At 68.7% G+C, this 114,026-nt stretch carries 97 protein-coding genes (2 of these 97 running past the window's edge); 48 read left to right on the plus strand and 49 right to left on the minus strand.

Features of this window, described 5'->3' with window-relative positions; all coding sequences use genetic code 11:
- The 9 genes from Tchl_RS07350 to Tchl_RS07390 form a co-directional block, all read left to right on the plus strand.
- On the plus strand, positions 1-141 hold the end of the coding sequence (locus Tchl_RS07350; protein ID WP_075147824.1) for an NAD-dependent succinate-semialdehyde dehydrogenase. It extends 1,359 nt beyond the left edge of the window; only the last 141 of its 1,500 coding nucleotides appear in the window; its start codon lies beyond the left edge, outside the window; its stop codon occupies positions 139-141.
- 89 nt (positions 142-230) lie between these two features.
- Positions 231-1,292, plus strand: coding sequence for a CobW family GTP-binding protein (locus Tchl_RS07355; RefSeq protein WP_075147825.1), 1,062 nt, complete (start codon positions 231-233; stop codon positions 1,290-1,292).
- Positions 1,293-1,359: 67 nt separating this feature from the next.
- A complete protein-coding gene (locus Tchl_RS07360) occupies positions 1,360-3,567 on the plus strand; it encodes an alpha-ketoacid dehydrogenase subunit alpha/beta (protein ID WP_075147826.1) in 2,208 nt (735 codons plus the stop codon).
- A 12-nt stretch (positions 3,568-3,579) separates the two neighbouring features.
- A complete protein-coding gene (locus tag Tchl_RS07365; RefSeq protein WP_075147827.1) occupies positions 3,580-4,128 on the plus strand; it encodes a VOC family protein in 549 nt (182 codons plus the stop codon).
- Positions 4,129-4,177: 49 nt separating this feature from the next.
- Complete coding sequence (locus Tchl_RS07370; protein ID WP_198158999.1) at positions 4,178-5,503, plus strand: pyruvate dehydrogenase complex dihydrolipoamide acetyltransferase; 1,326 nt, start codon at positions 4,178-4,180, stop codon at positions 5,501-5,503.
- Between the two features lie 91 nt (positions 5,504-5,594).
- Positions 5,595-6,509, plus strand: a complete 915-nt coding sequence (locus Tchl_RS07375) for a LysR family transcriptional regulator (RefSeq protein ID WP_075147829.1) — start codon at positions 5,595-5,597, stop codon at positions 6,507-6,509.
- A gap of 134 nt (positions 6,510-6,643) precedes the next feature.
- The gene (locus Tchl_RS07380; RefSeq protein ID WP_075147830.1) at positions 6,644-7,651 is read left to right on the plus strand and encodes a quinone oxidoreductase family protein; all 1,008 of its coding nucleotides are present in this window, start codon (positions 6,644-6,646) and stop codon (positions 7,649-7,651) included.
- Positions 7,652-7,761: 110 nt separating this feature from the next.
- Positions 7,762-8,037, plus strand: a complete 276-nt coding sequence (locus Tchl_RS07385; protein ID WP_075147831.1) for a type II toxin-antitoxin system Phd/YefM family antitoxin — start codon at positions 7,762-7,764, stop codon at positions 8,035-8,037.
- Positions 8,038-8,041: 4 nt separating this feature from the next.
- Positions 8,042-8,425 (plus strand): type II toxin-antitoxin system RelE/ParE family toxin, encoded by a 384-nt coding sequence (locus tag Tchl_RS07390; protein ID WP_075147832.1) that lies wholly within the window; start codon positions 8,042-8,044, stop codon positions 8,423-8,425.
- A 50-nt stretch (positions 8,426-8,475) separates the two neighbouring features.
- Here Tchl_RS07390 and trxC read toward each other — a convergent pair whose 3' ends face one another.
- A complete protein-coding gene (trxC, locus tag Tchl_RS07395) occupies positions 8,476-8,913 on the minus strand; it encodes a thioredoxin TrxC (protein ID WP_075147833.1) in 438 nt (145 codons plus the stop codon).
- 174 nt (positions 8,914-9,087) lie between these two features.
- Here trxC and Tchl_RS07400 point away from each other — a divergent pair, with 174 nt between their 5' ends.
- The 3 genes from Tchl_RS07400 (at position 9,088) to Tchl_RS07415 (ending at position 15,818) form a co-directional block, all read left to right on the plus strand.
- Positions 9,088-10,311 carry an alpha-hydroxy acid oxidase gene (locus Tchl_RS07400; protein ID WP_198159000.1) on the plus strand — a complete coding sequence of 408 codons (1,224 nt, stop codon included), beginning with the start codon at positions 9,088-9,090 and terminating at the stop codon, positions 10,309-10,311.
- Positions 10,312-10,382: 71 nt separating this feature from the next.
- Entirely contained in the window at positions 10,383-13,919 is a 3,537-nt protein-coding gene (locus Tchl_RS17575; protein WP_083945179.1) for an EAL domain-containing protein, read from the plus strand.
- 129 nt (positions 13,920-14,048) lie between these two features.
- Positions 14,049-15,818 carry a putative bifunctional diguanylate cyclase/phosphodiesterase gene (locus Tchl_RS07415; RefSeq protein WP_232311691.1) on the plus strand — a complete coding sequence of 590 codons (1,770 nt, stop codon included), beginning with the start codon at positions 14,049-14,051 and terminating at the stop codon, positions 15,816-15,818.
- A gap of 13 nt (positions 15,819-15,831) precedes the next feature.
- On the opposite strand, the gene Tchl_RS07420 is transcribed toward Tchl_RS07415, so the two are convergent.
- On the minus strand, positions 15,832-16,680 hold the full coding sequence (locus Tchl_RS07420) for an IclR family transcriptional regulator (RefSeq protein ID WP_075147836.1): 849 nt from the start codon (positions 16,678-16,680) through the stop codon (positions 15,832-15,834).
- A gap of 207 nt (positions 16,681-16,887) precedes the next feature.
- Between Tchl_RS07420 and Tchl_RS07425 the strand changes: the two genes are divergently transcribed.
- From Tchl_RS07425 to Tchl_RS07495, 15 genes are all read left to right on the plus strand, one after another.
- A complete protein-coding gene (locus Tchl_RS07425; protein WP_075147837.1) occupies positions 16,888-17,850 on the plus strand; it encodes an MBL fold metallo-hydrolase in 963 nt (320 codons plus the stop codon).
- A 116-nt stretch (positions 17,851-17,966) separates the two neighbouring features.
- A complete protein-coding gene (locus tag Tchl_RS07430; protein WP_075149634.1) occupies positions 17,967-19,649 on the plus strand; it encodes an FAD-dependent oxidoreductase in 1,683 nt (560 codons plus the stop codon).
- Between the two features lie 11 nt (positions 19,650-19,660).
- Positions 19,661-19,888 carry a DUF2783 domain-containing protein gene (locus tag Tchl_RS07435; RefSeq protein WP_075147838.1) on the plus strand — a complete coding sequence of 76 codons (228 nt, stop codon included), beginning with the start codon at positions 19,661-19,663 and terminating at the stop codon, positions 19,886-19,888.
- An 84-nt stretch (positions 19,889-19,972) separates the two neighbouring features.
- Positions 19,973-20,983, plus strand: coding sequence for a fumarylacetoacetate hydrolase family protein (locus tag Tchl_RS07440; protein WP_075147839.1), 1,011 nt, complete (start codon positions 19,973-19,975; stop codon positions 20,981-20,983).
- 118 nt (positions 20,984-21,101) lie between these two features.
- A complete protein-coding gene (locus tag Tchl_RS07445) occupies positions 21,102-22,139 on the plus strand; it encodes a TRAP transporter substrate-binding protein (protein WP_075147840.1) in 1,038 nt (345 codons plus the stop codon).
- A gap of 40 nt (positions 22,140-22,179) precedes the next feature.
- Positions 22,180-23,151: a helix-turn-helix domain-containing protein gene (locus Tchl_RS07450; protein WP_232311692.1), complete on the plus strand. Its 972-nt coding sequence runs from the start codon at positions 22,180-22,182 to the stop codon at positions 23,149-23,151.
- A 283-nt stretch (positions 23,152-23,434) separates the two neighbouring features.
- Positions 23,435-24,949, plus strand: coding sequence for a flavin monoamine oxidase family protein (locus tag Tchl_RS07455; protein ID WP_083945180.1), 1,515 nt, complete (start codon positions 23,435-23,437; stop codon positions 24,947-24,949).
- Positions 24,949-25,335, plus strand: a complete 387-nt coding sequence (locus tag Tchl_RS07460) for a c-type cytochrome (protein ID WP_232311693.1) — start codon at positions 24,949-24,951, stop codon at positions 25,333-25,335. Before Tchl_RS07455 ends, Tchl_RS07460 begins: the two co-directional genes overlap by 1 nt.
- Before the next feature lie 59 nt (positions 25,336-25,394).
- Positions 25,395-25,847 (plus strand): Cif family virulence factor, encoded by a 453-nt coding sequence (locus Tchl_RS07465; protein WP_146060809.1) that lies wholly within the window; start codon positions 25,395-25,397, stop codon positions 25,845-25,847.
- A 257-nt stretch (positions 25,848-26,104) separates the two neighbouring features.
- On the plus strand, positions 26,105-27,472 hold the full coding sequence (locus Tchl_RS07470) for a DUF1329 domain-containing protein (RefSeq protein ID WP_075147841.1): 1,368 nt from the start codon (positions 26,105-26,107) through the stop codon (positions 27,470-27,472).
- 89 nt (positions 27,473-27,561) lie between these two features.
- Positions 27,562-29,304, plus strand: a complete 1,743-nt coding sequence (locus tag Tchl_RS07475) for a DUF1302 domain-containing protein (RefSeq protein ID WP_075147842.1) — start codon at positions 27,562-27,564, stop codon at positions 29,302-29,304.
- Positions 29,305-29,384: 80 nt separating this feature from the next.
- Positions 29,385-31,778, plus strand: coding sequence for an efflux RND transporter permease subunit (locus Tchl_RS07480; RefSeq protein WP_075147843.1), 2,394 nt, complete (start codon positions 29,385-29,387; stop codon positions 31,776-31,778).
- Positions 31,779-31,791: 13 nt separating this feature from the next.
- Complete coding sequence (locus tag Tchl_RS07485; protein ID WP_075147844.1) at positions 31,792-32,799, plus strand: WD40/YVTN/BNR-like repeat-containing protein; 1,008 nt, start codon at positions 31,792-31,794, stop codon at positions 32,797-32,799.
- A gap of 198 nt (positions 32,800-32,997) precedes the next feature.
- Positions 32,998-34,989: an acetoacetate--CoA ligase gene (locus Tchl_RS07490; RefSeq protein ID WP_075147845.1), complete on the plus strand. Its 1,992-nt coding sequence runs from the start codon at positions 32,998-33,000 to the stop codon at positions 34,987-34,989.
- A gap of 64 nt (positions 34,990-35,053) precedes the next feature.
- On the plus strand, positions 35,054-36,232 hold the full coding sequence (locus tag Tchl_RS07495; RefSeq protein ID WP_083945296.1) for an MFS transporter: 1,179 nt from the start codon (positions 35,054-35,056) through the stop codon (positions 36,230-36,232).
- Positions 36,233-36,360: 128 nt separating this feature from the next.
- Here the strand turns inward: Tchl_RS07495 and Tchl_RS07500 are convergent, their stop codons facing one another.
- From Tchl_RS07500 to Tchl_RS07520, 5 genes are all read right to left on the minus strand, one after another.
- Positions 36,361-36,708 (minus strand): DUF1840 domain-containing protein, encoded by a 348-nt coding sequence (locus Tchl_RS07500; protein ID WP_075147846.1) that lies wholly within the window; start codon positions 36,706-36,708, stop codon positions 36,361-36,363.
- Between the two features lie 24 nt (positions 36,709-36,732).
- Positions 36,733-37,290: a hypoxanthine-guanine phosphoribosyltransferase gene (locus tag Tchl_RS07505; protein WP_075147847.1), complete on the minus strand. Its 558-nt coding sequence runs from the start codon at positions 37,288-37,290 to the stop codon at positions 36,733-36,735.
- An 87-nt stretch (positions 37,291-37,377) separates the two neighbouring features.
- Positions 37,378-40,686, minus strand: coding sequence for an EAL domain-containing protein (locus tag Tchl_RS07510; protein WP_075147848.1), 3,309 nt, complete (start codon positions 40,684-40,686; stop codon positions 37,378-37,380).
- A 213-nt stretch (positions 40,687-40,899) separates the two neighbouring features.
- A complete protein-coding gene (locus Tchl_RS07515) occupies positions 40,900-43,563 on the minus strand; it encodes a diguanylate cyclase domain-containing protein (RefSeq protein WP_075147849.1) in 2,664 nt (887 codons plus the stop codon).
- Between the two features lie 42 nt (positions 43,564-43,605).
- Positions 43,606-44,388: an exodeoxyribonuclease III gene (locus Tchl_RS07520; protein WP_075147850.1), complete on the minus strand. Its 783-nt coding sequence runs from the start codon at positions 44,386-44,388 to the stop codon at positions 43,606-43,608.
- Between the two features lie 40 nt (positions 44,389-44,428).
- Between Tchl_RS07520 and pyrE the strand changes: the two genes are divergently transcribed.
- The 3 genes from pyrE to Tchl_RS07535 are packed head-to-tail and all read left to right on the plus strand — an operon-like array spanning position 44,429 to position 46,528.
- On the plus strand, positions 44,429-45,073 hold the full coding sequence (gene pyrE / locus Tchl_RS07525) for an orotate phosphoribosyltransferase (protein ID WP_075149639.1): 645 nt from the start codon (positions 44,429-44,431) through the stop codon (positions 45,071-45,073).
- Positions 45,054-45,713 carry a hypothetical protein gene (locus Tchl_RS07530; protein WP_232311694.1) on the plus strand — a complete coding sequence of 220 codons (660 nt, stop codon included), beginning with the start codon at positions 45,054-45,056 and terminating at the stop codon, positions 45,711-45,713. The genes pyrE and Tchl_RS07530 overlap by 20 nt, the downstream gene beginning before the upstream one ends.
- A gap of 32 nt (positions 45,714-45,745) precedes the next feature.
- Positions 45,746-46,528 (plus strand): NAD-dependent deacylase, encoded by a 783-nt coding sequence (locus Tchl_RS07535; protein ID WP_075147851.1) that lies wholly within the window; start codon positions 45,746-45,748, stop codon positions 46,526-46,528.
- 37 nt (positions 46,529-46,565) lie between these two features.
- On the opposite strand, the gene Tchl_RS07540 is transcribed toward Tchl_RS07535, so the two are convergent.
- Both Tchl_RS07540 and Tchl_RS07545 read right to left on the minus strand, forming a co-directional pair.
- On the minus strand, positions 46,566-50,447 hold the full coding sequence (locus tag Tchl_RS07540; protein ID WP_075147852.1) for a DUF3683 domain-containing protein: 3,882 nt from the start codon (positions 50,445-50,447) through the stop codon (positions 46,566-46,568).
- A 176-nt stretch (positions 50,448-50,623) separates the two neighbouring features.
- Positions 50,624-51,025, minus strand: coding sequence for a YqaA family protein (locus tag Tchl_RS07545; RefSeq protein ID WP_075147853.1), 402 nt, complete (start codon positions 51,023-51,025; stop codon positions 50,624-50,626).
- Between the two features lie 146 nt (positions 51,026-51,171).
- Here Tchl_RS07545 and Tchl_RS07550 point away from each other — a divergent pair, with 146 nt between their 5' ends.
- Entirely contained in the window at positions 51,172-51,597 is a 426-nt protein-coding gene (locus tag Tchl_RS07550) for a PsiF family protein (protein WP_075147854.1), read from the plus strand.
- A 42-nt stretch (positions 51,598-51,639) separates the two neighbouring features.
- On the opposite strand, the gene ttcA is transcribed toward Tchl_RS07550, so the two are convergent.
- Both ttcA and Tchl_RS07560 read right to left on the minus strand, forming a co-directional pair.
- On the minus strand, positions 51,640-52,572 hold the full coding sequence (gene ttcA, locus Tchl_RS07555; protein ID WP_075147855.1) for a tRNA 2-thiocytidine(32) synthetase TtcA: 933 nt from the start codon (positions 52,570-52,572) through the stop codon (positions 51,640-51,642).
- A gap of 105 nt (positions 52,573-52,677) precedes the next feature.
- Positions 52,678-53,433, minus strand: coding sequence for a pteridine reductase (locus Tchl_RS07560; protein WP_075147856.1), 756 nt, complete (start codon positions 53,431-53,433; stop codon positions 52,678-52,680).
- A gap of 199 nt (positions 53,434-53,632) precedes the next feature.
- Here Tchl_RS07560 and Tchl_RS07565 point away from each other — a divergent pair, with 199 nt between their 5' ends.
- Positions 53,633-54,808: a class I SAM-dependent methyltransferase gene (locus tag Tchl_RS07565; protein ID WP_075147857.1), complete on the plus strand. Its 1,176-nt coding sequence runs from the start codon at positions 53,633-53,635 to the stop codon at positions 54,806-54,808.
- A gap of 38 nt (positions 54,809-54,846) precedes the next feature.
- On the opposite strand, the gene Tchl_RS18265 is transcribed toward Tchl_RS07565, so the two are convergent.
- The 7 genes from Tchl_RS18265 to Tchl_RS07600 all read right to left on the minus strand — a co-directional run bounded on the left by Tchl_RS18265 (position 54,847) and on the right by Tchl_RS07600 (position 63,588).
- Positions 54,847-56,868 carry a methyl-accepting chemotaxis protein gene (locus Tchl_RS18265; protein ID WP_075147858.1) on the minus strand — a complete coding sequence of 674 codons (2,022 nt, stop codon included), beginning with the start codon at positions 56,866-56,868 and terminating at the stop codon, positions 54,847-54,849.
- Between the two features lie 201 nt (positions 56,869-57,069).
- Positions 57,070-57,873 carry an alpha/beta hydrolase gene (locus Tchl_RS07575; RefSeq protein WP_075147859.1) on the minus strand — a complete coding sequence of 268 codons (804 nt, stop codon included), beginning with the start codon at positions 57,871-57,873 and terminating at the stop codon, positions 57,070-57,072.
- Entirely contained in the window at positions 57,870-58,490 is a 621-nt protein-coding gene (locus tag Tchl_RS07580) for a glutathione S-transferase family protein (RefSeq protein WP_075147860.1), read from the minus strand. Before Tchl_RS07580 ends, Tchl_RS07575 begins: the two co-directional genes overlap by 4 nt.
- A 118-nt stretch (positions 58,491-58,608) precedes the next feature.
- Complete coding sequence (locus Tchl_RS07585) at positions 58,609-59,907, minus strand: multifunctional CCA addition/repair protein (protein WP_075147861.1); 1,299 nt, start codon at positions 59,905-59,907, stop codon at positions 58,609-58,611.
- Positions 59,907-60,551 carry a glutathione S-transferase family protein gene (locus Tchl_RS07590; protein WP_075147862.1) on the minus strand — a complete coding sequence of 215 codons (645 nt, stop codon included), beginning with the start codon at positions 60,549-60,551 and terminating at the stop codon, positions 59,907-59,909. The genes Tchl_RS07585 and Tchl_RS07590 overlap by 1 nt, the downstream gene beginning before the upstream one ends.
- Before the next feature lie 43 nt (positions 60,552-60,594).
- Positions 60,595-61,551 carry a complex I NDUFA9 subunit family protein gene (locus tag Tchl_RS07595; protein ID WP_075147863.1) on the minus strand — a complete coding sequence of 319 codons (957 nt, stop codon included), beginning with the start codon at positions 61,549-61,551 and terminating at the stop codon, positions 60,595-60,597.
- Between the two features lie 93 nt (positions 61,552-61,644).
- Positions 61,645-63,588 carry a lytic transglycosylase domain-containing protein gene (locus Tchl_RS07600; RefSeq protein ID WP_075147864.1) on the minus strand — a complete coding sequence of 648 codons (1,944 nt, stop codon included), beginning with the start codon at positions 63,586-63,588 and terminating at the stop codon, positions 61,645-61,647.
- 42 nt (positions 63,589-63,630) lie between these two features.
- On the opposite strand from Tchl_RS07600, the gene Tchl_RS07605 reads away from it, so the two are divergent.
- Positions 63,631-64,242: a 5-formyltetrahydrofolate cyclo-ligase gene (locus Tchl_RS07605; protein WP_075147865.1), complete on the plus strand. Its 612-nt coding sequence runs from the start codon at positions 63,631-63,633 to the stop codon at positions 64,240-64,242.
- Positions 64,243-64,279: 37 nt separating this feature from the next.
- Here Tchl_RS07605 and ilvA read toward each other — a convergent pair whose 3' ends face one another.
- The 17 genes from ilvA to ubiB form a co-directional block, all read right to left on the minus strand.
- Positions 64,280-65,950 (minus strand): threonine ammonia-lyase, biosynthetic, encoded by a 1,671-nt coding sequence (ilvA, locus tag Tchl_RS07610; RefSeq protein ID WP_269745447.1) that lies wholly within the window; start codon positions 65,948-65,950, stop codon positions 64,280-64,282.
- A complete protein-coding gene (hprK, locus tag Tchl_RS07615; RefSeq protein ID WP_075147867.1) occupies positions 65,947-66,894 on the minus strand; it encodes an HPr(Ser) kinase/phosphatase in 948 nt (315 codons plus the stop codon). The genes ilvA and hprK overlap by 4 nt, the downstream gene beginning before the upstream one ends.
- Positions 66,863-67,348 (minus strand): PTS IIA-like nitrogen regulatory protein PtsN, encoded by a 486-nt coding sequence (ptsN, locus tag Tchl_RS07620; protein WP_075147868.1) that lies wholly within the window; start codon positions 67,346-67,348, stop codon positions 66,863-66,865. The genes hprK and ptsN overlap by 32 nt, the downstream gene beginning before the upstream one ends.
- A gap of 136 nt (positions 67,349-67,484) precedes the next feature.
- Positions 67,485-67,808 (minus strand): ribosome hibernation-promoting factor, HPF/YfiA family, encoded by a 324-nt coding sequence (gene hpf, locus Tchl_RS07625; RefSeq protein ID WP_075147869.1) that lies wholly within the window; start codon positions 67,806-67,808, stop codon positions 67,485-67,487.
- A 17-nt stretch (positions 67,809-67,825) separates the two neighbouring features.
- On the minus strand, positions 67,826-69,265 hold the full coding sequence (locus tag Tchl_RS07630) for an RNA polymerase factor sigma-54 (protein ID WP_075147870.1): 1,440 nt from the start codon (positions 69,263-69,265) through the stop codon (positions 67,826-67,828).
- Between the two features lie 22 nt (positions 69,266-69,287).
- Positions 69,288-70,013: an LPS export ABC transporter ATP-binding protein gene (gene lptB / locus Tchl_RS07635; protein ID WP_075147871.1), complete on the minus strand. Its 726-nt coding sequence runs from the start codon at positions 70,011-70,013 to the stop codon at positions 69,288-69,290.
- Complete coding sequence (locus Tchl_RS07640) at positions 70,000-70,449, minus strand: regulatory protein RecX (RefSeq protein WP_075147872.1); 450 nt, start codon at positions 70,447-70,449, stop codon at positions 70,000-70,002. Before Tchl_RS07640 ends, lptB begins: the two co-directional genes overlap by 14 nt.
- Positions 70,450-70,465: 16 nt before the next feature.
- Positions 70,466-71,506, minus strand: coding sequence for a recombinase RecA (recA, locus tag Tchl_RS07645; protein WP_075147873.1), 1,041 nt, complete (start codon positions 71,504-71,506; stop codon positions 70,466-70,468).
- A gap of 259 nt (positions 71,507-71,765) precedes the next feature.
- Positions 71,766-72,254 carry a CinA family protein gene (locus Tchl_RS07650; protein WP_075147874.1) on the minus strand — a complete coding sequence of 163 codons (489 nt, stop codon included), beginning with the start codon at positions 72,252-72,254 and terminating at the stop codon, positions 71,766-71,768.
- Positions 72,255-72,306: 52 nt separating this feature from the next.
- A complete protein-coding gene (locus Tchl_RS07655; RefSeq protein ID WP_075147875.1) occupies positions 72,307-72,789 on the minus strand; it encodes a phosphatidylglycerophosphatase A family protein in 483 nt (160 codons plus the stop codon).
- A gap of 167 nt (positions 72,790-72,956) precedes the next feature.
- On the minus strand, positions 72,957-73,958 hold the full coding sequence (gene thiL / locus Tchl_RS07660) for a thiamine-phosphate kinase (protein ID WP_075147876.1): 1,002 nt from the start codon (positions 73,956-73,958) through the stop codon (positions 72,957-72,959).
- 151 nt (positions 73,959-74,109) lie between these two features.
- Positions 74,110-74,643 carry a ubiquinone anaerobic biosynthesis accessory factor UbiT gene (ubiT, locus tag Tchl_RS07665; protein ID WP_075147877.1) on the minus strand — a complete coding sequence of 178 codons (534 nt, stop codon included), beginning with the start codon at positions 74,641-74,643 and terminating at the stop codon, positions 74,110-74,112.
- Positions 74,644-74,714: 71 nt separating this feature from the next.
- Entirely contained in the window at positions 74,715-75,611 is an 897-nt protein-coding gene (locus Tchl_RS07670; protein ID WP_075147878.1) for a U32 family peptidase, read from the minus strand.
- Between the two features lie 49 nt (positions 75,612-75,660).
- Positions 75,661-76,674, minus strand: coding sequence for a ubiquinone anaerobic biosynthesis protein UbiU (gene ubiU / locus Tchl_RS07675; protein ID WP_075147879.1), 1,014 nt, complete (start codon positions 76,672-76,674; stop codon positions 75,661-75,663).
- A gap of 139 nt (positions 76,675-76,813) precedes the next feature.
- A complete protein-coding gene (locus Tchl_RS07680; RefSeq protein ID WP_075147880.1) occupies positions 76,814-78,274 on the minus strand; it encodes a sodium:solute symporter family protein in 1,461 nt (486 codons plus the stop codon).
- Between the two features lie 174 nt (positions 78,275-78,448).
- Positions 78,449-80,614: an ornithine--oxo-acid transaminase gene (rocD, locus tag Tchl_RS18270; protein ID WP_075147881.1), complete on the minus strand. Its 2,166-nt coding sequence runs from the start codon at positions 80,612-80,614 to the stop codon at positions 78,449-78,451.
- A 96-nt stretch (positions 80,615-80,710) separates the two neighbouring features.
- A complete protein-coding gene (gene ubiB, locus Tchl_RS07690; RefSeq protein ID WP_075147882.1) occupies positions 80,711-82,240 on the minus strand; it encodes a ubiquinone biosynthesis regulatory protein kinase UbiB in 1,530 nt (509 codons plus the stop codon).
- 171 nt (positions 82,241-82,411) lie between these two features.
- Between ubiB and argS the strand changes: the two genes are divergently transcribed.
- The 3 genes from argS to Tchl_RS07705 all read left to right on the plus strand — a co-directional run bounded on the left by argS (position 82,412) and on the right by Tchl_RS07705 (position 85,505).
- Positions 82,412-84,175: an arginine--tRNA ligase gene (gene argS, locus Tchl_RS07695; RefSeq protein WP_075147883.1), complete on the plus strand. Its 1,764-nt coding sequence runs from the start codon at positions 82,412-82,414 to the stop codon at positions 84,173-84,175.
- Between the two features lie 16 nt (positions 84,176-84,191).
- Positions 84,192-84,803: an SPOR domain-containing protein gene (locus tag Tchl_RS07700; RefSeq protein WP_075147884.1), complete on the plus strand. Its 612-nt coding sequence runs from the start codon at positions 84,192-84,194 to the stop codon at positions 84,801-84,803.
- Positions 84,804-84,872: 69 nt separating this feature from the next.
- Positions 84,873-85,505 carry a thiol:disulfide interchange protein DsbA/DsbL gene (locus tag Tchl_RS07705; RefSeq protein WP_075147885.1) on the plus strand — a complete coding sequence of 211 codons (633 nt, stop codon included), beginning with the start codon at positions 84,873-84,875 and terminating at the stop codon, positions 85,503-85,505.
- Between the two features lie 124 nt (positions 85,506-85,629).
- On the opposite strand, the gene Tchl_RS07710 is transcribed toward Tchl_RS07705, so the two are convergent.
- The 5 genes from Tchl_RS07710 to Tchl_RS07730 form a co-directional block, all read right to left on the minus strand.
- Positions 85,630-88,251, minus strand: coding sequence for a TRAP transporter permease (locus Tchl_RS07710; RefSeq protein WP_075147886.1), 2,622 nt, complete (start codon positions 88,249-88,251; stop codon positions 85,630-85,632).
- Between the two features lie 110 nt (positions 88,252-88,361).
- Positions 88,362-89,330, minus strand: a complete 969-nt coding sequence (locus Tchl_RS07715; RefSeq protein WP_075147887.1) for a TAXI family TRAP transporter solute-binding subunit — start codon at positions 89,328-89,330, stop codon at positions 88,362-88,364.
- A gap of 130 nt (positions 89,331-89,460) precedes the next feature.
- Positions 89,461-89,976 (minus strand): PIN domain-containing protein, encoded by a 516-nt coding sequence (locus tag Tchl_RS07720; RefSeq protein ID WP_075147888.1) that lies wholly within the window; start codon positions 89,974-89,976, stop codon positions 89,461-89,463.
- Between the two features lie 70 nt (positions 89,977-90,046).
- Entirely contained in the window at positions 90,047-91,870 is a 1,824-nt protein-coding gene (locus Tchl_RS07725) for a PHA/PHB synthase family protein (RefSeq protein ID WP_075147889.1), read from the minus strand.
- Between the two features lie 41 nt (positions 91,871-91,911).
- On the minus strand, positions 91,912-92,955 hold the full coding sequence (locus Tchl_RS07730; RefSeq protein WP_075149641.1) for an MBL fold metallo-hydrolase: 1,044 nt from the start codon (positions 92,953-92,955) through the stop codon (positions 91,912-91,914).
- Positions 92,956-93,237: 282 nt separating this feature from the next.
- Between Tchl_RS07730 and Tchl_RS07735 the strand changes: the two genes are divergently transcribed.
- The gene (locus Tchl_RS07735; protein ID WP_075147890.1) at positions 93,238-94,434 is read left to right on the plus strand and encodes an isovaleryl-CoA dehydrogenase; all 1,197 of its coding nucleotides are present in this window, start codon (positions 93,238-93,240) and stop codon (positions 94,432-94,434) included.
- A 40-nt stretch (positions 94,435-94,474) separates the two neighbouring features.
- On the opposite strand, the gene Tchl_RS07740 is transcribed toward Tchl_RS07735, so the two are convergent.
- From Tchl_RS07740 to Tchl_RS17730, 5 genes are read right to left on the minus strand one after another with little or no spacing between them, the layout of a single operon-like run.
- Complete coding sequence (locus Tchl_RS07740) at positions 94,475-95,011, minus strand: hypothetical protein (RefSeq protein ID WP_075147891.1); 537 nt, start codon at positions 95,009-95,011, stop codon at positions 94,475-94,477.
- On the minus strand, positions 95,008-95,529 hold the full coding sequence (locus tag Tchl_RS07745; RefSeq protein ID WP_075147892.1) for an SRPBCC family protein: 522 nt from the start codon (positions 95,527-95,529) through the stop codon (positions 95,008-95,010). Before Tchl_RS07745 ends, Tchl_RS07740 begins: the two co-directional genes overlap by 4 nt.
- Before the next feature lie 34 nt (positions 95,530-95,563).
- Positions 95,564-96,196, minus strand: coding sequence for a LolA family protein (locus Tchl_RS07750; RefSeq protein WP_232311695.1), 633 nt, complete (start codon positions 96,194-96,196; stop codon positions 95,564-95,566).
- Between the two features lie 3 nt (positions 96,197-96,199).
- A complete protein-coding gene (locus Tchl_RS07755; protein ID WP_075147893.1) occupies positions 96,200-96,613 on the minus strand; it encodes a cupredoxin domain-containing protein in 414 nt (137 codons plus the stop codon).
- Positions 96,614-96,618: 5 nt separating this feature from the next.
- Positions 96,619-96,849 (minus strand): hypothetical protein, encoded by a 231-nt coding sequence (locus Tchl_RS17730; RefSeq protein ID WP_146060773.1) that lies wholly within the window; start codon positions 96,847-96,849, stop codon positions 96,619-96,621.
- Between the two features lie 124 nt (positions 96,850-96,973).
- Between Tchl_RS17730 and Tchl_RS07760 the strand changes: the two genes are divergently transcribed.
- Genes Tchl_RS07760 through Tchl_RS07775 form a run of 4 tightly spaced genes read left to right on the plus strand, consistent with a single transcriptional unit; the run spans position 96,974 to position 102,570 of the window.
- Positions 96,974-98,581 (plus strand): carboxyl transferase domain-containing protein, encoded by a 1,608-nt coding sequence (locus Tchl_RS07760; protein WP_075147894.1) that lies wholly within the window; start codon positions 96,974-96,976, stop codon positions 98,579-98,581.
- 60 nt (positions 98,582-98,641) lie between these two features.
- The gene (locus Tchl_RS07765; RefSeq protein ID WP_075147895.1) at positions 98,642-99,427 is read left to right on the plus strand and encodes an enoyl-CoA hydratase/isomerase family protein; all 786 of its coding nucleotides are present in this window, start codon (positions 98,642-98,644) and stop codon (positions 99,425-99,427) included.
- A gap of 18 nt (positions 99,428-99,445) precedes the next feature.
- Positions 99,446-101,551, plus strand: coding sequence for an acetyl-CoA carboxylase biotin carboxylase subunit (locus Tchl_RS07770; RefSeq protein ID WP_075147896.1), 2,106 nt, complete (start codon positions 99,446-99,448; stop codon positions 101,549-101,551).
- A 50-nt stretch (positions 101,552-101,601) separates the two neighbouring features.
- A complete protein-coding gene (locus Tchl_RS07775; RefSeq protein ID WP_075147897.1) occupies positions 101,602-102,570 on the plus strand; it encodes a hydroxymethylglutaryl-CoA lyase in 969 nt (322 codons plus the stop codon).
- 47 nt (positions 102,571-102,617) lie between these two features.
- On the opposite strand, the gene Tchl_RS07780 is transcribed toward Tchl_RS07775, so the two are convergent.
- Positions 102,618-103,646: a TRAP transporter substrate-binding protein gene (locus tag Tchl_RS07780; RefSeq protein WP_075147898.1), complete on the minus strand. Its 1,029-nt coding sequence runs from the start codon at positions 103,644-103,646 to the stop codon at positions 102,618-102,620.
- Positions 103,647-103,868: 222 nt separating this feature from the next.
- Entirely contained in the window at positions 103,869-105,020 is a 1,152-nt protein-coding gene (locus Tchl_RS07785) for an acyl-CoA dehydrogenase family protein (RefSeq protein ID WP_232311696.1), read from the minus strand.
- 246 nt (positions 105,021-105,266) lie between these two features.
- On the opposite strand from Tchl_RS07785, the gene Tchl_RS07790 reads away from it, so the two are divergent.
- The 3 genes from Tchl_RS07790 to Tchl_RS07800 all read left to right on the plus strand — a co-directional run bounded on the left by Tchl_RS07790 (position 105,267) and on the right by Tchl_RS07800 (position 109,158).
- Positions 105,267-106,730 carry a benzaldehyde dehydrogenase gene (locus Tchl_RS07790; RefSeq protein WP_075147900.1) on the plus strand — a complete coding sequence of 488 codons (1,464 nt, stop codon included), beginning with the start codon at positions 105,267-105,269 and terminating at the stop codon, positions 106,728-106,730.
- A gap of 80 nt (positions 106,731-106,810) precedes the next feature.
- Positions 106,811-107,986, plus strand: coding sequence for a mandelate racemase/muconate lactonizing enzyme family protein (locus tag Tchl_RS07795; RefSeq protein WP_075147901.1), 1,176 nt, complete (start codon positions 106,811-106,813; stop codon positions 107,984-107,986).
- 17 nt (positions 107,987-108,003) lie between these two features.
- Positions 108,004-109,158 (plus strand): CaiB/BaiF CoA transferase family protein, encoded by a 1,155-nt coding sequence (locus Tchl_RS07800; RefSeq protein ID WP_232311697.1) that lies wholly within the window; start codon positions 108,004-108,006, stop codon positions 109,156-109,158.
- Between the two features lie 8 nt (positions 109,159-109,166).
- Here Tchl_RS07800 and Tchl_RS07805 read toward each other — a convergent pair whose 3' ends face one another.
- The gene (locus Tchl_RS07805; protein ID WP_075147903.1) at positions 109,167-109,823 is read right to left on the minus strand and encodes a TetR/AcrR family transcriptional regulator; all 657 of its coding nucleotides are present in this window, start codon (positions 109,821-109,823) and stop codon (positions 109,167-109,169) included.
- Positions 109,824-109,884: 61 nt separating this feature from the next.
- Positions 109,885-111,114: a CaiB/BaiF CoA transferase family protein gene (locus Tchl_RS07810; protein ID WP_075147904.1), complete on the minus strand. Its 1,230-nt coding sequence runs from the start codon at positions 111,112-111,114 to the stop codon at positions 109,885-109,887.
- A 286-nt stretch (positions 111,115-111,400) separates the two neighbouring features.
- Between Tchl_RS07810 and Tchl_RS07815 the strand changes: the two genes are divergently transcribed.
- The 4 genes in view from Tchl_RS07815 to Tchl_RS07830 are tightly spaced (each overlapping or abutting the next) and all read left to right on the plus strand, a layout consistent with a single transcriptional unit that may run on beyond the window.
- Positions 111,401-111,592 carry a DUF1289 domain-containing protein gene (locus Tchl_RS07815; protein WP_083945182.1) on the plus strand — a complete coding sequence of 64 codons (192 nt, stop codon included), beginning with the start codon at positions 111,401-111,403 and terminating at the stop codon, positions 111,590-111,592.
- Positions 111,589-111,783, plus strand: a complete 195-nt coding sequence (locus Tchl_RS07820) for a DUF1289 domain-containing protein (RefSeq protein ID WP_075147906.1) — start codon at positions 111,589-111,591, stop codon at positions 111,781-111,783. Before Tchl_RS07815 ends, Tchl_RS07820 begins: the two co-directional genes overlap by 4 nt.
- Positions 111,780-112,700 (plus strand): MBL fold metallo-hydrolase, encoded by a 921-nt coding sequence (locus Tchl_RS07825; RefSeq protein ID WP_075147907.1) that lies wholly within the window; start codon positions 111,780-111,782, stop codon positions 112,698-112,700. Before Tchl_RS07820 ends, Tchl_RS07825 begins: the two co-directional genes overlap by 4 nt.
- Positions 112,694-114,026 carry the 5' portion of an ABC transporter ATP-binding protein gene (locus Tchl_RS07830; RefSeq protein WP_075147908.1) on the plus strand. The gene runs 365 nt beyond the window's last position, so the window shows 1,333 of its 1,698 coding nt (coding positions 1-1,333); it begins with the start codon at positions 112,694-112,696; its stop codon lies off the right edge, out of view. The genes Tchl_RS07825 and Tchl_RS07830 overlap by 7 nt, the downstream gene beginning before the upstream one ends.

Raw genomic sequence — 114,026 nt, forward strand, 5'->3', positions numbered from 1 at the left:
TCCACCGAGGTGGCGCCGTTCGGCGGCATCAAAGCGTCGGGGATCGGGCGCGAGGGCTCGCGCTACGGCATCGACGAATACACCGAGATCAAGTATCTGGCGATGGGCGGGATCGGCGCTTGCAACGCGGTTCCGGCGTGAGGCGAGGGCCGTACGGCCTGATCCGGGGAAGCAAAAAACATGAAATACGGCGCAAACGAAGTGCGCCGCCAGTGGCCGGGGGAGGCGCCATGAGCCGGATTCCTGTTTCCATCGTCAGCGGTTTTCTCGGCAGCGGCAAGACCACGCTGCTCAACCGGCTGCTGCGCCAGCCCGGGATGTCCGACACGGCGGTGATCGTCAACGAGTTCGGCGAGATCGGGCTCGATCATGAGCTGGTCGAGGCCGGCGACGGTTCGGTGGTGCTCCTGCCCAACGGCTGCGTGTGCTGCGCGGTGCGGGGCAGCTTCGTCCAGGCCCTGGATGATCTGCACCAGCGTCGTGCGCGGGGGGCGGTCACGCGCTTTGCGCGCGTCGTGGTCGAGACCTCCGGCCTCGCCGACCCCGGCCCCCTGATCCAGGCCCTGCTCGCCGAGCCTTCGCTGCGTGCGCGCTACCTGTTCGATACGGTGACGGCGACCGTCGATGCGGTCCATGGCGCGGCCACCCTCGACACCCACCTGGAGGCGGTCAGGCAGCTCGCCGTCGCCGACCACATCGTGCTGACCAAGCAGGACATGCTGCCCGAAGACACCGCCGAAGCCACCGTGGCCGAGCTGACCCGGATGCTGCGCCAGGTCAATCCGGGGGCGACGCTCGGCACCGCGTCGGCGGCGATCGACGCGCTCGTCTGTGCCGCGCCCTTCGACCCGGAACAGGGCGTTGAGCTCGGGCGCTGGCTGCGCGATACCGCCTACCGCGGCCGGCAGGAATGCCGTCATGGGCGGTACCGCGGGCGGGTGCGCTCGTTCTGTGTCGTGCGCGAGGAGGCGATTGACGAAGGCGCACTCGAACTCTTCCTGTCCGGGCTGTGCAAGCACCTGGGAGCGCGTCTGCTGCGCCTCAAGGGCATCGTCCGGGTCGCCCAGCGGCCGGATCGTCCCGTCGTCGTGCAGGGGGTGCAGACTTTGCTGCACGAGCCGGTCCGGCTGGCGCGCTGGCCGGGGCCGGAGCGGCGCACCCGGCTGGTGTTCATCACCCTCGACATCGAGCAGGACGAGATTGAGGACATGCTCGGTCTGATGGAACGCATGCAGGCCCGCGCCCTCCTTGCCCGGATGCGCGCGGGCGGCCTGCCGGCTGCCGCTGCGTGAGCTCCGGATCGAACCGACGCCGTATCGCGCCGCCGTGTGCCGGCGGCTGTCGCTGAAAGGAACAGAAATGCCACTCATCAACGATCTTCGCTACGACGCTCCCTGGCAGGAGGTCATCGCCACCGCCGACGACTGGGACCACCTGGGGCCGGCCACCGTGCTGCGGATGCTGCACCACCTGCACCTGGTGCGCGTCTTCGAGGAAACCGTGCTCGAACTCGACGGCGAAGGGCTGGTCCATGGCCCCGCCCACTCCAGCATCGGCCAGGACGGCGGCGCGGTGGGCGCGGTGTCGCTGCTGCGCTCGTCCGACCTGATCACCGGCTCGCACCGCGGCCACCACCAGTTCCTCGCCAAGGGCCTCGCCCATCTCGATCAAGGCGAGGCCGACCCGCGGCGTACGCCGCTGTCCGAGGGGGTCAGGACCATGCTCTACCGTGCGCTCGCCGAGATCCTCGGCCTTGCCGACGGTTACTGCCGGGGGCGGGGCGGTTCGATGCACCTGCGCTGGGCCGAGGCCGGCGCGCTCGGCACCAACGCCATCGTCGGCGGCGGCGTGCCGCTGGCCACCGGTGCGGCGTGGGCGTGCAAGCGGCGTGGCGCGGGGGACGTGGCGTTCACCTTCCTCGGCGACGGGGCGGTCAATATCGGCGCGGTGCCCGAGTCGATGAACCTGGCCGCGCTGTGGTCGCTGCCGGTGTGCTTCTTCATCGAGAACAACGGCTACGCGGTGTCGACCCGGCTGAGCGAAGAAACGCGCGAGACGCGGCTGTCCTCGCGCGGCGGCGCCTACGGCATTGCGGCGCTGCGCGTGGACGGGATGGATCCGGTGGCGGTGCGCGTGGCCACGCAGCGGGCGGTGGATGCGATGCGCGCCGGGCAGGGGCCGTACATCATCGAGGCCGAGGTGTATCGCTACTTCCACCACGGTGGCGGCCTGCCGGGCAGCGCCTTCGGCTACCGGAGCAAGGAGGAGGAGGCCGCCTGGCGCGCGCGCGACCCCTTGGCCTGCCTGGCCAGAGGCATGATCGAGCGCGACTGGCTGAGCGCCGACGAGGATGCGGCGCTGCGCGCAGGGGCGCGCGCCTGCATGGCTGAAATCGTCGCCCGGCTCACCGAAAAGGACGGCGCCAAGCGCCGCATCGTCCCTGCGCTGTGGCCCCAGGCCACGTTCCGCGACGAGGGCGTGCGCGGTGATCTGGCCGAACTCGCCGGCGTCCGCTGCGAGGAACTGGAAACTGCGAGCGGCAAGGTGGGCGAGGTCAAGTTCATCAGCGCGGTGGCCGGGGTGATGGCGCGGCGGATGGAATGCGACGAGCGCATCTTCTGTCTCGGCGAGGACATCCACAAGCTCAACGGCGGCACCAACGGCGCGACCCGCGGGCTGGCAGCGCGCTTTCCGGACCGCATCGTGCCGACCCCGATCGCCGAGCAGGGCTTCGTCGGGCTGGCCGGCGGGGTGGCGATGGAAGGCCATTACCGCCCGGTGGTCGAGCTGATGTATGCCGATTTCGCCCTCGTCGCCGCCGACCCGCTGTTCAACCAGATCGGCAAGGCGCGCCATATGTTCGGCGGCGACATGGCGGTGCCGCTGGTGCTGCGCAGCAAGTGTGCGATCGGCACCGGCTACGGCTCCCAGCATTCGATGGACCCCGCCGGCCTGTATGCGATGTGGCCCGGGTGGCGGATCGTCGCGCCGTCGACGCCGTTCGACTATGTCGGCCTGATGAACAGTGCCCTCCAGTGCGACGACCCGGTGCTGGTGATCGAGCACGTCGGCCTGTACAACACCACCGCCCCCGGCCCGCTGGAGGATTTCGACTACCACATTCCGCTCGGCAAGGCGAAGGTGGTCCGCCCCGGCAAAGCATTTACCGTGCTGACCTACCTGGCGATGACGCCGCTCGCGGTGAAGGTCGCCGACGAACTCGGCGTCGACGCCGAAGTGATCGACCTGCGCTCGCTCGATCGCGCCGGCATCGACTGGGAGACGATCGGCGACAGCGTGCGCAAGACCAACAACGTGGTCGTCCTCGAACAGGGCTCGCAGACCGCGTCCTACGGCGCGCTGCTCGCCGACGAGGTGCAGCGCCGGCTGTTCGACCACCTCGACCAGCCGGTCAAGCGCATCCACGGCGGCGAGGCGGCGCCGAACGTTTCCAAGGTGCTCGAGCGCGCGGCCTTCGTTGGTGCCGAGGAGGTGCGTGCCGGCTTCATCGAGGTGATGGCCGACGCTGACCATCCGCTGCCGCCCGGCGGGCAGCGCCCGGACTGAGGAGGAATCGCGATGTCTTCGAATCCGCAAACCGCAGGACTGCCCGGGCTGCGCGGCACCGACCACATCGGCTTCACCGTGCCGGATCTGGACGAGGCGGTGGATTTCTTCGTCGGGGTGATCGGCTGCGAGCCGTTCTACGAGCTGGGGCCGTTCGCTGCCGACGACGACTGGATGGCCACCCACCTCGACGTGCACCCGCGCGCGGTGATGAAGCGGCTGAAGTTCCTGCGCTGCCGGCACGGGTCCAATTTCGAGCTGTTCGAATACGACGCCCCCGGGCAGAACCGCCGGCAACCGAGGAACAGCGACGTCGGCGGCCATCATCTCGCCTTTTACGTGGACGACATCGATGCCGCGCTCGCCCACCTGCGCGCCCATGGCGTGCGCATCCTCGGCGAACCGACGGTGCGCACGAGCGGGCCGAATGCCGGCCAGACCTGGGTCTATTTCCTCGCGCCGTGGGGGATGCAGCTCGAACTGGTGAGCTTCCCGGACGGCAAGGGCTATGAACGCGACACCGCGCGGCGGCTGTGGCATCCCGCGCGGCCGGCGCAGTGAATCCTGAATATCGATCGGAGAGGCAAGCATCGTGGCCGTTGAAATTCTCATGCCATCGACCGGGGCGTCGATGAGCGAAGGCAGCATCCTGCGCTGGCTCAAGCAGGAAGGTGAAGCGGTCGAGCGCGGCGAGGCGCTGTTCGAGATCGAGACCGACAAGGCGGTGGCCGAGGCGCCCGCCCCGGCGTGCGGCATTCTCGGCAGAATCCTGGCGGCCGGAGGCAGTGAAGGCATCAAGGTAGACAGCGTGGTCGGGCTGATCGCCGTCGACGGCGAGGACCCGGCGACCCTGGCCGCGGCCGTGCCGGCCGGTGCGACGCCGGTGGGCTCGGCACCGGCGGCCAGTCCGGCGGCAGCCGCTCCGGCACCGGCTGCCGCGGCCACCGCCGCGGGCGAAGCGTCGCCGGCCGCTGCGCACGGGCGGATTCCGGCCAGCCCGCTGGCACGGCGACTGGCCCGCGAAACGGGCGTCGATCTGAGCGTCGTGCGCGGCCGTGGGCCGCATGGCCGGGTGTTGCGCGCCGACGTCGAAAGCGCTGCGCGGCAGGCCGCCGAGGTGCTGGTGCCGTCTGCCGCGTTGGCGCCGGGCAGGACTGCGCCGCTGCCGGCGGCTACGGTGGCCGCAGCGGGAACGGCAGCACCCTCAGCGGCCGGCGCCGCCTTCGAGGACATTCCGCATTCGGCGATGCGGCGGGTGATCGCCCAGCGCCTGGGGGAAGCCAAGCGCACCGTGCCGCACTTCTACCTCAGCCTCGATTGCACGGTCGATGCGCTGCTCGCCTTGCGTGCGCAGCTCAACGCCCAACTCGACGCCCAACTCGACGCCCAGGTTGGCGCCCACCCCGGCGGCGGCAAGCTGTCGGTCAACGATTTCATCGTCAAGGCGGTGGCGCTCGCCCTGCGGCGCGTGCCCGGGTGCAATGCGGCATGGACAGAGGCGGCGATCCGCCGCTTCGCCGAGGTCGACGTCGCGGTCGCGGTGGCGACGCCGGGCGGGCTGATCACCCCCATCGTGCGCCATGCCGATGACAAGAGCCTGGGCACTCTCTCCGCCGAGCTCAGGGCGCTCGCCGGTCGCGCCCGGGAAGGGCGGCTGAAGCCCGAGGAGTACCAGGGCGGCGGGTTCACCGTCTCCAATCTGGGCATGTACGGCATCCGCGAGTTCGCCGCGATCATCAACCCGCCGCAGGCCTGCATCCTCGCCGTGGGCGCCTGCGAGCCGCGCCCGGTGGTGCGCGACGGCAGCCTCGCGGTGGCGACCCTGATGAGCTGCACCCTGTCGGTCGACCATCGCGTGGTCGATGGTGCCCTGGCGGCGGAATTTCTGGCGGAATTCCGCCGCCTGATCGAAAATCCGCTCGCGATCCTGGTGTAGCGGGGTCGCCCACCGCGCTCCGGCGGCATGCCGGCGCGCGGTGCCGGGGACGCCCGCGCATGCCGACAAGGGAATCAGGAAATTTTCCAGGATGAAGCTGAGCCAGCTGCAACATTTGATCGCGGTCGCCGAAGCGGGCACCGTCCGCCAGGCCGCGAAGGTGCTGTTCCTGTCGCAGTCGTCGGTGACGAAGAGCATCCACCAGCTCGAGGAGTCGTTGGGCGTCGAGCTGTTCCACCGCGGTTCCCATGGGGTCACCCCCACCGCCGCCGGGCGTGCCCTGATCGCTCGCGCCAAGGTCGTCGAGGCCGAGTTGCGCGAGGCCCGCAACGACATCGATTCGATCGTGGGGGCGGGTACCGGCGACCTCAGGATCAGCATCTCGCCGACCGTCTCCGTCGGTCTGGCGCCGCAGGCGGTGATCGAATTCAAGCGCTCGCGGCCGCGGGTCTCGGTCCAGATCCAGGAGGGCGTCTATCCCGACGTGCTGCAGTCGGTGCGCACCGGCGACATCGATTTCGCGATTTGCCTGATGCCCGAGCGGCCGCGCGACGAGGGGCTGTCCTGCGAGCTGCTGCTGCCCGACCGGGTGACGCCGGCGGTGCGTGCGAGTCACCCGCTGGCTTCGTCGCGGAAGAAGCTGGTAGACCTGGTTAATGCCGACTGGGTGATCTACCGCCTCGGCCGCAGCGGGCGCGACGTCTTCGAGCAGACCTTCCTCGCTTCGGGGCTCAAGCCGCCTTCGAGCACTATCGACTGCGCCTCGTTTGCCGCCACCCTGACCCTGGTCGAGCGCGGCGACTACATCACCCTGGTGCCGAAGCGGCTGTTCGCCGACAAGGCCGCGCGCTGGGGGATCGTGCCCCTCGTCATGGAGTCGCCGATGCCGGCATGGAACATCGCGGTGTTTTACCGTGCGGAGCACGAGCTGTCGCCGGTGTGCCTGGCCTTCCTGCACGAACTGCGGGCTGCCGCCACCGACATCCTGACCCGCCAGTCGGGTTGAAGCAGGGCTGCTCGCCTGGTCGCGGGCAATTCGATATCGGGCGGGATTGATCGCTTGTATCGATCGGCGCTGAATGCGGCGTGCCGTCTGTTATGTTGCTGCCAAGACAGACGCATCTTCGGGGATGAGCGGTGATGAGCGGAAAAAACAGTGAGGAGGCCGCCGCGGTCGCGGTGCGGCTGGTCGAACAAGCCGCCGATGCCGCGTCGCTGCGGCCGGTAATCACGCCCCAGCCCTATCCCCGCCTCGGCCACGGACACTGCATCGTCGAGGTCAGGAGCGCCGGGGTCAATCCAAGCGACGCGAAGGCCGCGCTCGGGCTGATGCCGCATGCGGTGTGGCCACGGACGCCGGGTCGCGACTACGCGGGCGTCATCGTCGGCGGCTCTTCCCACCTGGTCGGCATGGAAGTGTGGGGCAGCGGCGGGGATCTCGGCATCGTGCGCGACGGCAGCCACGCCCGCTATCTGGTGATCGACACCGCCGCGGTCAGCATCAAGCCGGCTGCGCTGAGCATGCGCGAAGCCGGCGCTGTCGGTGTGCCGTTCGTCACCGCCTACGAAGGCCTGCGGCGGGCCGGGTTGCCGGTCGCGGGGGAAGTCGTGCTGGTGATGGGCGGCAACGGCAAGGTCGGCCAGGCCGCGATCCAGCTCGCCGCCCAGCGCGGCGCCCGCGTGTTCGCGGTCAACCGCCGCGGCGAAGCGTATGCCGGCCACGCCTGCGCACCGGTCGAGCTGATCGATGCCGAGCGCGGCGATATCGCCGGGCAGGTACGCGAGCGCACCGCCGGGCGGGGCGCCGACATCGTCTTCAACACCGTGGGCAGCCCCTATTTCGCCGCCGCCAATCAGGCAATGGCGCCCGGCGCACGCCAGATCCTGATCTCGACCCTCGACCGCGCCGTGCCCTTCGACATCTTCCAGTTCTACCGCGGTCGACACACCTACGTTGGCATCGACTCGCTCGCCCTCGACAGCATTGCCTGTGCGCGCATCCTCGACGAACTGGCCCCGGGCTTCGCCGCCGGAACGCTTGCGCCCTTCACGACGCCGCCGGATGCCGTCTATCCGCGCGAGCGCGCCGCCGATGCCTACCGGGCGGTGCTCGGCGGGGCACGTCAACGGCTGGTGCTCGAGGGGTGAGCTGCCACCGGCTGCACTCATGGGCAGCAAACCCGGCAAGGGCTGCAACAAGCGCAACGCTCGGGTGTCTGCTACATTGAGCGTTAACGTTTTTGTTAAAGAGTGCCGTCATGAGCTTCGCTTCCCGAGATATTGTGCCGATCAGCGATGCCCGCGCTCGCCTGACCGAGCTCTCCGATGAAGTGGTGGCCGGTGCGGAGAAACTGCTGACCAAGAACGGCACCGCCTACGTTGCCATCGTCGATGCCAGGAAGCTCGATTACTACCACGCACTGGAAGAGGAACACGCCAGCCTGGTGCTGCTGACCGAGGCTGAAGCGGGCCTGCGCGAGCTTCTGGCAGGACATCGCGTATCGAATGCCGATCTCCTGAAGGGGTTGTCCTGAAGGCATGGCGTTACCGCCTAACGCCCTTGTCGAGGCTGCACCGAACTTCCAGATCAGCCTGGACGCCGCGCTCCGGTTTTTTCAGGTTCAAGATGCTGACAGTGCCGGTGCTCGGTCCGCCAGGCTGAAGGCGGACCTCCGCGATATGGTCGCGGTGCTGGCATGGTCTCCTGCGAGTGGTCGGCCCGCACGATTTCTGTCGGCAAGGTCTGCACAAGCGAAGCTGAAGGCCGATGCGGTCCAGCAACTGGCAGCGCAGGCCGGCTTGCCACACCTACGGGAGTACGTTGTCGGTCAGCACATCGTGCTTTATGCCCACTCCGAAACCGATGTGGTGTTATTGGCAATCAAGCACCAGCGGCAGTTGGGGTATTCAGGAGAGCCCTGAGTCGGGCTATGCGGCAGTGATTTCCTCGATCCCCGACCCGACCCCGACCCTCACCCGCCCTGGCCGCGCACCCAGCGCACGATTTCTCCCGCGCCCATCGCGCCGGCCTGGCGCGCGACTTCGCGCCCGCCCCGGAACAGCGCCAGGGTCGGGATGCTGCGGATGGCGAAGCGGGCGGCGAGGGGCTGCTCCGCGTCGGTGTCGACCTTGGCCAGCCGGACCCGGGGTTCGAGCTCGCCGGCGGCGTGGGCGAAGGCGGGGGCCATCGTGCGGCAGGGGCCGCACCAGGGCGCCCAGAAGTCGACCAGGACGGGAATGTCGCTGCGCGTGAGGTGGCGCTCGAAGCGGGTGCTGTCGAGTTCGACCGGGTGGGCGGTGAACAGCGGGCGCTTGCACTGGCCGCAGGCAGGGGCGTCGGCGAGGCGGGCGGCGGGGATGCGGTTGACGGCATCGCAGTGCGGGCAGACCAGATGCAAGGAATCGGGCATGGTGCGCTTCCGGGAAAATCAGGTGTTGCTCATATAGGGGCGGATCCCACCGCTTCAAGCACGTCCGCTGCCGGAAAGGGAGGCGCCGCCGCCTTGCGCCGGCGGGCCGTCGACCGGGGTGCTGGCGCGGGTACAATCGGACGCTTCTCCTTCGACCCTGCCGGCCGCCGACCCGTGACTCCGAAACGCCGTCTCTACCGTGGCCGCGACCCTGCCCGCGCGCACAGCATCGCCGAGCTGCGGGCGATGGCGGCGCGCCGGCTGCCGAACTTCTGCTTCGAATACCTCGAAGGCGGCGCCGACGACGAGCTCACCCTGGCGTACAACCGCCGTGCCTTCGACGAACTGCTGTTGCTGCCGCGCACGCTGGTCGATGTGTCGTGCTGCGAGCTGGCGGTGCCGCTGTTCGGTGCGCCCATCGAGATGCCGGCGCTGATCGCGCCCACCGGCTTCAATGGCCTGCTCACCCACGAAGGCGACCGCCTGCTCGCCGAGGCGGCACGCGCGGCGGGGATTCCGTTCTGCCAGAGCATGGTGTCGACGCTGGCGCTGGAGGAGATCGCCGCCACCGGGGTGCGCCACTGGATGCAGATCTACCCGTTCAAGGACCGCGTCAACCTCGCCGCGCTGCTCCGGCGCGCCGAGCACGCCGGGGTGGAGGCGATCGTGCTGACCACCGACGCCGCGGTGTTCGGCAATCGCGAGTGGGACCGCCGCAACTACCGTGCGCCGATGAAGTTGTCCGCGCGCAACCTGATCGACGTCGCCCTCCATCCGCGCTGGGTGGCCGACGTGCTGGTGCCGCACGGCGTGCCGCGCTTTCGCAACCTGGGCGATGCGCTGCCGCCGGGCCAGGACAGTGCGCGCAATGCCGCCACCTTCCTCGCTGCGCAGATGGACCCTGCGCTCACCTGGGACGAGGTGCGCCGGCTGCGCCAGCAGTGGCCGCGCAAGCTGCTGGTGAAGGGGGTGCTGCTGGCCGAGGATGCGCTGCGCGCCCAGGCGGCGGGCGCCGATGGCGTGATCGTCAGTAACCACGGCGGGCGCCAGCTCGACACCGCGCCGGCGCCGATCGCGCAGCTGGCGGCGGTGCGTGCGGCGGTGGGGGCGGAAATGACGGTGATCGTCGATAGCGGCCTGCGCCGCGGCAGCGACTTCGTCAAGGCGCGGGCGCTGGGGGCGGATGCGGCGATGGCGGGGCGGGCGACGCTGTACGGCCTGGCCGCCGCCGGCGGGGCCGGGGCGGCACGCGCGCTGGAGATCCTGCGCACCGAAATGGCGCGCACCCTGGGGCTGATCGGCTGTCCGCAGATGGCGGCGGTCGATGCCCGCTTCGTCGGTGCGGCGGAGCGGGAGCCCTGGCCCGCCCGGGAGCACGGGAAATTTGTCACGACATGAAGGAGATGCGTGCGTGCGGCCCCGGCATATCTTGTAGACTGGTTCCAGTCAACGACAGGAACGAGGCCTGAATGCCGCTGAGACGATGGCACATCATCGCGATTGTCAGTGTTCCAGTCCTGCTTTCGCTGGTGCTGGTGCTGTTCGTTTTGCGCGGCCTGCTCGATGACTGGGCCTATGCGCGCTGGAGCGAGGACCACGGCAGCCTGGCGGCGACGCTGGCCGCAGGGGTGGACCGGGACATCGGTTTCGCGGTCGATCAGCTGCGCCTCGCCGCCAGCGCGCCAGCGTTCGGCCATCTGGCCGAGCGCGCCCGCATCGACCCGGCGATCAACGGCCTGCCCGAGCGGCTCGATGCGGGCAAGCGGCGCATTCTCGAGCAGCTCTACACCCAGGGTGCGTTCTCGGTGCTGTTCGTGCTCACCCCCGAAGGCGAGCATTACCTCGCCCACCCTTTTTCCGTACAGCGCGGGCTGAAGCAGCACAGCCTGGCCGACCGGGCGTATTTCCAGCAGGCCCGCAACACCGGCGAACTCGCCATTTCCGACAGCTTCATCGGCGCCGACGGGGTGCCGGCGGTGGCGTTCGATCTTCCCGTACGCGACCCACGGGGGACGATCATCCTGCACCTGGGCGGCGTGATGCACCTGGAGCGCTTGTCCCGGTACCTCGCCCGCGACCGGATCGATCCGTTCGGAATGGCGGTGCTGGTCGATCGGCGGGGAACGCCGATCGCCCATAGCGATCCGGTGCGCCTGGCGCAGGGGCGGCTGCCGGCGCTGGCCGCCCATCCCCGCTTCAATGTCGCGGTGGGCCGGGACGCGACGGATCTCTTCCTGCCGTTCGGTGGCGGGGTGGCGCATGCGGCGGATCTGGAACGGCATGCGCCGGTCCGCTTCATGCGCCTGGTCGATGCCGAACGGACGGCCTGGGGGGCGTTCGACGCCGAGCTGGCGAGCGGCTGGCGGCTGTTCCTGTTCCAGCACGACCAGCAGGTCTATGACCAGATCGCGGCGCATGTATGGAGCACGGCCGGGCTGTTCGCCGCGGTGGTGGTGCTGACCGGCCTGCTCGGACTGGCCATGGCGTTGCGTTTCGGCCGGGGCTGGCAGCAGGCCGAGGAGGCGCTCAGCGAAGCCAACCTGCTGCTCGAGCAGCGCGTCCGCCAGCGGGCGGTGGCGCTGCGCGACTCGGAAGCCCGTTACCGGACCCTGTTCGAGTCGACCGGGGAAGCCATCCTCGTCATCGACAGCGGCATCATCATCGATTGCAACCCGGCGGCCGTCCGCATGTTCGGCGCGCATGACCGGGATGAACTCATCGGGGCGCACCCGGCGCGCCTGTCGCCCGACCTGCAGGCGAACGGGGAAAGTTCCCTGTCCGAGGCGGACCGGTTCATTGCGCAGGCCTTCGAAGGCGGCAAGCCTTCGTTCGAGTGGACGCACCGGCGGGTCGACGGCCAGTTGTTCACTGCGGACATCCGCCTCAGTCGCACCGAACTCGATGGCCGTGCCATGGTGCAGGCGAGGCTGCAGGACGTCACCGAGCGCAAGCAGGCCGAAGCCCGCCTCGAACTGGCGGCGAGCGTGTTCAGCCATGCACGCGAGGGCATCACCATCACCGATGCGAAAGGCGACATTCTCGATGTCAATGATGCGTTCACCCGCATCACTGGTTACGAGCGCGACGAAGTCCTCGGCAGGAACCCGCGCATGCTCCAGTCCGGGCTGCACGACCAAGCGTTCTATGCCGCGATGTGGCACGACCTGAACGGGAACAGGTTCTGGGAAGGCGAGGTCTGGAACCGGCGCAAGTCAGGGGAGCTGTATCCCGAGTTGCTGACCATTTCGGCCGTCACCCGGACCGATGGGCAGGTTCAGCACTACGTTGCGGTGTTTTCCGACATCTCGCGGCAGAAGGAGAGCGAGGCCCGGCTGGAGCACCTGGCGTATTTCGACGAGCTGACCGGCCTTCCCAACCGCAGCCTGCTCGCGGACCGCCTCGATCAGGCGATGGCGCATGCGCGGCGGACGAGCGCGCGGGTGGTGCTCGCCTATATCGATCTGGACGGCTTCAAGGCGATCAACGACGCTTACGGACACGAGACCGGCGACCGCGTGCTGAGCGAGATCGCGACCCGGCTGAAGGCCTGCGTGCGCGAGCAGGACACGGTCGCCCGCCTCGGTGGCGACGAGTTCGCCGCGGTGCTGACCGACCAGCTTCCGGGAGAAAGCGGCCACGCCGTGCTCCAGCGCCTGCTCGGTGCCATTGCCGAGCCGGTCGAGATCGACCACCGGATGCTGAGGGTGTCGGGCAGCATCGGCACCACGTCCTACCCCCAGCGTGAGGAAGTCGATCCCGACCAGCTCCTGCGCCAGGCCGATCAGGCCATGTACCAGGCCAAGCTTGCCGGCAAGAACCGCTACCACACCTTCGATCTGGATGCGGACGACCGCCAGCGCATTCGCCATGGGCATCTCGACCGCATCGGCGAGGGGCTTCAGCGCGGTGAATTCGTGCTCTATTACCAGCCCAAGGTCAATATGCGCAGCGGCGTGGTGCTCGGTGCCGAAGCCCTGATCCGCTGGCAGCACCCCGAGCACGGCCTGTTGCCGCCGGCAGCGTTCCTGCCGCACCTTGTCCAGCATCCGCTCGAAGTCGAGCTCGGGCGCTGGGTGATCGACACTGCGCTGACCCAGATCGAGCGCTGGCAGGCCCACGGCCGGCTGCTCGCGGTCAGCGTCAATGTTGCCGGCCATCATCTGCAGCAGGTGGATTTCGTCGACGAACTGACCGCGCTGCTGGCGGCCCACTCCGGGGTGCCGGCCGGTGCGCTGGAGCTCGAAGTGCTCGAGAGCTCGGCGCTCGAGGACATCGAGCACGTCTCCCGGGTGATCGACGAATGCGCCCGGCTCGGCGTGCGCTTCGCGATCGACGATTTCGGCACCGGCTATTCCTCGCTGACCTACCTCAAGCAGCTCTCTGCCGGGACGCTGAAAATCGACCAGAGCTTCGTCCGCGACATGCTCGACGATCCGGACGATCTCGCCATCCTGGAGGGGGTGATGGGGTTAGCCGGCGCGTTCCATCGCGAGGCCGTGGCCGAGGGCGTGGAAACGGAAGCGCACGGGCGGATGCTGCTGCAGCTGGGGTGCGAACTGGCGCAGGGCTATGCCATCGCCCGCCCGATGCCGGCCGAGGACGTCCTGCCCTGGGCGTCTCGCTGGCGGCCGGCGCCGACCTGGGTGCGGACGCTGCGCCTGCCTCCGGAGGCGCTGTCGGGGCTGTATGCGTGTGTCGAGCATCGCGCCTGGGTGGCGCGCATCGAGGCTTATCTGGCCGGTGCCGATGACACGCCGCCGGTCCTGGCCGCGCACCAGTGCCGTTTCGGAAAATGGCTGGATGCGCAGCCCGGCAGCGGCGACCGGGCGCCGGCGATCGCAGAGATCGGTGCGCTGCATGGCGACATCCACACCCTGGGCGATACCCTCGTGGCACTGCATGCCGACGGTCGCGCCGACGAGGCGCGTGCCGGGCTGGAACAGCTGCATCACCTGCGCAACTGCCTGCTCGCGGCGGTTGAGGCGCTGCCCGTCCGGACGGCCTGACGGGCGTGCGGGAAGGGGCGGGCGGCGAGGCCGGTGCCGCCCGCGGCCCCCGCTCCAGCGGTCGACACGTCCCTGCAACATGCGGAGCCCACCATCCCCGGGCTTCTTTTTTTTGCGGGGATGATCTCGATGGCATCGGTTCGCGTTGGTCGCGGTTTCGTCGCACGCGCCCTGGGCTGGGTGGGCAATGGCACTTGGCGGCTGCCGCTGGCGCTGACGCTGGGTATCGCGCTGTCGATCGTGGCAGTGGCGGGGTGGTCGGTCGGCGAACAGCGGCTGGCACGCGTCGACCCCGCGCAGGCTGCGGCGGCCCTCCCTTCGCGGGAAATCGCGTTGGCGATGACGGGGCATGTCGCCGGGCTTCTCGGCGAAGCCGGGGCAACGGCTCCGCCCGCTCCGGCGGCGCTGGCGCGGCCGCGGGCGCTTTCGGAGCCGCCGCTGCTTGCGGCGCTGAGCATGGCGCTGCTGGTGGCGGTGCTGTGGCTGGCGCTCGTCCTGCGCCGCGAGGAAGCGCGCTTGCACGCGCTCGACGAAGGGGCGCGGCGCGGGCGCGAGCAGATGGTGCTGCTCGAGGGCGAGAAAAAACGTGCCGTCGAGGCGGCGGCCTGCGACCACCTCACCGGGCTGGTCAACCGCAGGGTGTTCAACGAGCTGGGGCAGAAGCACCTGCGGCAGGCGCGCTGGAACGCGCGCCACTATGCGCTGCTGTATCTCGACCTCGACCGCTTCAAGGGCGTCAACGACTCGCTCGGGCATCACGTCGGGGATCTGCTGCTGCAGGCGGTCGCGGCGCGGCTGAGGAAGGCGCTGCGCGCCTCGGACGTGATCGCGCGCATGGGCGGAGATGAATTCGCCATCTTGCTGACCGAGCTTTCGGATGTCGCCGATGCCGAACGGCTTGCCGCCAAGCTCGTGGATGCGATCGGCCAGCCCTGCACCGACCTCGACGGTCACGACCTGCAAGTGGGCACCAGCATCGGGATCGCCGTCTTCCCGCGCGACGGCGTCGATGTCGGCACCCTGTGCCGCAACGCCGACGCGGCGATGTACGAATCCAAGCGCGCGGGCGGCGCCCGCTTCACTTTTTACGACAACTCCCTCAACCGCGCCGGCGACTGGCTGTTCAGCCTCGAGCAGCGCCTGCCGCGGGCGATCGCCGAAGGAGAGCTGGTGCTGCACTTCCAGCCCAAGGTGCGGCTGTCGGATTTTCGCATCGTCGGCCTGGAGGCGCTGGTGCGCTGGCAACATCCCGAGCACGGGCTGATCTTCCCGAAGGACTTCGTCGCGCTTGCCGAGGAGACCGGCCAGATCGTCGAGCTGGGCAAGTGGGTCGTGCGTGCCTGCATCCGGCAACAGGCCGCCTGGCGCGCCGAGGGGCTGACGCTGGTGCCGGTCGCGTTCAACGTTTCCGCCCGCCAGCTGGAGGACGATCACCTGTGCGCCTTCATCCGGGACGAGCTCGAGGCGCACGCGCTCGAAGGCCGGCTGCTCGAGGCGGAGATCACCGAAACCGGGCTGGTGGAATCGGTCGAACAGGCCGGCCGGGTGCTGGCCGCGCTCGAAGGCCTCGGCCTGTCGATCGCCCTCGACGACTTCGGCAGCGGCTTCTCCAACCTGAACTACATCCGCTCGATGCCGATCGGGACGATCAAGATCGACCGCGCCTTCGTGTGCGACATCCGCAACCGCCCCAGCGACGCGGTGATCGTGGAGTCGATCGTCGCCCTGGCGCACAAGCTGGGCCTGTGCGTGGTCGCCGAAGGGGTCGAGACGCTCGAGCAGATCGTCCATCTGAAGACCGCACGGTGCGACGTCGTGCAGGGCTACTACCTCAGCCGCCCGGTGCCGGCCGCGGCCGCGTGCGAGCTGGTCCGCGGCGCCTATGTGAAGCAGGGCTGAGTACGCCCGGGGCTCAGGGGGCGCCGGTCGGGGTGGCGGTCGGGGTGCCGCAGTTTCCCAGCCGGCGGCCGATTTCCTCGGCGCAGGCCTTGACCCGGGTCGCCGTGTCGCCGTCCCAGTCGGGGTCGAAGCTGCCCGCCGGCCCCATCGCGGTGATCGCCAGGGCGAGGCCGCCGGTTGCATTGAACACCGGAGCGCAGAAGGCGTTGATGCCGGGAATCGGATTGCCCAGCGCGCGTGCCAGGCGCTGGCGGCGGACTTCGCCGAGCACTTCGTCAGCGTGGCGCCGGGACAGGCGCAGGGCGGGCTGGTCGGCGGCGGCGAAGCGGCCGAGCTCGTCCTCCACCAGCGGGCGGATGATGCGCTCGGGCAGAAAGGCGGCGAACACGCGCCCGGTGGCCGACAGCAGCAGCGGCGTCATCACCGTTCCGGGGCGCATGTTGACGTGGATCTGCTTGCGGCACTCCTCGATGTGCACGATGGTGGGGCCGAGGTTGCCCCACACCGCGATCGCGACGTTGAGCTCGATGTCGTCGGCGAGCTTCGCCACTTCGGGCATCGCCGCCTTCAGCGGATCGAGCGCGTGCAGCGCGGTGAGGCCGATCTGGAGCGCGAACGGACCCAGCGCGTAGCGTCCGCTGTGGGTGTCCTGCTCGATCAGGCCGAGCTTGCCGAAGCTGACCAGGTAGGGGTGGGCCTTCGCCGGCGGCATCCCGGCTTCGCGGGCGAGATCCTTCAGCATCATCGGCCGGGGGTTGCGTACCAGCGCCTGGAGCAGTGCGCCGCCCACTTCGATCGACTGGATGCCGCGACGGTCGGCGCGTTCGAGCGCGGGCGCGTCCGTCCCCGGCGCCTCCGCCATGTCGTCTGCCTGTGGTCCGGTGTGCTTGCTTTCCGCCATCGTCTTCTCCCAATCGCGCGGATATTAACGTGAAGCCGTCCGCACTGCGCGGCGGCCCGGGGCAATGATGGCTCGTCCGGATGAATTTAACAATATCGAACGTATTGACCATAAGCGAACTCGTGCTTATGATCTGTCCATCGCCCGACCCACAACAGAGAGACCAACATGAACACCAAGCAATTCGCCTCCCAGGCCGACCTCGAGGAAAAGCAGATCAGCTGGGAAAAACTCTCGGACAACGCCTATGCCTACACCGCCGAGGGCGACCCCAACACCGGGGTCATCATCGGCGACGACGGCGTGATGATCATCGACGCCACCGCCACCCCGGTGGCGGCGCAGGGTGTGATCGCCAAGGTGCGCGAGCTCACCGACCTGCCGATCAAGTACGTCGTCCTCACCCACTACCATGCGGTGCGCGTGCTCGGCGCCTCGGGCTACAAGGACGAAGGCCTCGAGCAGATCATCGCCAGCCAGGACACCTACGAGCTCATCAAGGAGCGCGGCCAGCAGGACATGGACTCCGAGATCGGCCGCTTTCCGCGCCTGTTCCAGGCGGTCGAGAGCGTGCCCGGGCTGACCTGGCCGACGATGACCTTCCAGGGCGAGATGACGCTGTGGCTGGGCAAGCTCGAAGTGAAGATCAAGCAGCTCGGCCGCGGCCACACCAAGGGCGACACCATCGTCTATCTGCCGGCGCAGGACATCTGTTTTTCCGGCGACCTGGTCGAGGCCGACGCCGCCTGCTACACCGGCGACGCCTATCTCGCCGACTGGCCGCAGACGCTCGACCGCCTGGCGGCGATGAACTTCGCCAAGCTCGTCCCCGGCCGCGGCCCGGCGCTGATGACGCCGGACAAGGTCCGGGCCGGGCTGGCCTACACCCGCGATTTCGTGTCCACGCTGTTTCGCAGCGCGCAGGAAGCGGTGGCGATGGGCATGGACCTGAAGGCGACGATGGCGCACACGCGCAAGAACATGGACCCGAAGTTCGGCCAGGTCTTCATCTACGAGCACTGCCTGCCGTTCGACGTCACCCGCGCCCATGACGAAGCCGGCGGCATCCGCGATCCGCGCATCTGGACCGCCGAGCGCGACCAGCAGATGTGGCACGCGCTGCAGCAGTAAGGTCCGCGGCCAGCGCTGCCCCGGCAGCGCGCCGCGCCTTCGAGTGGTGCAGGACTCCGGCCCGATGCACGCGAGGATGAGCGGCCGGAGCGAATCAATAATTGGAGGAGACCCTCGTGCTGAGCACGTTCAAATACCCGAAATTCGATTACGTCCGCCCCCCCGAGATCGTCGAGGGGCGCGACGGCCATTACCCGGTGGTGATCGTCGGCGCCGGTCCGGTGGGCCTGGCCGCGGCGATCGACCTTGCCCAGCAGGGCCAGCGCGTGCTGCTGCTCGACAACGACGACACGGTGTCGATCGGCTCGCGCGGAGTGTGTTACGCCAAGCGCGCGCTCGAAGTGCTCGACCGGCTTGGCTGCGGCGATGAAATGGTGGCCAAGGGGGTGTCGTGGAACGTCGGCCGCACTTTCTTCCGTGAAGAGGAAGTGTTCAGTTTCGACCTCTGCCCGCAGCCCGATCATCACCGCCCGGGGATGATCAACCTGCAGCAGTATTACCTCGAAGACTACCTGGTGAAGCGTGCGCGCCAGCTGCCCAACCTGGAAATCCGCTTCAAGAACAACGTCATCGGCGTGACCCCGGCGGCGGAGCAGGCCACGCTGCGGGTCGAGACTCCCGACGGCGCCTACACGCTGTCTACCGACTGGCTGGTGGTGGCCGACGGTGCGCGCAGCCCGATCCGCCACATGCTGGGGCTGGACATCGAAGGCAAGGTCTTCTACGACCGCTTCCTGATCGCCGACGTGGTGATGAAGGCGGAGTACCCGACGGAGCGCTGGTTCTGGTTCGACCCGCCCTTCCACCCCAACCAGTCGGTGCTGCTCCACCGCCAGGCCGACAATGTCTGGCGGATCGACTTCCAGCTCGGCTGGCAGGCCGACCCGGAAGAGGAGAAGAAGCCCGAGAACGTGATCCCGCGGATCAAGGCGATGCTCGGCGGCAACGGCAATGAGGACCGCGAGTTCGAGCTCGAGTGGGTCAGCGTGTACACCTTCCAGTGCCGGCGCATGAACCGCTTCAACCACGGCCGCGTGCTCTTCGTCGGCGACGCCGCGCACCAGGTCTCGCCCTTCGGCGCGCGCGGCGCCAACTCCGGCATCCAGGACACCGACAACCTGATGTGGAAGCTCAAGCTGGTGATGGACGGCAAGGCACCGGCGACCCTGCTCGACAGCTACAGCGAGGAGCGCGTCTTCGCCGCCGACGAGAACATCATGAACTCGACCCGCTCGACCGACTTCATCACCCCCAAGAGCACGGTCAGCAAGACCTTCCGCAATGCCGTGCTGGGCCTCGCCGAGCACCATGCGTTCGCCCGCGCGCTGGTCAATTCCGGCCGCCTGTCGGTGCCCAGCTTCCTCACCGAGTCGCCCCTGAACACGCCCGACGGTGAGCCCTTCGCCGGCGACATGGTGCCCGGCGCGCCGCTCGACGATGCCCCGGTCGACGGTGCAGACGCCGGCCGGCCGTGGCTGCTCCAGGCGCTGGGGAACCGCTTCCAGCTGCTGTATTACGTGGCCGACGCCTCCGCCCTCGACCCGGCCACGGTCGACGCGCTGCACGGCCTGAACGAAGGCCCGATTCCGGTCGAGCCGATCGTGGTCGCGGCGCGCGGCGCGGCGCCGGCCGGGCTGCGCACCCTGATCGATGCCAAGGACCGCGTCCGCGAGCGCTACGACCTGCAGCCGGGCACCGCCTACCTGGTCCGCCCCGACCAGCACGTCGCCGCGCGCTGGCGCGCGTTCGACCCCGCGAAGGTGCGTGCCGCCCTCGCCCGTGCCACCTGCAACGCGTAAAGGAGAATGAAATGGACGCCCTGAATACCCAGCCCAACCTGTTCGAGCCCGGCAAGCGCTATTTCCGCGCGTTTTCCCCCGGCGACGATTTCTACGAAGCGCTGATCGAAACCCACCGCGACCTCGGCGACGAGCAGAGCGCGATGGTCAACGCGCGCCTGATCCTGCTGCTGGCGAACCACATCGGCGATATTTCGGTACTGCGCGAGGCGCTGCGGATCGCCCGCGAAGGCGTTTGAAGCGTCCCCGACGAGAACGGGAGAGACCACCATGCCGGCCCAGAGGATTCATCATGCGGACGGCCACTACAAGGAGATGTTCCAGTGAAACTCGCCACCCTCAAGCACGGCGGCCGCGACGGCACCCTGGTCGTCGTCAGCCGCGACCTCACCCGCTGCCGTGCGGTGCCGGCGATCGCGCGCACGCTGCAGGCCACGCTCGACGACTGGACGGTGTGCGAGCCGCAGCTGCGCCAGGTGTACGAGGCGGTCAACAGCGGCGCGGTCGACGCGCAGCCCTTCGACCAGGCCGCCTGCGCCTCGCCCCTGCCGCGCGCCTATCAGTGGGCCGACGGCTCGGCCTACCTCAACCACGTCGAACTGGTGCGCCGCGCGCGCAACGCCGAAGTGCCGGCGAGCTTCTACACCGACCCGCTGATGTACCAGGGCGGCTCGGACAGCTTCATCGGCCCGCGCGACGCGGTGGTGGCCGACGAGGCCTGGGGGATCGACTTCGAGGCCGAAGTCACCGTGGTCACCGGCGACGTGGCGCTGGGGGCGAGCCCGGAAGAGGCGGCGCAGGCGATCCGGCTGGTGATGCTGGTGAACGACGTATCGCTGCGCAACCTGATCCCGAATGAGCTCGCGAAGGGCTTCGGCTTCTTCCAGAGCAAGCCCGCTTCGGCCTTCAGTCCGGTGGCGGTGACGCCCGACGAGCTCGGCGCGGCGTGGAAGGACGCCAAGGTGCACCTGCCGCTGGTGGTGCATCTGAACGACAAGCTGTTCGGCAAGCCGAACGCCGGTGTGGACATGAGCTTCGACTTCGGTCGGCTGGTCGCCCACGTGGCGAAGACGCGCGCGCTCGAGGCCGGCTCGATCATCGGCTCGGGGACGGTGTCGAACAAGCAGGGCGACCTGTGGGGCTCGTCGATCGAGCACGGCGGTGTCGGCTACTGCTGCCTGGCGGAGCTGCGCACCTACGAGACCATCGAGCAGGGCAAGCCGGCGACCCCGTTCATGGGCGACGGCGATACCGTGCGCATCGAGATGTTCGATGCGGCAGGGAAGAGCATTTTTGGTACGATCGAGAACCGCGTTGCCGCGCTGAAAGCCTGAGCGCGTCGCCCGGCCCGACTCCACACGCCTGCCGGCAGCCTGACAAAGGCTGCCGGCAGGCGTTCGCGCTCGATTCCGGCGTTTGTTCACCTATCTTGTCACTTCGAGGAAATCCCCCATGAACAGGCATACCCTGAGCTCTTTCCTGGCCGCCACGGCGATGCTGTTCGGCTCCGCCGCGGCCCAGGCCGAGGAAACCATCACCCTGAAGGTCGGCCATTTCTGGCCGGCGACGGCGATGAGCCAGAAAAAGGTGCTCGAGCCGTGGTGCGACAAGATCGCCGCGGAGTCGGGCAACCGCCTGAAGTGTCAGATCTTCCCCGGCACCCAGCTCGGCGGCACGCCCGGCCAGCTCTACCAGCAGGTCGCCGATGGCGTGGCCGACATCGCATGGACGCTGCCCGGCTATACCGGGGGGCGCTTCCCGTCGATGGAGGTGTTCGACCTGCCCTTCCTGATCCGCGATGCCGAGAGCGCGAGCCGGGCGGCGTGGGAATATGCGCAGCGCTTCGGCGCGAAGGAGTTCGCCGCGGTCAAGCCGCTGGCCTTCCATGTGCATGACGCCGGCCAGATCCACAACAACAAGCGCCCGATCGAAAAGCCGGCCGACTTCCGCGGGCTGAAGATGCGCGCGCCGACCCGCCTCACCAACCGCATGCTCGCCGAACTGGGGGCGACGCCGGTGGCGATGCCGGCGCCGCAGACGCCGGAAGCGGTGTCGAAGGGGGTGGTCGACGGCTACGTGCTGCCGTGGGAGGTGATCCCGACCCTGAAGCTGCACGAACTGACCAGGTTCCACTCCGAAATGGACCCGGCCCTGCCGGCGCTGTACACCACGTCGTTCATCATCGCGATGAACAAGGCCACGTACGCGAGCCTGCCCGACGACCTGAAAAAAGTGATCGACGCCAACTCCGGGGCCGATTTCTCCGCCGCGATCGGCAAGGCCTGGGACGACTCGGCCGCCGCCGCGCGCCAGCAGGCGGTCGAGCGGGGCAACCGCTTCAACACCATCCCCGCCGACACCGCGACCGAATGGCTGGCGCTCGGCGAACGCCTCGCCGACGACTGGGCGAAGGAAATGAGCGCCAAGGGCCTGCCCGGCCAGGAGATGCTCGATACCGCGCGCAGCCTGGTGAAGCAGTACAGCAAGTAAGCGTGGTGCCTTCCTGTCCGGGGCGGATGGGGGCGGTCGGATGAATGCCGGGCACAGCGTGCCGATCCGGGACGTGGCCGAGCTGGGCCGGGAGTTGACGGCCTGGTCGGCGGTCTATGAGCAGATGACGCCGGGCGTGTTCGAAGGCCGGGTCCGCGAGCGCTGGATCGACCCCGGGATCGAGATCCTGTGGGAAAAAGGCTCGCAGTCGGTGTTCACCAGCGGCGCCAGCCGCGCTGGCATGGTGTCGATCGGCGTCCTCGTCCCGCCCGGGCAGGCCGGCCTCTACTGCGGCATGCCGCTGGGCGGTGATGCGGTGACCTGCCTGCCGGGCGGGCATGGTTTCGAACTCTTTTGCCGCGGCGGCATGGACATCGTGTCCGCAACCATCGCCGAGCCCCTGCTGCTCGAAGCGGTCGGAGAGGGCGGGGATCGAGCGCGCCTCTGCGCGCTTTTCGAGCGTCCGCAGCTGCGCGTTCAGCCGCCTGCGGCCAGGCGGCTGCGGCGTTCCCTGCTCGAGATTGTCCACGCCCTCGAACAGCGGCCGGCGCTGCTCGGCTTCGAGGCCAGCCGCCAGGCGATGCGCGACTGCGTGCTGGCGCTGGCGGTCGATCTGCTGGCGGCCGATGGGCGGCAGGGCAAATGGGCTTTGCACCCGAGCGTAAAGGGTTGGCTGGTGCGCGGGGCGCGTGAATACGTGCTCGACCATCCCGCCGAGCCGCCCTCGGTGAGCGCCCTGTGTGGTCATTTCGGGGTCTCCCGGCGCACCCTGCAGTACGCGTTCGACGAGCTTGCCGGCCTTGGCATCGTGCAGTTCGTGCGCGGCGTCCGCCTCAACGGTGTCCGCCGCGAGCTGATCGCGACCGCCGCCGATCCGGCGGTCGCGATCGCCGACATTGCCGCGCGCTGGGGGTTCTGGCACCTGCCGCGATTTTCTGCGTACTACCGCGGCCTGTTCGGCGAGCTGCCTTCCGCCACCCGCCGCCGCGCGGCGACCAGCTGCGGGCGCTGAGTCGAAGACCGCGCGGCCGTCTCCGGGGCCGCCGCCGCGCCTCTCTTTCCCGCGCTCCGCCGCCGTGTATTTCCGCGGCTGCCGGCCGCGCCCGCCGAAGATTCGCGCCCCCTCCCGGCGGGCGGCGGAGGGTGTGCAGCGCAGCATGAATTCCTGCCGAAAGTGGATAACGGGCAGGCGCAGCCGCGCCCTAGACTGTCTCCCGGGCGGCCCTCGGGCACCCGCATCGCTCGAAAACAAGCCGCTGCGCTGGATCGTGGCGGTCAATGAGGAGACAGCCAGCATGAACATTCCACCACCGGACAGCCGGGGGGCGGGCGACTCCGCCGCTCCTGGCGTCACCGCGACCCCGCCGGAGCGTGCCGCCGGGACGCCCGATCCTTCCCGCCGCCGCTTCTTCAAGACCGCGGCAGCCACTGCTGCAGCCACCGCGCTGCCGCTTTCCGCACATGCGGTGGCGAGCGCGCCAGGGGACGCCCGCTACGACGTCGCCGTCATCGGCGGCGGCTTTGCCGGGGTCACCGCGGCGCGCGAGCTGGCGCAGCGGGGAGCGAAGGTGGTGCTGCTCGAGGCGCGCAACCGCCTCGGCGGGCGGACCTTCTATTCCAGCTTCGGCGACAAGAAGGTCGAGCTCGGGGGGACCTGGATCCATTACACGCAGCCCCATGTGTGGGCTGAAGTGATGCGCTACGGCATGGAGATCGCCGAAACCCCCGGCGTCGCCCATCCCGACCGCGTGCTGTGGATGTCGGCAGGCAAGGTGCTGGAGATCCCGGTGATGGAGAACTGGGCCCTGCTCGAGGATGCGCTGAAGCGCTTCCACGCCGACACCGGCAAGGTCTTCGCCCGCCCCTTCGTGCCCGGCTTGCCGGCCGCGGGGCGCGCCCTCGACCACCTGTCGATCGCCGACCGCATGGCACAGATCGAGATGAGCCCGGCGCAGCGCGACCTGATGAACGCGATGATGGCGACCAACTGCCACGGCCGCATCGACACCGCGGCCTATACCGAAATGCTGCGCTGGTGGTCGCTGGTCGATGGCGATGCGGCGCGGCTGGTGTACAGCTGTGCGCGCTACAAGCTCAAGGACGGCACCGCGGCGCTGATCGAGCGCATGGTGGAAGACGGCGGCTTCGAGACCCGGCTGGCGACGGCGGTTGCCGAAGTCAAGCAGTCGGCCACCGGCGTGACGCTGGTCACCGAAGAGGACGCGCGCATCGACGCGCGCTACGCCGTCCTCAGCGTGCCGGTCAACACCACGGGGATGATCGAGTTCTCCCCGCCGCTGCGCGCCGCCAAGCAGGCGATGGCGAAAGAGCACCATGCTGGCAAGGGGCACAAGCTGTACCTGAAGGTCAGGGGGCGGCTGGAGACGCTGCTCTTCTTCGCCCCCGAGACCGAGCTGTTCACGATGGTGTTCACCGAGCAGGCCGGCGAGGAGGGCGGCGTGCTGGTGGCCTTCGGCCCGCCCGCCGGCGGCAAGGTGGACCTGAACGACCCGAAGGCGATCGAGCCGTTCATCCGCAGGTTCCTGCCCCACCTGACGGTGGAGCAGGTGCTGGGCTACGACTGGGGGCTCGACCCCTATTCCCAGGGCACCTGGTGCACCTACCGGCCGAAGCAGTTCGGCGCCTACCTGGACGACCTGCGTGCGCGCGAAGGGCGGCTGTTCTTTGCCGGCGCCGACATCGCCACCGGCTGGCGCGGCTTTATCGACGGTGCGATCGAGTCCGGCCTGCAGGTCGGGCAGGCGGTGGCCGCCGAGCTGCGCCGCGAGGGCCGGGGCAGGAGCGCGTGATGGCGATGACGACGACGATCTGCCGCCGCGCGGCGGCGGTGGTCCTTTGCGGGCTGGCGGCCGCCGTGCAGGCGGCGGGCGAGGGGACGACAGGCGAGGGGGCCGCGTTCGTGCAGTGCGCGCCCTGCCACGCGGTGAGTGCGGGCGGGGCGCACGGAGTCGGGCCCAACCTCTACGGCGTGTTCGGCGGCGATATCGCCGCCGCCCCCGGCTTCGTCTTTTCGCGCGCACTGAAAAAACGCCCAGGGCGCTGGACCGAAGCCGAACTGCACCAGTGGCTGGAAGATCCGCAGGCCTACGCGCCGGGCACCAAGATGGCCTATGCCGGGCTGAAGGATCCCGTGGCGCGCCAGGCGGTGATCGATTACCTCAAGGCCCGGCGCTGAGGCGCCCGGGCAAAGCCGATTTTTCCCGATCAACGGCCGTTTCCGGCCCGGAGGACCTCATGAAATTCCCTACCCTATCCGCCTCGCTTGCCGCCTGCGCACTGTCGAGCGCGGCGATCGCCGACGATGCCGCTGATTTCGATGCCGCGCTCGCAGAGCGCTATCGCGCGGTCGAAGCGGCGATCGAGGCGCGCGACGGTGCGCGCTGGTTCCGCGAACTCTACGACGACGACATCGTGCTGACCGGCGAAGGCAGCCCGGCGGCGGTCCGCGGGCGCGCGGCGCTGATGCCGGTGATCGCCGAGATCGTCAGGACCACGCGCAGCTGCACCTTGACCCCCGACCCGGCGCGCGGACAGTCCGGTGCGCTGGGGTATTCGTTCGTGACCTACGACTGCGCGCCGGACGACGCCTCCGCACCCCGCTATCAGGTGCGGGCGTTGTTCGTCTGGGCGCGCAAGGTGCAGGGCTGGCGGGTGGTTGCGGAAACCTACCTGATGGGGCGGATGTAAGGCGGCGGTCGCGCAGCGGCAGTGCCGCTGCGCGACCGGTGTTGGCGGGCTGTATCGCGTCCGCTACAACTGCGCACAAATCGGCACATTTCACCAAAAGGCGGTTTACACCGCGGGTCTAGTCTAGCGGCATTCACCGGTCCGCGAGGCTGGCGAAGAGGACGAAGAGGGCGACGTTCATCGACCGACGGGCGGGGAGGGTGCCGGCAGCATGCGGGCTCTCGTCCGAACAAAATCAAAGAGAAGAGGAGACATCCATGAAGTTCTTCAAGCTGACTGCGCTCGCCTGCGCATTGCTGGCCGGGCCTGCCGCCATGGCTGCCGATGCCGCCAGCCTGGGCAAGGAGCTCACCCCGCTCGGTGGCGAACGCGCGGCCAACAGCGACGGCAGCATTCCGGCGTGGGACGAGGGCGGCGCGCTGAAGCCAGGCTGGACCTACGGCCAGCCGCGGGGCGACTTCTTCAAGTACAAGGACGACAAGCCGCTGTTCACGATCGACGCCTCGAACGCCGACAAGTACGCCGACAAGCTCAGCGAAGGCCAGATCGCGGTGATGAAGGCGTTCAAGAACTACAAGCTGGAGGTCTACCCGAGCCGGCGCTACTGCTCGTCGCCCGATTTCGTCCAGGCCAACACCAAGGCCAACGTCGGCAGCGCAAAGATCGGCGCCGACGGCTGGAGTCTGGCCGAAGCGACCGTGCCCGGCGTCCCCTTCCCGCTGCCCAAGAGCGGCATCGAAGTGCTGTGGAACGCCAAGATGAAGTACGCCGGCGTGGGGCTCGACATGAAGGCGCTGTGGATCATGCTCTCGCCGCGCAGCAGCGGCGGCGACTGGATCGAGGCCGGCTCCACCCAGGCCTATTACTATCCCTGGGGCAAGAAGGGCTCGCACAAGCTGAGCGAGCTGCCGCCGGTGGAGTACCACACCTACTTCAACTACACCTCGCCGACCGCGCTCGCCGGACAGGCGCTGATCGTGAGCTCCTACCTCAACAAGACCAGCGACGTTTTCTACTATTTCCCCGGCCAGCGTCGCGTGCGCCGGATGCCGAGCTACTCCTACGACGCGCCGCAGGTCGGCTTCGAGAACCAGTACACGCTCGATGAACCGCGCGTGTTCAACGGCACCCCCGACCGCTTCGACTGGAAGCTGGTGGGCAAGAAGGAGATGTACATCGGCTACAACGGCTTCGGCATGTACGACCCCAACGTCGATCGCCGCAAGGTGGTCACGTCCGACGGCGTCGATCCGAAGGCGACGCGCTACGAGCTGCACCGGGTGTGGGTGGTGGAGGCGACGGTGAAGGACGGCGTGCGCCACGTCGCACCGAAGCGCCGCTTCTACTTCGACGAGGACTCGTGGTCGCTGATGGCCGCCGAGGACTACGATGCCCAGGGCAAGCTGTGGAAGATGCGCGAGAGCTTCGTGATCCCGGTCGCCGAGACCGGCTCCTGCGACAACCCGGCCTTCGTCCAGTACGACCTCAACTCCGGGCGGGTGCTGTTCGACCAGTCGGGGATGGGCGCCGGCAAGGACATGTCGTGGTCGGTCGAAGCCGACGATCCGAAGTTCAAGGACGCGTTCTACACCCCCGACAACCTGCGCGCGATCAGCGACCGCTGAGGCGCCGTCCCTTTCCTTCCTGAACCTCACCCGAGCTTTCGCGCCGCGGCCGGCATCCGGCCCGGCGGGCAGCTCTGCGGAGAACGATCATGACGACACAGTTGAAAAAACTGGTGCTGGGACTGGCCGTCGCCGGTGTCTGCGCCCCCGCGGCCCATGCCTTCCAGTTCGAGAGCGGCGCGGTTCGCGGTTCGCTCGATTCCACCCTTACCCTGGGCTTCGGCCAGCGCGTCGAAGACCAGAGCTGCAGCCACCACGGCGACGTCTCGACCTCCTGCGGGGATCGCGCCAATACCGCGGTGTGGGGCAATGGCGACGACGGCAACCTGAACTACGACAAGGGCGATCTGTTTACCGCCCACCTGAAGGGCTCGCACGAGCTGCTGCTGAGCTTCCCCAATGAGTGGAAGTTCATGGGCCGGGTCGGCTGGCTGTACGATTTTGCCGCCGACGAGACCGCGCGCACCCCGCTCGACGGCGAGGCGAAGCGTGCGGTGGGGCAGTACGCCCGCCTCTACGACCTGTGGGTGAGCAAGGAATTCGACATCGGCGAGCGCCGCGGCCGGGTGCGCTTCGGCAACCAGGTGGTGAGCTGGGGCGAGAGCCTGTTCATGATCGGCGGCATCAACTCCAACGTCGCGATGGACCTGCAGCGCCTGTCTTCGCCGGGAGTGCAGCTGAAGGAGGCTTTCCTGCCGTCGCCGGCGATCAGCTTCGCCGCCGGCCTGGGCAAGGGCGTGAACCTCGAGGCTTACTACCAGTTCCAGTGGAAGCCTTACAGCTTCCCGCCCTCGGGCACCTACTTCGCGCAGAGCGATACCTTCGACAAGGGGCGTGACGATTTCCTCTACTTCGCTCCCGACCCGGCCAGCCAGATCCTCGCCGAAGGCGGGCGGGTGACACGCTCGACGCTGGCGGCCAAGCGCGCCGAAATGATCGCCGACGGCACCGCCTTCCCGGTGCTCAGCGACGACGAGCCGGGCAATTCGGGCCAGTTCGGGGTCTCGCTGAAGTACCGCCCGGAAGGCGTCGACGTCGATCTCGGCTTCTACTACCAGCGCTTCCACGACAAGACCCCCAACGTCCAGTACTGGAACCGCGACGTGACCGGCACGCGGATGTACTTCGAGGAGGACCGCGAGCTGTACGGGATCAGCGCCAACACGTCGATCGGCAACTGGGCGGTCGGTGCCGAGCTGTCGTACCGGCCCGATGACGCGGTGTCGCTCGGGGTGTGCATGAACATGGACGGCAGCGGCGACGGTCTCGAGTACGGCGTCGAGTGCAACAGCTCGATCGACAAGGAGCGCTACCAGCTCCATCTCACCGGCATCCTCAGCCTGACGCCGGGCGACCACGGCTGGTTCCTCGATCTGGTCGGCGCGCAGACCGCCACCTTCCTCGGCGAAGCGGTTGCGATCGCCTATCCGGGGGTGAACAAGAACAAGGTGTTCACCCGCAGCCAGAACGGCATCGCCTACCAGCAGCTGCCGGCCTCCGGGGCATGGACCGCGCCCGAAGGCGTGGGTGACAAGCTGTCGTGGGGCTACATGTTCGATTTCAGCCTGGTCTATGACAGCACGATCATTCCTGGCTGGCAGGTGATCCCGGGCGTGTTCTTCTCCCATGCGGTGAACGGCAACACGCCGAACTTCATGGCGAACTGGATGGAAGGGGCGAAGTCGGCCAACTTCTACGTGCTGTTCAACCGCAACCCGATGACCTGGCAGGCCGGTATCAACTACACGACCTTCTGGGGCGGCGACCACTCGTTCAGTGCGCCCTACAAGGACCGCGACTTCGTCGGCGGCTTCATCTCGCGCAACTTCTGATCCCTGCCGCGGGGGCGGCATGAGCCGCCCCCGGCAGGCCGCGCCTCCATTGGCCTCATCCCCGACCGGTACGTCCGACCATGCTCAATCCTTTCAGCGTCAGCGACGTTGACAGCTTCCTCACCAAGTACCTGCGCTGGCTGGAAGATCTGTGCTTCCGCTTTCGCCACGCCATTCTCGTCCTGCTCGCGCTGTTTACCGCGCTGATGGGCTATTTCGCCCTCCAGCTGCGCATGGATGCCGGCTTCGAGAAGCAGATGCCGATCGGCCACGAATACATCCAGACCTTCAACCAGTACCGTGACGATGTGCTCGGCGCCAACCGCCTCAACATCGTGGTCAAGGCGCGCGAGGGCAGCATTTGGACGCCGGCCGGGCTCGAGCGCCTGTACGAGGTGACCCAGGCGGTCAGTTTCCTGCCCAACATCGATCGCCTCGGCGTGCAGTCGCTATGGACGCCGAACTCCTTCGTCAACGAGATCACCGAGGAAGGCTTTCGCGCCGATCCGCTGATCTCCGGCACCATCACGCCGCGCGATCTCGACGCCGAGGTCATCGCCGGCATCCAGCGCGCGGCCAGCCAGGGCGGCTTCGTCGGCACCCTGGTGTCGCGCGACCAGAGCAGCGCGATGATCGTCGCCGAACTGCACGAAACCGACCGCGACGGCCAGGCGCTCGATTACGTCGCCTACAACCACCTGCTCGAGGAGTTGCGGGCGAAGTTCGAGGACGCCCAGTTCGAGATCCAGATCATCGGCTTCGCCAAGCAGATCGGCGACATCGCCGACGGCGCCTCGGCGGTGCTCGAGTTCTGCCTCATCGCCCTGGTGCTGACCGCGATCGCGGTGTATTGGTACTGTCACTCGGTGCGCTTCACCCTGTTGCCGATCGTGTGCTCGCTGACGTCGCTGGTGTGGCAGTTCGGCACCCTGAAGCTGCTCGGCTACGGCCTCGATCCGCTCGCGGTGCTGGTGCCCTTCCTGGTGTTCGCGATCGGGGTCTCGCACGGCGTGCAGCAGATCAACTTCATCGTGCGCGAACTGTCCCACGGCAAATCCACCGAGGAGGCCGCCCGCGCCAGCTTCACCGGGCTGCTGATTCCGGGCACCCTGGCGCTGGTGACCGCCTTCGTGTCCTTCATCACGCTGTATCTGATCCCGATCCCGATGGTGCGCGAGCTGGCGATCACCGCCTCGCTCGGTGTCGGCTACAAGATCATCACCAACCTGGTGATGCTGCCGCTGGCGGCGTCGCTGTTCACCTTCACCAAGGAATACGCCGACAAGGCGGTGCTCAAGCGCGAGCAGCGCTCGGTCTGGCTGCGCACGCTGGCGCGCGTGGCCGAGCCGCGCAACGCCGCGATCGTGATCGCGCTGACCCTGGTGGTGTTCGTGGTGGCGGTGTGGCAGAGCCACGACCGCGTCATCGGCTCGGTGCAGCCGGGCGCGCCCGAACTGCGCGCCGAGGCGCGCTTCAACCGCGACGCGGTGTCGATCGCGACCAACTACGACACCGGCCTCGACTGGCTGACGGTGATCTTCGAGGCACCGCCCGACGCCTGCGACAACGTCGAGGTCGGCCACTACCAGGACCGCTTCGTCGCCGCGATGCAGTACGTTCCCGGGGTGCTGTCGGCGCTGTCCTTCTCCGGCCAGCTGCGCACCTACAACGAGGGCTATAACGAGGGCAACCCGAAGATGTCGGTGGTGCCGATCGACGCCGGCAACTACGCTGCGCTGGCGACCGAGATCGGCCGCGTGCGCGGCTTCATGAACAAGGACTGCAGCATGACCGCGGTGCACCTGTTCCTGACCGACCACAAGGCGACCACGATCAACCGCGTGATCGAGGAGGTGAAGGCGTTCCGCGCGCGCGACCAGGAGCGCGAGGTGCGCATCCGCCTCGCTTCGGGCAATGCCGGCGTGCAGGCCGCGGTCAACGAGGAAGTGCACAAGTCCGAGCTGCCGATGATGCTCTATGTGTACGCCGCGATCATGATCCTGGTGGCGCTGATGTACCGCGACTTCCGCGCCGTGATCGCGTGCTGCCTGCCGCTCACCGTGGGTACCTTCATCGGCTACTGGTTCATGAAGGAACTCGAGATCGGGCTCACCGTGGCGACCCTGCCGGTGATGGTGCTGGCGGTCGGGATCGGCGTCGATTACGCCTACTACATCTACAACCGGCTGCAGCTGCACCTTGCCCGCGGCGAGCACATCGTCAAGGCGCTCGAACACTCGATCCTCGAGGTCGGCACCGCGACCATCTTCACCGCGATCACCCTCGCCGTGGGGGTGGCCACGTGGATGTTCTCCGAGCTCAAGTTCCAGGCCGACATGGGCAAGCTGCTGGCCTTCATGTTCATGGTCAACATGGTAATGGCGATGACCGCGCTGCCCGCCTTCGCGGTCTGGCTGGAGCGCCTGTTCCCGCGCAAGGGCCCGGTCCGGGCGCCCGGCATCCTGGCCCACTGATTCGGGAGAAAGCATGGACATCGAACTGAAACCGGGCCGCGCGCGCATCGTGCGCGCCGTCGCCACGCTTGCTGGCGCGCTGTCGCTGCTGGCGGCGCCCGCGGCCTTTGCCCAGGAGGCCGCAGCCGGGAGCGCGGCCTTCGCCCCCCGAGCCGTGGAGCGTTCGCCGTTCGCCGAGCGCACGATGATCCTCGCCGCGGCCCATGCGGGCGAGCGCATCGTCACCGTCGGCGACCGCGGCGTGGTGTTGCTGTCCGACGACCGCGGGCGGACCTGGCGGCAGTCTGCGGGGGTGCCGGCGAATGCGATGCTGACCGCGGTCAGCTTCGCCGACGCGCGCCACGGTTGGGCCGTGGGGCACTGGGGGACGATCCTGCACACCGCCGATGGCGGCGAGACCTGGGCCGTACAGCACGTCGATACCGCCGAGGACCGGCCGCTGTTCTCGGTGCATTTTTCCGATCCGCAAAACGGCATCGCGGTCGGGCTGTGGGCGCTGATGTTGCGCACGCGGGACGGCGGGCGCAGCTGGGAAGAGGTCGAACTGCCCGCCGCGCCGGGCGAGTCGCGCGCCGACGCCAACCTGATGCACATTTTCCAGAGCCCGCGCGGCGACCTGTTCATCGCCGGCGAGCGTGGCAGCGTGCTGCGCTCGACCGATGGCGGCGAGACCTGGTCCTGGCGTCCGACCGGTTACCGGGGCACGTTCTGGAGCGGGACGGCACTCGACGATGGCACCCTGATCGTCGCCGGCCTGCGCGGCAGCGTCTATCGCAGCGCCGACCACGGCGACAGCTGGCAGTCCACCGGGGGCGCCACGCGCAGCTCGATCACCGACCTCGCCCAGCTCGATGGCCGGGTGCTGGCGGTCGGGCTGGACGGCGTGAGCCTGGAAAGCAGCGACCGGGGACAGACGTTTACCGCACGCCAGCGCGAAGACCGTCTCGGCTTGACCGCGGTCCTCGCGGTCGAGGGCAAGGCGCTGGTGTTCTCGCGCAACGGCGTGCTACCGGAACAGTGAGCGACGGCCAGGCGGCCGTCCGTCGAATCTGCGGCCCCTCATGGGGCCGTTTTCGATGGTGCGCTCTGGTAAGGTGCGGGCGGGGGCAGGGTGATCGCGTCAATTTGTCATTGATGAACGAATTGACCAGTAACGAATTTGACGATAGAGTCCGTCCCAGCCCTGCATCACCGATAAAACTGCTGGAGACAGCCGTCGATGAGCCTCGATACCCCTCTCTGGACCCCTTCCGCCGAGCGCATCGCCGCGGCCAACGTCACCGCCTTCCGCCTCGCGGCGGAGCAGCGCTGGGGCGTGAGCCTGCCCGACTACGGCGCGCTGTACGCCTGGTCGGTGGCGCAGCCCGAGCAGTTCTGGGTCAGCATATGGGACGGCATATGGGACGGCGAGGGCAGCGGCGGCGTCATCGGCGCGCGCGGCGCGCGCGTGCTGGTCGACGCCGATCGCATGCCGGGGGCGAAGTGGTTTCCCGATGCGCGGCTGAACTTCGCGCAAAACCTGCTGCGCGCGCGCGACGACCAGGATGCGATCGTGTTCTGGGGCGAGGACCGGGTGCACAACCGCCTCACCCGCGCCGAACTGTACCGGGCGGTGGCCCACTTCGCCGCCGCCCTGCGCGAGCAGGGCGTGGTCGCCGGCGACCGGGTCGCGGCCTACATGCCGAACCTGCCCGAGACGGTGATCGCGATGCTCGCGGCGGCGAGCATCGGCGCGGTGTTCACTTCGGCCTCGCCCGACTTCGGGGTGCAGGGCGTGCTCGACCGCTTCGGCCAGACCGCACCCAAGGTGCTGCTCGCCTGCGACGGCTACTACTACAACGGCAAGACCGTCGATGTGCTCGGCAAGCTGGGCGAGATCGTCGGCGGGCTGCCCTCGGTCGAGCGCGTCGTCGTCGTCCCCTACGTGCACCACCGCGACGACCTCGCCGGGGTGCCCCATGCGCGCTCGTACGCCGACTTCGTCGCCCCGTTCCGCCTCGTTGACGACATCGAGTTCGCCGCGCTGCCCTTCGACCACCCGCTCTACATCATGTACTCCTCGGGCACCACCGGCGTGCCCAAGTGCATCGTGCACGGCGCCGGTGGCACCTTGCTGCAGCACCTCAAGGAGCACCGCCTCCATGCCGACGTCAAACCCGGCGACCGCGTCTTCTACTTCACCACCTGCGGCTGGATGATGTGGAACTGGCTGGTGTCGGCGCTCGCCGCCGAAGCCACCGTGCTGCTCTACGACGGCTCGCCCTTCGCCGGCGCCAACCGGATCCTGTTCGACTACGCCGATTCGGAGCGCATGACCCACTTCGGCACCTCGGCGAAGTTCCTCGACGCCGCGGCGAAATTTGGCCTCAAGCCCCGGGAAAGCCACCGCCTCGATACGGTGCGCGCGCTGCTGAGCACCGGCAGCCCGCTGGTGGCCGAAGGCTTCGACTACGTCTATCGCGAGATCAAGGCCGACCTCCAGCTGTCGTCGATCTCGGGCGGCACCGACATCGCCTCCTGCTTCGTCCTCGGCTCCCCGGTGCGGCCGGTGTGGCGCGGCGAGATCCAGTGCCGCGGCCTGGGGATGGCGGTCGAGGTGTGGGACGAGGACGGCCGCCCGCTGCGCGGGGAAAAGGGCGAGCTGGTGTGCACGCGGCCGTTCCCGGCGATGCCGGTCGGCTTCTGGAACGACGCCGACGGCAGCAAGTACCGCGCCGCCTACTTCGAGCGCTTTCCCGGAGTGTGGTGCCATGGCGACTTCTGCGAGCTCACCGCGCACGACGGCGTAGTGATCTACGGGCGCTCGGACGCGACCCTGAACCCGGGCGGGGTGCGCATCGGCACCGCCGAGATCTACCGCCAGGTCGAGCAGCTCGCCGAAGTGGTCGAATCCCTGGTGATCGGCCAGGACTGGCCGCCGCAGAACCCCAACGACGTGCGCGTGGTGCTGTTCGTCAAGCTGCGCGAAGGCCTCGTGCTCGACGAGGCGCTCGTCGAGCGCATCCGGCGCACCATCCGCGAGCACACCACGCCGCGCCACGTGCCGGCGAAAGTGCTGCAGGTGGCGGACATTCCGCGCACCAAGAGCGGCAAGATCGTCGAACTGGCGGTGCGCAACGTGGTGCACGGCCGTCCGGTGAAGAACCAGGAAGCGCTCGCCAACCCCGAGGCGCTGGCGCACTTCCGCAATCGTGCCGAGCTCGATGCCTGAAAACAATCCCCCCCTGTCGGCGCTGGCCGACCCCGAGCGCAGGGCGGCCGCAGCCGGGCAGGTGATGAGCAGCGGGTTGGTGGTGCTCGCCCTGTCGCTGCTGCTCGGCATCCAGCCGGTGACCACCGACCTCTACCTGCCCGCGCTGCCGGCGATCACCGCCGAGTTCGGCGCCTCGCTGGCGCAGGCCCAGCTCACCCTGTCGGGGATGCTGCTGGCGTTCGGTCTGTCCCAGCTCGTGTGGGGGCCGGTTTCCGACCGCTTCGGCCGCCGCCCGGTGCTGCTCGCCGGGCTCGCCGGCTATACCGTCGCGGCGGCTGCCAGTGCGCTCGCCCAGTCGATGGAAGCGCTCGTCGTCTGGCGCATCGTCCAGGGGGCGGCGATGGGGGCGTCGGTGATGTGCGCGCGGGCCCTGGTCCGCGATCTCTACTGCCCTGAGCTCGGCGCGCGGGTGATCAGCAAGGGGCTCACCGGCCTCGGCGTGATCGCCTGCCTGAACCTGCCCCTCGGCGGCTTCCTTGCCGAGGCGTTCGGCTGGCGCATCACCTTGCTGGCGCCGGCGCTGTTTGCCGCCGCTGCGCTCGGCCTGGTCGCGCTGCGCTTCAGGGAGACGCTGGGCACGCCCAATCCGCGCGCCCTGGCGCCGTCCGTTCTGCTGCGGACGTGGAGGCAGATCCTCGCTCATCCGACCTTCTGGGCGTTCACCCTGCTGTCGGCGGCGTCTTACGGAGGACTGTTCACGATCCTGGCGATGTCGTCCTTCGTCTTCATCACCCTGATGGGGATGTCGAAATTCGGCTACGGCCTGCTGATGGTGTCGATGACCGCCTCCTACCTGTTCGGCACCGTGTATTGCCGCCATCTGCTGGTGCGCGTCGGCGTGCGCCGTGCGGTGACGATCGGTGGCGGCTTTTCCGCGCTCGGCGGCACCTTGCTCGGCGTGCTGGCGCTGGCCGGGGTGGACACGCCGTGGGGGCTGATGCCGGCGGTGTGGCTGTTCGCCATCGGCCATGGCATCCACCAGGCCTGCGGCCAGGCCGGTGCGGTCGGTCCGTTCCCGCAGGCGGCCGGTGCGGCGTCGGCCTTGAGCGGCTTCCTGATGATGCTGGTGGCTTTCGGCATGGGCAGCTGGCTGGGGCTGACGGTCGACGGCAGCTTGTTCCCGATGGCCAGCGGCGTGTGGTTCTGGGGCGTGGTGACGGCGCTGGTGGCGTGGGGGATGGTGCGGCGCGTGCGTCTCTGAGCGCCCCCTGGAAACGGTTTCACCGTTTCCGCCCCCCGAGGGGGACAAGAAAACTGAGGGCGGCCCTGCGTTTTCCTGAGAGCGCATCCCGGAGGCCGCGTCCCGCGGTCGCCGCGGCGGGAGCGCCTTCAGGTGCCCCAGACCACCGGCACGTTCTCGCGCAGCGACGCTTCGAGCATGTTGAGCAGCGGCCAGGCGCGCTGGGCCAGGCCGACCGGGGCGACCATGGCGCTGCGGCCGGCTTCGTTCTCTTCGGCGCCGGCGTCGGCGTCCTCGTCGTGCGGGCGTTCGGCCTGGCGGGCGCGGTCTTCCTCGATCGCCTTCTTCAGGCGGGTGATGGCTTCGGGCAGCTGGGTTACGGTGATGATGCCGCTGCCCTCGTCCGAAGTCTTGCCGAGAATGCCGAGGAGCGTCTGTGCGACTGCGCCGAACATGATGACGTCGGCGCTGGCGGCCGACTTGAACGTGACCAGCATCGGATGTGTGCTCCCTTGTCTTGCTTATAAACCCCGGACGGCGTAGATGCCGGGGGCGTTGCGCCAGTAGCCCTTGTAGTCCATGCCGCAGCCGAACAGGAAGCGGTCGGCGACGTCCAGGCCGCTGAAGTCGGCACGCATCCCGGGGTAGGCCTTGCGCTCATGCAGCTTGTGCACCAGCACCGCCGAGAGGACTTCGCCCGCGCCTTCTTCCTTCAGGTGGCCGATGATCGCGTTCAGGGTGTGGCCTTCGTCGAGGATGTCGTCGACGACCAGCACGGTGCGCCCGCGCAAGTCATGGGTCGGGCGCACGCGCCAGTCCAGGAGGGTGCCTTGCAGCGCATGGCCGTAGCGGGTGGCGTGCAGGTAGGCCACTTCGAGCGGGAAGGGCAGGCGCGGCAGGATGCGGCCGGCGAGGATCAGGCCGCCGTTCATCACCGCGTACACCAGCGGGTTGCTGTCGGCGAGGCGGGCAGTGATCTCGCCCGCCATCCGATCGAGCGCGGCCTCCACCGCGGCGGCATCGGCCAGGCAGTCGGCCTGTTCGCGGGCACGCTTGATTTCTTCGAGAGCGGAGGGCATGGCTGGAACCTGCGCGGAACGGGACGGAACGCGCATTTTACTGTGAAACCACGCCGCCGCCGCCGTGCGCCTGTGCACCCGGGCGGCTCAGCCCCGCTTGATCTGGAGCAGGCGGAGCGAGGCGGCGCTGCGCAGGCGGCTGGCAAACGCGTCGCGGATGTGCGAGCGCAGCTCGCGGTCGTCCCAGGGCTTGGCGATGAACTTGTAGATGGTGCCCTCGTTGATGGCACGGATCAGGGTGGTGGCGTTTACGTAGTCGGAGAGCATGATGCGGGTAGTGTCCGGGTAGAGGTTCTTGACCCGGGCGAAGAACTCGATGCCGTTCATGTCGGGCATGTGCTCGTCGGAGAGGATGACCTGGACCTGGTGGCAGGCAAGCAGCTCGAGCGCGGCGCGTGCGCTGTGGGCGGTGAGGATCTGGTAGCCGTTGTCTTCCACCGCGCGGGCCAGCGCGGCGTGGATCGCCGGCTCGTCGTCGACGATCAGCAAGCTGCGGGTAGCGCCCTGGTCCGGGCGGACGAGGCGCTGGTCGGAACCGAGCAGGGACGCCAGCGCGTCGGCCGGCAGGGGCTTGCTGTAGTAATAACCCTGCATTTCGTCGCACCCCTGGCGGAGCAGGAAGGCGAGTTGGGCTTCGGTTTCCACCCCTTCGGCGACCACTTTCAGCCCCATCTGGTGGGCGAGGCCGACGACCGAGCTGGAAATCGCCGCCGCCGCCGGGTTGCTCAGCGCGTCCTGGACGAAGCGCCGGTCGATCTTCAGCTGGTCGACAGGGAATTTGCTGAGGTAGGCGAGGCTCGAGTAACCGGTGCCGAAATCGTCGATCGCCAGATGCAGGCCGAGCTGCTTGAGCCGGGCCAGGGTGTCGTTGGCCTGGTCGGGGTCCTCCATCAGCGCGCTTTCAGTCAGTTCGAGCTCGAGCAGCTCGGGAGACAGGCCGCTGCCTTCAAGTGCCGCGGCGACGGTTTCGACCAGGTCGGGCTGGTGCAGCTGGGCGGCCGACAGGTTGACGGCGACGACGATCGGGCGCAGGCCGGCTTCCTGCCAGGCCTTGTTCTGGCGGCAGGCTTCATTGAGCGCCCAGGCGCCGAGCTGCTGGATCAGGCCGCTTTCCTCCGCGATCGGGATGAAGCGTGCTGGCGAGACGTATTCGCGGGTCATCGGATGGCGCCAGCGCGCCAGCGCCTCGACCGCGATCATGCGCCCGCTGTTCAGGTCGACCTTGGGCTGGTAGTGCAGTTCGAGCTCGTCGCGCGACAGCGACAGGCGCAAGGCGTTTTCCATCGACAGCCGCTCCTGGCTGTCGCGGTTGAGCGCCTCGGTGTAGATGCAGTGGGGAATGCCCTGGGCTTCGGCGTGGTGCAGCGCGACCGCGGCCTTGTGCAGCAGCACCTCGAAGTTGTCGCCGTCGGCCGGCAGCAGGCTGACGCCGGCGGCCACCGAAGGCTGCAGCTTTTCGCCCTTGACGATCACCGGCACGTGGAGGATGTCGACGATGTGCTCCAGGATCGGCTGGATGTCTTCGGCCTGGCTGAGCCCGCTGAACATCAGCATGAACTCGGCGCCGCTGTGGCGGGCGACGACATCGCGCTCGGTGGCGCACTGGCTCAGGCGGCGGGAAAGCTTTTCCAGCAGTTCGTCGCCGGCACTGCGTCCGAGGCTGTCGTTGATCTGCTTGAAGCGGCCCAGCCCGAGCGATACCAGCGCGATACAGGTGCCGTCGCGCTGCGCTTCGGCGCTGGCCTGCTCGAATTTTTCCTTCAGCAGGTTGCGGTTGGGGAGGCCGGTGAGTTCGTCATAGCTGGCGAGGAAGGCGAGGCGGTCCTCAATCCGGCGGCGGGCGCTGATGTCGTGCTGGACACCGATGAAATGGGTGATTTCGCCTTTCTCGTCGATCACCGGAGTGATCTGCACCGAGGCCCAGTAGAGTGAGCCGTTCTTGTGGCGGTTGATCAGCTCGCCCTGCCAGACCTTGCCTTTCTGGATTGTTTCCCACATTTCGTGGTACTGGGCCTGGGCGTTCAGCCCCGAGGTCCAGAACCCCGCCTTGCGGCCGAGGGCATCACCGTTTTCGTGCCCGGTGATGTCGACGAAGCAGGCGTTGGTGTACTGGATGACGCCCTGGGTGTCGGTGATGCAGACCGCGCTGGCGCTGTGCTTGATGACGGTGTTGAGCTTGCGCAGTTCGAGCGCGTCGGCCTCGCGCCGGCCGATGTCGGCAAGCAGGGCCTGGCGCATGTGTTCGAACGCCTGCGAGAGGCGGCCGAGCTCGTCTGTGTCACCTGCTTCCAGCGGCTGGGCGAGGTCGCCGGCGGAAATCCGGGTGGCGGCCTGTTCGAGCGATTTCAGCGGCTGCAGGACGCGCTTCCTGAGGGTGAATACCGCCTGCCAGAACAGCAGGGTCAGGGCAAGGACGATGAAGGCGAGCAGGCTCAGGGTGCGCTCGGCCTGCTGGCGCAGGTCCTTGACGTCGCGGCCGAAGTGGGCGCTCACCGCCGAGGACAGGTCGGCGATGGCGTCGATCCCCCGGGTCGCCTCGGCGTACCAGTCCTCGGCGCTGATCGGGTAGGGGCGCTCGGCCACGCCCCGCTCGTACACTTCGGCGCGGATTTCGCTGTAGCGCTTCAGGTTGTCCCAGTAAGCGGCTTGTGCCGCAGCCAGCCGGGGGGTGGCGGGCAGGTATCTGAGCATCGCTTCGATCCGCCGGCGGGCGTGGCTGGCCACGATCCTGTATTCCAGAAGCATGTGCTGGGCAACGCTGTCGAGCGCCCTGCCTTGGGCGATCGTGGTGCTGATCAGGGCGCGTTCGCGCCCCAGCTGCTCGGCGAGGGTGAACAGCACGTCGGTGATCACCGGGGCGGAGGCATAGGTGTAGATGTTGCCGGGCAGGGGCAGTGTGCCAACCACGATCAGGTCCTGCAGCTCTTCGATCTGGCGCGTCATCAGCGCGATCCACTGGTCGGCGCCGAGGCTGTTGGTGCTGCCGCGCAGCTGCGCGTCGGTCAGGGTGCGGAACTGGGCCATTTCCTCCCGGGTCTTGTCGACCCGGGCGAGCGCGGAGAACATCGGATGATCGGGCGCGAGCAGGGCGAGCTCGGTGGTGGTCGCGGCGAGCCGCTGGTGACGGATGTCGACGAGGCTGCGTACGCGCTCGAGTTCGGCGAGCATCGATGGGGTGGTGTTCTCGGGGCGGGCGAGGATCGCCGCGGTGAGCCCGCGCTCCATCGCGGCGTGGGTGCTGATCTGCTGGGCCGTCGCAGTCATTTGCGAGGTCAAGTGGATCCATTCGGCGGCAGTAGTCTTGCTGCGGCTGTCGGACAGCTGCCACAGGCCGGCGGCAGAGGACAGCAGCGCGAAAGCGCCCAGCAGCATGAAGAACCTGCGACTCAGGGTCATGTCATTGATCCATCACGGCGTGAAGGAGTGGTTTGTATCAATTCAAACGGCCCCGCTGATGGCGGCCCGGTCCATGCAATATGCATTGACCGTGGGGTGGCGCGGCATCAGGGAGCCGGGAGGAGGTAGCTGCCGTTATGCTAACAGAAAGCCCTTTGGACCGTGTCTGGAGTGTCGCGAAGAATGCACATGGGCGCGGCGTGCCTCATGCGCTCACTGCGCCACGCCGTCGCCCGCCGGGGCCGGCAGCGCCTTTTCAGGTTGTGATACCGAAACGCGGTTGCGGCCGCTGTTTTTTGCCGCGTAGAGCGCCCGGTCGGCGCGGCTGAACAGCAGGTTGGGGTCGTCGCCGGTGAGGGGGGTGAGGCCAATGCTGATGCTGACTTCGATCTTGCCGGCGTCGGTCGAGGCCGGGCGCCCGGCGAGCGTGCGGCGCAGGCGCTCGGCCAGCGCCTTGCCGTCCTGCAGATTGATGGCGGGGAGCACGGCGCCGAATTCTTCGCCGCCGAGGCGGCCGGCGCTGTCCGTCTGGCGCAGGCTGCTGCGGATCACTTCGGCGGCATGCTGGAGTACGGCATCGCCGACCGGATGTCCGTAGCTGTCGTTGATGCGCTTGAAGTGGTCGATGTCCATCATCAGCAGCACGCCGCCGCGCTCGGGGTGGCCGCGGACGTCGGCGATCGCCGCATCCAGGCTGGCCATGAAGCTGCGCCGGTTGGGCAGGCCGGTGAGGGTGTCGGTGGTGGCGAGGCGGGCGAGCTCGGCTTCGCGCTGCTTGCGTTCGCTGATGTCGCGGACCAGCCAGACCCGACCGAGCGTGTCGGTGTCGCGCACGATCGGCACCCATTCGACCGCCAGCGTCTTCGCAGGACCTTCGTTGACCTCGATGGTGCGGCGCTTTTCGATGCTGTGCTCGCTGTCGGGCAGGTGCAGCCAGCGGGAATGGACTTCGTCGAGCCGGGTGCACAGCTGGACGTGGTCGAGGCCTTCCAGGCTGGCGGCTTCGACGCCCAGCGCGAGCAGGGTGCAGAACTTCTGGTTGACCATCACCACCCGGCCGCTGCCGTCCTCCATCAGGACGCCGCCGGGATAGCGCTCCAGCAGGGTGATCATGCGCAGGCGCTCGGTGGCGAGCGCAGTTTCCGCTTCGCGGCGCTCGGTGATGTCGATCAGGGTCCACACGATGTCGCTGTCGGGGTCTTCCGGGTCGCTCGGCGTACCGTGCATGTCGAACCAGCGCGCGCGCCCGCTGGCATCGCGCAGTGGATATTCGCAGCGTACCTGGCCGCCCGCGCGCAGGGTCGCGTAGTGCTGGTTCATCGTCTGCAGGTCGGCCCATTCCACGTGCAGGCCGAGCTCCCTGACGTTTCGGCCCACCGGGTCGATGCCGCCGGAACCGAAGATTTCACGGGCGCGGGAATTGACGGAGCGGATCTCCCGCGTGCTCGTGAACAGGGCGATCGCGGCCGCACTCTGGTCGAGCAGGGCGGTGCGCAGACGGGCTTCGGCGACGCGCGCGCTGACGTTTTGCAGCGTCCCTGCGACCTGCACGGGGCGGCCGTCGCGGGCGCGCGCGGCGATCCGGCAGCGGCCATGGACCCAGATCCAGTGGCCATCGCGGTGACGCAGGCGGTATTCCCCCTCGGCGCTGGTGGATGCCCCCTGCAGCAGGGCGTCGAGCGCTTGGCGGGTGTGCTGCAGGTCGGCCGGGTGGATGCGCGATTCCCAGGTGGAAGCCTGGCGGGGAAGCTCATCCTCGGCGTAGCCGAGCATGGCCGCCCAGCGTTCGTCGAACTGGATTTTTCCGGTGTCGGGTTCCCAACTCCAGGTTCCGAGACCACCGGCCTCGAGCGACAGCTCGAGTTGATCGGCCATCGCGGCGAGACGGGCCCCTTGGCGGTGGCCGTACAGGAACATGGCGCTCACCGCCACTGCGACCAGGATCAGCAGTGCGGTGCCGAAGGCGTTTTGCGTGCTGTTCTCGCGCAGCACGGCGAGCACCGGGCGGAGGGCTTCGTGCTTGTCCAGGCCGTGGATGACCGTGACCGGGTAAGTCGGGGCGCGCTGCCAGGCGAAATGGCGCAGCACGCCGTCCAGCGGGGTCCGCCATGCGAAACTGCCGGAGTGGCTGTTGCGCTCGGTCCGGATCGGACTCGATTCGGGAAGGGACTTTCCCAGCGCTTCATCCATCTGCTGGGAGTGGGCGAGGTAGCGCCCGTCGTCGTCGACCAGCGCGGCGACGTCCACGGGGCCGGGAAAGATGCGGCGCAAGGCGAGGGACAGGGACTCGGCGGTGATCGACACCGCGATCACTCCGGCAAAGTGTCCGTCGCGCAGCAGGGGGCGGGAAAGCTGGATTGTCCATTGCCGGGTGAAACGGTCGAACAGCGGTTCGCTGATGAAGGCCCGCGTGCGATGTTCGGGACCGTGGGCCTGGAAATAGGCGCGCCCCGCGACCGAAGGCGTTGCCGCCGCTTCGTCGGCGCCGGCGCTGGAAAACAGGACCTTGCCGCGGGGGTCGGCGATCAGCACATGGGCCAGGGTGCCTTCGGGGAGCGCACTGCGGGCCAGGGCCAGGTCGTCGAGGAACGCGTGCCTGCCCGCCCCCGCCCAGCGCTCGGCGAGGTGGCGGGCGATGTAGTCGGCATTGCCGATGAGGGCGTCGAACTGCACCGCGAGCGCATGGGCGGTTTCGGCGGCGCGCAGCTGGATCTGCTTTTCGGCGGCCTGCAGCTGGCTGCGATGAGAGGCCTGCAACTGGCTCCAGTGGATCGCCAGCGCCAGCACCAGCGCCAGCCAGCCGAGCGCGACGATGAGAGTCGCGTTTCGTGGCGTTTCGTGGCTACGGTCGGGAACGGAAGCGGGGAGGAAGGACACGGGAGGGCACGGCAGGGGAAGGGGCTGGATGCTGGGAATGGCTTAGTGCTGGAAATCGTAGTCGATCGTCAGCGGGGCATGGTCCGAGAAGCGCTGGTGCTTGTAGACGCTGCCGCTGCGGGCCGTGGCGGCCAGTGCCGGGGTGGCGATCTGGTAGTCCAGGCGCCAGCCGACATTCTTTGCCCAGGCCTGGCCGCGATTGGACCACCAAGTGTAGCAGGCGTCGGTGGCGTCGGGGTGGAGGCGGCGATAGACGTCCACCCAGCCCTGCTCGTCGAACAGGCGGCCGAGCCAGGCGCGCTCCGCGGGCAGGAAGCCGGAGTTCTTCTGGTTCGATTTCCAGTTCTTCAGGTCGATTTCGCGGTGGGCGATGTTCCAGTCGCCGCACACCACGACTTCGCGCCCGCTGGCGTAGAGCGCGGCCATGTGGGGCAGGAAGCGTTCCATGAAGCGGAACTTGATCTGCAGGCGCTCCTCCGAACTGGAACCCGAAGGCAGGTACAGCGACACCACCGACAGCCTGCCGAAGTCGAGCTGCAGGAAGCGGCCTTCGGCATCGATATCGGCGATGCCCAGCCCTTCGGTCACGCGCTCCGGTTGGTGCCGGCTGTAGATGCCGACCCCGCTGTAGCCTTTCTTCTCGGCGTGGTGGAACCAGCCTTGCAACCCGGCCGGCGCCCGCATCGCGGCGCTGAGGTCGGCGTCCTGCGCCTTCAGTTCCTGGACGCAGACGATGTCGGCGTGCTGCTGCGGCAGCCAGTCGAGAAAGCCCTTGGCGACCGCCGAGCGGATGCCGTTGAGGTTGAGGGAGATGATGCGTAACATGGGCACTTCCGAAATGATGCTGCACTGCGGCAGACAAACCATGAATTTTAGCCGGGATTTCATCGCCCTCGCCTGTCGCAAAGGGGTACTGCGCTTCGGCGCCTTCGTCACCAAGGCCGGGCGCAATTCGCCCTATTTCTTCAACGCCGGACTGTTCGACGACGGCGCTTCGTTCCGCGAACTGTGCGGCTACTACGCGCGCGCGATCCGCGCCTCGGGGCTCGCCTGCGACATGCTGTTCGGGCCGGCCTACAAGGGCATTCCACTGGTCGCGGGCACCGCGATCCGGCTCGCCGAGGACGGCGTCGACCTGCCTTTCGCCTTCAACCGCAAGGAGGCCAAGGACCACGGCGAGGGCGGGACCCTGATCGGCGCGCCGCTCGCGGGCCGGGTGCTGATCCTCGACGACGTGATCTCGGCGGGCACGTCGGTGCGCGAGTCGGTGGAACTGATCCGCGCTGCCGGGGCGGTACCGGCGGGTGTGGTGATCGCGCTCGATCGCATGGAAAGAGGGAATAGTTCCTTGTCGGCGGTCGAAGAGGTGAAGCAGAATTTCGGCATTCCGGTGATCGCGGTCGCCACCCTCGAGGATCTCATCGCCTACCTCGGGGACGCGCCCGAGCTTGCCGCCAACCTCGAGGCCGTGAAGGCGTATCGGCAACAGTATGGGATCTCTTCGCGTTGAGCCCTTTCCCGCCGGACCCGGCGCCAGTCTGCTGCCGGCCGCCCTGCTTCTGGCTGCGGCGTTGCTGGTGGGCGAGGCTGCGGCGCAGTCGTCCGCTGCCCGCACCATCTACTGCTGTGATGTCGGCGGCCAGCCGGTGTGCGGCGACATCCTGCCGGCGGCCTGCTATGGCCGCGCGTACCGGGAGCTGAGCCCTTCGGGCATCGTGCGCCGCACCGTACCCGCGCCGCTCACCGCCGACGAAGTCACCCGCCGCGCCGAACTCGAACGCCAGCGTCGCGCCGACGAGGCCGAACGCCAGCGCCAGCAGCGCCTGGACCAGGCGCTGCTCGAAACCTACCGCAGCCTGGACGATCTCGATCGCCGCCGCGACCGCGAACTGCGCGACGTCGACCGCACGCTGCACGAGCTGCGCGCGCGCGAGGCGGCATTGCTCGAGCACCAGCGCGTCCTCATCCAGGATGCGACCCAGACCGACAAAAGCGATGTCGCCGCCAGTCTGGAGCGCGACATCCGCACCCTCGACAGCGAGATCATCGCCCAGCGCGGAGTCATCGAGGCGAAGGCCAAGGAGCGCGCGGCGGTGTTCGAGCGCTTCGCCGAGGATCGCCGGCGCTATCTCGAGCTGACCGCGGAATGAGGGCGGGGCCCGGGCGGGATTTCGCCGCCGGCATGACCACGCTGGCCGCGCTCGATGCCGTGGCCGCCTGCATGGTCCGCGCGCAGCGCCTGTTGTTCATCACCGGTGCCGGGATCTCGGCCGACTCCGGGTTGCCGACCTACCGCGGCATCGGCGGGCTGTACCATGACCGCCTCACCGCCGACGGCCTCTGCATCGAGGAGGCCTTGTCGGGGGCGACGATGGCGGCGCGACCGGAACTGGCATGGAAGCACCTCGCCGAGATCGAAGCCCGCTGCCGCGGCGCGCAGCCCAACGCCGCGCACCGCCTGATCGCCGCGCTCGAACAGGAAAAGCCGATGGTCTGCGTGCTGACGCAGAACGTCGATGGCCTGCACCGCGCCGCCGGTTCGCGCAACCTCATCGAACTGCACGGCACGCTCCACCGGCTGCGCTGCACGGCCTGCCATCATGGGCGCACGGTGGCCGATTACGCCGGCCTGCAGATCCCGCCCGAATGCCCGCTGTGCGGCGCGCTGATGCGCCCGGACGTGGTGCTGTTCGGCGAGTCCCTGCCGCTGCGCTCGCTCGCGCGCCTCGAGGCCGTGCTCGGCGAAGGGGTGGACATCGTGCTGGCGGTCGGCACCTCCAGCGTGTTCCCGTATATTTCCGCGCCGGTGCTCCGGGCGCTGCAGTGCGGCATCCCTACGGTCGAGATCAATCCCGGGGAGACCGCACTCAGCGCCGTCGTCACCCACCGCCTGCGCCTGCGCGCGGCCGAGGCCTTGCCCGAGCTCTGGCGCCGCATGCATCCGCCCGAGCCGGCGGAGGGCTGAACGGGGACGTCGCTGCCCCCGCTGTCCTGCGGCTGCGTTACAGCAGCACGCGCTCGATGCCGCCGCTGTTGGCCTTGGCGACGTACTCGGGCAACCAGTTCTCGCCCAGCAGGTGGCGTGCCAGTTCGATGACGATGTAGTCGGGCTCGATGCCCCCGGCGTCGTCGGCGAAGCGGTGCATGCCCTGCAGGCAGCTCGGGCAGGAGGTGAGGATCTTCACCTTCGCCCCCGGGGCGTCCTCGCGGAGCCTGGCCGCGCCCTTCTCGATTTCCTCCTGCTTGCGGAAGCGCACCTGGGTCGAGATGTCGGGGCGGGCCACTGCCAGGGTGCCGGATTCGCCGCAGCAGCGGTCCGACAGATCGACGCGGGTGCCCATCAGCGCGTTGGCGACCTTGATCCCCGGATGCACTTTCATCGGCGTGTGGCAGGGCTCGTGGTACATGTACCTGACCCCCTGCACGCCGTCGAGCCTGACCCCCTTCTCCATCAGGTACTCGTGGATGTCGAGCAGGCGGCAGCCGGGGAAGATCTTGTCGAATTCGTACTTCTGCAGCTGGTCCATGCAGGTGCCGCAGGACACGATCACGGTCTTGATGTCGAGGTAGTTCAGGGTGTTGGCGACGCGGTGGAAGAGCACGCGGTTGTCGGTGGTGATCTTCTGGCCCTTGTCGTCCTCGCCGGCGGAGGTCTGCGGGTAGCCGCAGCACAGGTAGCCCGGCGGCAGCACGGTGTGCGCGCCGACGTGGTAGAGCATCGCCTGGGTGGCGAGCCCGACCTGGCTGAACAGACGCTCGGAGCCGCAGCCGGGGAAGTAGAACACCGCTTCCGAATCGCCGTTGGCCTTGTGCGGGTCGCGGATCACCGGGATGACCTTGTCGTCCTCGATGTCGAGCAGGGCGCGGCTGGTCTTCTTCGGCAGGTTGCCCGGCATCGGCTTGTTGATGAAGTGGATCACCTGGGCGCGGATCGTCGGTGCAACCAGTGGCGGCTTGCCGAGGGTGGCCGGCGGCGCCGCGAGCTGGGGCTGGATGAGGCCGAACTTCTTGCCCAGGCCGTGTGCCCAGCGCTGGGCCTTGTAGCCCCACTCGATCATGCCGGCGCGGATCAGCTTGATCGTGGCCGGGTCCTTCACCGTGAGGAAGGCCATCGCCGCGGCCTTGCCCGGGTTGAACGACTTCTTGCCTTCCTTGCGCAGCAGGTTGCGCATCTTGATCGAGACGTCGCCGAAGTCGATGTCCACCGGGCAGGGTTTTTCGCACTTGTGGCAGATCGTGCAGTGGTCGGCGACGTCCTCGAACTCGGCCCAGTGCGCCAGCGACACCCCGCGCCGGGTCTGTTCCTCGTAGAGGAAGGCTTCGATCAGCAGCGAGGTCGACAGGATCTTGTTGCGCGGGGAATACAGCAGGTTGGCGCGCGGGACATGGGTCGAGCACACCGGCTTGCACTTGCCGCAGCGCAGGCAGTCCTTGATGTCGTGCGCGATCTCGCCGACCGCGGTCTGCTCCATGATCAGCGACTCGTGGCCCATCAGGTTGAAGCTGGGGGTGTAGGCGTTGGCGAGGTTGCCGCCTTTCATCAGCTTGCCGCGGTTGAAGCGGCCTTCCGGGTCGACCCTTTCCTTGTAGGCCCAGAACTCGGCCATCTGCTCGTCGCTCAGGTAGTCGAGCTTGGTGATGCCGATGCCGTGCTCGCCGGAAATCACCCCGTCGAGGCTCTTCGCCAGCGCCATGATGCGATCGACGGCACGGTTGGCGCGCTGCAGCATCTCGTAGTGGTCGGAGTTGACCGGGAGATTGGTGTGCACGTTGCCGTCGCCGGCGTGCATGTGGAGGGCGACGAAGACGCGGCCGCGCAGGACTTCCTGGTGGATTTCGCTGATGCGGGCGAGGATGCGGGCGAACAGCGCGCCGTCGAAAATGTGCTCGAGCCGCGGGCGAAGCTCGCCCTTCCATGACACACGGATCGAGTAGTCCTGCAGGCGGTGGAACAGCAGGGGATGTTCGGTGCGGTTGGAGAGCTCGCCGGCGTCGATGCTGTATTCGGCGAAGCGGCGTTCGGCTTCGGCGAGGGGGACGTCAAGGTTGTCCAGCAGCCATTGCCAGCGCCGGCGCACCTGGGCGATCTGCTCGAGTGCCTGGGCGCGGTGGTCGGCGATCAGGGTGTCGCGATCGACGATCTCGTCCTTGAGATCGAGCGGCAATTCCCCCTGCAGGAAGGCGGCCAGGGTGTCGCACAGTTCGAGCTTGTTGTGGATCGACAGCTCGATGTTGATCCGCTCGATGCCGTCGCAGTATTCACCCATGCGCGGCAGCGGGATCACGACGTCCTCGTTGATCTTGAACGCATTGGTGTGGCGCGAGATCGCCGCGGTGCGGCTGCGCTCGAGCCAGAAGCGCTTGCGCTGCTCGGGGCTGACGGCGATGAAGCCTTCCGCGCCGCGGGTATTGGTCATGCGCACGACGGCGGAGGCGGCGGCCATCACCGCGTCCTCGTCGTGGCCGACGATGTCGCCGATCAGCACCATCTTCGGCCGGCCGTGGCGCTTGGCCTTGGTGGCGTAGCCCACCGCCTTGACGTAGCGTTCGTCGAGGTGCTCGAGGCCGGCGAGCTGCACCCCCGCGGCATGGCCGGCACCGCCGGGCTTGAACCAGTCGGTGATCTCGACGATCGCCGGCACCGCCTCGCGCACCTGGCCGAAGAATTCGAGGCACACGGTGCGGGTGACCGGCGGCATCTGGTGCAGCACCCAGCGCGCGGCGACGATCAAACCGTCGGTGCCTTCCTTCTGCACCCCGGGGACGCCGCCGAGGAACTTGTCGGTGACGTCCTTGCCGAGGCCGACCTTGCGACAGCTCGCGCCCGGCAGGGCGAGGATCTCCTCGCCGAGCGGGCGGTAGCTGAGGCCGTCGAAGCGGCGCAGGCGGAAGCGCACCGTCTCCTGCTCGTGGATCTTGCCGAAGTTGTGGTCGAGGCGCTCGACTTCGAGCCAGTCGCCGTCGGGCGTGACCATCTTCCACCACGCCAGGTTGTCGAGCGCGGTGCCCCACAGCACGGCCTTTTTGCCGCCGGCGTTCATCGCGATGTTGCCGCCGATGCACGACGCGCTGGCCGAGGTCGGGTCGACCGCGAACACGCGCCCGGCCGCGGCCGCGGCTTCGGCGACGCGCTCGGTGACGACCCCGGCGCCGGTGCGGATGGTGGCGTAGGGCGCGGGCAGCGGACCGTCGACCCCGGGCAGGAGTGTGTCTTCGACCGCGCTCATGGCGAGCAGCTTCTCGGTGTTGATCACCACCGAGTTCGCATCGAGCGGCACCGCACCGCCGGTGTAGCCGGTGCCGCCGCCGCGCGGGATGATGGTCAGGCCGAGCGTGATGCACTCCCGCACCAGCGGCGCCATTTCCTCTTCGGTGTCGGGGTAGAGCACGGCGAAGGGGTATTCGACGCGCCAGTCGGTGGCGTCGGTGACGTGAGAGACGCGGGCGTGGCCGTCGAAGCAGATGTTGTCGCGACGGGTGTGCTTTGCCAGGGCCTTGAGCACCGCCTTGCGCCGCCGCGCGGTGTCGTCGAACCAGTGCTCGAAGTCGGACACCGCCTCGCGCGCGCGCGCCACCAGCAGGGCGACGCGGTCGTTGCCCTGGCGGCGCTTGTCGATCTCGTTGAGACGGTGGTTGAGCGCGCCGATCAGCGCGTTGCGGCGCTCGTGGCTGGTGAGCAGGTCGTCTTCGAGATAAGGGTTGCGGCGCACCACCCAGATGTCGCCGAGCACCTCGTACAGCATGCGCGCCGAGCGGCCGGTGACGCGTTCGGCGCGCAGCTCGTCGAGCGCCGACCAGGTTTCGGCGCCGAGCAGGCGGATGATGATCTCGCGGTCCGAGAATGAAGTGTAGTTATACGGGATTTCGCGCAGACGTTGGGTCATTGGAGTACCGGAAAAACTGCTGCTGGGGAACGGATCATTCTAGCGAACTGCAGTGCACCATGCAGAAAAAACCAAGGCCTTGTGCGTGCTGCGGTCGTGCCGGGGCTGCGGGCGGGGGCGGGGGGCGGTGCGGTTCGTTCCCGCTGAGAACCGGGCGTGCCGCTGGCCGGGGGCGTTCAGGATGCCGCCCACACCACGGCAGCGTAGCGCAGGCCCTTGCCGGCCGCCATCCATAGCAGGCAGGCCAGCCCGTTCAGGCGCAGCACGCCGGCTGCGGCGCACAGGGCATCGCCGATCAGCGGCACCCACGACAGCAGCAGGCAAAGGCTGCCCCAGCGGTGCACGACGGCGAGCCGTGACGGCACTTCCTTGCGCGGCACGATGCGGCCGAGGAGGTAGGTGCTCATCCCGCCGGCGGTGTTGGCCAGCGTGGCGACAAGCAGCGCCTGGAACGTGAGCTCGGGGCGGAGGGCGACGAGCCCGGCGAGCACCACCTCCGATCCGCCGGGTAGCAGGGTGGCGGCGAGGAAGGCCGCCAGCGCCAGCCCGCCGAGTGCGGCCAGCTCAGTGCCGGGCATGACGAGGGCCGCCGGGAGTGGGCGTGGTGCTGGGGGGCGAGGCTTCCCGCTCGCCGCCAGGCAAATCTGGAATTGACATGTAAATATGACGATAGCAAAATGCATTTACGCATTTTGCGTAAATTGGATATCGAGGAGGCTGTCTCATGAAGACCATTCTGTCCGCTGTCGCCGCAAGTCTTGCGTTGTCCGTGCTGCTGCCTGCGCAGGCCTGGGCCAACCCCCAGCATGAGCGCATGAAGCGCTGCAATGCGGAGGCGAAAACACAGGCCCTGAAGGGCGAAGAGCGCAAGGCGTTCATGAGCACCTGCCTGAAAGGGAAGCACGAGGGGAGCGCGGTGCAGGCCGAAGCCGGCGCGGGCCAGCCGGCGCCTGCCGGGCAAGCGCCGGAGGCGGCGAAACCCGTCGCCGCTGCGGCCTCGGCGCCGCCAGTGACGGCCGCCGCCGCTGCGGGGGAGGTAAAGGCGGTCGATGACCAGGCCAGGGCGACGGCGTGCAACCAGTCGGCAACCGAGCAATCGCTCAAGGGTGCCAAGCGCAAGGCTTTCGTCAGTGAGTGCCTGAAAGGCTGACGTCCTGCGGCGGGCGCCGGCGCTGCCGCGTCGGCGCGGTGTTCAGTGCGCGTCGCCGGGGCCCTGCAGGCGGACCACGCTGGTGCGCGCCGGCGGTAGCTCGGGTGGATCGAAGACGGTGTCACCTTCGGCGACGACCGTCTGCTGGGTCAGGCTGACGAAATCGAACAGGCGCGAATCGGCCAGATGCGAGGGCACGACGTTCTTCAGCGCGGTGGCGAGCGACTCGATGCGGCCCGGGAACTCGCGCCCCCAGCCCTGCAGCATGGCCTTGATCTGCTTGCGCTGGGCTTGTTCCAGTGAACCGCACAGGTTGCACGGGATGATCGGGTAATCCATCGCCCGGGCGAAGCGGGTGATGTCGGCCTCGGCGCAGTAGGCGAGCGGGCGGATCACGACGTGGTTGCCGTCGTCGCTGACGAGCTTCGGTGGCATGGCCTTGATCTTGCCGCCGAAGAACATGTTCAGGAACAGCGTCTCGAGCATGTCGTCGCGGTGATGGCCGAGGGCGATCCGGGTGGCGCCGATCTCCTTCGCGGTGCGGTAGATGATGCCGCGGCGCAGGCGCGAGCACAGCGAGCAGGTGGTCTTGCCCTCGGGGATCTTGTCCTTGACGATCGAGTAGGTGTCTTCGGTGACGATGCGGTAGTCGACGCCGATCGACTCGAAATAGGCCGGCAGAACGTGATCGGGGAAGCCGGGCTGCTTCTGGTCGAGGTTCATCGCCACGATGCGGAAATCCACCGGCGCGCGCTCGCGCAGTGCGAGCAGGCAGGACAGCAGGGTGTAGGAGTCCTTGCCGCCGGACACGCACACCAGCACGGTGTCGCCGTCGCCGATCATGTTGTAGTCGCCGATCGCCTCGCCGACGCTGCGCTCGAGCTTCTTCTTGAGGCGCAGGAAGGTGTTCGAATGGCGGGCTTCGACGCCGTTTGCGGCGGGATGCGGGTCGGCAGGAGCGGTGGCTGCGGTCACGATGGGGGTCCGATCGGCGGGAAAAGGCGCGCAATTATACCCGCGGGGCGAAATTCACGTCCCCTGCCTGCCTGCGCGCGCGGCTGCCGATCGGCGGGCGCGCATTCAGAGATGGGCGCTGCGCCCGCCATCCACGGCGATGATCTGCCCGGTGATGTAGGGCGCGTCGAAAAGCAGGAAGCGCACCGTGCGCGCGATGTCGGCGGCGCTGCCGATGCGTTTGAGCAAGGTGTGGTCGATGATGTACTGGCGTTCGGCGGCCGGGAACTGCCCATCTTCGGGCCACTCGATCGGCCCTGGGGAAACGCCGTTGACCCGTACTGCGGGGGCCAGCTCGACGGCCAGGGCGCGGGTGAGTCCGGCCAGCCCGGCCTTGGCCGCGCTGTACAGCGGATAGCGTGGCAGCGGGCGCTCGGCGTGGATGTCGACGAGGTTGACGATGGCGCCGCCGCTGGCCCGCAGTGCCGGGGCCAGGGCCTGCGACAGGAATAGCGGACCCATCAGGTTGGAGCCGATGAGTTCGTCCCAGGCGGCGCGGTCGATGCTGCCGACGGGGGTGGGGAAGAAGCTCGAAGCGTTGTTGACCAGACCGTCGAGGCGGCCGCCGAGGGCCAGCACGCGGGAGGCCAGTTCCTCGGCGGCGCCGAAGCGGGCGAGGTCGGCACCGACGGTGAACGCGGAATCCGGGCGCCGGGTGTTGAAGTCGGCGGCGAGGGCGGTTGCAGCCTCGGCGCTGTGCCGGTAGTGGAGGGCGATACGGGCGCCTGCGGCGTGGAGTTCGCGGGCGATGCTGGCGCCGACGCGGCGTGCCGCGCCGGTGACGAGGATGATCGGAGCGGGGGAAGGAGAAGGAAGTGTCATCGTGTGCAGTGTCCTGGTGATCCGGCCTGTAGCGTGGCGGGCAAGGGGGTGTCCCCGGGGGGAGTGCCGCCGCGGGCGGCGGCACTGGTGGGAGCCCGGGCCCAGGGCGGGAAGGACAGGCCGATGCGAAATCGCGCGCATGGGTGATCCGGCCTGCCCTTACAATCGCCGCTTTGTGTCGCACCGGACCCTTCTCCTCATGTCTTCCCTGCCCGAACCGTCCGCCGCTGCGCTCGCCCAGAGCGCCCGCCTGCTCGAATCCGTTGCTGCCGAGATCGACACCGCGGGCGGCTGGATTCCGTTCTCGCGCTACATGGAGCTGGCCCTGTATGCGCCGGGCCTAGGCTATTACAGCGGCGGCGCACGAAAGTTCGGCCCCGGTGGCGATTTCATTACCGCGCCCGAGCTGACGCCGCTGTTCGGCCAGGCGCTGGCGGCGCAACTCGAGCAGGTGATGCGGGCGAGCGCGGCGCAGGTGATCGAGGTCGGCGCCGGCACCGGCCTGCTCGCCGCCGACCTGCTGCTCGAGCTTGAGCGCCGCGGCTGTCTGCCGGAACAGTACGGCATTCTCGAGCTGTCGGGCGAGTTGCGCGCCCGCCAGGCCGACACCCTGATGCACAAGGCGCCGCGGCTGGCGGCCCGGGTGCATTGGCTGGAGGCGCTGCCGGAGCGCTTTTCCGGTGCGGTGGTGGCCAACGAGGTGCTCGACGTGATGCCGGTGCACCTGCTGGTGTCGCGCGCCGACGGGCTGTTCGAGCGCGGCGTCGCCTGCGCCGCGGAGGGCGCAGGCGACCCCCGGCTGTGCTGGGCCGACGTCCCGGCGGCCGGCGCGGTGCGTGCGGCTGCACAGGCGCTGGCGCTGCCGGCACCGGCGGGCGGCGAGTACGTCACCGAGCTCAACCTCGCCGGCCGCGCCTGGGTCGCGGCGTGGGCTGAGCGCCTGCAGACGGGGGCGATGCTGCTGATCGACTACGGCTACCCGCGCGCCGAGTATTACCTGCCGTCGCGCGCCAGCGGCACCCTGCTGTGCTACTACCGCCATCATGCGCACGGCGATCCTTTTCTGTGGCCGGGGCTCAACGACATCACCGCCTTCGTCGATTTCACCGCGGTGGCCGAGGCCGGGTTCGAGGCCGGCCTCGACGTGCAGGGCTACACCACCCAGGCCCGGTTCCTGTTCAACTGCGGCGTGCTGCAGTGCCTGGAGCGTCGTGGGCCGCGCGAAGGGGCGGATTACATCCGCGCCGCGCGCGCGGTGCAGCGCCTGACCGCGCCGCAGGAAATGGGCGAACTGTTCAAGGTGCTGGCGCTGGGCCGCGGCCTCGACGGCCCCCTGCTGGGGTTCGCGGGCGGGGACCGGGTGCATGCGTTGTAAGGCCTTGCCGGGGACGCATTCTCTCCGACCGGGAAGATTCAGGCGTTGAGCAGCGCCATCGCGGGCCGGCGGACAGGGGCGCTGCTCGAATGCTCCTCGGGCAGCGCCTGGTCCTCGAGCCGGGCCTGGTCGACGCGGAAAACGCTCATCGAGCGCACCAGTTCCTGCGCCTGCTCGTTGAGGCTCGACGCTGCCGCGGCCATTTCTTCCACCAGCGCGGCATTCTGCTGGGTGGATTGATCCATCTGGGTGACGGCTTGCCCGACATGGGTCACGCCGATGCTCTGCTCGACGCTGGCGGAGCTGATCTCGCCCATGATGTCGGTGACGCGGTGGATGCTGGCGACGACCTCCTTCATCGTGTCGCCGGCGCGGTCGACCAGCGCGCTGCCCCGTTCGGTGCGCGCGACGCTGGACGTGATCAGCTGCTTGATTTCCTTGGCGGCTTCGGCGCTGCGCTGGGCGAGGCTGCGCACTTCGCTGGCCACCACGGCGAAGCCCCGTCCCTGGTCGCCGGCGCGTGCGGCTTCGACCGCGGCATTGAGGGCGAGGATGTTGGTCTGGAATGCGATGCCGTCGATGACGCCGATGATGTCGGCGATGCGGCGCGCGCTGTCGCTGATGTCCTTCATCGTGGCGACCACTTCGAAGACGATCTCGCCTCCCTTGCTCGCCACGGCCGAAGCATTCTGCGCGAGGGCGTTGGCCTGGCCGGCGTTGTCCGCGTTCTGCCGGACGGTGGTGCTGAGCTGTTCCATGGCTGCTGCGGTTTTCTCCAGCGCGCCGGCCTGTTTTTCGGTGCGCGAGGCGAGATCGCCATTGCCCTGGGCGATCTGCCCGGATGCGGTGGCGATGGCTTCGGCGCTGTGGCGCACGGTATGGACGATCCCGTGCAGCGCCGCCTGCATTCTCGCCATCGCCGCCATGATGCTGTGCGGATTATGGCGGGAGGCCGGAATGGCGCTGCCGAGGTCGCCCTCGGCGACGGCGCTGGCGATGTCCACGACGATACCGGGCTCGCCCCCGAGCTGGCGGGTGATGGAGCGCGCGGCCAGCATGCCGACGACTCCGGCTGCGGCCGCCAGCGCCAGGAGGAACGCGAGGAGCAGGTAGAGCTGGGTGCTCAGGCTCGAGGCTCGGCTTTCGAGCAGGGTTTCGAGCACGTCCATGGCCTCGTTGTTGAGCTTGACGTGGGCGTCGATCGCCCGGGTGAATTGGGTGAAATACGGTGCGGCGGGGGCGGAGAGCTGGGCTGCCTGGATGATGTCCGCGCCCGCCAGCTTCAATGCCTCGCGGGTCAGCTCGGAGGCTTCCTGGAGGTGGGCGCCGAGGCTGCGCTTGATGGTCGAGTTTGCGTGGGACGCCTTGTCGAGGGCGAGCGTCATGCGCTCGAGCTCGCCGCGGGCGCGCGCCACATACACCGCCAGCTGCTGGAGGTCCGCGGCGCTGGCCGTCCCCGTTGTCAGCAGTGCGGCACCGGTGGCGCGTGCCTTGCCCAGCTCTTCGGTGAGGGCGGGCAGGGCATAGAGCATCGCCAGGATCAGTTGGGAACTATCGATTTGAGGATCGCGCGACAGGCCGTAGGCATCGGACAGCAGGTCCGTGGTCTTGAACAGTTCGTCGATCAGGGCAGTGTGCGCGGTGAAGCTTTCCGCCGGGTCGATGTCGCCCTTGGCGATCCGCCCGGTCAGGCTTTTCCAGCTTTGCCGGGCCCGGGCCCAGGTGGCCTCGATCGCCGGAGTGCCGAGATCCGCGCCGATCAGGGGAGACAGGGCATCGATGGCCCGAGCCACCTCGATCTGTTTGGCGCCGCGCTGGGCGAGGGCCCCGGTATTGCCGCTGAGCGCCATCGACGTCAGGCCGCGGTGCTGCTGGGTGAGCTGGATCAGCTTCAGGGCGGCTTTCGAGGGCGCGGTGCCGCTCGCTTCGAGGCGCGCCGAGCGCATGCCGTCTGCCGCGGCCTGGACGAACAACAGGGTCGGCGCCAGCGTCAGCACGAGCGCCATCGCTCCGATCAGGCCGAACCGATGGCCGACTTTCAGTCTTTCGATGAAATTCATGGTCTCCTCGCCATTTGGAAGCGCCTTCTTGACTGCCGGTGGGGTCGGTTACGGCACGGGGCTTTCGCTGTGGATGGGTTGAATGTGCTTTATAGCACATGAACATGAATTTTATAGGCGAATTAAATAAGCGTATGAAATTACGACCGGACTACATCATATGACGATGCGGTTGAAGGCGAAGCTCGCGGAATGGCCGTGCTACAGGTTGCGTTCGCCGAGCCAGGCTTCGATATGCGCTGCGACCTTTTCCCAGCCGCGCTCGAGCATCAGGCCGTGGCCCAGGTCGGGGAAGATCTCGGCCTGGCGGCCATAGGTGACGGCAGTCATATGCACCTGGTCGGGTGGGATCAGCGCGTCGTGGGCGGCGCCCAGGATCAGCATCGGCACCTGGTGCATGCGCAGCGGGTGGGGCAGGTTGAACAGCGACATGTCCCAGATCGCGCGGTGCGACTCGGGCTGGCTGAGCCGGTAGTAGCGGCGCAGGTCGGCTGGCGGCACCGGCTGGTGGAAGAGGGCTTCGCGCAGACTGTCGATGTTGACGTCGCTGCCCGCCATGATGCGGTTGAGGTCGGCGAGCAGGGCAGGACGCTTGAGCATCAGTCCGAAGGCCGAGCCCATCAGGCCCTGGGGGGGGACCGAAGACATCAGCACCGCGGCGGGGGCATCGTGTTGTTCGAGGTATTTCTGCACCACCATGCCGCCCATCGAATGGCCGATCAGGATCGGCGGCGCCGGCAGGCGGGCGGCGACTTCGGCGACGTCGCGCACGTAGTCGTCGATCGAATAGGTATCGAGGTGGTCGCGACGACGGCTGCCGCCGTGGCCCGACAGCGACAGCGCGTAGCTGGTCCAGCCGCGCGCGGCGAACCAGGGCAGGAAGTGTTCGTCCCAGCACCAGGCCGAAACGTAGGCGCCATGCACGAACAGCAGCGGGCTGGCGTGGGCCGGGTGCTGCGGCGCCCGGCACAGCACCTCGAGCTCGCCGAAGCGGGTGGAGTTCATTGCGGGACGTCCAGTCCGCGCTGCACCGCAGGGCGCGCGGCGATGGTGTCGAACCAGCGCTTCACGTTGGGATGGCGGGCGAGGTCGACGCCCTGCCATTCGTGGCGCCGGACCCACGGGAAGGTGGCGATGTCAGCGATCGAGTATTCGGCGCCGGCGAGCCAGTCACAACCGGCGAGGCGGGTGTCGAGCACCTTGTACAGGCGCGCGGCCTCCTTCGAGTAGCGCTCGATGGCGTAGGGCACGATGTCGGGGGCGAAGCGCAGGAAGTGATGGGCCTGGCCCAGCATCGGCCCGATGCTGGCCATCTGGAACATCAGCCATTGCAGGGTTTCGTAGCGCGGCCGCGGCGCGGCCGGTAGCAGGCGCCCGGTCTTTTCGGCGAGGTAGATGAGGATCGCACCCGACTCGAACAGCGCAATCGGGGTGCCGTCCGGGCCGTCCTCGTCGACGATCGCAGGAATCTTGTTGTTCGGGCTGATGGCGAGAAAGTCCGGAGCGAATTGTTCCTCGCGGCGCAGGTCGATCTTTCGCACCGCGTACTCGAGGCCCAGCTCTTCGAGCGCGATCGAGATCTTGTAGCCGTTGGGGGTGCCCCAGGTGTGCAGAGTGATCATGTGCGTATCATGTTCCGGAAGTGCCGGCGCCGGCCTGTAGAGCGCTTTTCCGGGCCGGGAACGAAGGTGCCCGGCAATCGCCGTCGCGTTCGAGGATACCACCCCGGCGCGGGCGGGATCATGCCGCGGGGTCGGTCTTGCCGCGGAACGGCGGGGCTGCGGGGCGGGATGGCGCCTCGCCGCGGTCCAGGGCGGTGGTGTTGTCGAGGGTGCGCACCGCAGCGACCCGGGCGGCATGGAGGGCGTGGGCGATGCCGCTCTTGTCGCGACAGCCGCGGGCGATTGCGCCTGCGTCGAGCGCGCGCACCGCCTGCGCGGCTGCGCGCCAGCGCGCCAGCGGCGGCCAGCTCGCGGTCTGGTTCGGCGCGGCGGCGCCGCGGCCGGCATGGTCGCAGGCGGCGGCCTGGAGCATCCGCTCGAAGCGTTCGGGGCGGCGCAGGACGTCGCAGCGCTCGAGCAGTTCCACCACCGTCTGCGGGCGCAGCACCGCCACCTGGCCGAGGATGCCGTGTTCGCGCGCGACCATCTCGGCGAGTTCGCGGCACTCGGCCGGCGCCTTCAGGCGGATCGAGACTTCACGCGCGCGCCGCGCACTGGCGGCTTCATGGCCGTAGTGGTGCGGCAGGACGTGGGCGGGAGTGTCGCCCTTGCCGAGGTCGTGCATCAGGCAGGCCCAGCGCACCGCCAGCGGCAGGGCGCAGGCGGCGGCATGGTCGAGCACCTGCAGCACGTGTTCGCCGGTGTCGATCTCAGGGTGGTACTGGGCCGGCTGGGGAATGCCGAACAGGCGGTCGAGCTCGGGCAGCAGGCGGGCCAGTGCGCCGCAGTCGCGCAGGCTGCGGATCATGCGCGAAGGCCGCGCCTCCATCAGACCGCGGGCGAATTCCTGCCAGACGCGCTCGGCGACGAGGTGGTCGACCTCGCCGCTTGCGACCATCCGGCGCATCAGCGCCAGGGTTTCGGGCGCCACGGTAAACGCGGTGAAGCGCGCGGCAAAGCGTGCCACGCGCAGGATGCGCAGCGGATCCTCGGCGAAGGCCGGGGAGACGTGGCGGAATATGCGTGCTTCGAGGTCGCGCACGCCGCCGTAGGGGTCGATCAGGCGGCCTTCGCCGTCACGCGCGATGGCGTTGATGGTGAGGTCGCGGCGCAGCAGGTCTTGTTCGAGGGTGACCTCCGGGGAAGCGTGGCAGACGAAGCCGGTGTAGCCGTGGCCGGATTTGCGCTCGGTGCGGGCGAGCGCGTACTCCTCATTGGTTTCGGGATGGAGAAAAACCGGGAAATCCCGCCCCACCGGGCGGAAGCCCTGCGCGAGCATGGCTTCTGGGGTGCTGCCGACCACCACCCAGTCGCGGTCCTGGACCGGCAGCCCGAGCAGGGCGTCGCGCACGGCGCCGCCGACGACGTACGCCTGCATCAGCCGTACAAGTCCTCTTCCGCAATCGACTCGCTTTCGCTGTGCGCCGCCGCGGCCCAATCCTGCATGTGGGGGTTGGCGAGCAGGGTGGCGAGATAGTCGCCGGCGGCGCCCGCGGGCTTCACGCCGAAGGTGCGGAAGCGGAACGCGACCGGGGCGAAGGCGGCGTCGGCGAGGCTGAAGGCGCCGAACAGGTAGGGGCCGCCCGCGCCGAAGCGGCTGCGGCAGTCGCTCCAGATCGTGCCGACGCGGGCGATGTCGGCGTCCACCTCGGGGCTGTGGCCGAAGCCGGCATAGTCCTTGCGGATGTTCATCGGCATGCGCCCGCGCAGATTCTGGAAGCCGGAGTGCATCTCGGCGGTGACGGCGCGGGCGACGGCGCGCGCGGTGCCGTCGGCGGGCAGCAGCGCGGGGTTCTTTTCGGCGAGGTATTCGCCGATCGCCAGCGAATCCCAGACCGCGAGGCCGTGATCGATCAGGCAGGGCACCTTGCCCGAAGGCGAATGCGACAGGATGCGCTCACGGCTGCCGGGGATGAACAGCGGGATGCGGATCTCCTCGAAGGTGAAGCCGCCCTCGCGCGCCGCCAGCCAGGCGCGCAGGGACCAGGACGAGTAGTTCTTGTTGCCGATGATCAGTTTCATCGCAGACTCCGGGTCACGGGAAAAAGGAGGAAAGGTTCGGGGGTCAGCGTCGTGCATGGCCGCGGAACGGGGGGTAGTGGGCGCGCGCCGCCTTCGGGCCGAGCCAGCCCGGCACCGCCGCTTCGATCGCGGTCGGCTGCAGGCCGAAGGGCAGCGGCACGCCGTGGGCGACGTTGTCGACTCTCATCGAGCGCACGTTGTCGCGACTCATCAGCGGTTGCGGTGCGAGCTCCATCAGGCGTGCCTGCAGCAACGCCAGGCTTTCGGGCAGGGGCAGCACGAGGCGCGGCCTGGCGGTCAGCGCGGCGACGTAGTCGACGAGCTGGCGCAGGGTGTAGACGGTGGGGCCGGCGAGCTCATAGGTCTGGCCGGCGGCTTCGGGGCGGACCAGGCACTGATACATGACTTCGGCGACGTCCTCCACGTGCACCGGCTGGAAGCGCGTGCCGGCGCCGGCCAGCGGCAGGACCGGGAACAGGGCGACGAGCCCGGCGAACAGGTTGAGGAAGTGGTCGCCGCGGCCGAACACCACCGAGGGACGCAGGATCGTCCAGGCGATGTCCGTGCCGGCGGCGCGGATCGCCGTTTCCCCGGCGGCCTTCGAGCGCTGGTATTCGGAAGGACCGTCGCTGCTGGCGCCCAGCGCGCTGATGTGCACCAGCCGGGGCACGGCGGCGGCGCGACAGGCGGCGACGATCTTCTGCGGTAGCTCGACGTGGGCACGGGCGAAATCCGGGCCGTAGGGGGTGCCCGGGCGCGAGTGGAGGATGCCGACCATGCTGACCACCGCGTCGGCGCCGTCGACCAGGCTGGCGAGGGTGGCGGGGTCATGGACGTCGGCCTCGATCACCTCCACCGTGGGCAGCAGCAGCAGGGCGCCGGCGCGGCTGCGGCGGCGGGTCGCAACGAGCACGCTCATGCCCGCTGCGGACAGGCGGTTGGCGATGGCGCCGCCGATAAAGCCGGAACCGCCGATGAGGACGACGCGTTGGGGAATCATGGCCTGGCTCGCTCGATGAGGTTGGTCGGGGGCCGCTGCGCGGAAATCGCGCCGGCGGCGGTGGCAAGGATGCGAGGTGCGTTTTCCGGAAGCTTACTCGCTGGCGAGGCTGGGGGCGACCGTGCCGAGCCGTGCCTGCAGCGACTGCGGCTTTTTTTCCAGCATCGCCGAATACACCACGGCGTTGGCCAGCACTTTCTTCACGTAGTCGCGGGTTTCGTCGAAGGGGATGGTTTCGATGTAGATCGCGCCTTCGAGCGGTACGGCATCGCGCCAGCGCCGGGCGCGGCTCGGGCCGGCGTTGTAGCCGGCGCTGGCCAGCACCGGGTGGCGGTCGAGCCCTTCCATGATCAGGCGCATGTAGCTGGTGCCGAGCAGGACGTTGGTGTGCGGATCACTCAGCCGGCGCGGATGATAGTCGCTCAGCCCGATCTTGCCGGCGACCCACTTGGCGGTAGCGGGCATTACCTGCATCAGCCCCTGGGCGCCAGCGCTGGAGCGCGCCGGTGCGGCAAAGCGGCTTTCCTGGCGCATCAGCCCATACACCCAGCCCAGGTCCAGCCCCTGGGCGTGGACCTGGGGTTCGATCAGGTCGCGGTACGGAGTCAGGAAGCGCAGCTCGAAGTTGCTGCGCGGGTTGGCCAGTTCGGCGGTGTTGATCGTGCGATCGTAGAGCTCGTGGCGCAGTGCCAGGTGGGCGGCGGCAAGGCGGAAGGCTTCGTCGCGGTCGCGCACCCCCCAGATCCATTCGCGCAGGGCTTCGGTGCGCAGCTCGAGCCGGTAGAGCGCGAGCGCACGGCGCAGGCTGGGGTCGCGCTCGGCTTCTTCCAGGCGCGCGCGCGGCAGCGGTGCGGTGGCCGGCGGCGGGGCGAAGGCGTGGCCGAGGGCTTCGCCCGCCAGCATGCCGTAGAAGTGGGCTTCGCCGGCGATGCGGCGGAACAGGGCCTCGGCCTGCCCGGCCTCGCCGGACGCTGCGTAGGCACGGCCGAGCCAGTAGGTCCAGTCGGCACTGTCGCGCTCGTCGACGGGCATCTGCTCGATGGCGCTGCGCACCGCCTGCCAGTCCTGCACGCGCAGCGCCGCCCGCACTCGCCAGGCGCGCTGCAGCGGGGTGCTGTCGATGGTGCCGGCGGCGGCGAAGAGGGCGCCGGCCTCGGGCAGCTGGTCGATCGCGGCATGGGTGGCGATGACCAGATGGGCGTAGCCGCGCTCGTCGGCGCCGAGGCGGTCCTGGATGCGCAGCAGGCGGACGTGCGCCGCGCGCGCATCCTCGCGCGCCAGGCGTGCCAGTGCGGCCAGTGCCAGTTCGCGCCCGGCGCGGGTGACGGCGAAATTGGCCGGCAGGCGGTCGAGCCAGGGGGCAGGGGAGCGGATGGCCTGCTCCAGGCTGGGCGCGGCCGGTGCCGAGGCGGGAGGCAGCAGGGACAGGCTGGCGAGTGCGGTGTTCGGCGTGCGGCTGTCGATCTGGCGACGGATCCGCCACCAGACGCGCTCTTCGTCCACCTGGCCGCTTGCTGCGGCGTTGCGGAGCGGCAGTTCGCAGGCGGCGGGGGCGTCGCTCAGCGTCTCCCAGCGGGAGGCGACTTCGCTGGCGGCGTTGGCGTCGCCGGTCAGCAGGCGCGCTGTCCACGCGGTGCAGCGCAGCTCGGCATCGGGGTTCTGGAGCGCCGGGTAAAGCGCCATGAATGCGGCCCAGTCGCCGTCGCCGGCAAGGCGGCGCAGCCAGTCGGCGCGCAGGCGTTCGGCGAGGTTGCTGCCCGCCGCGGCGGTGAGGAAGGCCTGCAACTCGGCCGTCGGTGGTGGCTCGCTGCGGGCGAGCTTGTTGACCAGCAGCCAGTAGCGCGGGTAGATGTCGAGCGGGTGAGCGGTGGATACCGCGGCGAGCCGCTCCAGGGTGTTGCGGTCGCCGCTGCGCAGGGCCTCGCGGGCGGCGAGGATGCGTTGTTCCGCCTCGTCGGTGACGGGGGATTGTGCGTGGAGTACGCCGGGAAACAGGGAAACCGCGGCAAACAGGCTTGCCCAGAACGTTTTTTTCATGCCTAGTGATGCTTCTGATCGGGTAATCAACATAGCACAGCGATGACGTCTGCTCTCTCCTCCAGAACCGACAGCGACGCGCGCCGCAAGCGGATGCGCGAGCATGCCCTGAAGCTGCGCCAGGCATTGCCCGCGGAGACCCGCGCCGCGCTCACCCTGCGCCTGGGTCGGCACCTCGACCGGCTGATCGCCGATTTGCAGCCGGCTTCGGTGGGGTTTTGCTGGCCGTACCGCGCCGAACCCGACCTGCGCGACTGGGTCCGGTGCTGGCTGGCGGCGGCCTCGGGGCGGGTGGCGGCCCTGCCGGTGGTGGTGGAACGCCACGCGCCGATGCTGTTTCGCGCGTGGACGCCGGGCGTGCCGATGCCGCTCGACCGCCATGGCATTCCTCATCCGGCTGCGGGCGAGAGCCTGGTGCCCGACGTGCTGCTGGTGCCGCTCAATGCCTTCGACGACCGCGGCTACCGCCTCGGTTACGGCGGCGGCTACTTCGACCGCACCCTCGCGGTGATGTCGACCGTTGCGGTCGGTGTCGGTTTCGAACTCGGGCGGGTTCCGGACACCCTGCCGCAGGCGCACGACCGGCCGATGGACTGGCTTGCGACCGAGGCCGGGGTGATGAGGGCACGGTGCCCGCCGGGGGCGTGTCGCTAGTTCCCCGCCGGTGCGCCCCTTCCCGCCGCCCGCGTGCTCAGTCGCCGGTGCCGGAGAGGAACAGGCGATAGGCCGGGTTGTCGCTTTCGGCGACGTATTCGTAGCCCAGGCGCTGGAGGAAGCCGGCGAACGCCGGCTTGTCCGCGGGGGGGACCTGCATGCCGACGAGCACGCGGCCGAAGTCCGAGCCGTGGTTGCGGTAATGGAACAGCGAGATGTTCCAGTCCGAGCGCAGATTGGAGAGAAACTTCATCAGTGCGCCGGGACGTTCGGGGAAGGTGAACCGGTACACGACCTCGTTGTCGGCCTGCGGCGAGCGCCCGCCCACCATGTAGCGGACGTGGGTTTTCGCCATCTCGTCGTCGGTGAGATCGAGCGCAGGCAATTCGTGGCGCGCGAGCATCTCGACCAGGCGGCCGACTTCACCGCGATTGTGCACGGTGACGCCGACGAAGATGTGGGCGAGCTCGGTGTCGGCGTAGCGGTAGTTGAACTCGGTGATGTTGCGGTTGCCGATCACGCTGATGAATTTCCGGAACGAGCCGGGCTTTTCCGGGATCGTCACCGCCAGCAGCGCTTCGCGCTGTTCGCCGAGCTCGGCGCGTTCGGCGATGAAGCGCAGGCGGTCGAAGTTCATGTTTGCCCCCGAAGCCACCGCGACCAGGTTCTTGTCGCGCAACTTGTGACGGCGGGCGTATTCCTTGGCGCCGGCGACGGCGAGCGCGCCGGAGGGTTCGAGGATGGAGCGGGTGTCCTCGAAGACGTCCTTGATCGCCGCGCAGATGGCGTCGTTGTCGACCAGGATCATCTCGTCCACGTACTGCTGGCAGAGGCGGAAGGTCTCGTCGCCGACGCGCTTGACCGCGGTGCCGTCGGCAAAGATGCCGACCTGCTCGAGTTCCACCGGCCGTCCCTCGGCGAGCGACAGCGTCATCGCGTTGGCATCGACGGTCTCGACTCCGATGACTTTCGTCTCCGGGCGCAGGCGCTTGATGTAGGCAGCCACCCCGGCGAGCAGGCCGCCGCCGCCGACCGCGCAGAACACCGCGTGGATCGGTTTCGGGTGGGCGCGCAGGATTTCCATGCCGATGGTGCCCTGGCCGGCGATCACGTCGGGGTCGTCGAAGGGGTGGACGAACGTCAGCTTCTCGTTCTTTTCCAGCTCCTTGGCATGGGTGTAGGCGTCGGAGTAGGACTCTCCGGCGAGCACCACTTCGCCGCCGCGGGCCTTGACCGCATCGACCTTGATCTGGGGCGTGGTGTCCGGCATCACGATTACTGCGCGCACGCCCAGCTTCGCGGCCGATAGTGCCACGCCCTGGGCGTGGTTGCCGGCCGAGGCGCAGATCACCCCCCGGCGCAGGGCCTGCGGCGACAGCCTGGCCATCTTGTTGTAGGCGCCGCGGATCTTGAAGCTGAACACCGGCTGCATGTCCTCGCGCTTCAGGTAGATGCGGTTGTGGGTGCGCGCCGACAGGTTGGTGGCGAGGTCGAGCGGGGTTTCGACGGCGACGTCGTACACCTGCGCGGTGAGGATGCGTTCCAGGTAATCCGTGGGGGTGCTCATGGCCGGCTTGTGCTCTGCTGCAAAGCGTTCGAGCGTAACAGCCGATCCTGCACCGCGGCAAGCCCGGGGCCGACAGTGCGGGGCCGGAGCGGGGCGCAGGGGCGCCTCCGGCGGCAGAGGCCTGTCCGTGCCCGCGCTCAGGTGTCGCTGGCGCCCGGAATGCCCTGCATGGCCCGGGCCTGGCGATCGATGAACTCCTGGGTGGAATCGATGCCGCGCAGCTGGAGGATGGTCGAGCGCACTGCGGCTTCGAGCAGGACCGCGAGGTTGCGACCGGCGGCGACCGGCAGCACCACGCGTGCGACGCGCACGCCGAGGATGTCCTGCTGTTCCTGCTGCAGCGGCAGGCGGCTGGGGTCGCCGGCACCGGGCTGGCGGCGCTCGAGGTGGCACACCAGGCGCAGGCGCATCTTCCGCCGGCACGCCGTTTCGCCGAAGATGGTGCGGATGTTGAGGATCCCCAGGCCGCGCACTTCGATGAAGTCCTGCAGCATCTCGGGGGAGCGTCCTTCCAGCACCGCGGGGGCGATGCGCGACAGCTCGACGATGTCGTCGGCGACCAGTCCGTGCCCGCGCGAAATCAGCTCGAGGGCGAGTTCGGACTTGCCCGCCCCCGAATCACCGGTGATCAGCACGCCGAGGCCGAGCACGTCCATGAACACCCCATGCAGGGAGATCTTTTCGGCGAGCTCGCGCGACAGATGCAGGCGCAGCAGGTCGATCACGCTGGCCGACGGCTGCGGTGTGGTAAACAGCGCCACGTCGTAGGTCTGGCAGGCGCCCAGGAGGACGGCCACCGCTTCGCAGCCATCGGCGACGATGATCGCCGGCGGCCGTGCGGCGAGGATTTCCTTGATGTGGTGCGAAACCTTGTCGTGGGACTGACGCAGGGACCAGGCCAGTTCCGCCGCACCGAGGACCTGCAGGCGGGAAGGGTGGATCAGGTTGAGGTGGCCGACCAGGTCGGCGGGCCAGATGCGTTCGTCGGCGACCGAAATGCGGGCGTCGAGCCGGCCGCTCACATGGGTGAGCTGCAGGCTGTGGCGGTGGGCTTCATACAGCCGCGCGACGCTGGTCTGACGCATCGGCGCCCCAGTTCAGGAACATCCGGTGGATGGTGGCCGCGTCCGGAGCGTTCTGCAGGGTGTCGCGGAAATCGCGGTCGCTGAACATCTGGGCAAGCTCGGAGAGCAGTTGCAGGTGGGTTTCGTTCGCCTGCTCGGGAACCAGCAGGACGAACAGCATGTTCACCGGGCGGCCGTCGGGGGCGTCGAACTGCACGGGGGTGGCCAGGCGCAGGAAGGCGCCGGCGGCTTCCTTGAGTCCCTTGATGCGGCCGTGGGGAATGGCGATACCCTGGCCGAGGCCGGTGGAACCGAGGCGTTCGCGGGTGAAAAGGCTGTCGAACACCGTGCTGCGGGCGATGCCCTGGTTGTTCTCGAAAAGAAGGCCAGCCTGTTCGAAGACGCGTTTCTTGCTGCTGGCTTCGAGGTCGACCACCACGTTGGACAGTGGCAGGAGTTGGGGTATGAGGCTCATTCGCTGGGAAATTTGTGCAGTGCCCGTGCCGCGGGTGCCTGGTGAGGCAGGGGAGCGGCCCGGGCCGCATGTAAACGGCGGCGTGAAAACGCGCGCATTATAAACGTAGCCCGGGCCTTGAACTGCAAAGAAAGCGTCAGGCTTCGGGAACCTGGTGCTTCAGCGCATCGTGGTTGTGCTCGGCCTGCTTCTGCTTGTATTTCTGCACCTGGCGGTCGAGCTTGTCGGCCATGGCGTCGATCGCCGCGTACAGGTCGGCATCGTCGCTTTCGACGAAGATGTCCTTGCCGCGCACGTGCAGGGTGACTTCGGCTTTCTGCCTGAGCTTTTCCACCGAGAGGATCACCGCAACGCTGGTGACGTTGTCGAAGTGGCGGATCACGCGATCCAGCTTCGAGCTCACGTAGTCACGGATGGCCGGGGTGACTTCGATATGGTGCCCGGTGATGTTGAGGTTCATGCTAACTCCTGTTGATGTCAGATGGACTTGCGCAGACTGACCGGCGGAATATTCAGTGATTCGCGGTACTTGGCGATCGTCCGCCGCGCGACCACGATACCCTGCTGGCCCAGAACTTCTGCAATCCTGGCGTCGGATAGCGGTTTCTTGCTGTCTTCGGCATCGACCAACTGGCGAATCAGCGCACGAATCGCCGTCGAGGATGCCGCTCCACCGGTGTCGGTGGCGACGTGGCTGCCGAAGAAATACTTGAGTTCGAATACGCCGCGCGGGGTCGCCATGAATTTCTGCGTGGTGACGCGCGATACGGTGGATTCGTGCAGCTCGAGCTGGTCTGCGATCTCCCGGAGAGTGAGTGGCCGCATCGCCACGTCTCCATGATCGAAGAACTGCCGCTGCTGGTCAACGATCGCCTGGGAAACGCGCAGGATGGTGTCGAAGCGCTGCTGCACGTTCTTGATCAGCCAGCGCGCTTCCTGCAACTGGGCACCGAGTCCGCCGCCCTGGGCGCGGTTCTGTTGCAGCAGGCTGGCGTACAGGCGGTTGATCCGCAAGCGCGGCATGGCTTCCTGGTTGAGGCGTACCGTCCACTGCCCGCGCAGCTTGCGCACGATGACGTCGGGCAGCACGTAGCGGGTTTCGTGCAGGCTGTAGCGCATGCCCGGATGCGGGTCGAGGCTGCAGATCAGCGCCTGGGCGGCGCGCAGGCTGTCGTCGTCGCAGCCGGTGAGCTTCTTCAGCTTGGCGAAATTGCGCTCGGCGAGCAGCGCGAGGTGCCTGTCGACGATCTCCAGTGCCAGCGTCCGGGTGCGGTCCTCGGGCAGGGTGCGCAGCTGCAGCGACAGGCATTCCTGCGGTGTGCGCGCGGCGATGCCGACCGGATCGAGGTGCTGCACGTGGTGCAACGCGATCGCCAGGTCGTCGAGCTCGACGCCGGACTCGGGGACGAGCAGCTCGAGGAGTTCTTCCAGCGGCTGATGCAGGTAGCCGTCGTCGTCCAGGGCCTCGATGATCAGCCGCGCCAGCGTGCGGTCGCGGTCCGACAGCGGGGACAGGGCGATCTGCTGGTCGAGGTGCTCGCGCAGCGAGATGCCGGCGGCCTGAAGATCCTGGTAGTCGGTGTCGTCGTCTTCGCCGCGGCTGCCGGCGCCCTGGCCGACGTTCGACCAGTCGATGCCTTCGTCCTCGGTGCCGTCGTGCGCGCGGGTGTCGGCCTCGCCCTCGCCGGGGGCGGGCGAGGGGTCGTGCACGGGTGCGGCGCCGGGCGAGGACGGGAGGCCATCCCCGCCTTCGCCGTCCTCGCCGTCCTCGCGCTCGAGCATCGGGTTCTCGAGCAGGAAACGCTCGATTTCCTGGTTCAGCTCGATCGTCGACAGCTGCAGCAGCTTGATCGACTGCTGCAGCTGCGGGGTCAGCGTGAGGTGCTGGGAAAGCTTGAGCTGGAGGCTGGTTTTCATCGGCTGGGAGGCGCCCGGTGGATCACAGGCGGAAATGCTCGCCGAGATAGACCTGGCGCACCCGTTCGTTGTCGATAATGTCGGAGGGCAGGCCGCTGGCGAGGACCCGGCCTTCGCTGATGATGTAGGCGTGGTCGCAGATGCCGAGCGTCTCGCGCACGTTGTGGTCGGTGATCAGCACGCCGATGCCGCGCTCCTTGAGGAAGCGGATGATCTTCTGGATATCGATGACGGCGATCGGGTCGACCCCGGCAAAGGGTTCGTCGAGCAGGATCAGGCGCGGGTCGGTGGCCAGCGCCCGGGCGATCTCGCAGCGCCGGCGCTCGCCGCCGGACAGCGAGATCGCGCTGTTGTTGCGCAGGTGGCTGATCCCCAGCTCGTGCAGCAGCTCGTCGAGGCGGGCGTCGATCTGGCGGCTGTCGCGTTCGCCCTGGAGTTCGAGTACGGCGCGGATGTTGTCGGCCACGCTGAGCTTGCGGAACACGCTCATTTCCTGCGGCAGGTAGGACAGGCCGAGGCGGGCGCGGGCGTGGATCGGCAGATGGGTGAGATCGGCGCCGTCCAGTTCGATCTGGCCGCCGTCGGCACGCACCAGGCCGACGATCATGTAGAAACAGGTGGTCTTGCCGGCACCGTTGGGGCCGAGCAGGCCGACGACTTCGCCGGCGCCGACTTCGAAGCCGACGTCGTGGACCACGGTGCGCGCCTTGTAGCGCTTTTGCAGGCCGGTGACCTTAAGCAGACTCATCGTAGGGCTCTTTCAGCAGTTTGCGGATCAACTCCGGTGCAAAACCGCGGGTTTGCAGGAAACGCGCCTGGCGCGCCCAGGCGCGGGCGTCGGCGGGCGCCTGGGCGAAGCGGCTGTGGAGTACGGCGCGCGCACGCTCGATGTCGGCGGCCGGGCATTCGCTTGCGAGGGCCTGCTCGATCAGCTCGCGGGCGATGCCGCGCCGGCCCAGCTCCAGGCGCAGGCGCGCATTGCCGAAGCGGCCTGCCTTGCTGCGCACGAAGGCTTCGGCGTAACGGGCGTCGGACTGCAGGCCGAGCTCGCCCATGCGGGTGATCAGGGCCTCGATTTCGTCGGCGCTGCCGTGGGCAGCGAGCTTCTTCGTCAGCTCGGCGCGCGAGTGGTCGCGCCGGGCCAGGTGGCGAAGTGCGCGCTCGCGCAGGCTCGGCTCGCCCATCGCTTTTCCGGCGCGGTCAGGCCTCGGCCGCGGCCGCGGCCGGCTGCACGCCTGTCGCCGCCAGCCCGGGCAGGCCGACCGCGGCGCGCACCTTGTTCTCGATTTCGCGCGCGAGCGCCGGGTTGTTGCGCAGGAACTCGCGCGAGTTGTCCTTGCCCTGGCCGATCTTGTCGCCCTGGTAGGCGTACCAGGCGCCCGACTTGTCGACGATCTTGTGGTCGACGCCGAGGTCGATGATCTCGCCCTCGCGCGAGATCCCTTCGCCGTAGAGGATGTCGAAATGCGCTTCCTTGAACGGGGGGGCGACCTTGTTCTTGACCACCTTGACGCGGGTTTCGGAGCCGACGACCTCGTCGCCCTTCTTGATCGTGCCGGTGCGGCGGATGTCCATCCGCACCGAGGCGTAGAACTTGAGCGCGTTGCCGCCGGTGGTGGTTTCCGGGCTGCCGAACATGACGCCGATCTTCATCCGGATCTGGTTGATGAAGATCACCAGGGTGTTGGTGCGCTTGATGTTGGCGGTGAGTTTGCGCAGCGCCTGGCTCATCAGGCGCGCCTGCAGGCCGGGCAGCTGGTCGCCCATCTCGCCCTCGATCTCCGCCTTCGGGGTGAGCGCCGCGACCGAGTCGATGACGACGATGTCGACCCCGCCCGAGCGCACCAGCATGTCGGCGATCTCGAGCGCCTGCTCGCCGGTGTCGGGCTGGGAGATCAGCAGGTCTTCGATGTTCACGCCGAGCTTTTCGGCGTAGCCGACGTCGAGCGCGTGTTCGGCGTCGATGAAGGCCGCGGTGCCGCCGAGCTTCTGCATCTCGGCGATGACCTGCAGCGTCAGCGTGGTCTTGCCCGAGGATTCGGGGCCGTAGATCTCGACCACGCGGCCGCGCGGCAGGCCGCCGAGGCCCAGCGCGATGTCGAGCCCGAGCGAGCCGGTGGACACGGTCTGGATGTCGCGTTCGACGTTGCCGTCGCCCATGCGCATGATCGAACCCTTGCCGAACTGCTTCTCGATCTGCGAAAGCGCGGCGGCGAGGGCCTTGGCCTTGTTGTCGTCCATGGAGGTCGTTCCTGTGTGGTTGGCGGATTATGGCACAAAGGTTGCAGGCGTGCGGTGGGGCAGGCCGCTGGCGACAGTGTATTAGCTGTATGAAAATACAGCAAACGGGGCGTGCGACCGGCGCCCTCCCCGAGGCCGGGGGGCACCATCGGCGCCGTGCCGCACAATGGCGTCCGGCGCGCCGCCCAGTATATGCCATCAAGATAGACTGGGCGTCCCTGCCGCCGCAGTCGGGGCCCGGGCGGCATGTGGGCAGCGCTCAGGCAGCGAGCTCGATAAGGATGCGCAGGGCACGGAGGACGGTCTGCCGGCGCACGGCTTCACGGTCGCCGGCGAAGTGCAGGGTTTCGCTCCGGGAAGGCTGGCCTTTCGCCGCCCAGCCCAGGCAGACCGTGCCTACCGGTTTGGCGGCGCTGCCGCCGCTGGGGCCGGCGATGCCCGACACGGCGATGCTGATCTCGGCCCGGCTGCGCCCGAGCGCGCCTTCGGCCATTTCGCGCACGGTCGCCTCGCTGACCGCGCCGTGTGCGGCGAGGGTCTGCGGCGATACCCCGAGCATGTCGGTTTTGGCTTCGTTCGAGTAGGTCACGAAGCCGCGCTCGAACCACGCGGAGCTGCCGCCGATCGCGGTCACCGCGGCGGCGATCCCGCCCCCGGTGCAGGATTCGGCGGTGGCGAGGCGCCAGCCGCGCGCGGCAAGCGTGTCACCCAGGCGGCGGGCGAGGGCATCGAGTTCGGGGTCGGTCATCGCGGGCAGTGCTCCATTGCGGTTTCCGTGCGGCGATGGGGCCGGGCGGGGTTCAGGCGCCGATGAGGGCAACGAGGATCGCCAGCACCAGCAGGGTGTAGCCGGCGGCGAAAAGATCGTCGAGCATCACGCCGAAGCCGCCCTTGAAGGCGCGGTCGGCCCAGCGCACCGGTGGCGGCTTGACGATGTCGAAAAAGCGGAACAGCGCCACCGCAATGGCCTGCCAGAGCAGGCCCTGCGGCGTAAACAGCAGCACCAGCCAGGTCGCGACCATCTCGTCCCAGACGATGCCGCCATGGTCGGGTACGCCGAGCGCGCGCCCGGTGCGCTCGGCGGCGAGGGTGCCGGCGACGAACAGGCCGGTGAGGAGGGCGAGGAAGACGAACTCGGAGAGCGGCGCGCGGATCAGCGGGTAGAGTGCCCACGCCAGCAGCGTGCCTGCCGTGCCCGGCGCCCAGGGGGACAGCCCGGCGCCGAAACCGAGGGAGATGAAGTGGGCGGGGTGGCTCATCAGCAGGCGGGGAGTCGGGCGCATGGCGGGTCGAGGGGCGGTGTGGTCGAGTTGGACAAGGGCGGGCCGAAGAACGGCATCACCAAAACGGCATCGGCGGAACCGGGTCAGCGCACCGCGCACGGGGCGAAGCCGGTGGTCGGTGGCGAACCGCCGCGGCCCGTGCCCGGTTGCGTTCCGGGTGACGCGGTTCAGCCGAAATGATCGTAGCCGGTGCGCGTCGTCGCCGCCAGGGTGCCGTCCGCTTCGCGCAGCCACAGTTCGCCCGAGGCCGCGGTCAGGGTGCCGATGCGATGCAGTGGCAGGGCGAGGCGGCGGCCGAGCTCTTCGATCCGGGGGCGGGCGGTGGCAGGGGCGGTAAACAGCAGCTCGTAGTCGTCGCCGCCGGACAGCAGGCTGCGGCGGCAGTGCTCGTCGCCGGCGCCGGTGCGGCGCAGTGCGGCCAGCGGCAGGGCGGCGACGTCGATCACGGCACCGCTGGCGGAACGTTCGAGGAGGTGGCCGAGGTCACCGAGCAGGCCGTCGGAGACGTCGAGCATCGCGCTCGCCAGCCCGCGCAGGGCGAGGCCGAGCGCCACGCGCGGCTGCGGGCGCTGCAAGGCGGCGATGCAGTCGGCGCGTGCCGCCGGGTTCAGCTCGACTTCACCACGCAGCGCTGCCAGCCCGAGCGCCGCGCGGCCGGGCTGGCCGGAGATCCACAGATCGTCTCCAGCGCGGGCGCCGGCACGGGTGATCGCCTGTCCCTGCGGCACCTCGCCGATGATGGTGACAGACAACGTCAGCGGGCCGCGGGTGGTGTCGCCGCCGGCCAGGTCGACCGCAAAGGCTTCGGCGCAGGCGAACAGGCCGCGTGCGAAGGCGGCGATCCAGGCCTCGTCGGCCGCCGGCAGGGCGGCGGCGAGCAGGGCCCAGCGCGGCTCGGCGCCCATCGCGGCGAGATCGGAGAGATTGACGGCAAGGGTCTTCCAGCCCAGGTCTTCGGGGTCGGTGTCGGGCAGGAAGTGGGTGCCGGCGACCAGCATGTCGGTGGACACGGCGAGCTGCATGCCGGGGCGGGCGCGGAAGAGCGCCGCATCGTCGCCGACGGCGAGGTCGGTGTGGTGCGCGGCGCGGTCGAAATGGCGCCGGATGAGGTCGAACTCCGACACCGGGGCGGCAGGGGCGGAGGGTGGGGGGGGTGGTACGAGGGGCATGAGGTGGCTGGCGTGCGGCGCGCGGACGGCGCCCGGTAAGGGGGCAGCAAGCTTACCGCAGGCGCCGCGGGGTGTGAGCGCGTGCTTCCGGCCGGAGCATGCGTGTGTACTCTGCCCGGAAGCGCGGCGCGCAGCCGCCCGCGTGGTGCGCTCAGCCGCTGCGGCGGCCGACCAGTTTGGTCTTGAGGGCGTCCCAGTCCACCGCGTCGAGCGTGTTCTTGACCAGCAGGCCGAGCTCGGTGTCGCCCTCCATGCGCAGGCGGCGACTGAAGAACAGGGTGTCGGGGTCTTCTTCGCGCAACGCCAGGGCGAGGAAGTCGCGGGTTGTGGCGGAGATCACCAGATCGGGCCTGGCGGTTGCGGCGGCACGGCAAAAACCGCTGGCGGCGAGGGTGAAATCGAGCCGCAGGCCGGCGTCGAGCACGCGTATCTGCAGATGGCGGCCGGTCAGCGGCTCGAGCGCGTCGCGCGGCAGGATGCGGCCGAGGGCGAGATTCAGCGCCAGGGTCAGGGCGTGGGTGGGCGGTTGCTGCGGCAGGCGGGCGACGATCCGGGCGATCGGCGCCGGCACGGTGAAGCTCGGCACACGGAAGTCGTTCAGGCGCGCGCCGATGCGCTGGCGCAGGCTGCCGGGCAGCAGTGCGGACAGCATCGACGGGCGGGGCAGGGCGGGGAGCGCGGGCATCGTCATTCTCCGGCGGGATGGGCTTGAAGCGGGGATGAGTCGATCGGGGATCTGGGCCGGGGCGGCGGCGCTTAGGCCGCCACGTACTGTTCGACGCCGGCGCGGCCGTGCCAGAAACCGTTGCAGGGCTCGGCGACCATCCACGCGCGGCTGGCGGCGAGGGCCTCGGCCGGGGTCGTGTCGCCGTCGAGCGCGGCGCGAAAGAGCGCGACCACCCGGGCGGTGTCGGCACCCTGCGGGCTGATGCGCAGCACTTCGCTGTGCGCGCGTACCGCAGGCAGGTCACCGAGCAGGTTGTGCACCCGCGCCGACTGCGTCTGCACCCCGTTCAGGGTCAGGAAGGGTTCGCCTTCGCGGGTGCGCAAGGTGATGCCGTCCATGATCGACAGGCAGCGGAACTCGCAGGTGTCCTTCTGCAGGTTGAAGTGACGGGCGGTGAAGCAGCGCGCCGAGTGCGCCAGCGGCAGGCGGCCGTAGGCATAGACTTCGGTCTCGATCGGCGCGGCGAGGCCGGCGCGCAGCTCGGCGAGGGTGGCGCCGGACAGCTCGGGGGCCACCGCCCAGCGCGTGGCGCCGGTGTCGATCAGCAGCTGCAGGGTGTGCGGGTTGAAGATGTTCAGGGTCGGGCCGGCGACCCAGTCCTTCACCCCGGCTTCGGCGAGCAGGCGTACCGCGCCCATGTCGTTGGCTTCGACGCGGAAGTCGGTCTGGCGCACGATGCGGCGCAGCGCCTTGAGGTCGGATTCGGATTCGATCAGGCCCTGGGTGCTGAGTACCACTTCCTTGCCCGCGGCGGCGAGCATGTGGCCGACTTCGAACCAGTCGTCGAGGCGCAGCTCATGGCGGCGCGAGCATACGGTTTCGCCCAGATAGACGCTGTCGACCGGGCTGTCGGCGAGGCCGGCGTAGAAATCGAGCACGCTCTGGCGCGGCCAGTAGTAGAGCAGGGGGCCGAGGGCGAGTTTCATCGTTGGAGTCTCGTTGAATCGGGGTTGTACGGCAGGGCGCGGCGCGGGCTCACTTCCAGGGGCGGTAATAGGCGCCCAGGGTGTGGGCCTGGCCTTCCGAGACCTTGTTGAGCTCGGCCATCCACGCCGGCAGCACGGTGAACGATTCGGGCCCCGCCCGCAGCTTGTCGAGCGCGGCGCGCCAGACCTTGGTGACCTGGGTGACGTAGGCCGGGCTGCGCTGGCGGCCCTCGATCTTGATCGCGCGGATGCCGATGCGGGCCAGTTCGGGGAGCAGCTCCAGGGTGTTGAGGCTGGTCGGCTCCTCGAGCGCGTAATAGGTCTCGTCGTTGACTTCGAAGCGGCCCTTGCACAGCGTCGGGTAGCCGGCACGCTCGCCCTCGGCGAAGCGGTCGATGAGGATGCCGTTGAGGCGGGTTTCCATCCCCTGCGGGGTGTCTTCCCAGCGCACGTGCTTGCCCGGCGAGCAGGCGCCGTTGCAGTTGGGCGATTCGCCGGTGGCATAGGCCGACAGCGCGCAGCGGCCCTCGACCATCACGCACAGGCCGCCGAAGCCGAACACTTCGATTTCCACCGGCGAGTTGGCGATGACGTTCTCGACCTGGGCGAGCGAGAGCACCCGCGGCAGCACCGCGCGCTGGATGCCGAAGCGCTCGTGGTAGAAGTTGATCGCCTCGTAGCTGGTGGCCGAGCCCTGCACCGACAGGTGCAGGCGCAGACCCGGGTGGGTCTTGGCGGCGTAGGCCATCAGCCCGGGATCGGCGAGGATCAGCGCATCGAGGCCGAATTCCGCGGCGCGGTCGATGGCGGCGGTCCAGCTCGACCAGTTGCCGGCCTGCGGGTAGGTGTTGAGCGCGAGCAGCACCTTGCGGCTGCGGGCGTGGGCGTAGGCGATGCCTTCGCGCATCTGCGCCGGATCGAAATTCAAGCCGGTGAAGTTGCGCGCGTTGGTGGCGTCCTTGAAGCCGAGATAGACGCAATCGGCGCCGTGGTCGATGGCGGTCTTGAGGGCCGGCAGGCTGCCGGCGGGGCAGACGAGCTCGATCGGGGGGCGGACGGTCATGGTGTGCGGGAGCGGGGGAGAAGAACCCTGCAACCATAGTCCACCGCCGCCCGCCTCGCGTTGATCGCCATCAAACGCTGCCGTGGTTGTCCGCTCGGCAGGTTGCGGCAAGGCGCCTGCCAGAGGGGCGGAGTGCCGCTCAGCGCGGTTGGTGATAGGTGCCTGCGGCGGCGTGGTGGCCGCCGATGTGCGGGCGGTGGTGGGGGCGGGCGCCGAGGTAGCCGCCGATCAGCATCCCGAGGGCGCTCGCCGCGAGGCCGTAGAGCTGGGGCTCGACATCGCCTTCGGCGACGAAATTCTCCAGCAGCAGCCAGGTCGCCAGGCCGAGCACGATCGCCAGCGCCGCCCCCAGGTTGTTCGCGCGCCGCCAGAACAGGCCGGCGGCAAGGGGCACGAAGGCGCCGGCCAGGGTCACGCGGTAGGCGTTCTCGACCATCTCGTGGATGCTCGATTCGGTGGCGGTGGCGTACCAGGTGACCAGCGCGGTGAACAGCACCACGGTGAGACGCGTGCTCCACAGGAACTGGCGGTCGTTCATGCCCGGCAGGAAGCCGCGGAGGACGTTTTCGGAGAAGGTCACCGAGGGCGCCAGCAGGGTGCCCGAGGCAGTGCTCATGATCACCGACAGCAGGGCGCCGAAGAAGATCACCTGGGCGTAGAACGGCATGTATTGCAGGATCAGGGTCGGCAGGATCAGCTGCGAGTCCTGTGCCATCAGGCGCTCGACCATCGCGGGGTCGATGATGTTGGCGGTGTAGGCGAGGAACAGCGGCACTGCGGCGAAGAAGAAGTAGCTCACGCCGCCGAGCGTCGTGCCCCACACCGCGACGGTCTCGTTCTTCGATGAATTGACGCGCTGGAAGACGTCCTGCTGCGGGATCGAACCCAGCGCCATGGTGGCGAAGGCGGCGATCCAGGCGATCAGGTCGACGATGTCGAGGGTGGGCAGGAAGTCGAACTTGCCTTCGGCCGCAGCTCTGGAAATCACCGTCTCGAAGCCTCCGGCCATGTCGCCGGCGATCCAGGTCACCCAGAGCAGGCCGAGGATGATCACGATCATCTGGACGAAGGTGGTCATTGCCACCGACCACATGCCGCCGAACAGGGTATAGACCAGCACCACGCCGGCGCCGATCAGCATGCCTTCGTTCATCGATACGACGTCGGCCGACAGCACGTTGAACACCAGGCCGAGCGCGGTGACCTGCGCCGCGACCCAGCCCAGGTAGGACAGCACGATGCAGATCGACAGCACCAGCTCGGTGCTGCGGTTGTAGCGCATGCGAAAGAAGTCGCCCAGGGTGAGCAGGTTCATGCGGTACAGCGGGCGGGCGAAGACGAGGCCGAACAGCACCAGGCACACCGAGGCGCCGAGCGGATCGGAGATCAGGCCGCGAAAGCCCTCTTCGAGGAAGGTGGCGGAGATGCCGAGCACGGTCTCGGCCCCGAACCAGGTGGCGAACACCATCGCCAGCACTACCACCATCGGCAGGTTGCGCCCGGCGGTGATGTAGTCGCGGGCGTTGTGCACCCGGGTGGCGGCATACAGGCCGATGCCGATGGAGACGATCAGATAGGCGACGACAAGCCAGAGCAGCATGGTGGGAGCCCTTCGTGGTGGTGCATCTGCGCGGGGTGGGCAGGAGTGTCGAGCGGAAAAAGTGCGCGCGAGTTTAGCAACAGAATGCCCTTCGGGGGGTGTCGAGACGCAGGCGGCCCGGGGCGTGCCGCCGCCGCGGCGGGCAGGGCGCCGGTCCGCGGCGGCGGGCAGGGCTCACTGGATGAAGGCCGGATGCGGGTGCGGCACGCTGGTGTGCGGGCCGGGATAGGTGCGCAGCACGGTGATGATGGTCTGTGCGGCAGCGTCAAGCACGTCCTCGTCGATCACCAGGGGGGGGGCGAGGCGGACCACGTTGCCATTGGTGTCGCGGGTGGCGATGCCGGCGGTGAGCAGACGTTCGGCGACTTCGCCGGCATCGGCGAATGCCGGGTCGAGGGCGACGCCGACGAGCAGGCCGCGACCACGGATTTCGCGAACGCCGGGAAGCTTCGCCTGGCGCAGTTGTGCGATCAGCTTCGCCCCGAGGCGCTCGGCGTGCTCCCAGGGACGCGTTTCGGCAAGCAGGGCGAGCACTTCGGTGCCGACCGCGGCAGCCAGCGGGTTGCCGCCGAAGGTGGAGCCGTGGTCGCCGGGGCGGAATACGTCCATCACCGCGCGGTCGGCGAGGAAGGCGGAGGCCGGCAGCAGGCCGCCGCCGAGCGCCTTGCCCAGGATCAGGCCGTCCGGGCGCACGCCTTCATGCTCGCAGGCGAGCAGGCGGCCGGTGCGGCCGAGCCCGGTCTGCACTTCGTCGGCGATCAGCAGCACGTGATGGCGGCGGCAGATCTCGGCGCAGCGCGACAGGTAGCCCGGGGGCGGGACGATGATGCCGCCTTCGCCCTGGATCGGCTCGACCAGGAACGCCGCGGTTTCGGGCGTGATCGCGGCTTCGAGGGCGTCGGCGTCGCCGAAGGGCACACGCTCGAGCCCGGCGGGGAAGGGGCCGAAGCCGGCACGGTAGCGCGCGTTGGAGGACAGGCCGATGATCGCGATCGAGCGGCCGTGGAAATTACCCTCGCAGGCGATGATCCGGGCGCGCTCGGGGGCGATGCCCTTGACCTCGTGGCCCCACTTGCGCGCGGCCTTGAGCGCGGTCTCCACCGCCTCCAGCCCGGTATTGACCGGCAGCGCGCGCTCGAAGCCGAAGGTGGTGCACAGGCGCTCGAGGAAGACCGGCAGGCGGTCGCTGAAAAAAGCGCGCGAGGTCAGCGCCAGGCGCTGCGCCTGGGTGACGAGCGCGTCTACCAGGCGCGGGTGGCTGTGGCCGAAGCTCACCGCCGAGTAGGCGCTCATCATGTCGAGGTAGCGCCGGCCATCGACGTCCCACAGCCAGACGCCCTCGCCGCGCTGGAATACCGCCGGGAGCGGGGCGTAGTTGGCGGCGCCGTAACGCCTTTCCCTGGCCTGCAGGCTGGTGCCGTCAGGGCCGAGGGCGGCGACGGCGAATTCCGCGATCCACCGTGCGCCGTGCCGCTCGGGGTCGAGGTCGGGGCGGTATTCGACGATTTCCAGCCCGACCAGGTCGGGGCAGGTGCGCAGGCGCATCAGCGCCTCGGCGAGGGCGCGCGGGTCGAGGCCGTCGGCCTCCGGGCAGGTCACCGCGGGGAAGGCCTGTGGGTCGAGCGCGTCGAGATCGAGGCTGAGCCCGAAGCCGGCCTCGGGGTCGGCGCGCGCGATCGCCATCGCCTCGGCGAACACCGCGGCGAGGCCGCGGCGATCGATCTCGGCCATCTCGAACACGCGCACGCCCAGGCGCGCGAGCAAGGCCTGCTCTTCCGGCTCCCAGGCGCGCGCGCCGATGATGCAGGTGCGCGCGGGGTCGAGCGCCGGTCCGGGGATCGCGGTGAGGGACGGGTGGCCGGTGCCGAGCAGGGCAGCCAGCGGCATGCCGTGGATGTTGCCCGAATGGGTGCTGCGCTCGGTGTGGCTGTCGAGGTGGGCGTCGACCCAGATCAGTCCGGGGGCGCGCCCGCATCGCCGCCCGAGCCCGCGCCAGGTGCCGGTGGCGATCGCATGGTCGCCGCCGAGCACGAGCGGGAAACGGCCAGCGGGCAAGGCCGCGAGGCGGTCGGCAAGGCAGCGTGCAAAGCTGGCGCAGGCCTCGATCCGGCTGTGCATGTCGGGCGCTGGCGAGGGCGGCGGCAGCGGATGCAGGGGGTCGAGCCATTCGGCGGCGACCCCGATCGCGTTCAGGCGCTGCGCCACGGCACCCTCGCGTAGCGCTTCCGGTGCGCTCGCAGGGCCGGCATGCGGAGCGCCGAGCGCCGAGGCGGCGCCGATGATCGCTACGGTTGAATGCGGAGAGCGTAGTTCGGCGGGGTCGTTTCGGGCTGTCGTCATCGCACACCTCCCATGGCACGTGTGGTTGGGGATGGCCGAAGCTTCAGTCCGTTGGATGGAGGCGGGCGGGAATCGTTCAGCCGCCCCGGGCGCGGCTCAGCCGAGCAGGCGATGGAGCTCGAGGGCGAGCACGGCGGCGGCGGCGACGCCGACGAGGGCGAGCAGCCAGCCCTGCTGACGCTGGCCGGCGGCGAGCTGGTCGAGGCGTTGCTGCTGGGCGGCCTGCTGGCGGGGGGCGTCGCTGAGGGCCTGATGCACCAGGCGCGGCAACTGCGGCAGGGTGCCGGCCCAGGCCGGGGCTTCTTCCTTGAAGCCGCGGGCGAGCGCGCGCCAGCCCATCTGCTCGTCCATCCAGCGCTCGAGGAAGGGCTTCGCCGTCTTCCACAGGTCGAGCTCGGGGTCGAGCTGGCGGCCCAGGCCCTCGATGTTGAGCAGGGTCTTTTGCAGCAGCACGAGCTGCGGCTGCACTTCCATCTCGAAGCGGCGCGCGGTCTGGAACAGGCGCAGCAGGGTCTTGCCGAAGGAGATGTCCTTCAGTGGCTTGTCGAAGATCGGCTCGCACACGGTGCGGATCGCCGCCTCGAACTCGTCGACGCGGGTCTTCGCCGGCACCCAGCCGGCCTCGATGTGGGCGAGCGCGACGCGGCGGTAGTCGCGCTGGAAGAAGGCGAGGAAGTTCTGCGCGAGGTAGTTCTTGTCCACCTCGTTGAGCGTGCCCATGATCCCGAAGTCGAGCGCGATGTAGCGCCCGTCCTGATGCACGAAAATGTTGCCCGGGTGCATGTCGGCGTGGAAGAAGCCGTCGCGGAACACCTGGGTGAAGAAGATCTCGACCCCGGCGCGCGACAGTGCCTTCATGTCGGTGCCCTGGGCGAGCAGCGCCGGGGTCTGCGAGATCGGCACGCCGTGCATGCGCTCCATCACCATGACCTTGCGCCCGCACCAGTCCCAGTACACTTCGGGCACGATCAGGAGTGCGGAGTCCTTGAAGTTGCGCCGCAGCTGCGAGCAGTTGGCGGCCTCGCGCATCAGGTCGAGCTCGTCGTGCAGGTACTTGCTGAATTCGGCGACCACTTCGCGCGGCTTCAGGCGGCGCCCTTCGGGCCAGATCTTCTCCAGCAGCAGGGCGGCGGCGTCGAGCAGGGCGAGGTCGTGCTCGATGACGCGCTCGATGCCGGGGCGCAGCACCTTGACCGCCACTTCGGTGCCGTCGGGGAGGCGGGCGAAGTGCACCTGGGCGACCGAGGCCGAGGCCACCGGGATGCGTTCGAAGTCGTCGAAGACGGTGTCGATCGGCTTGCCGTAGAAGCCTTCGAGCACGGCGAGGGCCTGCTCGGTGGGGAAGGGCGGCACCCGGTCCTGGAGCAGCGCGAGTTCGTCGGCGAGGTCGGTCGGCAGCAGATCGCGCCGGGTGGACAGCATCTGGCCGAATTTGACGAAGATCGGCCCAAGCGACTCCAGCGCGCGGCGCAGGCGCACCGCGCGCGGCTCGGAAAAACCGCGCCAGAAATAGACCACGTGCCAGATGCGCGCCAGCCGGCCGCTGGCGTCGGCGTCGAGCACCATGCGGTCGAGGCCGAAGCGCAGGCTGACGGAAACGATCTTGGCGAGGCGGAAAAGGCGCACGGTGCGATGCCGGACGGGGAAAGGCCGGACTTTAGCCGGAAAGGGGGGGCGGGGAAAGGGCGCCTCCGGCGGCCGGCGGCCGGTCCCAGCCGCAACGACTGCACACAAGCTGTGCCGGGCGGGGCGGAGCGATCCGTTATAATCGCGCGTTTAGATTCCATGCCGAGTGCCATGAGCGCCGATCCAAAAGTCCATCTTGCCGACCTGTTGCGTACTGCGCTCAGAAGCGTCGCCCCCGACCACGCCGATATCACGATCCTGCTGGAACGCCCGAAACAGGCGGGCCATGGCGACTTCGCCGCCAACCTCGCGCTGCAGCTGGCGAAGCCGCTCAAGCGCAGCCCGCGCGATCTCGCCGCCCTGCTGCTGGCGGAGCTGCCCGCTTCGAAGCTGGTGGCGAAGGTGGAGGTGGCCGGTGCCGGCTTCATCAACTTCACCCTTGCGGCCGGCGCCAAGACCGTGGTGGTCCGGGAGGTGCTGGGCAAGGGCGCCGATTTTGGCCGCGGCGCGAGCAAGAACGTGAAGGTGCAGGTCGAGTTCGTCTCCGCCAATCCCACCGGCCCGCTGCATGTCGGCCACGGCCGCGGTGCCGCCTACGGCGCCTCGCTCGCCGACGTCCTCGCCTTCGCCGGGTACGACGTCACCCGCGAGTACTACGTGAACGACGCCGGCCGCCAGATGGACATCCTGGCGTTGTCGACCTGGCTGCGCTACCTCGCCTTTTTCGGCGTGGAGATTCCCTTCCCGCCCAACGCCTACCAGGGCGACTACGTCATCGACATGGGGCGCGAAATGCGCGACGCGCACCAGGACCGCTTTGCCCGGGTCACGCGCGAGCAGGTCCTGGCCGGCACACCGGGGCTGCCGCCCGCCGTGCGCAAGGACGACGAGGCCAAGGCGCAGCGCGAGTTGCATCTGGACGCGCTGATCGCCAACGCCAAGGGCCTGCTCGGCGAGGACTATCCCTTCGTGCACGGCTTCGCCCTCAACGAGCAGCTCGGCGACGGCCGCGACGACCTGCAGGAATTCGGCGTGCGCTTCGACAAGTGGTTCTCGGAGCAGAGCCTGTTCGACACCGGCCTGGTCGAGCGCGCCGTGACCCAGCTCGAGAAGGCTGGCCACCTCTACCTGCAGGACGGTGCGAAGTGGTTCCGGTCGACGGCCTTCGGCGACGAGAAGGACCGCGTCGTGCAGCGCGAGAACGGCCTCTACACCTACTTCGCCTCCGACATCGCCTACCACCTCAACAAGTACGAGCGCGGCTTCGACCGCATCATCGACATCTGGGGCGCCGACCACCATGGCTACATCCCGCGGGTGAAGGGCGCGATCGCCGCCCTCGGCCTGGCGCCGGAAAAACTCGAAGTGGCGCTGGTGCAGTTCGCCGTGCTGTACCGCAACGGGCAGAAGACTTCGATGTCGACGCGCTCGGGCGAGTTCGTCACCCTGCGCGAGCTGCGCCGCGAAGTCGGCAACGACGCCTGCCGTTTCTTCTACGTCCTGCGCAAGTCCGACCAGCACCTCGACTTCGACCTCGACCTGGCCAAGAGCCAGAGCAACGAGAACCCCGTCTACTACGTGCAGTATGCGCATGCCCGGGTGTGCTCGGTGCTCGCCCAGTGGGGCGGCGAAGCAGCCGGACTCGCCGCGGCCGACCTGGGCCTGCTGCAGCACGAGCGCGAGCTGGCGCTGTGCGCCCGCCTGGCGAGCTTCCCCGAACTGGTGCAGAACGCCGCCGCCGACTACGCGCCGCACCAGATCGCGTTCTACCTGAAGGATCTCGCCGCCGATTTCCATGGCTGGTACAACGCCGAACGCATGCTGGTCGAGGACGAGGCGCTCAAGTGCGCCCGTCTCGCCCTGGCTGCCGCGGTGCGCCGGGTGCTGGCGACGGGGTTGATGCTGCTCGGCGTGTCGGCGCCGGAGGCGATGTGAGCGACGGAGGTCGGCCGTGAGTCGAGAGCGCAAACCGGTCCGCAGGCCCGCCCGCAAGCCGTCGGGCAGTGCGGGCAGCACCCTGATCGGGATCTTCATCGGGCTGGTGTTCGGCGCCCTGATCGCCGCCGGTGCCGCGTGGTATTTCACCCGCTCCAGCCCCTTCCAGCCGGCGCCGGCGGCGCCGCGCGTGCAGGCCCCGGCCCAGGGACCGGCGGATCTGCCGGGCAAGCCAGGCGATCAGCCGGTGGTGAAGCAGGACTTCGAGTTCTACCGCATCCTGCCCCAGGGCGACAACGTACCGGCGCCGGTAGCGGGCGGGCAGCCTCCTGCCAAGGCTGCGCCGCCGCCGGGCGCGGCTCCGGTGGTGGAGGCCGTGCCGCAGCCGGTCGAGCGCCTGTATCTGCAGGTCGGCGCCTTCGAGAACCCGAGCGAGGCTGACAATCTCAAGGCGCGCCTGGCGCTGTCGGGCATCCAGGCCAGCGCACAGCGCACGCAGCTGGGCGATGGCCGGGTCGTGCACCGGGTGCGCATCGGTCCGTTTTCCCGTCCCGAGGACATGAACCCGATGCGCGCGCGCCTGGCCGAGGCCGGGTTTACCGCTTCGGTCAGCCGCAGCGCACCCTGAGCCGCCCTGTACGGGGAACGCTTCGCGCCGCAGCGCATCTTATCCAGTCCATTTCCAACGGAGCCCTACATGAACCGCCGTGATGCCCTCAAGCTGGCCGCGCTCGCCCTGACCCTGCCCTCCGCATCCGTCGCCTGGGCGAAGGATGCGTTCACGGTGCTGAACCCGCCGCAAAAGAGCGACGATCCGTCGAAGATCGAGGTCATCGAGTTCTTTCACTACGGCTGCCCGCACTGTCGCGATTTCGATCCCCTGGTCGCCGTCTGGAAGAAGAAGCTGCCGGCCGACGTCGCCTTCCGCCATGTGCCGGCGATCTGGAACAATGCCCAGCTCGGCGGACTGGCCCGCCTGTATTACGCCGCCGAAGCGTCGGGCACGCTCGACGCCCTGCACGCCGGCATCTTCGGCGCGGTGCAGGACGACAAGCGCCCGCTGTTTACCGAGGAGCAGGTGCGCGAATGGATCGACGGCAAGGTCGCCGATCCGGTGAAATTCATCGAAACCTACAAGTCCTTCGGCGTCAACTCGATGGTGCAGCGCGCCGACCAGCTCGCCCGGGCGATGAAGATCCAGGGCGTGCCGACGGTCGTCGTCGACGGCAAGTACGTCACCTCCGCATCGCTCACCGGCAGCCATGAGGACACCCTCAAAGTCACCGACGAGCTGATCGCCCGGGTGCGCAAGGAGCGCAGCGCGAAATAAGCGGAAACCCGCGATTGGCGCCGCACCGGCGGTCGGAAGACTGCGGCCGCCAGCGCCCGAGCCTGCTTGAAGCCGCCGCCCCGGCAAGGGGCGGCGGCTTTTTGCTGCAGCGTGCCGTCCCGCTTCAGGCGGAGGGCGACGGCGCGGTCGGCCGCTTGCGCCGGGTCCGCGGCTTTTGCATCGCCCACACCAGCGCGAGCAAGGCGAAGGCGGGGATGAACATCCATTCCTTGGCCGGGCGTTCGCCCGAAGGCAGCTCGATCGCGGTGACCGCGAAGCCCTGCTCGAGGCCCAGCTTCTCGGCCTGGCTGCCGAAGCGCACGGCCGCGACCTGGACTTCGTCGCCGAGGGCCATCACCGTCAGTCCCATGCGGGCGAGGCGGGCGCTGGCGCTGTCCGCCTTGTCGCCGAGCGGCAGCAGGACGCCCTTGGACACGTCCTTGCCTTCCAGGCTCAGCCCTTCCACCCACACCCTCAGATTGGCGTTGCGCGGCGCCTCCTCGACCAGGCGGCTCAGCTCGGTGGGCGGGATTTCCTCGTAAGGGGGGTAGAGCATGTCCATCCAGAAGCCGGGACGGAACAGGGTGAAGGTCACCAGCAGCAGCAGTGCGCTCTCGTGGATGCGGCTGCGGGCGATGAAGAAGCCCTGGGTGGCGGCGGCGAACATCATGCTCGCCAGCGTTGCGGTGACGATCGTCAGCGCGAGCTGGAACAGGTTGCCGATGCCGATCAGCAGCAGCTGGGTGTTGAAGATGAACATGAACGGCAGGATTGCGGTTCGTGCGCTGTAGCCGAACGCGGTGAGGCCGGTCCTGATCGGGTCGCTCTTGGCGATGCCGGCGGCGGCGTAGGAGGCGAGCCCCACCGGCGGGGTGACGTCGGCCATCAGGCCGAAGTAGAACACGAACAGGTGCACCGCGATCAGCGGTACCAGCAGGCCGGTCTGCGCGCCGAGTTCGACGATCACCGGCGCCATCAGGGTCGACACCACGATGTAGTTGGCGGTGGTCGGCAGGCCCATCCCCAGCACCAGGCAGATCACGGCCACCAGCACCAGCATGATCATCAGGTTGCCGCCGGAGAGGATTTCCACCAGCTCGGTCATCGCCAGGCCGATGCCGGTCAGCGTCACCGTGCCGACGATGATGCCGGCGGTGGCGGTGGCGATGGCGATGCCGATCATGTTGCGCGCGCCGGTGACCAGGCCGCTGAGGAGGTCGGAGAAGCCCTCTCGCGCGGCGGCGCCCAGTCCGCCGGTGCCGCGGAACAAGGCGAACAGCGGGCGCTGGGTGACGAGGATGAACATCAGGAACAGCGTCGCCCAGAACGCCGACAGCGCCGGTGAGAGCTGCTCGACCATCAGGTTCCAGATCAGCGCCGCCACCGGCAGCAGGAAGTGCAGGCCGGATTTCAGCGTGGGGCCGATTTCGGGCAGGTACTCCATCACTTCGTCGGGCTTTTCCATGTGCAGCTCGGGATACTTCGCCCCATAGCGGACGATCGCGATATAGGCCCCCAGCATCAGCAGGCCGATCACCACGAAGGCGGCGTCACCGAACAGGTCCTTGATCCAGCCGAAGCCCCAGTAGATCAGCGCGGACAGGATCACCAGCCCGGAGAAGGTCATCAGCGTGGTGATCGTCGCCCGCTGCCAGGGCAGCGGCTCGCGCCGCGGCAGGCCCTGCAGGTCCATCTTCAGCGCTTCCAGGTGCACGATGTAGAACAGCGCGATGTAGGAGATCAGCGCCGGCAGGATGGCGTGCTTCATGACCTCGATGTAGGTGATGCCGACGTACTCGACCATGAGGAAGGCCGCCGCCCCCATCACCGGCGGCATGATCTGGCCGTTGACCGAGGAGGCGACTTCGACCGAGGCGGCCTTGTCGCTGCGGTAGCCGACGCTCTTCATCAGCGGAATGGTGAAGGTGCCGGTGGTCACCACGTTGGCGATCGACGAGCCCGAGATCAGGCCGGTGCTGGCCGAGGCCACCACTGCGGCCTTGGCCGGGCCGCCGCGCATGTGGCCGAGGAGCGCGATCGCCGACTTGATGAAGTAGGCACCGGCGCCCGCGGTCTCGAGCAGGGCGCCGAACAGCACGAAGAGGAAGATGAAGCTCGTCGACACGCCGACGGCGACGCCGAACACGCCTTCGGTGCTCAGCCACATGTGGCTCATGCCCTTGGACAGCGAGGCGCCGCGGTGGGAAATGACCTCCGGCATGTAGGGGCCGAAGAAGATGTAGATCAGGAAGACCACCGCCAGGATCACCATCGGCAGGCCGAGGGCGCGCCGTGCGGCTTCCAGCAACAGGATCAGGCCGATCACGGCGGCGGCCATGTCGGCATCGGTCGGCAGGCCGGGCCGGGTCGCCAGTTCGGCGTAGAACAGGAACAGGTAGGCGGCGCAGAAGGCCCCGACCGCGGCCAATGCCCAGTCCTGGAGCGGAACGTAGTCGCGCGGAGAGCGTTTCAGCGCGGGATAGGCGGCAAAGGCCAGGAACACCGCGAAGGCGAGGTGGATGGCGCGGGCCTCGGTGTCGTTGAACACGAAGACGCCGAGCGAGAACGGCAGCGGCGACGCGATCCAGAGCTGGAACAGCGACCACGCCAGCGCCGTCAGCAGCAGCAGGCGGGCGGTGATACCGGTGGGCCGGCGCCCGCCGGTATCGGCTTCGGCGACGATTTTTTTCAGTTCCTCGTCGGAGAGCTCGAAGCTGTCTTGCTTTTGATCGTCCGGGCGGGTCATGGGCAACGCCTCTCAGGAGGGAAACGGAGACGAAAACGGCGGGGGCTGGTGGCCGCCGCCGTTTGTGCAGGGAGGTCCGGCGCCCCGCGAAGGCGGGGCCGGGCGGCGGATTACATCCAGCCCTTTTCCTTGTAGTACTTCACCGCGCCCTCGTGCAGCGGCGCGGACAGGCCGTCCTTGACCATGTTCTTCGGTTCGAGATTGGCGAATGCCGGGTGCAGCTTCTTGAAGTCCTCGAAGTTTTCGAACACCGCCTTGACCAGGGTATACACCGTGTCCGCGGGCACTTTCGACGAACTCACGAAGCTGGCCACGACGCCGAAGGTCTTGGTCGGGTCCGGGTTGTTCGCGTACAGGCCGCCGGGAATGCTGACGTGGGCGAAATAGGGGTGGTCGGCGACCAGCTTGTCGACACCGGCGCCGGTGACCGACACCAGCTTGGCACCGCAGGTCGTGGTCGGGTCCTGGATGTTGGCTGCGGGGTGGCCGACGACATAGGCGAAGCCGTCGATCTTGTTGTCGCACAGGGCGGCGCTGTGCTCGTCCGGCTTGAGCTCGGAAACGAGCGAGAAGTCGGCAGTCGACATGCCCAGTGCCGGCAGCAGCATGTCCATCGTCGCGCGCTGGCCCGAGCCCGGGTTGCCGACGTTGAAGCGCTTGCCCTTGAAGTCCTCGAACTTGGTGATGCGGGCTTCCTTGCGCGACAGGATGGTCAGTGGCTCGGGGTGGATCGAGAACACCGCACGCAGGTCGGCGACCGGGCCGCCGTCGGCGAACTGCGCGAGGCCCTTGATGGCGTTGAACTGCACGTCGGACTGGGCGACGCCGAAATCGAGCTCGCCGCCCTTGATCGTATTGACGTTGTACACCGAGCCGCCGGTGCTCTCGACCGAGCAGCGCAGGCCGTGCTGGGCGCGGTCCTTGTTGATCAGGCGGCAGATCGCGCCGCCGGCGGCGTAGTAGACGCCGGTGACGCCGCCGGTGCCGATGGTGATGAACTTCTGCTGGGCGTGGGCGGGGATTGCGCCGAAAGTGCTGGAGAGGGCGAGCGCGGCAGCCAGTGCGGTGGTTTTTTTCATGGGGCCTCCTTGGCAAATCGGTGGGAACGTCGATGCGAGCATGGCCGGGGGCGAGCCGGCGAGGGCGGTGCGTCCGCCATCATCTTGATGTCATCGGAAGCGAAACTTTGCACAAAAAGCATGCAGGCCGCTACTCGGGTTTCCCCGCAACGGCAGCGTGGGCCGGGGATGGACAAGGCGACGATGCCGCATCGATGAAGCGCTCCGGCGTCAGGATCGAGAAGTGCGGGCGGATGGCGCGGTGGCGTGCCAGTGCGAGCAGGGCGCGGTCGCGGGTCAAGAGGTGGGTGGCGGCGTGACGGAGTGCGATCTCGAGGAATTTCTGGTCGTCGGGGTCGCGGCAGTTCGGCAGGGCCGCTGCCGCTTCCGCTGCGGGGGCGAAGTCCGCGGGTTCGAGACGGGCGAGGTAGCCGTGCCACAGTGCGGCCTGTTCGTCCGGCCCCAGTCCGAACTGGCGGTAGGCGAGGACACGGCGCAGTTCTTCGCTGGCGTCCTCGCGCCCGAGCAGGCGGTAGCGGCCCTCCTCGATGGCGGTTCGCAGCACCCGCAGCCGGGGGTCGCGAAACATCCACAGGGCGAGCACGGTGTTGGTATCGAGCACCAGGCGGATCGCTTCGGGCGCTGGGGCGGGAGAGGGCGGCGGCATCGGGGGCGGTCGGGCGGGCGTGGACGAAAAAACGGGGAGGTCGCCCTCCCCGTCATCGCGTGCGGCAGGATCAGTCCGCCTTCTTCGCGTCGATGCGGATCTTGACGAACGAGCCGGGAGCGTCTTCCAGCGCCTTCAGCTTGCCCGCGGCGGGGTCGCGTGGAGCCGTCTGTTCGTTGTCCTGGGTGGTGATCCAGGCGTTCCAGTCGGTCCACCACGAGCCCGGGTGCTGCTGCGCGCCTTCGAACCAGTCATCGGCGCTCGCCGGCAGCTTGGGCGCCGGATTGACCCAGTAGCCGTACTTGTTCGCCGATGGTGGATTGACGATGCCGGCGATGTGGCCGGAGCCGCCGAGCACGAAGCGCACCGGGCCGCCGAGGTAGTGCGCGCCCATGTAGGTGCTCTTCCACGGTGCGATGTGGTCTTCGATGGTGGAGATGAAATAGCACGGCACCTTGATCTTGCCGAGGTCGATCGCTACGCCGTCGATCTCGATGCCGCCGGGCTCGATCAGGCGGTTCTCCATGTACATGTTGCGCAGGTAGTAGCTGTGCATCTTCGCCGGCATGCGGGTGGAATCGGAATTCCAGTACAGCAGGTCGAAGGGGAAGGGGTCCTTGCCGAGCAGGTAGTTGTTCACCACGAAGGACCAGATCAGGTCGTTGGCGCGCAGCATGTTGAAGGTGCCCGCCATCTCCGAGCCTTCGAGGTAGCCGCGCTCGGCCATTTTCTTTTCGAGGCTGGAGACCTGGCCTTCGTCGATGAACACGCCGAGTTCGCCCGGCTCGGTGAAGTCGGTCATCGCGGTGAAGAAGGTCGCCGTGGCGATGCGCTTCTGGCGCTTGGCGGCGAGGTAGGCCAGCGCGGTGGCGAGCAGGGTGCCGCCCAGGCAGTAGCCGATGGCGTTGATTTCCTTCTCCCCGGTCTGCGCTTCGATGGCGTCGAGCGCGGCGATGATGCCTTCCTGGAGGTAGGCGTCGAAGCTCTTTTCGGCGAGCGTTTCATCCGGGTTGACCCAGGAGATCACGAACACGGTGTGGCCCTGGTCCACGCACCACTTGATGTAGGAGTTCTTCTCGCGCAGGTCGAGGATGTAGAACTTGTTGATCCACGGCGGCACGATCAGCAGCGGCTTCTTCAGCACGGTGCCGGTGCTGGGGGTGTACTGCAGCAGCTGCATCATGTCGGTCTGGAACACGACCTTGCCCGGCGTGGTGGCGACGTTCTTGCCGAGTTCGAAGGCCGTGGTGTCGGTCATCTTCACGCGCAGGTTGCCGTTGCCGTCCTCGACGTCGCGCAGCAGGTTGTTGAGGCCCTTGAGCAGGTTCTGGCCGTGGCTCTTGACCGTCTCGCGGAAGACTTCCGGGTTGGTGACGGCGAAGTTCGACGGCGACAGCGCATCGATGTACTGGCGGGTGTAGAAGTTGACCTTCTTCTGGGTCTGCTCGTCGAGCCCGTCGACACAGCATACGGTGTCGTGGATGTGGCGGGCGGCGATGAGGTAGGACTGCTTGATGAAGTCGAACAGGAAGTGTTGCTCCCATTCCTCGTCCTTGAAGCGGCGGTCGGATTTTTCCGGCGCGGCCACCGGCGCGGCGTTGACGCCGGCAAAGCGCAGCATCGAATGCTGCCACAGCGAGAAGTAGTCCCACACCAGGCTCATCTGGGCCTGGGCGAGCTTGTACGGGTTGGCCAGCAGCTTGGCCATCATGTCCATGAAGGCCTGGGCGATGCCGAGTTCGTCGGCGGGGGTGGCGACGCCTTTCTTGAGCTGGCGCTGGACGTGGTCGCTGATCAGCGAAGAGGCGCGGCGCGCCACTTCGGCATAGGTCTGGGCGACTTCCTGCGGGTCGGGCAGTTCGGCCGTGGGGGTCTCGATCTTGGGTGCAGCCATGTTGTTTGGACTCCAGTTTGGCGACGGGGCGGGTGGGTTCGTCAGCGACGAAGGGTAAAACGGATCAGGCCATCGGCGCCGACACTCCGTGTCAGCGCGCCCTGGGCTTCGAGGTGGTTGAGGTGGGCGATCGCCTCGCCCATGGCGAACATGACCTGATGGGTATCGAGCTCGCGCGGGAACAGCGTCGGCAGCAGCTCTCCGGCACAGCGTGGCGCGGCGCATTCTGCAAGCAGCGCGGCGCAGCGCTCGCGGTGATGCTCGACGAGCTGATCCACGCGGGTGCGGATTCCCCGGAAAGGGTGACCATGGGATGGTAGCACGAGGGTGTCTTCGGGCAGTTCGCACAATGCCTGCAGCGAGGTGAGGAACCAACCCAGCGGGTCGGCGCCGGGGGTGGCGGCGTAGACGCTGATATTGGTCGAGATCCGTGGCAGCAGCATGTCGCCCGAGATCAGGATGCCGAGTTCGGCACAGTACAGGCTGGCGTGCTCGGGAGCGTGGCCGTAGCCGACGATCACGCGCCAGCGGTGAGCACCGATCTGCAGCGTGTCGCCGGCGAACAGGCGCTGGTAGTGCGCCGGCAGCTCGGGGGCGCCGCGGCGGTAGGCCGGGCCGCGGGCGGACAAGGCGGCGAGGCGGGTGTCGTCCAGGCCGTGGCTGCGGAACTGCGCCACCATGTCGGTGATGCAGTGGCCGGGGAGCTGGTTCCAGACCGCGTGGGCGGAGAGGAATTCGCCCTGGGTCATCAGCACCGTGGCCCGCTCGCGCGCTGCCAGCCAGGCGGCGAGACCGATGTGGTCCGGGTGGTGGTGGGTCACGATCACCCGCCGGATCGGCCGCGGATCGGCGCCCAGCACCTGCTCCCAGGCCGCGCGGGTGCGGTCGATGCCGAAGCCGCTATCGACCACGGTGAGGGCGTCGCCGTCGTCGAGCAGCCACAGGTTGATGTGGTTGAGCGCGAACGGCAGGTGCATGCGGACCCAGCCGATGCCGGGGGCGAGTTCGAGGCACTGGCCTTCGGCGGGCAGCTCGTGGCGGGGGTAGTGCAGGGCGGGTGGGGCGGAGGAGGAAGAACTCATCATGTCGTCCATCGGATGCGGGCCGGTGTGCGGCAAGCGCGGGCGGAGTGCCCTCGAATCTACGCGACCCTTGCATGGGGTTGGTTTTGTGTTTTTAATCAAAACAACGATTTGTGCTTATGGATCGGGCGTCCGCCGGATTCCGGCTGCCTGCTCGCAAGCGGTGAAACCAGAAACCTACACCAATACTCGACCGCTACGAAAGGCGGTCGAGCGCGTGCGGGACGACTCCGCTGGCGGGAATGGCGGGCGGCGTGCCCGGCGGGCTGGACAAGGAGACCGGAGATGAACCTTCCCTCCCTCGACTTCGGACTCGGTGAAACCATCGACGCGCTACGTGACTCGGTGCAGGCTTTCTGTGCTGCCGAAATCGCCCCGCGCGCGGCCGGGATCGACCGTGACAACGCGTTCCCCGCCGATCTGTGGGCCAAGCTCGGTGCGCTCGGGGTCCATGGCATCACGGTCGAAGAAGAGTACGGTGGCACGGCTCTCGGCTATCTGGCACACATCGTCGCAATGGAGGAAATTTCCCGCGTCTCGGCGGCGGTCGGCCTGTCCTATGCTGCCCACTCCAACCTGTGCATCAACCAGATCCACCGCCACGGCACCGAGCTCCAGAAGCGCCGCTTCCTGCCGCCGCTGATCGCCGGCGACTACGTCGGCGCGCTCGCGATGTCCGAATCCGAGGCCGGCTCCGACGTCCTCGGCATGCGGCTGCGCGCCGAGCGCAAGGGTGATCGTTTCGTCCTCAACGGCAGCAAGATGTGGATCACCAACGGCGGCGACGCCGACGTCCTGGTGGTGTATGCGCGGACCGGGAACGAAGGGTGCCGCGCGCGTGGGGAGGACGGAATCACCGCGTTTCTGGTCGAAAAGGGGATGAAGGGGTTCAGTCACGGTACCCACCTCGACAAGCTCGGGATGCGCGGCTCCAACACCTATCCGCTGTTTTTCGACGATGTCGAGGTGGCGGTGGACAGCGTCCTCGGCGGCGAGGTGAACATCGGCCGCGGCGTCCGGGTGCTGATGTCCGGGCTCGATTACGAGCGCGCGGTGCTGGCGGGCGGGCCGCTCGGCATCATGGCGGCGTGCATGGACGTGGTCCTGCCCTATGTGCATGAGCGCAGGCAGTTCGGCGCCCCGATCGGCGAGTTCGAGCTGATGCAGGGCAAGATCGCCGACATGTACGCGACCTGGTCGGCGTGCCGCGCCTATGCCTATGCCGTCGGCCGGGCCTGCGACCGCGGCGACCATGCGCGCGGCCTGAGGAAGGATGCCGCCGGGGTGATCCTGTACACCGCCGAGAAGGCGACCTGGATGGCCGGCGAGGCGATCCAGGCCCTCGGTGGCGTCGGCTACACCAGCGAATACGCCACCGGCCGGTTGTGGCGCGATGCCAAGCTGTACGAGATCGGCGCCGGCACCAGCGAGATCCGGCGCATGCTGATCGGCCGCGAACTGTTCGCCGAGACGCAGGGATGACACGCCCCGTGCGCACTGCGTTTGCCGCCCCCGAGGGGTCTCAGTACGCTTGAGGCGGTGCGGTCGGAGCCTTGCCCGGCCTGGCCGCGCCGCCGCTCGGCGGGCGCCCGTCCGGCAGCGCCCGGCAGGCGACGGCGAGGGCGAGGCCGAACACGAGGTGGGTGAGCAGGGTGGTGCCGCCGCGTGCCACCGCAAACCAGGGAAACAGCACGGTGAACCCGTGCAGGTTGACGGCGTAGAGGGCGAGGCCGTAGAGCGCCCCGCCGGCAAGGGCGGATATCGTCCCCAGCCGGCGTGCGAAGGGCCGCACGAGCGCGGCACAGCCGATCGACAGGGCGAAATGGATCAGGGTTGCGGCGAGCAGCACCCCCCAGCGCCACTCCGGCGCCGCTGCGAGCACGGCCTTGCCCATCACGATGGCGGCGGTGAGGTGCGCATCGCGCAGCAAGGTGGCGAGCACCGGCGTGCCCTCCAGCCACCACAACAGCATCTGCACCGCGGTCGCCAGGGTGCCGGCGAAAACGCCCGCGAGCGTCACCGCCGCCAGCGGCGCGCGCCAGCTTCGTGCCCCGTTCATGGTCCGGGGGGCCGGCAGCCGGCCGCGGACGGCCGCGTCCCGGGGGGGCTGCCGCGGACCTGCAGGTAGCGGGCGAGGCCGACACCGCCGGCGCGCATCAAGGCGTCGTGGTTCCAGCACAGCAGCGGCTTCGCCACTGTGGCGAGCACATTCATCCAGCGTCGCGTGGTGCGGATCTGCCAGTCGTAGCGTACGGCGACGAGGCTGCCACGGCGCTCGAGGCGGAAGCGGCCGCTGCCCTCGAGTTCGCCCTCGACCCGGCCTTCGAGCAGGTGCAGCGGTTCGATCCGGGTCACCTGCGAGACGAAGCTGAGCCGGTAGGGCAGCACGCTGCGGCAGAGGTAGTGCCGGCGGGCGCCGACGCCATCCGCATCGCCGCGCTCGAGGGTGCGCACCTGTTCGATGCCGGGCCACCAGCGCGGCCAGCCCTCGGCATCGAAAACCGCCTCCCACACCGCCTCGAGCGGTGCCTCGAATTCCCAGAAGGTGGTGAGCCGGTAGTGCTCGGCAGCGCGCATATGGGCCTCGCCGGATGTCGTCTGTACCGGAGGGTCAGGGTTGGAACAAGCGCTCGGGAAGGACCGCGCCGGTTTCGACCTCGCTCAGGTCGACGGTCTCGATCGGCCTGCCGTCGGCGGCGAAGCTCTCCACGCGGAGCGGAAAGTGGGTGTCGCGCGCGAACCATACCCGGTAGCGATGCACCCCGTCGACGTGCGCGCCCGCTTCGCCCGCGATCTCCACGCCGATCGCGGCGCGGCCGTCGACCTCGGTCGCGCCCAGTGGCGTGGCGTGGCCCTGCGCGCGCAGCCGCTGCAGGTTGTCGAGCAGGGCGCCGACGTGCGAGCGGTCGATGCGATGACCGCGAGGGTCGCGCACCAGGCGGTTGTCGGGCGCCAGCGACAATGACAGCACGTGACCCGTACCGAAGGGCCACAGCCGCACCCGGCGCGCGTCCGGATCGTAGATCAACACCGCGCCCCGGTACGGACTGAGCATCTCGATCCGCACCCAGCCCGGCTTGCGGTAGAAATAACGCATCACCCGGCGCTCGCCATCGGCGGCGACCGTGCGTACCGTCGCCCGATAACTGTCGAGCGCGCGGAAACCCGTTTCGGCTGCGGTCAGCGGGTCGGCCATCGCGCTAGCGGCCAGCAGCCAGAGCAGGAGTGGGACCGCCCATGGCACGCCTCACTCCTCGATGCGCAGCACGCCGCTCATGCCGCGCTCGCGATGGCTGCTGAAGAACAGCAACCGGTTCGGGCAGTGGAATGCGTACTCTCCGGCGGGCAGTTCGAATCGCAGCGTCTGCGGCTGCTCGGCAAGCGGGACATCGGCGAGCACGCGCCCGTCGGCCGCCTCGAGCACGAAGCGATGGGGGATGAGGCCGCTTTCCATGCTGACCATGATCTCCAGCGGGGGGGCGCTGCGGGCGACGATCCGTGCGGGGCGAAAGAAATAGCTGCCGCCCACGATCGCGATCCGCTGCACGCCATCGGCGCCGCTCACCGCCACCGCGGCGGGCTCGGCCGCGGTGGCGGGCGCATTGCCGACGAGTACGCTGAAGGTGATGAGCGAGGCGCGGGCCAAAAGGCGCGCTTTCATCGCAATCACAGCCTCCTTTGCGGCTCCGGGCACGGCGCCCGGGTGTTGCCGCCTTCTTTCATCAAATACCATCCACCGGCCTGGCGGCCGAAAAATTGTTGCGTGATGTAAGGGGGTGCCGGCTCGGTTGCGATCGACGCGCGCGCATCGGCAAGGCTGCCTGCGTCGCCGCCCCTTGCCTGCGCGTCGCGACTGGCGCAAGGTTTACCAGCGGTCATCCGCGCGATCGCAACCATGATGCCCCCACCTCTGCGGCGCCCTCCGTTGCGGGAAGGTACCGCGGGCGCGGACGGGCACCCCGGAGAAGGGGCGGGTCGGAGCGCCGCGCACGCGGCAATCCAGGTGAGGAGGGCAGCGCCGATGAGCGTGATCAAATCCGGTGTCGATGCGCGTAGCGCCGAGTTCCAGGCCAACGCCGCGGCGATGCGTGCGCTGGTGGAGGATCTGCGCGCGAAAGTGGCCGCAGTCGGCCGCGGCGGAGACGAAGCCGCGCGCGCGCGCCACACCGCGCGCGGCAAGCTGCTGGCGCGCGAGCGCATCGCCGGCCTGCTCGACCCCGGCACGCCCTTCCTCGAGATCGGCCAGCTCGCCGCGCTCGGCCTGTACGACGACGAAGCCCCCTGCGCGGGGCTCGTTGCCGGCATCGGCCGGGTCGAAGGCAGCGAATGCATGATCGTCGCCAACGACGCCACGGTGAAGGGCGGCACCTATTACCCGCTGACGGTCAAGAAGCATCTGCGCGCGCAGGAGATCGCCGCGCAGAACCGGCTGCCCTGCCTCTATCTGGTCGACTCGGGCGGCGCCTTCCTCCCCCGCCAGGACGAGGTCTTCCCCGACCGTGAGCACTTCGGCCGCATCTTCTACAACCAGGCCAACCTGTCTGCCCAGGGCATCCCCCAGATCGCGGTGGTGATGGGCTCGTGCACCGCCGGCGGTGCCTACGTGCCGGCGATGGCGGACGAAGCCGTGATCGTGCGCGACCAGGGCACGATCTTCATCGGCGGCCCGCCGCTGGTGAAGGCGGCCACCGGCGAAGTGGTGAGCGCCGAGGAACTCGGCGGCGGTGACGTCCATACCCGGGTCTCGGGGGTGGCCGACCATCTCGCCGACGACGATGCCCATGCGCTCCATCTCGCCCGCCGCATCGTCGCCAACCTCAACCGGGTGAAGACGGTGGGCCTCGCCCTCGGCGACGGCGAGGCGCCGCGCTACGACCCCGAGGAACTCTACGGCATCGTCCCCACCGACCTGCGCAAGCCGTTCGACGTGCGCGAGCTCCTCGCCCGCGTGGTCGACGGCTCGCGCCTCGACGAATTCAAGGCGCGCTACGGCACCACCCTGGTGTGCGGCTTCGCCCACCTCCACGGCTATCCGCTGGGCATCGTCGCCAACAACGGCATCCTGTTCGGTGAGTCGGCGCAGAAGGGCGCGCACTTCGTCGAGCTGTGCGGCCAGCGCGGCATCCCGCTGCTGTTCGTGCAGAATGTCACCGGTTTCATGGTCGGGCGCCGTTACGAGAATGCCGGCATCGCCAAGGACGGCGCCAAGCTGGTGACCGCGGTAGCGACGGTGCAGGTGCCCAAGCTCACCGTGATCGTCGGCGGCAGCTTCGGTGCCGGCAACTACGGCATGTGCGGGCGCGCCTACGCCCCGCGCTTCCTGTGGATGTGGCCGAACGCGCGGATCTCGGTGATGGGTGGCGAGCAGGCCGCGAGCGTGCTCGCCACCGTGCGCCGGGACGCCATCGAGGGCGGCGGCGGGCAGTGGAGCGCGGCGGAGGAAGAAGCCTTCCGTGCCCCGATCCGGGCGCAGTACGAAGCCCAGGGCCACCCCTACTATGCGAGCGCGCGCCTGTGGGACGATGGCGTCATCGACCCGGCGCAGACCCGCCGCGTGCTCGGCCTGTCGCTGTCGACAGCACTCAATGCCCCGATCGAACCGACCAAATTCGGCGTGTTCAGGATGTGAACGCGGCGGGCTGGCGGTGGCCGGACAAAAACAACCCAACCCCAGCAAGGAGACAACAAGATGTACGAAACCCTGGAAATCGAGGTCGCAGGCGGCGTGGCGACGCTGTGGATGAACCGCCCGGCGGTGCACAACGCGTTCAATGCGCAGCTGATCGCCGACCTCACCGCGGCCTGCTGCGCGCTCGATGCCGACGATGCGGTGCGGGTGGTGGTGCTCGCCGGGCGCGGCAAGAGTTTTTCCGCCGGTGCCGACCTCAACTGGATGAAGGCGGCTGCGGCCGCCAGCATCGACGACAACCTCGCCGATGCCCGCCGCCTGGCGGCGATGTTGAGCACGCTCGCCGAAATGACCAAGCCCACCCTCGCCCGCGTCCATGGCGCGGCGCTCGGCGGCGGCATGGGCCTGGCCTCGGCCTGCGACATCTGCATCGCCGCGGAGGCGGCGGTGTTCGCCACCTCCGAGGTGCGCTTCGGCATCATCCCCTCGGCGATCAGCCCCTACGTGATCCGCGCCATCGGCGCGCGCCAGGCCGGGCGTTACTTCCAGAGCGGCGAGCGGATCGGTGCCGCGCGTGCCCGCGAAATCGGCCTCGCGCACGAAGTCGTCGCCGCCGAGGCGCTCGACGCCAAAGTGGGCGAGGTGGTCGCCGCGCTGCTGCAGGGCGGGCCGCAGGCGCAGGCCGCGGCCAAGGACCTGATCCGTGCCGTCGCCCACCAGCCCCTCGGCGACGAGGTCGCCGAGGACACCGCGCGCCGCATCGCCACGCTGCGCGCCACCGCCGAAGCGCGCGAGGGGCTCGACGCCTTCCTCGCCAAGCGCCCCGCCGCCTGGGTACCGCGCTGAGGAGGGCGGAGGCAGCACATGTTCGACAAGATCCTGATCGCCAACCGCGGTGAAATTGCCTGCCGGGTGATCCACACGGCCCGCCGCCTGGGCATCCGCACGGTGGCGGTGTATTCCGATGCCGACGCCGGCGCGCGCCACGTGCGCCTGGCCGACGAGGCGCTGCGGATCGGCCCGGCGCCGGCGCGCGACAGCTACCTCGCGATCGAGCGCATCCTCGCCGCGGCGCAGCGCAGCGGCGCGCAGGCGATCCACCCCGGCTACGGCTTCCTCTCCGAGAACGCGGATTTCTGCGACGCCTGCGCCCGCGCCGGCGTGGTCTTCATCGGCCCGCCGGCGGCGGCGATCCGCGCGATGGGCTCGAAAGCGGAGGCGAAGCGGCGGATGGAAGCCGCCGGGGTGCCGGTCACCCCCGGCTACCACGGCGACGACCAGCGCCCGGGCAGCCTGCGCGCGCAGGCCGACGCCCTCGGCTACCCGGTGCTGATCAAGGCCGTCGCCGGCGGCGGCGGCAAGGGCATGCGGGTGGTCGGTCAGTCCGATGACTTCATCGATCGGCTCGCCGCGTGCCGGCGCGAGGCCGCCGCCAGCTTCGGCGATGAGCGCGTGCTGATCGAAAAATACCTCGTCCGCCCGCGCCACATCGAAGTGCAGGTCTTCGCCGATGCCCACGGCCATTGCGTCCATCTGTTCGAGCGCGACTGCTCGGTGCAGCGCCGCCACCAGAAAGTGCTGGAGGAGGCCCCCGCCCCCGGCATCGGCCCGGCGCAGCGCGCGGCGATGGGGCAGGCGGCAGTGGCGGCGGCGCAGGCGGTGGGCTACGTCGGTGCCGGCACGGTGGAGTTCATCGTCGGCGAGGCGGGTGCCGCACCCGCCGCGTTCTACTTCATGGAGATGAATACCCGGCTGCAGGTCGAGCATCCGGTCACCGAGATGATCACCGGGCTCGACCTGGTCGAATGGCAGCTGCGCGTGGCCGCGGGCGAGCCGCTGCCGCTCGACCAGGCGCAGCTGCAGCACCTTGGCCATGCGATCGAGGCGCGGATCTATGCGGAAGATCCGGCGCAGGGCTTCCTGCCCGCCACCGGGCGTCTGCATCACCTTGCGCTGCCGGCCGAATCGGTGCATGTGCGCATCGATAGCGGGGTAGATGAAGGCGATGCGATCGGCCCCGACTACGATCCGCTGCTCGCCAAGCTGATCGTGTGGGAGGACGGCGGCGCGGAGGAGGACGGCGCAGGGCCGGGCGCGGCTGTGCCGGCGGGCGGCAGCCGCGAGCGCGCCCGGCTGCGTCTGCTCCAGGCGCTGGCCGATTTCCGCATCGTCGGCGTGGCCCACAACGTTGATTTCCTGTCCCGTCTGGTGGCCTGCCCGGCCTTTGCCCGTGCCGAGCTCGACACCGCCCTGATCGAGCGCGAACAGGCCTGGCTGTTCCCCGCCGACGACCCGGTGCCCGGGGAAGTCTGGCAGCTTGCCGCGCTCGCCGAACTGCTGCGCGAGGCCGAGGCCGGCGCCGAGGCGGCGCGCCGCAGTGCCGATCCGCGCTCGCCGTGGGATGTGCGCGATGGCTGGCGGCTGAACGCGAATGCCCGCCGCGAGCTGGTGTTTCGCAATGGGGGGGCGCGGCAGGCGGTGGTGGTCGAATACCGCGCCGATGCGTACCGCCTCTGCCTCGATCCTGCTTCCGGTGCCGGCGCCACCCCCGGCGTCGATGCCGCTGCCTGGCTGCCGGCGCGTGGCGAACTCGGTGCCCGCGGCCAGCTGCGTGCCGAACTCGACGGCCGCCGTCTCGATGCCACCGTGATCGCCGCTGGGGAACGTCGCCACCTTTTCCTGCATGGCCGCAGCTGGGTGCTGGTTCGCGTCCACCCGTTGGCGCAGGCTGCCGGCGAGCGCGTCGCCGAGGGCAGCCTGCGCGCGCCGATGCCGGGGCGGGTGGTGGCCCTTCTCACGCCGCCCGGACTCAGGGTGGACAAGGGCACGGCGCTGCTGAGCCTGGAGGCGATGAAGATGGAGCACACCCTCACCGCTCCCGTTGCCGGGACGGTGAAGGTTTTCCACTGTGCGGTCGGCGACCAGGTCGAGGATGGCGCCGAACTGCTCGAATTCGAACCTGAACCCTGAGCGGAGGGGCGTGCGTTGCGCCCGTGCCCGACCGGAATGAGGAATCCGCCATGACGACATCCTGGCCTGCGGCCGTCCGCATCGTCGAAGTCGGCCCGCGCGACGGCCTGCAGAACGAGCCGTTCCCGCTGCCGGTGGCGGCCCGGGTGGAACTGATCCGCCGCCTCGTCGGCGCCGGCCTGAAGAGCGTCGAGGCGGGGGCTTTCGTGTCGCCGAAACGGGTGCCGCAGATGGACGGCAGCGCCGCGGTGCTCGCCCGCGTGCTGGCCGACCCGCCGCCGCCGACGGGTGCGACCGCGGGTGCAGTTGCGGGGGTAGTCGCGGGTGCAGTGGATTACCCGGTGCTGGTGCCGAACCTGCAGGGCTTCGAGGCCGCGCTCGCCGCCGGGGCGCAGACGGTGGCGGTGTTCGCCGCCGCCTCCGAGACCTTCAGCCGGCGCAACATCAACTGCTCGATCGCCGAGTCGTTGGTACGCTTTCGCGCGGTCGCCGGCGCGGCGCGGGCGGCCGGAGTGAAGCTGCGCGGCTACGTCTCCTGCGTCGCCGGCTGTCCCTACGAGGGCGCGGTCGCACCGCGGGCCGTGGCCGGGGTCGCTGCTGCGCTGCGGGCACTGGGCTGCGACGAGATCTCGCTTGGTGACACCATCGGCACCGGCAACCCGGACAGCATCCGGCGGATGCTCGAGGCGGTGCTGCGCGAGGTGCCCGCGGAGCGGCTCGCCGGGCACTACCACGACACCTACGGCATGGCGGTGGCGAACGTCTATGCCTCGCTGGAGCTGGGGCTGACGGTGTTCGATGCCGCGGTCGGCGGACTCGGCGGCTGCCCCTACGCCCCCGGCGCGGCGGGAAACGTCGCCACCGAGGAGCTGGTCTGGCTGTTCGGCGGGCTGGGCATCGCCACCGGCGTCGACCTCGAGGCACTGGTCGATACCGCGGTCTGGATCAGCACCCGGCTCGGTCGCGCGCCGGCTTCAAGGGTGGCGCGGGCGGTGCTGGCACGGCGGCAGCACCGCTGACTCTTGCCGGACGGATGCGCCCGGCAAGCCCGCGTTCTGCGCCGTGCTCAGTCCATCAGCGCCCGCAGTTCTGCGAGAAGGTGCTCGCCATCGTAGCCCTTGGCGGCCATTTCCTTGACCCACTCCGCGGTAACGGATTCGGCGGCCTTTTCCCACTTTTCCTGTTCCGCAGGGGGGAGGGTGTAAATGTGGTTGCCGTGGTCGATCGCGACCTGGCGCGAGCGCTGCGTTGCCATGTCCCATATCTGTCCGGCCCATGCCGAGGCCTCCGCGCCGCTGTTGGCGTCGATGACTTTTTTCAGATGCGCCGGCAGGCTGTCGTATCTCGCCGGATTCATCGCCAGCACGAATGCGCCGCTGTTCATCAGCGCCATGCCGGAAGGCGATTCGGTGTGATAGGAGGTGAGTTCATGGAGCCTGAGGGCAGGAAGCACTTCCCAGGGGAACATCGCGCCGTCCACCACCCCCCGCGAGAGCGCCTCGGGCACCTGGGGCGCGGGCATGCCGACCGGGGCGGCGCCCAACGCCGCGATGAGCTTGTTGGTTAGGCGGCTTCCGGCCCTGATCTTCAACCCCTTGAAGTCGCTGAGCGTCTTGACCGGCTTCTTGATGGTGTGGATCGCCGTTCCGGGGATGGTGTGAAAGAGCAGCGGCTTGACGCCCGCGTATTCGCTCTGGGCGTATTTGCTGGCAAAGATCCATAACGCCCGGCTCGACTTTTCCCCGTCGGCGGCGATGAACGGCACGTCCAGCGCCTCGCTGACCGGGAAGCGGCTGGCCTGGTAGCTCGGCACCGTCCACACGATGTCGGCGACGCCGTCCTTGACCTGATCGAACAGTTGCGCCGGCGTGCCGCCCAGTTGCATCGCGGGGTAGAGCTGGCACTTCAACTGGCCGTCGGACTCGTGCGCAAGCTTGTCGCACCACGGGGTGATGAGATGGACATGGGTGTTGCTGGTGGGCGGCAGGAAGTGGTGGACCTTGAGGTGGATCGTCTCCGCGGCCGATGCCTGGATCGCACCTGCGGCGAGTGCGGCGGTGAGCACGGCGAACTTGACTCTGGAATGAATCTTCATGTGTGACTCCTCCTTGGGCGAGCGGGGGGAATGACGGTCTTCGCGGCGATGATGTTAAATGCGTATATTCGTCCGGCAACGTCAATTCCTATTTGAAACCTGGGCAGGCTACCTTGCCATTCGCCGGGCCATCGGTCCGGTGGCGGACGGCAGAAACAGATGGTGTGGCTCAACGACCGTCACCGGATGCGGCACCACGGTGATGGAGCGTGAGCGGTCTTGTCACAGCGTTCGGGAGATCAGCTCCTTCAGCGTCTCGTTCGAGCCGCCGTAGATGCGCTGCACGCGGGCGTCCATGTACAGCTGCGCGATCGGGTATTCGCACATGTAGCCGTAACCGCCGAACAGCTGCAGGCAGCGGTCGATGATCTGGCACTGCTTGTCCGAGCACCACCACTTCGCCATGATCGCGTCGTTGGGCTGCATCGGCTGGCCCTCGACCAGCTGCTGGATCAGCTGGTCGATGAAGACGCGCCCGATGCGCGCCTCGGTCTGGCATTCGGCGAGGGTGAAGCGGGTGTTCTGGAAGTCCCACAGGGTCTGGCCGAGCATCTTGCGGTTCTTGGCGTGCTCGATGGTCAGCTCGATCGCCCGTTCGGCGCTCGCCACGCCGGTCACCCCGATCGACAGACGTTCGCGGACGAAGACATCCATCAGCTGGCCGAAGCCACGGCCTTCTTCTCCGCCGACCAGGTTGTCGACCGGCACGCGCACGTCGTCGAGGAAGATTTCGCAGGTGTCGAGGCCGTTCTGGCCGATCTTCTCGAGCACCTTGCTGATGGTGAACCCGGGCGTCTTGTCCACTTCGACCATGAACAGGGAGATGCCCTTGGCGCCAGGTCCGCCCGTGCGCGCGGCGATCAGGGACAGCTCGGCCTGCTTGCCGTGGGTGATGAAAATCTTGTTGCCGTTGAGCACGTATTCGTTGCCTTCACGGCGGGCGGTGGTGCGCAAGGCCTTCACGTCGGTGCCGGCGTCCGGCTCGGTGATGCACACCGAGAGCATCTTGCGCCCCGTGGCGATGTCCGGCATCCAGCGCAGCAACTGCTCGTGGCTGGCGGTTCCCATCAGGAAGTGGGGGGCGTTGAGGGCGCCGGGGACGAAACCGAAGCTGGTGTCGCAGATGCGGGCCTGTTCTTCCATCACTACGGCCTCGTGCGCGAAGGTGCCGCCCTGGCCGCCATATTGCTCGGGAATGCTCATGCACAGCAGCCCCAGCTCACCGGCCCGCAGCCAGACCTCGCGGTCGATGTGGTGCTGAGCGCGGAAGCGCGCCGCATGCGGCGCAACCTCTTCTTCGAAGAAGCGGCGCGCGGTTGCGCGCAGCAGGTCGAGTTCTTCGGTCATCCAGGGGGAACGGTAGGAAGCGGGCATGAGCATCTCCAGTGGGGTTCGCTGTCGCCGTGCTCCGTGAACGGTGCGGGCGGCGTGTCGTCTGCTGTCGGAAGGAGTATCGATAGCACTGTGCATTTTGTCAACCAACCGGTTGATTGACAAAATGCACAGTGCCTCCTAGAGTTCGGATCACACTTGGCAAGGGCTTCTCGGGGCCCCCTTCCGCTGCCGCAAGGTTCCGCAGGAATGGCTCGAGAAGCTGCAGTTGTACTTACAGGAGGCGATATGAGCGAAGATCTGCTGGGTTCCGGAGTCTGGCAGGGCAAGGCCTGGAGCAGCGGCTGGAAGGTGCTGCAGGGCGGCATCCTCGACGTCGAGGAGCCTGCGACCGGCCAAACGATTGGTCGAGTTTCGCGGGCGAATGCAGCGGATGTGCGTGCCGCCTGTGCGGCCGCGCGCAATGCACAGAAAGCATGGGTGGCGATGGGCCATGCGGCACGGGCAGCCATCTTCCGCAAGGCCGCCGCCCTGCTCGAAGCCAACCGGGAGGCGTTCGCCGCGTGGATCGTGCGTGAAACGGGGGGCATCCCGCCCAAGGCGATGTTCGAGATCGACTCGGTGCAGCACCACCTGTTCGAGGCCGCCGCGATGCTGACCCAGCCTCAGGGTCTGGTGCTGCCCAGTGAGGGCGGCTGCACCAGCATCGCCCGGCGCGTGCCGCATGGCGTGGTCGGGGTGATCTCGCCGTTCAACTTTCCCTTCCTGCTCTCCAGCCGGGCGGTGGCGCCGGCGCTGGCGGCGGGCAACGCGGTGGTCCTCAAGCCCGATCCGCGCACCCCGGTCAGTGGCGGCGTGCTGCTGGCCGCGCTGCTCGATGCTGCCGGCTTGCCGGCAGGGGTGTTCCACATGCTCCCGGGCGATGCGGAGGCCGGCGAGGCGCTGGTGAGCGACCCCGCTGTGGCGATGATCTCGTTTACCGGCTCTACCGCGGTGGGGCGCCGGGTGGGCGAACTGGCCGGACGCCAGCTGAAGAAAGTGGCCCTCGAACTCGGCGGCAAGAATGTCCTGATCATTCTCGACGATGCCGACCTCGAGCTGGCGGTGTCCGGCGGGTCGTGGGCGTCCTGGCTGCACCAGGGGCAGATCTGCATGAGCGCGGGGCGCCACCTGGTGCACCGCGATCTGGCCCAGGCCTACGCGCAGCGCATGGCGGCGAAGGCGGCGGCGCTCCCCGTGGGCGATCCCCACACCGCGCCGGTCGCGATCGGCCCGCTGATCACCGGCCGCCAGGCCGAGCGCGTGGACCGCATCGTTCAGGAATCCGTTCGCATGGGGGCGAAGCTGCTCGCCGGCGGCCGCTGCGACGGGCGCTTCTATCACCCGACCGTGCTTGCCGAAGTGACGCCGCAGATGCCCGCGTTCCGCGAGGAAATCTTCGGTCCGGTGGTCTCGATCACCGCCTTCGGCAGCGATGCCGAGGCGGTCGCGCTCGCTGCGGATAACGAATACGGCCTGGCGGCAGGCATCTACACCGCCGACGTCGGGCGCGGGATGGCGATCGCGGAGCAGCTCGAAGTCGGCCTCGTCCATATCAATGATCAGACCGTCAATGACAACGGACTGATGCCGATGGGCGGGCGGGGTGCTTCCGGGAACGGCTCGCGCCATGGCGGTCCGGCCAACTGGGATGAATTCACCCAGTGGCAGTGGCTCACCGTGCGCAATACCGCGCCGACCTACCCGCTGTAACCGCTCGCTGCGCGCGCCCTGCAACGCCTCCACGGCTATTCCATAATCATCAAAAGATCTGTGCAAATAGGGGAAAAATCATGACCAAGATCGTCAAAGTCGAATCCATTCCGGTGTCCACCCCGCTGAAAAAGCCGGTGATCATGCCCAATACGCGGATCACTTCGATCGACAGCGTCGTCCTCAAGATCACCACCGACGACGGCACCGTCGGCTTCGGCGACTCCGGCGACACCTCTTCCTGGTACCGCGGGGAACTGCAGGAGTCGATCATCGCGATGATCGGCAACGTGATCGCCCCGCGCATCCTGCTCGGCGAGGATCCGCGCAACATCGAAAAGATCGTCGCCAAGATGGACCTTCTGGTGCGCGACAACAACCAGGCCAAGGCCACCGTCGATTTCGCCCTCCACGACCTCAAGGGGAAACTGCTCGGGGTGCCGGTCTATGAGCTGCTCGGCGGTCGCACCGTCGACGCCGCCCGCCAGGGCTGGGTGCTGTCGGCGGGCAAGCCGGAAGACGTGGCGGCCGAGGCCGCGCTGGCGAAGAAGACCGGGTTCGCCTTGTTCAAGATGAAGATCGGCTACGGCACGATGGCCGACGATATCGCCATGGTCCATGCGGTGCGCGACACCGTGGGGGCGGACGCCTACCTCACCATCGACGCCAACGGTTTCTGGGACTACGAAAAGGCGCTCCACATCATCCGCCGCCTCGATTCCTGCGGCCTCGACCTGATCGAGCAGCCGCTGCCGCACTGGGACATCGAAGGCATGGCGCGCCTGCGCGCCCAGGTCAGGACCCCGATTTACGCCGACGAATCGGCGCAGGAGCTGCACCACCTCAAGGAGATCATCGACCGCCGCGCCTGCGACGGTCTTTTCATCAAGCTGCAAAAGGCCGGCGGCCTGGTCAAGTCGCAGCGCTGGCTGACCCTGGCCCGCCTGTCCGGGTTGCCCGTGCATTGCGGCTGCATGATCGGCTCCGGCCTCGAGCACAGCCCGGCCGCGCACCTGTGGGTCAGCAACGAATGGGCGACGCGCGGGCTCAACGAGTCGATCGGTCCGCTGATGATCCACGGCACCATGGAAAGCAAGAACATCGAGCGCGGCACCGACATCGCCCTCAACATTCCGAAATTCGAACAAGGCCTGTGCTATCCCAACGAAGGCCCCGGTTTCGGCATCGAGCTCAACGAAGCCTTCCTCGTCAGCAACAAGACCGTGGGCAAGGAAGGCCGCGTGGTGACGCCGTGATGGAGTGCAGCGGCCCCTTGAGCCACCTCGTGGTGGTGGAATTTGCCGGCCTCGGGCCGGCACCGTTCGCCGGGATGATGCTGGCCGACATGGGGGCGCGGGTGATCCGCATCGATCGCCCGCCGGCACGCGCGGCCCATTCGGGCGGCATGGCAGGGCTGACCGCGCGCCGCAGCGACGTGCTGGCGCGCGGACGCGAGTCGATCGCGCTCGATCTCAAGCGCCCGGAAGCACGCGAGGCGGCACTCAAGCTGATCGAGCGGGCCGACATCCTGATCGAGGGCTTTCGCCCCGGTGTCATGGAGTCGTTGGGTCTCGGTCCCGAGGTCTGCCTCGCGCGCAGGCCGTCCCTCGTCTACGGGCGGGTCACCGGCTGGGGGCAAAGCGGCCCGCTGGCCCGCAGCGCCGGGCACGACATCAACTACTCGGCGCTCGCCGGCACGCTCCATTCGAGCGCCCGCCGCGACCAGCCGCCGACGCCGACGCCGGGTTTCATCGGCGATTTCGGCGGCGGCGGAATGTTGCTGGCGTTCGGGGTGCTGGCGGCGCTGATCCAGGCCCGCGAGAGCGGGCAGGGCCAGGTCGTGGATGCGGCGATCTGCGACGGCGCGGCGCTGCTTGCCGCACTGATCTACGGCTGGCGTTCGGCAGGCCTGTGGAATACGCAGGCCGGAACCAACAATGGCGACGGCGGCGCCCATTTCTACGACGTGTATGCCTGTGCTGATGGCAAGTACGTTTCGGTGGGGGCGATGGAGCCCCAGTTCTATGCGCTGCTACGCGAAAAATGCGGCCTGGGCGAAGCCGAGTTCGACGCCCAGTGGGACGCTTCGAAATGGCCGGAACTCAAAGTCCGGGTCGCCGAGGTGTTCCGCCGCAAAACCCGCGCCCAGTGGTGCGAACTGCTCGAAGGTACGGACGCGTGCTTTGCGCCGGTGCTCGATCTCGACGAGGCGCCCCGGCACCCGCACAACCTGGCGCGCGGCACCTTTGCCCAGGTCGACGGCATCACCCAGCCGGCGCCGGCACCGCGCTTCAGCCGCACGCCACCGGCCCGATGCCGGCCGGTGCGCGAAGCCGGTGCCGATACCCGGGCCCTGCTGGCCGAACTCGGCTACGACGATGCCGCCATCGGGGCGATGCTGGCGGGCCCCGCCGCGGGGAGGGGGTGAGCGGGTGACTAGGTCGTGCGCGAGGCCGCGATGCCCGAGACGACCATGTCGAGAAAGGCGTCGACGACCTGCTCGAGGGTCAGCGAACCCGCGCTGTCGAACCAGCGCGGAACCCAGTTCAGCGCGCCGAACAGCATCGCCGAGACCAGCCCCGGGTTGCAGGGCTTGATCGACCCATCCGCAATGCCCTCCACCACCAGGGCGCGGACGGTCGAATCGAGGCGCCGCTGGAACTTGCGGACCTCGCCGCCGGGCACCATGTCGAGCGGGCGTGAGCCGACGAGGACGAGGCAGCGGCCGAAGTCGCTGTTTTGCGCCGAGGCCAGGCTGCGGGCGAACAGGCGCAGGCGCGCGAGGGCGGGGACGGCGCGGTCCTCCATGCTTTCCATCACCGTATCCAGGTCGGCGAACGATTTCAGCAGGCATTCGTAGAGAATGCTCTCCTTGCTGTCGACGTAGTGATAGAGGGTCGCCTTATGCATGCCCAGGGCGTCGGCGATCATGTCCAGCGATGTGGCTTCGTAGCCGTTGGCGGCGAACAGCTGGGCCGCGGTGCGCAGGATCGCGGTCCGCTTGTCCTCGTGGCGCGCTTCGGTGAGCCTGCCCCGGCGGCGTTTCTTGATCGGGGCGGAGAGGGCGGCAGGGGCGTCTGCCGCCTCTGCCACGGGACGGTCCGTTGCCGCGAGGGCGCCGGGAGGGTTCGATTTCAGGGATGGCATGGCAGGTTCATCGTGCGAATAGGGTGCCGGCACTGAGCAGGGCCTCGATTCTATCCGCTCCGATTTCGTACTCCTGGAGAATTTCACGGGTATGTTCGCCGAGCAAGGGGGCGCGCTGGCGCACTGCGCCGGGGGTCGTGGAGAGCTTCACCGGAATGCCGGGGACGGCAACGGGGCTGCTGCTGCCGGGCTGTTCCACTTCCGGCAGCATCTGGCGCACGGCGAAGTGCGGATCGCGGAAAATCTCTTCTGCGTTGTAGATCGGGCTGAACGGGACGCGGCCGCCGAGCAGGTCGAGCAGCTCGGCCTTGGTCCGGGTATGGGCAAAGGTTTCGACGATTTCGTGCAGGACCGCCCGGTTTTCCCAACGGCTGCGTTCACTGCTGAATCGCGGATCGGTCACCCACTCCGGCCTGCCCATCAGCCGGCACAATTCGGCCCATTGCGGATCGTGGGGGGCGGCGATCGCGACGATGCCGTCCTTGGCCCTGACGGTGCCGAACAAGGCCACCCCGGGGATGCCGTTGCCGACGGGCTCCGGCGAGACGCCGCGATAGCTGTACTGCGAGACAACCAGTTCGGACATCGCCAGAATGCAGTCGGTCATCGCGACATCGACATACTGGCCCTGTCCGGTGCTGCGCGCGTGCCACAGCGCAGCCATGGTGCCGAAGGCGGCGAACAGGCCCGGCACGGTGTCGCCGAGGCCGCCGCCGACCTTGCACGGATGGTCGGCGTCTTCTCCGGTAATCCCCATCCAGCCCCCCATCGCCTGGGCGACGATGTCGAACGCGGGCCACTGCATGTAGGGGCTTTGCCCGCCGACCTTGTCGCCGAAGCCGCGCACGGAGGTGTAGACCAGGCTCGGGCGGATGGCCTTGAGCGTTTCGTAGCCCAGGTTCAGCTTGTCTAGCACGCCGGCACGGAAATTTTCGATCAGGGCATCGGCGCCCTTGACCAACTCCCTGACCAGAGCCTGGCCCTCCGGGTGCTTAAGATCGACCGCGATCGAGCGTTTGTTGCGGTTGCAGGACTGGAACAGGCCGCCAAAATCGCGCTGCGCGTCATCGTCGCGGAACGGCCCCATGCGGCGGAAGAAATCCCCCTCGATCGGTTCGATCTTGATCACGTCGGCGCCATGGTCGGCGAGGATCTGGGAGCAAAACGGGCCTGCCAGCGCATGCGTCAGGTCCAGAATACGGAGCCCGGCGAGTGAACCCGTCGCGGTGAGTGGCATGATCTCTCCTTGTTCATAATATCAACCGTATGGTTGGTTGATATTATGAACAAGGGACACGTCCAGTGCAAACCGTCGTCGAGCTGCGCCCCGGCCTGGCCCGCCAGCCCGAGCGCAAGGGGCGGGGGTCAGCGCCTGATCCCCCGATCGCCGCGGCGGTGCGTCCGCGCTGCACGGCCGGCGCTGATGGCGCGCGCTCGCGATCCCTTCCGGCCGCGTTCATAATGGCGGACCCTGTACCCGGCGCTGCCGCTTGTCGCGGTTGCGCCCCATGGAGAGCGAAGTGATGGAAATCCCTTCTCCCTGTATCGACGTCTGCCGCCTGAGTCCGGAGACCGGCTGGTGCCAGGGCTGTCTGCGCACGGTCGAGGAGATCCGGGCCTGGCCGCGGGCGGACAATGGGGTGCGGCAGGCGATCCTCGAGCGTACCGTGGCGCGCCGTGCTGCTGCTGGCGGGCCGGCGGGAGCGCGGGCATGAGCGGCGATGCGCTGTGCGTCGGGGTGTGCATGATCGACTGGGACACCGGAGTGTGCCTGGGCTGCGGGCGCACCGCGGAGGAAATCGAGGGCGTGCCGGTGGCGCCGTCGGCCGGGTCCACGGCGCCAGCCGGCGGGCCGGCACCGCTGCCGGCCAACGTTGCGGCGCGGGTCGGGGAGGGCAGCGATTGAGTACCCATCCGCGACTGCCGCCCACCGTGCAGGTGCTCGAACGCGGCTGGCTGTCGGCCAACAATGTGCTGCTGGTCGATGGCGACGCGGCCACCCTGATCGATTCCGGCTACCTCAGCCACGCCGAACAGACCCTGGCCCTGCTGCGCAGCGCGCTCGGCGGACGCCGCCTGCAGCACCTGCTCAACACCCACTCCCATCCCGACCACATCGGCGGCCATGCCAGCGTGCAGCGCGCCTTCGGCTGCGCGGTGGTGGTGCCCGAGGGGATGGCGCGCGCGGTGGCGGAGTGGGACGAGCACGCCCTGCTGATCAGCGCCGCGGCACAGGCCGGCGAGCGCTTCGGCCACGACGCCACGCTCGCGGCGGGCGCCCGTTTCGTCGCTGGCGAGCTCGAATGGCAGGCCCTGGCCGCGCCCGGGCACGACATGGACGCGCTCGTGTTCTACAACCGCGAGCGCCGCCTGCTGATCTCGGGCGACGCGCTGTGGCGCGACGGCTTCGGCATCCTGTTCGCCGACGTGCTCGGCCACGGTGACGGCCTGGGCGAGACCCGGCGCACCCTGGAGGCGCTCGGCCGGCTCGCCGTCGACACCGTCATCCCTGGCCACGGCGCACCTTTCGCCGACTTCGACGAGGCCCTCGAGCGCGCCTTTGCCCGCCTCGCCGCGTTCGAGGCCGACGGTGCGCGCATCGCCCGCAACGCCATCCGCGGCTGCATCACCTTCATGCTCCTCGATGTGCGCCGCATCGGGCTGGCGGCACTGACCCGCCACCTGGTGGACACCCCGCTGTACCGCGAAGCCAATGCGCGCTTCCTCGACATGGACCCCGATGCGCTCACCGGCTGGCTGATCGCCGAACTGGAGCGCGCCGGGGTGGCGCGCCGCCAGGGTGACGCCCTGGTCGCATGCTGATGCAGGCGGCGGCGCCGCTGCACGGCGGTTTTCGCTGGCTGTACGGTTTCGTGCGCCCGCAGGCGCGGGCGATCGCCGCGCTGATCGTGCTGTCCCTGCTCGCCTCGGCGCTGGTGCTGCTGCAGCCCTGGCTGACCAAGATGCTGATCGACGACGGCCTGCTCGCCGGCGACTACCGGATGCTGGTGCTGGTCGCGGCGGCGATGATCGCCGCCGGCATCGCCGGCACCGTGCTCGCCGGCGTCAACCGCCTGCGCCACACCCGGCTGTCGGGCACCATCCTGTTCGCCCTGCGCAGCGACCTCTACCGCCACCTGCAGACCCTGTCGCCGGCCTTCTACGGCCGCCAGCGCCTGGGCGATCTGCTGTCGCGCATCGACGGCGATGTCGCCGAGCTCCAGCGCTTCGCCGTCGACAGCCTGTTCGCCGCGCTCAGCAGCGTGGTCGGCCTCGTCGGCGCGGTGGCGCTGATGCTGAGCCTGTCGTGGCAGCTGTCGCTGCTGGTGCTGGTGCTGATTCCGCTCGAACTCGCCTGGCTGCGCTGGATGCGGCGCAAGGTCGAGGCGCGCACGCGCACTGTGCGCGAACGTGCGGCCGATGTGTCGAGCTTTCTCGTCGAGACCCTGCCGGCGATGAAGTTCATCCAGGCCTCGGGGCAAGAGGGGCGTGAGCGCGGCCGTCTCGATGGCCTCGGCGGGCGCTACCTCGACGAGCTGCTGCAGCTGCAGCGCACCGAATTCTTCACCCACGCCGTGCCCGCCACGCTGACCTCGCTGACGCGTGCGGCGGCCTTCCTCATCGGTGGCGCCTGGGTCATCGACGGCCAGTGGCAGCTCGGCGCCCTGATCGCGTTCTCCACCTACCTCGGGATGGCGGTGGGGCCGGTCAACAGCCTGCTCGGCCTCTACGTCGCGATCCAGCGCATCCGCGTCAGCCTGGGCCGCGTCAATGAGCTGCGCCAGGCGCCGGCCGAGGTCGCCGATTGCGGCGCCGGCATGCGCCTGCCGGCCGTGCTGCGCGGCGAACTCGCCTTCGAGCAGGTGCGCTTTCGCCACCACGGACGGGCGCAGGCGCTGCTCGAGGGCGTGGACCTGGTGATCCCGGCAGGCAGCAAGGTGGCGCTGAGCGGCGCCTCCGGGGTCGGCAAATCGACCCTGATCGATCTGCTGCAGCGTCATTTCGACCCCGACGGCGGCGTCATCCGGCTCGACGGCATCGACCTGCGCACCATCGCGCTCGCCGAGCTGCGGCGCGCGATCGCCGTTGTCAGCCAGGACATCGTGCTGTTTCGCGGCACGCTCGCCGACAACCTGCGCTACGCCGCGC

Origin of the sequence: Thauera chlorobenzoica, assembly GCF_001922305.1 — a bacterium.
Taxonomy (GTDB): Bacteria; Pseudomonadota; Gammaproteobacteria; order Burkholderiales; family Rhodocyclaceae; genus Thauera; species Thauera chlorobenzoica.

Excerpts from the sequence above, each read along its gene's own strand:
- ptsN (WP_075147868.1), bottom strand. The coding sequence starts at position 67,348 with ATGAGCCTCATACCCCAACTCCTGCCACTGTCCAACGTGGTGGTCGAC.
- Tchl_RS07605 (WP_075147865.1), top strand. The coding sequence starts at position 63,631 with ATGACGTCTGCTCTCTCCTCCAGAACCGACAGCGACGCGCGCCGCAAG.
- Tchl_RS07720 (WP_075147888.1), bottom strand. The coding sequence starts at position 89,976 with ATGCCGCCGCCCTCTCCCGCCCCAGCGCCCGAAGCGATCCGCCTGGTG.
- Tchl_RS07485 (WP_075147844.1), top strand. The coding sequence starts at position 31,792 with ATGGACATCGAACTGAAACCGGGCCGCGCGCGCATCGTGCGCGCCGTC.
- Tchl_RS17575 (WP_083945179.1), top strand. The coding sequence starts at position 10,383 with ATGCCGCTGAGACGATGGCACATCATCGCGATTGTCAGTGTTCCAGTC.
- ubiT (WP_075147877.1), bottom strand. The coding sequence starts at position 74,643 with ATGCCCGCGCTCCCCGCCCTGCCCCGCCCGTCGATGCTGTCCGCACTG.
- Tchl_RS07595 (WP_075147863.1), bottom strand. The coding sequence starts at position 61,551 with ATGATTCCCCAACGCGTCGTCCTCATCGGCGGTTCCGGCTTTATCGGC.
- Tchl_RS07425 (WP_075147837.1), top strand. The coding sequence starts at position 16,888 with ATGAACACCAAGCAATTCGCCTCCCAGGCCGACCTCGAGGAAAAGCAG.
- Tchl_RS07435 (WP_075147838.1), top strand. The coding sequence starts at position 19,661 with ATGGACGCCCTGAATACCCAGCCCAACCTGTTCGAGCCCGGCAAGCGC.
- Tchl_RS17730 (WP_146060773.1), bottom strand. The coding sequence starts at position 96,849 with ATGGTTGCGATCGCGCGGATGACCGCTGGTAAACCTTGCGCCAGTCGC.
- Tchl_RS18265 (WP_075147858.1), bottom strand. The coding sequence starts at position 56,868 with ATGAATTTCATCGAAAGACTGAAAGTCGGCCATCGGTTCGGCCTGATC.
- Tchl_RS07585 (WP_075147861.1), bottom strand. The coding sequence starts at position 59,907 with ATGCAGGCGTACGTCGTCGGCGGCGCCGTGCGCGACGCCCTGCTCGGG.
- Tchl_RS07490 (WP_075147845.1), top strand. The coding sequence starts at position 32,998 with ATGAGCCTCGATACCCCTCTCTGGACCCCTTCCGCCGAGCGCATCGCC.
- ubiU (WP_075147879.1), bottom strand. The coding sequence starts at position 76,674 with ATGACCGTCCGCCCCCCGATCGAGCTCGTCTGCCCCGCCGGCAGCCTG.
- argS (WP_075147883.1), top strand. The coding sequence starts at position 82,412 with ATGAGCGCCGATCCAAAAGTCCATCTTGCCGACCTGTTGCGTACTGCG.
- Tchl_RS07450 (WP_232311692.1), top strand. The coding sequence starts at position 22,180 with ATGAATGCCGGGCACAGCGTGCCGATCCGGGACGTGGCCGAGCTGGGC.
- Tchl_RS07705 (WP_075147885.1), top strand. The coding sequence starts at position 84,873 with ATGAACCGCCGTGATGCCCTCAAGCTGGCCGCGCTCGCCCTGACCCTG.
- Tchl_RS07650 (WP_075147874.1), bottom strand. The coding sequence starts at position 72,254 with ATGACCGACCCCGAACTCGATGCCCTCGCCCGCCGCCTGGGTGACACG.
- lptB (WP_075147871.1), bottom strand. The coding sequence starts at position 70,013 with ATGAGTCTGCTTAAGGTCACCGGCCTGCAAAAGCGCTACAAGGCGCGC.
- Tchl_RS07445 (WP_075147840.1), top strand. The coding sequence starts at position 21,102 with ATGAACAGGCATACCCTGAGCTCTTTCCTGGCCGCCACGGCGATGCTG.
- Tchl_RS07355 (WP_075147825.1), top strand. The coding sequence starts at position 231 with ATGAGCCGGATTCCTGTTTCCATCGTCAGCGGTTTTCTCGGCAGCGGC.
- Tchl_RS07370 (WP_198158999.1), top strand. The coding sequence starts at position 4,178 with ATGCCATCGACCGGGGCGTCGATGAGCGAAGGCAGCATCCTGCGCTGG.
- Tchl_RS07790 (WP_075147900.1), top strand. The coding sequence starts at position 105,267 with ATGAGCGAAGATCTGCTGGGTTCCGGAGTCTGGCAGGGCAAGGCCTGG.
- Tchl_RS07530 (WP_232311694.1), top strand. The coding sequence starts at position 45,054 with ATGGGATCTCTTCGCGTTGAGCCCTTTCCCGCCGGACCCGGCGCCAGT.
- Tchl_RS07360 (WP_075147826.1), top strand. The coding sequence starts at position 1,360 with ATGCCACTCATCAACGATCTTCGCTACGACGCTCCCTGGCAGGAGGTC.
- Tchl_RS07765 (WP_075147895.1), top strand. The coding sequence starts at position 98,642 with ATGTACGAAACCCTGGAAATCGAGGTCGCAGGCGGCGTGGCGACGCTG.
- Tchl_RS07475 (WP_075147842.1), top strand. The coding sequence starts at position 27,562 with ATGACGACACAGTTGAAAAAACTGGTGCTGGGACTGGCCGTCGCCGGT.
- Tchl_RS07655 (WP_075147875.1), bottom strand. The coding sequence starts at position 72,789 with ATGCGCCCGACTCCCCGCCTGCTGATGAGCCACCCCGCCCACTTCATC.
- Tchl_RS07820 (WP_075147906.1), top strand. The coding sequence starts at position 111,589 with ATGAGCGGCGATGCGCTGTGCGTCGGGGTGTGCATGATCGACTGGGAC.
- Tchl_RS07495 (WP_083945296.1), top strand. The coding sequence starts at position 35,054 with ATGAGCAGCGGGTTGGTGGTGCTCGCCCTGTCGCTGCTGCTCGGCATC.
- Tchl_RS07565 (WP_075147857.1), top strand. The coding sequence starts at position 53,633 with ATGTCTTCCCTGCCCGAACCGTCCGCCGCTGCGCTCGCCCAGAGCGCC.
- Tchl_RS07470 (WP_075147841.1), top strand. The coding sequence starts at position 26,105 with ATGAAGTTCTTCAAGCTGACTGCGCTCGCCTGCGCATTGCTGGCCGGG.
- Tchl_RS07600 (WP_075147864.1), bottom strand. The coding sequence starts at position 63,588 with ATGAAAAAAACGTTCTGGGCAAGCCTGTTTGCCGCGGTTTCCCTGTTT.
- Tchl_RS07575 (WP_075147859.1), bottom strand. The coding sequence starts at position 57,873 with ATGAACTCCACCCGCTTCGGCGAGCTCGAGGTGCTGTGCCGGGCGCCG.
- Tchl_RS07385 (WP_075147831.1), top strand. The coding sequence starts at position 7,762 with ATGAGCTTCGCTTCCCGAGATATTGTGCCGATCAGCGATGCCCGCGCT.
- Tchl_RS07390 (WP_075147832.1), top strand. The coding sequence starts at position 8,042 with ATGGCGTTACCGCCTAACGCCCTTGTCGAGGCTGCACCGAACTTCCAG.
- Tchl_RS07810 (WP_075147904.1), bottom strand. The coding sequence starts at position 111,114 with ATGCCACTCACCGCGACGGGTTCACTCGCCGGGCTCCGTATTCTGGAC.
- Tchl_RS07375 (WP_075147829.1), top strand. The coding sequence starts at position 5,595 with ATGAAGCTGAGCCAGCTGCAACATTTGATCGCGGTCGCCGAAGCGGGC.
- pyrE (WP_075149639.1), top strand. The coding sequence starts at position 44,429 with ATGAATTTTAGCCGGGATTTCATCGCCCTCGCCTGTCGCAAAGGGGTA.
- Tchl_RS07420 (WP_075147836.1), bottom strand. The coding sequence starts at position 16,680 with ATGGCGGAGGCGCCGGGGACGGACGCGCCCGCGCTCGAACGCGCCGAC.
- hpf (WP_075147869.1), bottom strand. The coding sequence starts at position 67,808 with ATGAACCTCAACATCACCGGGCACCATATCGAAGTCACCCCGGCCATC.
- Tchl_RS07505 (WP_075147847.1), bottom strand. The coding sequence starts at position 37,290 with ATGCCCTCCGCTCTCGAAGAAATCAAGCGTGCCCGCGAACAGGCCGAC.
- Tchl_RS07730 (WP_075149641.1), bottom strand. The coding sequence starts at position 92,955 with ATGATGAGTTCTTCCTCCTCCGCCCCACCCGCCCTGCACTACCCCCGC.
- Tchl_RS07480 (WP_075147843.1), top strand. The coding sequence starts at position 29,385 with ATGCTCAATCCTTTCAGCGTCAGCGACGTTGACAGCTTCCTCACCAAG.
- Tchl_RS07560 (WP_075147856.1), bottom strand. The coding sequence starts at position 53,433 with ATGACACTTCCTTCTCCTTCCCCCGCTCCGATCATCCTCGTCACCGGC.
- Tchl_RS07545 (WP_075147853.1), bottom strand. The coding sequence starts at position 51,025 with ATGCCCGGCACTGAGCTGGCCGCACTCGGCGGGCTGGCGCTGGCGGCC.
- thiL (WP_075147876.1), bottom strand. The coding sequence starts at position 73,958 with ATGCCCCTCGTACCACCCCCCCCACCCTCCGCCCCTGCCGCCCCGGTG.
- Tchl_RS07365 (WP_075147827.1), top strand. The coding sequence starts at position 3,580 with ATGTCTTCGAATCCGCAAACCGCAGGACTGCCCGGGCTGCGCGGCACC.
- Tchl_RS07745 (WP_075147892.1), bottom strand. The coding sequence starts at position 95,529 with ATGCGCGCTGCCGAGCACTACCGGCTCACCACCTTCTGGGAATTCGAG.
- Tchl_RS07415 (WP_232311691.1), top strand. The coding sequence starts at position 14,049 with ATGGCATCGGTTCGCGTTGGTCGCGGTTTCGTCGCACGCGCCCTGGGC.
- recA (WP_075147873.1), bottom strand. The coding sequence starts at position 71,506 with ATGGACGACAACAAGGCCAAGGCCCTCGCCGCCGCGCTTTCGCAGATC.
- Tchl_RS07535 (WP_075147851.1), top strand. The coding sequence starts at position 45,746 with ATGACCACGCTGGCCGCGCTCGATGCCGTGGCCGCCTGCATGGTCCGC.
- Tchl_RS07680 (WP_075147880.1), bottom strand. The coding sequence starts at position 78,274 with ATGCTGCTCTGGCTTGTCGTCGCCTATCTGATCGTCTCCATCGGCATC.
- Tchl_RS07520 (WP_075147850.1), bottom strand. The coding sequence starts at position 44,388 with ATGTTACGCATCATCTCCCTCAACCTCAACGGCATCCGCTCGGCGGTC.
- Tchl_RS07670 (WP_075147878.1), bottom strand. The coding sequence starts at position 75,611 with ATGAAACTCGCCCTCGGCCCCCTGCTCTACTACTGGCCGCGCCAGAGC.
- Tchl_RS07780 (WP_075147898.1), bottom strand. The coding sequence starts at position 103,646 with ATGAAGATTCATTCCAGAGTCAAGTTCGCCGTGCTCACCGCCGCACTC.
- Tchl_RS07740 (WP_075147891.1), bottom strand. The coding sequence starts at position 95,011 with ATGAACGGGGCACGAAGCTGGCGCGCGCCGCTGGCGGCGGTGACGCTC.
- Tchl_RS07795 (WP_075147901.1), top strand. The coding sequence starts at position 106,811 with ATGACCAAGATCGTCAAAGTCGAATCCATTCCGGTGTCCACCCCGCTG.
- Tchl_RS07725 (WP_075147889.1), bottom strand. The coding sequence starts at position 91,870 with ATGGCTGCACCCAAGATCGAGACCCCCACGGCCGAACTGCCCGACCCG.
- Tchl_RS07580 (WP_075147860.1), bottom strand. The coding sequence starts at position 58,490 with ATGATCACTCTGCACACCTGGGGCACCCCCAACGGCTACAAGATCTCG.
- Tchl_RS07770 (WP_075147896.1), top strand. The coding sequence starts at position 99,446 with ATGTTCGACAAGATCCTGATCGCCAACCGCGGTGAAATTGCCTGCCGG.
- Tchl_RS07550 (WP_075147854.1), top strand. The coding sequence starts at position 51,172 with ATGAAGACCATTCTGTCCGCTGTCGCCGCAAGTCTTGCGTTGTCCGTG.
- trxC (WP_075147833.1), bottom strand. The coding sequence starts at position 8,913 with ATGCCCGATTCCTTGCATCTGGTCTGCCCGCACTGCGATGCCGTCAAC.
- Tchl_RS07710 (WP_075147886.1), bottom strand. The coding sequence starts at position 88,251 with ATGACCCGCCCGGACGATCAAAAGCAAGACAGCTTCGAGCTCTCCGAC.
- Tchl_RS07380 (WP_075147830.1), top strand. The coding sequence starts at position 6,644 with ATGAGCGGAAAAAACAGTGAGGAGGCCGCCGCGGTCGCGGTGCGGCTG.
- Tchl_RS07460 (WP_232311693.1), top strand. The coding sequence starts at position 24,949 with ATGGCGATGACGACGACGATCTGCCGCCGCGCGGCGGCGGTGGTCCTT.
- Tchl_RS07785 (WP_232311696.1), bottom strand. The coding sequence starts at position 105,020 with ATGCCCGCTTCCTACCGTTCCCCCTGGATGACCGAAGAACTCGACCTG.
- Tchl_RS07465 (WP_146060809.1), top strand. The coding sequence starts at position 25,395 with ATGAAATTCCCTACCCTATCCGCCTCGCTTGCCGCCTGCGCACTGTCG.
- hprK (WP_075147867.1), bottom strand. The coding sequence starts at position 66,894 with ATGCGTCAGACCAGCGTCGCGCGGCTGTATGAAGCCCACCGCCACAGC.
- Tchl_RS07775 (WP_075147897.1), top strand. The coding sequence starts at position 101,602 with ATGACGACATCCTGGCCTGCGGCCGTCCGCATCGTCGAAGTCGGCCCG.
- Tchl_RS07715 (WP_075147887.1), bottom strand. The coding sequence starts at position 89,330 with ATGAAAAAAACCACCGCACTGGCTGCCGCGCTCGCCCTCTCCAGCACT.
- Tchl_RS07510 (WP_075147848.1), bottom strand. The coding sequence starts at position 40,686 with ATGACCCTGAGTCGCAGGTTCTTCATGCTGCTGGGCGCTTTCGCGCTG.
- rocD (WP_075147881.1), bottom strand. The coding sequence starts at position 80,614 with ATGACGACAGCCCGAAACGACCCCGCCGAACTACGCTCTCCGCATTCA.
- Tchl_RS07500 (WP_075147846.1), bottom strand. The coding sequence starts at position 36,708 with ATGCTGGTCACGTTCAAGTCGGCCGCCAGCGCCGACGTCATCATGTTC.
- Tchl_RS07735 (WP_075147890.1), top strand. The coding sequence starts at position 93,238 with ATGAACCTTCCCTCCCTCGACTTCGGACTCGGTGAAACCATCGACGCG.
- Tchl_RS07755 (WP_075147893.1), bottom strand. The coding sequence starts at position 96,613 with ATGAAAGCGCGCCTTTTGGCCCGCGCCTCGCTCATCACCTTCAGCGTA.
- Tchl_RS07630 (WP_075147870.1), bottom strand. The coding sequence starts at position 69,265 with ATGAAAACCAGCCTCCAGCTCAAGCTTTCCCAGCACCTCACGCTGACC.
- Tchl_RS07455 (WP_083945180.1), top strand. The coding sequence starts at position 23,435 with ATGAACATTCCACCACCGGACAGCCGGGGGGCGGGCGACTCCGCCGCT.
- Tchl_RS07540 (WP_075147852.1), bottom strand. The coding sequence starts at position 50,447 with ATGACCCAACGTCTGCGCGAAATCCCGTATAACTACACTTCATTCTCG.
- Tchl_RS07640 (WP_075147872.1), bottom strand. The coding sequence starts at position 70,449 with ATGGGCGAGCCGAGCCTGCGCGAGCGCGCACTTCGCCACCTGGCCCGG.
- Tchl_RS07590 (WP_075147862.1), bottom strand. The coding sequence starts at position 60,551 with ATGAAACTGATCATCGGCAACAAGAACTACTCGTCCTGGTCCCTGCGC.
- Tchl_RS07815 (WP_083945182.1), top strand. The coding sequence starts at position 111,401 with ATGGAAATCCCTTCTCCCTGTATCGACGTCTGCCGCCTGAGTCCGGAG.
- Tchl_RS07760 (WP_075147894.1), top strand. The coding sequence starts at position 96,974 with ATGAGCGTGATCAAATCCGGTGTCGATGCGCGTAGCGCCGAGTTCCAG.